General features: G+C 47.9%; 94 protein-coding genes, 3 pseudogenes and 1 riboswitch (1 of these 98 cut by a window edge). Of the genes and pseudogenes, 65 read left to right on the top strand and 32 right to left on the bottom strand.

The features are described from left to right. The 3 genes in view from QF049_RS20905 to QF049_RS20895 are tightly spaced (at most 1 nt apart) and all read left to right on the top strand, a layout consistent with a single transcriptional unit that may run on beyond the window. A protein-coding gene (locus QF049_RS20905) for an ABC transporter ATP-binding protein (protein ID WP_124117936.1) crosses the window boundary here: on the top strand, positions 1 to 365 show its final stretch. 550 nt of this gene lie to the left of the window's left edge; the window shows 365 of its 915 coding nt (coding positions 551-915); the start codon falls outside the window, past its left edge; the stop codon is at positions 363 to 365. Next, positions 362 to 1,078 (top strand): ABC transporter permease, encoded by a 717-nt coding sequence (locus QF049_RS20900; RefSeq protein WP_105601498.1) that lies wholly within the window; start codon positions 362 to 364, stop codon positions 1,076 to 1,078. The genes QF049_RS20905 and QF049_RS20900 overlap by 4 nt, the downstream gene beginning before the upstream one ends. Before the next feature lies 1 nt (position 1,079). Beyond that, the gene (locus tag QF049_RS20895) at positions 1,080 to 1,814 is read left to right on the top strand and encodes an ABC transporter permease (RefSeq protein ID WP_307540281.1); all 735 of its coding nucleotides are present in this window, start codon (positions 1,080 to 1,082) and stop codon (positions 1,812 to 1,814) included. A gap of 96 nt (positions 1,815 to 1,910) precedes the next feature. Here the strand turns inward: QF049_RS20895 and QF049_RS20890 are convergent, their stop codons facing one another. Then, positions 1,911 to 2,471 carry an acyltransferase gene (locus QF049_RS20890; protein ID WP_091038205.1) on the bottom strand — a complete coding sequence of 187 codons (561 nt, stop codon included), beginning with the start codon at positions 2,469 to 2,471 and terminating at the stop codon, positions 1,911 to 1,913. Between the two features lie 673 nt (positions 2,472 to 3,144). On the opposite strand from QF049_RS20890, the gene QF049_RS20885 reads away from it, so the two are divergent. After that, positions 3,145 to 5,853 carry a PAS domain S-box protein gene (locus QF049_RS20885; protein WP_307540279.1) on the top strand — a complete coding sequence of 903 codons (2,709 nt, stop codon included), beginning with the start codon at positions 3,145 to 3,147 and terminating at the stop codon, positions 5,851 to 5,853. Positions 5,854 to 5,990: 137 nt separating this feature from the next. On the opposite strand, the gene QF049_RS20880 is transcribed toward QF049_RS20885, so the two are convergent. Next, a complete protein-coding gene (locus QF049_RS20880; protein ID WP_124117929.1) occupies positions 5,991 to 6,944 on the bottom strand; it encodes an L-lactate dehydrogenase in 954 nt (317 codons plus the stop codon). Between the two features lie 545 nt (positions 6,945 to 7,489). Between QF049_RS20880 and QF049_RS20875 the strand changes: the two genes are divergently transcribed. Beyond that, on the top strand, positions 7,490 to 8,176 hold the full coding sequence (locus QF049_RS20875) for a MerR family transcriptional regulator (RefSeq protein ID WP_307540275.1): 687 nt from the start codon (positions 7,490 to 7,492) through the stop codon (positions 8,174 to 8,176). Positions 8,177 to 8,281: 105 nt separating this feature from the next. Continuing rightward, complete coding sequence (locus tag QF049_RS20870; protein WP_307540273.1) at positions 8,282 to 9,133, top strand: serine/threonine protein kinase; 852 nt, start codon at positions 8,282 to 8,284, stop codon at positions 9,131 to 9,133. A 213-nt stretch (positions 9,134 to 9,346) separates the two neighbouring features. Here QF049_RS20870 and QF049_RS20865 read toward each other — a convergent pair whose 3' ends face one another. Continuing rightward, entirely contained in the window at positions 9,347 to 9,556 is a 210-nt protein-coding gene (locus QF049_RS20865; RefSeq protein ID WP_017690946.1) for a hypothetical protein, read from the bottom strand. 207 nt (positions 9,557 to 9,763) lie between these two features. On the opposite strand from QF049_RS20865, the gene map reads away from it, so the two are divergent. Both map and QF049_RS20855 read left to right on the top strand, forming a co-directional pair. Next, the gene (map, locus tag QF049_RS20860; protein WP_091018494.1) at positions 9,764 to 10,510 is read left to right on the top strand and encodes a type I methionyl aminopeptidase; all 747 of its coding nucleotides are present in this window, start codon (positions 9,764 to 9,766) and stop codon (positions 10,508 to 10,510) included. 174 nt (positions 10,511 to 10,684) lie between these two features. Then, complete coding sequence (locus tag QF049_RS20855) at positions 10,685 to 11,698, top strand: NADP-dependent oxidoreductase (protein ID WP_076215938.1); 1,014 nt, start codon at positions 10,685 to 10,687, stop codon at positions 11,696 to 11,698. A gap of 120 nt (positions 11,699 to 11,818) precedes the next feature. Here the strand turns inward: QF049_RS20855 and QF049_RS20850 are convergent, their stop codons facing one another. Then, on the bottom strand, positions 11,819 to 12,304 hold the full coding sequence (locus tag QF049_RS20850) for a CcdC family protein (RefSeq protein ID WP_176873064.1): 486 nt from the start codon (positions 12,302 to 12,304) through the stop codon (positions 11,819 to 11,821). Positions 12,305 to 12,521: 217 nt separating this feature from the next. On the opposite strand from QF049_RS20850, the gene QF049_RS20845 reads away from it, so the two are divergent. From QF049_RS20845 to QF049_RS20835, 3 genes are read left to right on the top strand one after another with little or no spacing between them, the layout of a single operon-like run. Continuing rightward, positions 12,522 to 13,676, top strand: a complete 1,155-nt coding sequence (locus QF049_RS20845) for a HEAT repeat domain-containing protein (protein ID WP_307540267.1) — start codon at positions 12,522 to 12,524, stop codon at positions 13,674 to 13,676. Next, positions 13,657 to 15,093, top strand: a complete 1,437-nt coding sequence (locus QF049_RS20840; RefSeq protein ID WP_307540265.1) for a glycosyltransferase family 2 protein — start codon at positions 13,657 to 13,659, stop codon at positions 15,091 to 15,093. The genes QF049_RS20845 and QF049_RS20840 overlap by 20 nt, the downstream gene beginning before the upstream one ends. A 53-nt stretch (positions 15,094 to 15,146) precedes the next feature. Continuing rightward, positions 15,147 to 16,277, top strand: a complete 1,131-nt coding sequence (locus tag QF049_RS20835) for a hypothetical protein (protein WP_307540263.1) — start codon at positions 15,147 to 15,149, stop codon at positions 16,275 to 16,277. A 491-nt stretch (positions 16,278 to 16,768) separates the two neighbouring features. Here the strand turns inward: QF049_RS20835 and QF049_RS20830 are convergent, their stop codons facing one another. Both QF049_RS20830 and QF049_RS20825 read right to left on the bottom strand, forming a co-directional pair. Further along, positions 16,769 to 17,344, bottom strand: coding sequence for a TetR/AcrR family transcriptional regulator (locus QF049_RS20830; RefSeq protein ID WP_307540260.1), 576 nt, complete (start codon positions 17,342 to 17,344; stop codon positions 16,769 to 16,771). Beyond that, positions 17,341 to 18,072, bottom strand: coding sequence for an MBL fold metallo-hydrolase (locus QF049_RS20825; RefSeq protein ID WP_307540258.1), 732 nt, complete (start codon positions 18,070 to 18,072; stop codon positions 17,341 to 17,343). Before QF049_RS20825 ends, QF049_RS20830 begins: the two co-directional genes overlap by 4 nt. A gap of 431 nt (positions 18,073 to 18,503) precedes the next feature. Here QF049_RS20825 and QF049_RS20820 point away from each other — a divergent pair, with 431 nt between their 5' ends. Together QF049_RS20820 and QF049_RS20815 are read left to right on the top strand one after the other, a co-directional pair. Continuing rightward, positions 18,504 to 18,968 carry an RrF2 family transcriptional regulator gene (locus tag QF049_RS20820; protein ID WP_307540255.1) on the top strand — a complete coding sequence of 155 codons (465 nt, stop codon included), beginning with the start codon at positions 18,504 to 18,506 and terminating at the stop codon, positions 18,966 to 18,968. 262 nt (positions 18,969 to 19,230) lie between these two features. Further along, a complete protein-coding gene (locus tag QF049_RS20815) occupies positions 19,231 to 19,857 on the top strand; it encodes a nitroreductase family protein (protein ID WP_076215923.1) in 627 nt (208 codons plus the stop codon). A 185-nt stretch (positions 19,858 to 20,042) separates the two neighbouring features. On the opposite strand, the gene QF049_RS20810 is transcribed toward QF049_RS20815, so the two are convergent. Both QF049_RS20810 and QF049_RS20805 read right to left on the bottom strand, forming a co-directional pair. Then, positions 20,043 to 20,726: an S-layer homology domain-containing protein gene (locus tag QF049_RS20810; protein ID WP_307540250.1), complete on the bottom strand. Its 684-nt coding sequence runs from the start codon at positions 20,724 to 20,726 to the stop codon at positions 20,043 to 20,045. Between the two features lie 145 nt (positions 20,727 to 20,871). Then, positions 20,872 to 21,732, bottom strand: a complete 861-nt coding sequence (locus QF049_RS20805) for an AraC family transcriptional regulator (protein WP_181155567.1) — start codon at positions 21,730 to 21,732, stop codon at positions 20,872 to 20,874. A gap of 234 nt (positions 21,733 to 21,966) precedes the next feature. Between QF049_RS20805 and QF049_RS20800 the strand changes: the two genes are divergently transcribed. From QF049_RS20800 to QF049_RS20770, 7 genes are all read left to right on the top strand, one after another. Beyond that, the gene (locus tag QF049_RS20800; protein ID WP_307540244.1) at positions 21,967 to 23,022 is read left to right on the top strand and encodes a lactonase family protein; all 1,056 of its coding nucleotides are present in this window, start codon (positions 21,967 to 21,969) and stop codon (positions 23,020 to 23,022) included. Positions 23,023 to 23,389: 367 nt separating this feature from the next. Continuing rightward, positions 23,390 to 24,616, top strand: a complete 1,227-nt coding sequence (locus tag QF049_RS20795) for a transcriptional regulator (RefSeq protein ID WP_307540242.1) — start codon at positions 23,390 to 23,392, stop codon at positions 24,614 to 24,616. A 236-nt stretch (positions 24,617 to 24,852) separates the two neighbouring features. Next, the gene (locus QF049_RS20790) at positions 24,853 to 26,730 is read left to right on the top strand and encodes a rhamnogalacturonan lyase (protein WP_373428278.1); all 1,878 of its coding nucleotides are present in this window, start codon (positions 24,853 to 24,855) and stop codon (positions 26,728 to 26,730) included. A gap of 479 nt (positions 26,731 to 27,209) precedes the next feature. Further along, positions 27,210 to 28,289, top strand: coding sequence for a sulfate ABC transporter substrate-binding protein (locus QF049_RS20785; protein ID WP_307540240.1), 1,080 nt, complete (start codon positions 27,210 to 27,212; stop codon positions 28,287 to 28,289). A gap of 87 nt (positions 28,290 to 28,376) precedes the next feature. Further along, on the top strand, positions 28,377 to 29,213 hold the full coding sequence (gene cysT / locus QF049_RS20780; protein ID WP_145325621.1) for a sulfate ABC transporter permease subunit CysT: 837 nt from the start codon (positions 28,377 to 28,379) through the stop codon (positions 29,211 to 29,213). A gap of 67 nt (positions 29,214 to 29,280) precedes the next feature. Then, the gene (gene cysW / locus QF049_RS20775) at positions 29,281 to 30,156 is read left to right on the top strand and encodes a sulfate ABC transporter permease subunit CysW (RefSeq protein WP_074093283.1); all 876 of its coding nucleotides are present in this window, start codon (positions 29,281 to 29,283) and stop codon (positions 30,154 to 30,156) included. A gap of 156 nt (positions 30,157 to 30,312) precedes the next feature. After that, positions 30,313 to 30,552 carry a YezD family protein gene (locus tag QF049_RS20770; RefSeq protein WP_036607453.1) on the top strand — a complete coding sequence of 80 codons (240 nt, stop codon included), beginning with the start codon at positions 30,313 to 30,315 and terminating at the stop codon, positions 30,550 to 30,552. 99 nt (positions 30,553 to 30,651) lie between these two features. On the opposite strand, the gene QF049_RS20765 is transcribed toward QF049_RS20770, so the two are convergent. Both QF049_RS20765 and QF049_RS20760 read right to left on the bottom strand, forming a co-directional pair. Then, positions 30,652 to 32,190, bottom strand: a complete 1,539-nt coding sequence (locus QF049_RS20765; RefSeq protein ID WP_307540236.1) for an extracellular solute-binding protein — start codon at positions 32,188 to 32,190, stop codon at positions 30,652 to 30,654. 314 nt (positions 32,191 to 32,504) lie between these two features. Continuing rightward, positions 32,505 to 34,826, bottom strand: coding sequence for an AraC family transcriptional regulator (locus QF049_RS20760; RefSeq protein ID WP_307540234.1), 2,322 nt, complete (start codon positions 34,824 to 34,826; stop codon positions 32,505 to 32,507). A gap of 363 nt (positions 34,827 to 35,189) precedes the next feature. On the opposite strand from QF049_RS20760, the gene QF049_RS20755 reads away from it, so the two are divergent. Continuing rightward, a complete protein-coding gene (locus QF049_RS20755; RefSeq protein WP_307540232.1) occupies positions 35,190 to 37,901 on the top strand; it encodes an S-layer homology domain-containing protein in 2,712 nt (903 codons plus the stop codon). A gap of 221 nt (positions 37,902 to 38,122) precedes the next feature. On the opposite strand, the gene QF049_RS20750 is transcribed toward QF049_RS20755, so the two are convergent. Then, positions 38,123 to 39,010 (bottom strand): hypothetical protein, encoded by an 888-nt coding sequence (locus QF049_RS20750; RefSeq protein WP_307540230.1) that lies wholly within the window; start codon positions 39,008 to 39,010, stop codon positions 38,123 to 38,125. Between the two features lie 111 nt (positions 39,011 to 39,121). On the opposite strand from QF049_RS20750, the gene QF049_RS20745 reads away from it, so the two are divergent. The 10 genes from QF049_RS20745 (at position 39,122) to QF049_RS20700 (ending at position 51,267) form a co-directional block, all read left to right on the top strand. Then, the gene (locus QF049_RS20745; protein WP_307540227.1) at positions 39,122 to 39,535 is read left to right on the top strand and encodes a GNAT family N-acetyltransferase; all 414 of its coding nucleotides are present in this window, start codon (positions 39,122 to 39,124) and stop codon (positions 39,533 to 39,535) included. A gap of 157 nt (positions 39,536 to 39,692) precedes the next feature. Then, a complete protein-coding gene (locus QF049_RS20740; RefSeq protein WP_047840324.1) occupies positions 39,693 to 40,070 on the top strand; it encodes a ribbon-helix-helix domain-containing protein in 378 nt (125 codons plus the stop codon). Further along, a complete protein-coding gene (locus QF049_RS20735) occupies positions 40,060 to 41,331 on the top strand; it encodes an MFS transporter (RefSeq protein ID WP_307543356.1) in 1,272 nt (423 codons plus the stop codon). The genes QF049_RS20740 and QF049_RS20735 overlap by 11 nt, the downstream gene beginning before the upstream one ends. Before the next feature lie 186 nt (positions 41,332 to 41,517). Continuing rightward, positions 41,518 to 41,655, top strand: coding sequence for a hypothetical protein (locus QF049_RS20730; RefSeq protein ID WP_307540224.1), 138 nt, complete (start codon positions 41,518 to 41,520; stop codon positions 41,653 to 41,655). A 118-nt stretch (positions 41,656 to 41,773) separates the two neighbouring features. After that, entirely contained in the window at positions 41,774 to 44,518 is a 2,745-nt protein-coding gene (locus QF049_RS20725; protein ID WP_307540222.1) for a lanthionine synthetase LanC family protein, read from the top strand. Beyond that, the gene (locus QF049_RS20720) at positions 44,496 to 45,296 is read left to right on the top strand and encodes a hypothetical protein (RefSeq protein WP_307540220.1); all 801 of its coding nucleotides are present in this window, start codon (positions 44,496 to 44,498) and stop codon (positions 45,294 to 45,296) included. Before QF049_RS20725 ends, QF049_RS20720 begins: the two co-directional genes overlap by 23 nt. After that, positions 45,293 to 46,759: a tetratricopeptide repeat protein gene (locus tag QF049_RS20715; RefSeq protein WP_307540218.1), complete on the top strand. Its 1,467-nt coding sequence runs from the start codon at positions 45,293 to 45,295 to the stop codon at positions 46,757 to 46,759. Before QF049_RS20720 ends, QF049_RS20715 begins: the two co-directional genes overlap by 4 nt. Continuing rightward, positions 46,741 to 48,498, top strand: a complete 1,758-nt coding sequence (locus QF049_RS20710; protein ID WP_307540216.1) for an alpha/beta hydrolase family protein — start codon at positions 46,741 to 46,743, stop codon at positions 48,496 to 48,498. Before QF049_RS20715 ends, QF049_RS20710 begins: the two co-directional genes overlap by 19 nt. A 263-nt stretch (positions 48,499 to 48,761) precedes the next feature. Then, a complete protein-coding gene (locus QF049_RS20705; RefSeq protein ID WP_307540214.1) occupies positions 48,762 to 49,394 on the top strand; it encodes an NAD(P)-dependent oxidoreductase in 633 nt (210 codons plus the stop codon). 193 nt (positions 49,395 to 49,587) lie between these two features. Beyond that, positions 49,588 to 51,267, top strand: a complete 1,680-nt coding sequence (locus tag QF049_RS20700) for an NAD(P)H-hydrate dehydratase (RefSeq protein ID WP_307540212.1) — start codon at positions 49,588 to 49,590, stop codon at positions 51,265 to 51,267. Positions 51,268 to 52,053: 786 nt separating this feature from the next. Here QF049_RS20700 and QF049_RS20695 read toward each other — a convergent pair. From QF049_RS20695 to QF049_RS20680, 4 genes are all read right to left on the bottom strand, one after another. Then, positions 52,054 to 53,706, bottom strand: a complete 1,653-nt coding sequence (locus tag QF049_RS20695) for a methyl-accepting chemotaxis protein (protein ID WP_307540210.1) — start codon at positions 53,704 to 53,706, stop codon at positions 52,054 to 52,056. 26 nt (positions 53,707 to 53,732) lie between these two features. After that, positions 53,733 to 54,740 (bottom strand): BMP family lipoprotein, encoded by a 1,008-nt coding sequence (locus tag QF049_RS20690; protein ID WP_307540208.1) that lies wholly within the window; start codon positions 54,738 to 54,740, stop codon positions 53,733 to 53,735. 388 nt (positions 54,741 to 55,128) lie between these two features. Further along, entirely contained in the window at positions 55,129 to 56,739 is a 1,611-nt protein-coding gene (locus QF049_RS20685) for a gamma-glutamyltransferase family protein (protein ID WP_307540206.1), read from the bottom strand. A 124-nt stretch (positions 56,740 to 56,863) separates the two neighbouring features. Beyond that, the gene (locus QF049_RS20680) at positions 56,864 to 57,763 is read right to left on the bottom strand and encodes a glucose 1-dehydrogenase (RefSeq protein ID WP_036607429.1); all 900 of its coding nucleotides are present in this window, start codon (positions 57,761 to 57,763) and stop codon (positions 56,864 to 56,866) included. A 155-nt stretch (positions 57,764 to 57,918) separates the two neighbouring features. Between QF049_RS20680 and fosB the strand changes: the two genes are divergently transcribed. Both fosB and QF049_RS20670 read left to right on the top strand, forming a co-directional pair. Further along, a complete protein-coding gene (gene fosB / locus QF049_RS20675; protein ID WP_124117873.1) occupies positions 57,919 to 58,338 on the top strand; it encodes a metallothiol transferase FosB in 420 nt (139 codons plus the stop codon). Between the two features lie 141 nt (positions 58,339 to 58,479). Next, entirely contained in the window at positions 58,480 to 60,291 is a 1,812-nt protein-coding gene (locus QF049_RS20670; protein ID WP_307540203.1) for a S9 family peptidase, read from the top strand. A 128-nt stretch (positions 60,292 to 60,419) separates the two neighbouring features. On the opposite strand, the gene QF049_RS20665 is transcribed toward QF049_RS20670, so the two are convergent. From QF049_RS20665 to QF049_RS20650, 4 genes are all read right to left on the bottom strand, one after another. Beyond that, positions 60,420 to 61,454, bottom strand: a complete 1,035-nt coding sequence (locus tag QF049_RS20665; RefSeq protein WP_307540201.1) for a phosphotransferase family protein — start codon at positions 61,452 to 61,454, stop codon at positions 60,420 to 60,422. 21 nt (positions 61,455 to 61,475) lie between these two features. Then, on the bottom strand, positions 61,476 to 62,420 hold the full coding sequence (locus QF049_RS20660; RefSeq protein WP_307540200.1) for an SMI1/KNR4 family protein: 945 nt from the start codon (positions 62,418 to 62,420) through the stop codon (positions 61,476 to 61,478). A gap of 212 nt (positions 62,421 to 62,632) precedes the next feature. Beyond that, on the bottom strand, positions 62,633 to 63,664 hold the full coding sequence (locus QF049_RS20655; protein ID WP_062837278.1) for a ribonucleotide-diphosphate reductase subunit beta: 1,032 nt from the start codon (positions 63,662 to 63,664) through the stop codon (positions 62,633 to 62,635). A 192-nt stretch (positions 63,665 to 63,856) separates the two neighbouring features. Beyond that, entirely contained in the window at positions 63,857 to 66,190 is a 2,334-nt protein-coding gene (locus QF049_RS20650; protein ID WP_124117865.1) for a ribonucleoside-diphosphate reductase subunit alpha, read from the bottom strand. A 774-nt stretch (positions 66,191 to 66,964) separates the two neighbouring features. On the opposite strand from QF049_RS20650, the gene QF049_RS20645 reads away from it, so the two are divergent. Continuing rightward, positions 66,965 to 67,291 carry an MTH1187 family thiamine-binding protein gene (locus tag QF049_RS20645; RefSeq protein WP_307540194.1) on the top strand — a complete coding sequence of 109 codons (327 nt, stop codon included), beginning with the start codon at positions 66,965 to 66,967 and terminating at the stop codon, positions 67,289 to 67,291. Between the two features lie 135 nt (positions 67,292 to 67,426). On the opposite strand, the gene QF049_RS20640 is transcribed toward QF049_RS20645, so the two are convergent. Beyond that, the gene (locus tag QF049_RS20640; RefSeq protein WP_256720230.1) at positions 67,427 to 67,948 is read right to left on the bottom strand and encodes a stalk domain-containing protein; all 522 of its coding nucleotides are present in this window, start codon (positions 67,946 to 67,948) and stop codon (positions 67,427 to 67,429) included. 245 nt (positions 67,949 to 68,193) lie between these two features. On the opposite strand from QF049_RS20640, the pseudogene QF049_RS20635 reads away from it, so the two are divergent. Continuing rightward, positions 68,194 to 68,367, top strand: a pseudogene (locus QF049_RS20635) (thiamine-binding protein); the annotation flags it as partial. 95 nt (positions 68,368 to 68,462) lie between these two features. Here the strand turns inward: QF049_RS20635 and QF049_RS20630 are convergent. After that, positions 68,463 to 69,587 (bottom strand): PsbP-related protein, encoded by a 1,125-nt coding sequence (locus tag QF049_RS20630; RefSeq protein WP_307540191.1) that lies wholly within the window; start codon positions 69,585 to 69,587, stop codon positions 68,463 to 68,465. Between the two features lie 441 nt (positions 69,588 to 70,028). Between QF049_RS20630 and QF049_RS20625 the strand changes: the two genes are divergently transcribed. The 6 genes from QF049_RS20625 to QF049_RS20600 all read left to right on the top strand — a co-directional run bounded on the left by QF049_RS20625 (position 70,029) and on the right by QF049_RS20600 (position 75,206). After that, the gene (locus QF049_RS20625) at positions 70,029 to 70,133 is read left to right on the top strand and encodes a hypothetical protein (RefSeq protein ID WP_017690880.1); all 105 of its coding nucleotides are present in this window, start codon (positions 70,029 to 70,031) and stop codon (positions 70,131 to 70,133) included. Positions 70,134 to 70,176: 43 nt separating this feature from the next. Next, positions 70,177 to 70,284, top strand: coding sequence for a YjcZ family sporulation protein (locus QF049_RS20620; RefSeq protein ID WP_307540189.1), 108 nt, complete (start codon positions 70,177 to 70,179; stop codon positions 70,282 to 70,284). Between the two features lie 263 nt (positions 70,285 to 70,547). Continuing rightward, the gene (locus QF049_RS20615; RefSeq protein WP_307540187.1) at positions 70,548 to 70,859 is read left to right on the top strand and encodes a hypothetical protein; all 312 of its coding nucleotides are present in this window, start codon (positions 70,548 to 70,550) and stop codon (positions 70,857 to 70,859) included. A 1,112-nt stretch (positions 70,860 to 71,971) separates the two neighbouring features. Beyond that, positions 71,972 to 72,568 (top strand): RNA polymerase sigma factor, encoded by a 597-nt coding sequence (locus QF049_RS20610; RefSeq protein ID WP_307540185.1) that lies wholly within the window; start codon positions 71,972 to 71,974, stop codon positions 72,566 to 72,568. Next, positions 72,565 to 73,503, top strand: a complete 939-nt coding sequence (locus QF049_RS20605; RefSeq protein ID WP_307540183.1) for an anti-sigma factor — start codon at positions 72,565 to 72,567, stop codon at positions 73,501 to 73,503. Before QF049_RS20610 ends, QF049_RS20605 begins: the two co-directional genes overlap by 4 nt. A 191-nt stretch (positions 73,504 to 73,694) precedes the next feature. After that, entirely contained in the window at positions 73,695 to 75,206 is a 1,512-nt protein-coding gene (locus tag QF049_RS20600; protein WP_307540181.1) for an HD domain-containing phosphohydrolase, read from the top strand. Positions 75,207 to 75,210: 4 nt separating this feature from the next. On the opposite strand, the gene QF049_RS20595 is transcribed toward QF049_RS20600, so the two are convergent. Then, positions 75,211 to 75,864: a phosphatase PAP2 family protein gene (locus QF049_RS20595; RefSeq protein WP_091018593.1), complete on the bottom strand. Its 654-nt coding sequence runs from the start codon at positions 75,862 to 75,864 to the stop codon at positions 75,211 to 75,213. A gap of 240 nt (positions 75,865 to 76,104) precedes the next feature. Between QF049_RS20595 and QF049_RS20590 the strand changes: the two genes are divergently transcribed. From QF049_RS20590 to QF049_RS20575, 4 genes are all read left to right on the top strand, one after another. Continuing rightward, positions 76,105 to 77,520: a sensor histidine kinase gene (locus QF049_RS20590; protein ID WP_307540177.1), complete on the top strand. Its 1,416-nt coding sequence runs from the start codon at positions 76,105 to 76,107 to the stop codon at positions 77,518 to 77,520. A 208-nt stretch (positions 77,521 to 77,728) separates the two neighbouring features. Then, a complete protein-coding gene (locus QF049_RS20585) occupies positions 77,729 to 78,886 on the top strand; it encodes an MFS transporter (protein ID WP_307540175.1) in 1,158 nt (385 codons plus the stop codon). A gap of 74 nt (positions 78,887 to 78,960) precedes the next feature. Then, on the top strand, positions 78,961 to 79,617 hold the full coding sequence (locus QF049_RS20580) for an oxidoreductase (RefSeq protein WP_373428356.1): 657 nt from the start codon (positions 78,961 to 78,963) through the stop codon (positions 79,615 to 79,617). A gap of 148 nt (positions 79,618 to 79,765) precedes the next feature. Then, positions 79,766 to 80,140: a RidA family protein gene (locus QF049_RS20575; protein ID WP_017690870.1), complete on the top strand. Its 375-nt coding sequence runs from the start codon at positions 79,766 to 79,768 to the stop codon at positions 80,138 to 80,140. 111 nt (positions 80,141 to 80,251) lie between these two features. On the opposite strand, the gene QF049_RS20570 is transcribed toward QF049_RS20575, so the two are convergent. After that, positions 80,252 to 81,010: a tryptophan-rich sensory protein gene (locus tag QF049_RS20570; RefSeq protein WP_307540171.1), complete on the bottom strand. Its 759-nt coding sequence runs from the start codon at positions 81,008 to 81,010 to the stop codon at positions 80,252 to 80,254. Between the two features lie 225 nt (positions 81,011 to 81,235). Here QF049_RS20570 and QF049_RS20565 point away from each other — a divergent pair, with 225 nt between their 5' ends. Further along, positions 81,236 to 82,201 (top strand): arsenic resistance protein, encoded by a 966-nt coding sequence (locus tag QF049_RS20565; protein WP_307540169.1) that lies wholly within the window; start codon positions 81,236 to 81,238, stop codon positions 82,199 to 82,201. Positions 82,202 to 82,505: 304 nt separating this feature from the next. Here the strand turns inward: QF049_RS20565 and QF049_RS20560 are convergent, their stop codons facing one another. Further along, positions 82,506 to 84,134 carry a response regulator transcription factor gene (locus tag QF049_RS20560; RefSeq protein WP_307540167.1) on the bottom strand — a complete coding sequence of 543 codons (1,629 nt, stop codon included), beginning with the start codon at positions 84,132 to 84,134 and terminating at the stop codon, positions 82,506 to 82,508. A 5-nt stretch (positions 84,135 to 84,139) separates the two neighbouring features. Further along, positions 84,140 to 85,969 (bottom strand): cache domain-containing sensor histidine kinase, encoded by a 1,830-nt coding sequence (locus tag QF049_RS20555; RefSeq protein WP_307540164.1) that lies wholly within the window; start codon positions 85,967 to 85,969, stop codon positions 84,140 to 84,142. A gap of 143 nt (positions 85,970 to 86,112) precedes the next feature. On the opposite strand from QF049_RS20555, the pseudogene QF049_RS20550 reads away from it, so the two are divergent. The 11 genes and pseudogenes from QF049_RS20550 (at position 86,113) to QF049_RS20500 (ending at position 101,461) form a co-directional block, all read left to right on the top strand. Next, positions 86,113 to 86,995, top strand: a pseudogene (locus tag QF049_RS20550) (carbohydrate ABC transporter permease). Beyond that, positions 86,995 to 87,831, top strand: a complete 837-nt coding sequence (locus tag QF049_RS20545) for a carbohydrate ABC transporter permease (protein ID WP_047840283.1) — start codon at positions 86,995 to 86,997, stop codon at positions 87,829 to 87,831. The pseudogene QF049_RS20550 and the gene QF049_RS20545 overlap by 1 nt, the downstream one beginning before the upstream one ends. A gap of 761 nt (positions 87,832 to 88,592) precedes the next feature. Beyond that, the gene (locus QF049_RS20540) at positions 88,593 to 89,891 is read left to right on the top strand and encodes an ABC transporter substrate-binding protein (protein ID WP_036607334.1); all 1,299 of its coding nucleotides are present in this window, start codon (positions 88,593 to 88,595) and stop codon (positions 89,889 to 89,891) included. A gap of 432 nt (positions 89,892 to 90,323) precedes the next feature. Then, entirely contained in the window at positions 90,324 to 90,890 is a 567-nt protein-coding gene (locus tag QF049_RS20535) for a TetR/AcrR family transcriptional regulator (protein ID WP_036607516.1), read from the top strand. Positions 90,891 to 90,950: 60 nt separating this feature from the next. Further along, positions 90,951 to 92,942 carry an alpha/beta fold hydrolase gene (locus tag QF049_RS20530; protein WP_307540161.1) on the top strand — a complete coding sequence of 664 codons (1,992 nt, stop codon included), beginning with the start codon at positions 90,951 to 90,953 and terminating at the stop codon, positions 92,940 to 92,942. A gap of 95 nt (positions 92,943 to 93,037) precedes the next feature. After that, positions 93,038 to 93,985 (top strand): aminopeptidase, encoded by a 948-nt coding sequence (locus QF049_RS20525; protein ID WP_307540159.1) that lies wholly within the window; start codon positions 93,038 to 93,040, stop codon positions 93,983 to 93,985. A gap of 624 nt (positions 93,986 to 94,609) precedes the next feature. Next, positions 94,610 to 95,029 (top strand): chemotaxis protein CheW, encoded by a 420-nt coding sequence (locus QF049_RS20520; RefSeq protein WP_164783412.1) that lies wholly within the window; start codon positions 94,610 to 94,612, stop codon positions 95,027 to 95,029. Between the two features lie 366 nt (positions 95,030 to 95,395). Beyond that, positions 95,396 to 98,600, top strand: a pseudogene (locus QF049_RS20515) (DEAD/DEAH box helicase). 46 nt (positions 98,601 to 98,646) lie between these two features. After that, the gene (locus tag QF049_RS20510) at positions 98,647 to 99,459 is read left to right on the top strand and encodes a hypothetical protein (RefSeq protein ID WP_307540156.1); all 813 of its coding nucleotides are present in this window, start codon (positions 98,647 to 98,649) and stop codon (positions 99,457 to 99,459) included. Between the two features lie 399 nt (positions 99,460 to 99,858). Continuing rightward, a complete protein-coding gene (locus QF049_RS20505) occupies positions 99,859 to 100,827 on the top strand; it encodes a M15 family metallopeptidase (RefSeq protein WP_307540154.1) in 969 nt (322 codons plus the stop codon). A gap of 232 nt (positions 100,828 to 101,059) precedes the next feature. Then, positions 101,060 to 101,461, top strand: a complete 402-nt coding sequence (locus tag QF049_RS20500) for a RidA family protein (protein ID WP_307540152.1) — start codon at positions 101,060 to 101,062, stop codon at positions 101,459 to 101,461. A 475-nt stretch (positions 101,462 to 101,936) separates the two neighbouring features. Here QF049_RS20500 and QF049_RS20495 read toward each other — a convergent pair whose 3' ends face one another. Next, on the bottom strand, positions 101,937 to 102,989 hold the full coding sequence (locus QF049_RS20495; RefSeq protein WP_307540150.1) for a copper amine oxidase N-terminal domain-containing protein: 1,053 nt from the start codon (positions 102,987 to 102,989) through the stop codon (positions 101,937 to 101,939). Between the two features lie 261 nt (positions 102,990 to 103,250). On the opposite strand from QF049_RS20495, the gene QF049_RS20490 reads away from it, so the two are divergent. The 3 genes from QF049_RS20490 to QF049_RS20480 are packed head-to-tail and all read left to right on the top strand — an operon-like array spanning position 103,251 to position 104,845. Continuing rightward, complete coding sequence (locus QF049_RS20490) at positions 103,251 to 103,397, top strand: hypothetical protein (RefSeq protein WP_307540148.1); 147 nt, start codon at positions 103,251 to 103,253, stop codon at positions 103,395 to 103,397. A 42-nt stretch (positions 103,398 to 103,439) separates the two neighbouring features. Beyond that, on the top strand, positions 103,440 to 103,727 hold the full coding sequence (locus QF049_RS20485) for a GNAT family N-acetyltransferase (RefSeq protein ID WP_373428277.1): 288 nt from the start codon (positions 103,440 to 103,442) through the stop codon (positions 103,725 to 103,727). A 47-nt stretch (positions 103,728 to 103,774) separates the two neighbouring features. After that, positions 103,775 to 104,845: a Gfo/Idh/MocA family protein gene (locus QF049_RS20480; RefSeq protein WP_307540144.1), complete on the top strand. Its 1,071-nt coding sequence runs from the start codon at positions 103,775 to 103,777 to the stop codon at positions 104,843 to 104,845. Positions 104,846 to 104,933: 88 nt separating this feature from the next. On the opposite strand, the gene QF049_RS20475 is transcribed toward QF049_RS20480, so the two are convergent. Together QF049_RS20475 and QF049_RS20470 are read right to left on the bottom strand one after the other, a co-directional pair. Continuing rightward, positions 104,934 to 105,302, bottom strand: coding sequence for a hypothetical protein (locus tag QF049_RS20475; RefSeq protein ID WP_124117824.1), 369 nt, complete (start codon positions 105,300 to 105,302; stop codon positions 104,934 to 104,936). A 97-nt stretch (positions 105,303 to 105,399) separates the two neighbouring features. Continuing rightward, a complete protein-coding gene (locus tag QF049_RS20470; protein WP_307540142.1) occupies positions 105,400 to 107,973 on the bottom strand; it encodes a UvrD-helicase domain-containing protein in 2,574 nt (857 codons plus the stop codon). Between the two features lie 349 nt (positions 107,974 to 108,322). On the opposite strand from QF049_RS20470, the gene QF049_RS20465 reads away from it, so the two are divergent. Both QF049_RS20465 and QF049_RS20460 read left to right on the top strand, forming a co-directional pair. Further along, positions 108,323 to 109,138, top strand: a complete 816-nt coding sequence (locus QF049_RS20465) for a zinc ribbon domain-containing protein (protein ID WP_307540140.1) — start codon at positions 108,323 to 108,325, stop codon at positions 109,136 to 109,138. Between the two features lie 73 nt (positions 109,139 to 109,211). Next, entirely contained in the window at positions 109,212 to 110,018 is an 807-nt protein-coding gene (locus QF049_RS20460; RefSeq protein ID WP_101315035.1) for a TrmB family transcriptional regulator, read from the top strand. A 269-nt stretch (positions 110,019 to 110,287) separates the two neighbouring features. On the opposite strand, the gene QF049_RS20455 is transcribed toward QF049_RS20460, so the two are convergent. After that, positions 110,288 to 110,941 (bottom strand): NUDIX hydrolase, encoded by a 654-nt coding sequence (locus QF049_RS20455; RefSeq protein WP_307540136.1) that lies wholly within the window; start codon positions 110,939 to 110,941, stop codon positions 110,288 to 110,290. A gap of 79 nt (positions 110,942 to 111,020) precedes the next feature. Between QF049_RS20455 and QF049_RS20450 the strand changes: the two genes are divergently transcribed. Further along, positions 111,021 to 111,323 (top strand): hypothetical protein, encoded by a 303-nt coding sequence (locus QF049_RS20450; RefSeq protein ID WP_017690846.1) that lies wholly within the window; start codon positions 111,021 to 111,023, stop codon positions 111,321 to 111,323. Between the two features lie 241 nt (positions 111,324 to 111,564). Here the strand turns inward: QF049_RS20450 and mscL are convergent, their stop codons facing one another. Continuing rightward, entirely contained in the window at positions 111,565 to 112,059 is a 495-nt protein-coding gene (mscL, locus tag QF049_RS20445) for a large conductance mechanosensitive channel protein MscL (RefSeq protein ID WP_036613199.1), read from the bottom strand. Between the two features lie 271 nt (positions 112,060 to 112,330). Next, a riboswitch (purine riboswitch) is annotated at positions 112,331 to 112,430 on the top strand. Between the two features lie 96 nt (positions 112,431 to 112,526). Then, positions 112,527 to 112,673 (bottom strand): hypothetical protein, encoded by a 147-nt coding sequence (locus QF049_RS20440; RefSeq protein WP_192136455.1) that lies wholly within the window; start codon positions 112,671 to 112,673, stop codon positions 112,527 to 112,529. Between the two features lie 55 nt (positions 112,674 to 112,728). Between QF049_RS20440 and QF049_RS20435 the strand changes: the two genes are divergently transcribed. Beyond that, positions 112,729 to 113,316 (top strand): xanthine phosphoribosyltransferase, encoded by a 588-nt coding sequence (locus QF049_RS20435; RefSeq protein WP_307540132.1) that lies wholly within the window; start codon positions 112,729 to 112,731, stop codon positions 113,314 to 113,316. Between the two features lies 1 nt (position 113,317). Then, a complete protein-coding gene (locus QF049_RS20430; protein WP_307540129.1) occupies positions 113,318 to 114,679 on the top strand; it encodes a nucleobase:cation symporter-2 family protein in 1,362 nt (453 codons plus the stop codon). Between the two features lie 281 nt (positions 114,680 to 114,960). On the opposite strand, the gene QF049_RS20425 is transcribed toward QF049_RS20430, so the two are convergent. Next, positions 114,961 to 115,299, bottom strand: coding sequence for a DUF4870 domain-containing protein (locus QF049_RS20425; RefSeq protein WP_062837331.1), 339 nt, complete (start codon positions 115,297 to 115,299; stop codon positions 114,961 to 114,963). Positions 115,300 to 115,343: the final 44 nt, after the last annotated feature.

Raw genomic sequence — 115,343 nt, 5'->3', positions numbered from 1 at the left:
TTACCGTTCTGGTTTCCAGCCACTTGCTGAGTGAAGTCGAACAGATGGCAAGTCGTGTTGGTATTATCCGTGAAGGCAAGATGGTGCTTCAGGATACCATCGCAAGTCTGCATAGTCAGACGGGTAGCTCTATCCGGTTAACGGTTTCCGAGCCGGAAGAGGCTATGAAGCTGGCGAGAGAACAGGGACAATTTGGTCAGCAACAAGGTTCTGCATTAACGTTCCCTTATATGGATAACAGTTCAGTGGCACTGCTTGTGCGCCGATTAATTGAGCAGGATCATGATGTGTATCGTGTAGAGGAACAGCGTCAGTCGCTGGAAGATCTGTTCATGCGGGTCATTGGTGAGGGGGCTTCCATATGACCGGGCGTGCATTATCGTCAGACTGGCTCAAGATTCGGGGGAAAGGGATCTGGTTTCTTATCTTTCTGGCCCCTCTTGGATTGACAGCGATGCAGGCGCTTAATTTTGGCTTACGGCTGGACTATCTGAAAGAGCAGTATGCAGATAACCTGTGGGGCGGATTGCTCGGCAATGTGGTTGTCTTTGTGCCCTTGTCTCTGATGCTGGGAGCAACTATTCTCAGCTCCATGATCGCTAATGTCGAGCATGAACAGGGATCGTGGAAACAGTTGTTAGCAATGCCGATTCCCAGACCAGCCGTATATTTGGCGAAGTTCTTGCTGGCTTGTCTGTTGCTGGTAATCTCCTGCCTGCTGCTAACCGCAGGCATTATAGGTCTGGGTCTGATCTTCGGATTCCATGCCAGTGAGATCCCTTGGACGCATGCCATTAAGCTGGGGCTGTTGCCTTTAGCTGGTGCGCTTCCCGTGTTGTCGTTGGAGTTATGGCTCACAATGGTCAATAAAAATCAGGCGCTTCCCGTCACTCTGGGAATTGTTCTCGCGATAACAGGCATGTTTGCGCTCAGTATCTCACCGTATTTTCCACTTGCTTGGGCACAGATGGCTTGGAATGGACCTAATCCATATCTGTATGCAGGCATGGGGGCAGGTCTGGGGCTCTTGATCCTGTTGTTGGGTATGGTGCATTTTAGCCGGAAGGATGTGGCCTGATATGAGCTTTGCGACAACGTATTTTCGAATTTTGTCTGCTGAGCGGTTGAAGATGGGCAAATCACCCATATGGCTCCTGATTCTGTTAAGTCCACTTATTGCACTGCTCATCGGACTGTTGTCCACTCCATCGGGGAATTGGCAGGTACTGATGGGCACCATGGTCTTCTTACACGGATTACTCCTTTTGCCGATGCTGACTGGCGTGTTTACGTCCTTTGTCTGCCGTTTTGAACATGCGGGAGGAGGGTGGAAGCAGATGCTGGTTTTGCCGCTCACACGTTCAGGTGTATATGCTGGCAAACTGACGATTGTACTCATGCTTCTGGCGGGTACACAAGTGTTGTTGCTGATATCCATTTTGCTGGCAGGCATGATCCATGGCATTACGATGGAGATACCCTGGGGATTCCTGGTGGGCAAACTGCTGCTTGGGTTGCTGGCCTGTGTACCCTTGGCTGCCCTGCAGATGTTCGTTTCATTGGTGTGGAGTAGCTTTGCCGCACCGCTCGCACTGAATTTTGCTCTGACTGTACCGAATATTCTCATCGTGAACTCGGCGACGTTTGGGCCGTATTATCCCTGGGCACAACCGATGATTCTGATGACACCAGTGGAAGGCGGAGGTTTCGGAGCCTACAATGTTCCGCTTATGACGATGCTGGCGGTCGTCGGAGGCAGTGCTGTTATTTTCATAGGAATCGGCATGCTGTATTTTGCGAAGAAAGAAATCTGAATAATTAAATATATGCCTAGTTATCCTATGACCAAGATCCTCTTTTAAGCAAAACATGCAACGTTCTATTGTATGTGAGCTTGAGGGGATTTTTTTCTAATGTCTGACCCACCCATCATGAATGGTCAACTCCCGAATGATTTTGGCCGGCGCTCCGGCTACAAGTGTATTCTCGGGTACATCTTTGGTCACCGTGCTTCCTGCTGCCACGACTGCATTTCTGCCAATAGTCACTCCCGGCAGAATGAGTGCGCCTGTACCAATCCAGGCATTATCCTGAATCACAATCCGCTTGGCAGTTTGGCTCCCGTCATCCAGCGAGTCAATTCGGTGGTAGGCACTGTCGAATATGCTTGTTCGAGGACCAATCATGACGTTATTGCCGATGGTCACTTCAACGTTAGCGGCAATCCCGACTCCTGCATTAATCATGACGTCATCGCCAATCGTTAATCGCGCGCCTTTGACCACCGTTAACTGGGTTCCCCAAGGTTTGCCTATAATGTTAAGCCGCTTTCCCACCTGCAGGTCACCCAATCTATTCAGATAAACCTTACCCCTGATTCGTGGCAGCAGGCCCATAGAGGGCTGAATTTTACCAAAGATGGCCAAACCTCTTAGTTTGCCATAAGCAATTTTAACTCTGTTGGGCAGCATGATTCATCCGTCCTCTCCGTAGTTGAAAATCGTTTTTTTAACGATTATAGCCTTTTTGATACAATTTGTATCGTTAATTTTACGTCGAGGCATCGTAAGAGCGGATGATCTCTCTTTCCTTGAGAAGCTTTTCTTCAGGCGGAGTTCGGGGTCATCCTCTCAGCTCGCTAACGAATCTGAGGAGTCTTAATCAAGGATTTGAAGTGATCGCAGCAATCTAAGGAACTTGAGACATGTTATATCCAATGAAACAAGCAGCGTTTATCTCAGGAGATTATGGGGATTAGCGTGTCTGATGTTCTTTAAAATTTAAAAAGGGCACATGTACGCCAAATAAGATGTCCTGAGCTCTTTAGAAAATCGTTCAGCCATTCGCCAGAATCAGCTGACTTGGAATTGAACTTCAAGGTTATCAGAGGCTAACATTAATCCTTGTATAATTTGTCTTTCATTGAAGACGCTCCTAAGTAATATCAAAATTCCAAGTATTACCTCACACATCATGTGAATTGAATCATAGATTGTAAGCAAAATGAGACGAGAATCTGGTAAAATAAAAAAAGCTGTTTCTAGGCAGGCTTACATGGTTATTCGAGGGTAGGCCCATTTTTGTAAGGGATAATCAATCCCTGCTGTTAGATGAAGATATTGGCTGAGAAAAGAGGGGTAAGCCTTGGATATTAATAAAATGGAAACCCTGAAGCGCATTATTTCTGAGGGAAGTTCTTACCAATCACTGTTTTTTAACCATCCGGATGCCATTTACGTAATGGACATCCATGGAAACTATATTGATGCTAATCCCTCGGTAGAGCGGATATCGGGGTATACACTGGATGACTTGATTCGTATGAATCAGGGTGAGATCTGTCCTCCGGACAGTGAAAATTCACGCAAACAATACATTAAAGAGGTACTGGCTGGACGTTCAGTCAGTAATTCCATTACTTTTTATCATAAAGATGGTTCCCTGAAACAGGCAGAGATCACGTATGTGCCTATAACGGAGGGAAAAGAAGTTGTAGGAATCTATGGCATTGCCAAAGATGTTACCGATATCCTGGAAGTGCAACGTGAGCTTAAGGAGGCACAGGAGAAATATCAGGTGCTGGCTGACCATGCACAAGATCTGATTACAACTTGTGCTACGGATGGCGAGTTATTATACGTTTCCCCTTCCGTGTACACCTTACTGGGTTATAAGTCGGAGGAAGTCATAGGAAAGTCCTTCAAGGATTATTGTTATCCGGGAGATTATCCGGACCCTATGGATCTTTCCAAGATCGGCAATGGCTGCAAGATGCGTGTGTTGCACAAAAAGGGACATTATATCTGGATGGAGACATTGGCGAAACCTGTGGCTGGAGAGCGTGGCAAGAGTGTCCAGATTGTAAGCATCAGCAGGGATATTACCCAGCATAAGGATGCGGACAGACGTCTTCGGGAAAGCCGTCAGCGATACAGATCGTTGTTCGAACATAACCCGGCAGCTGTGTATTCATTGAATCTGGAAGGTAAATACAGCGCAGTGAACAGCAAACTGATGCAAATGCTGGATATTCCGCGCAATAAGCTTATTGGCCAATCTTTTTTATCCAATCTGGATAAATGCGAAGTACAATACGGCAAACATTATTTTGAAATGGTGAAGCAAGGCGAACCGCAATATTATGAGACCCGAATCGTCAATTCAAGAGGTCGGAAGATTGAAGTATCTGTTACGAATGTGCCCATTATTGTGGATAAGGAAATGGTAGGCGTCTATGGGATCGTGTCCGATATTACCGAGCGCAAGGAATATACGGAGCGGATTCAGGAGCTCAGCAAGCAACATGAGCTGATCCTCAACACGGTTACGGAAGGAATATATGGTTTGGATGCGGATGGAATCACCATGTTTATGAATCCTGCAGCAGCTTCGATGTTCGGTTATGAGGCGAAAGAATTCATTGGCAAAAACTCACATCCCATCATCCATCACACCCGTGCAGACGGAAGTCATTTGCCACAAGAAGAGTGTCCGATCCACATGACTGTGTTGGATGGACAGAGACGTTCAATCAAGGAAGATGTATTCTGGCGTAAAGATGGCAGCAGCTTTCTGGTGCAGTATCAGGTGACGCCGATTATTGAACAGGGACAGATTCAGGGCGCCGTGGTTGTGTTCAATGATGTGACTGGCGAACGTGAAATTGTACGTGCCAAAGAGACAGCTGAGCTGGCAGCTCAGGCCAAGTCAGAATTTCTGTCGATGGTTAGCCATGAGATCCGGACACCGATGAACGGGATCGTGGGGATGACAGAATTGTTGATCGGTACCGATTTATCGGAAGAACAGCGTGAATATGCCGAGATTATTCGAGACAGCGGCGATGCTCTGCTGAACATCCTTAATGATATTTTGGACTTCAGTAAGCTGGAATCCGGGAAAATGGCACTGGCTTATGAACCATTTGCATTACGCAAGATGCTGGAACAGGTTGCCGAACTGTTTAAACCGCGTGCAGATGAGAAACATCTGGAGATCAGATATCGTCTCAATCCAAGCATCCCTGAGTTCATGGTCGGTGACGCCATACGTATCCGGCAGATTCTGGTGAACTTGGTTGGCAATGCGCTCAAGTTCACAGATCAGGGAAGCATTGATGTTGCCGTGGATATTATCAAGGGCAGAAAGCCTGAAGACAGCGTTCTTGATTTTGCGGTGCAAGATACGGGAATTGGCATCCCGGCTGACAAGCTGGATCAGTTGTTTCAGTCCTTCTCTCAACTACATCCGGTGATTAACCGGAAGTATGGTGGTACCGGACTGGGACTGGTCATCTCCAAGCGACTCGTGGAGATCATGGGAGGCAGTATCAGTGTCGAGAGTATAGAAGGGGAAGGCTCAACCTTCCGGTTTGCTGTTCCTGCGGCGAGTGTAGATGCTTCAGCAGAACAGACAGTAAGTCAGTTCCATCATGATCGCACACGTCAGAGTGATAAGGTCGCCATGCGTATTCTGGTGGCGGAGGATCATCCGGTAAACCGGAAGATTTTACGAGAATATCTGGAGAAGCTCGGATACCACGCAGATGTATGTACCAATGGTGTGGAGGCAATTGATGCCATCTCTCAGAATGCTTATGATATTGTTCTGATGGATATTCATATGCCTGTGATGGATGGACTAAAGGCGACAGACCTGTTACACCGCCTAATTCCACAGGATCGCATACCTCCAATCATCGCAGTTACAGGTAATGCCAAACGTGAAGACAAGGAAGCTTGTCTGGAGATTGGTATGCGTGATTTTATTAGCAAACCGGTTATGCTGAGTGAGTTGAAGCGGGTGTTACAGCAATGGGGACCAAGGGACGAACCTCAACTTGCACCGAATTGAACAACTACTCAGCTGTGAAAGTAATAAACGCAAACATGCCAATAATCCTCCACTGATGGAGTGTTATTGGCATGTTTGCGTTGGCAGGCTTTTGAAGTTGAGCCTAAGCATACAAAGTGGAGTTGTGCACGAATGGCTTATACCAGTGTCAGACGATTGATGTTACCAGATAGGATTTCACAGGAATTGTTGAATTTCTCACGTTCCGCCGCATCCAGATTCAATTCGATAATCTCCTGAATACCATTGCCACCGATGATTGCAGGAACACCGACGCAAACGTTGTGTTGCTCGTACTCTCCGTCCAGAATAGCCGATACGGCGATGATCTTGTGTTCGTCATTGAGGATGGAACGAGTGATGTGAGCGAGGGCGTTGCCGATCCCGAATTGGGTAGAGCCTTTGCGAGTGAAGATCTCCCATCCCGCATCTTTCGTTTTGCGTGCGATATCGTCCAGATCCAGATGTTTGAAGCGCTCCTTGTGCTGATCCATGATGTGCATAATCGGTTTGCCACCGATGGTCACATGGGACCAGGCTACGAACTGGGATTCTCCATGCTCCCCGAGAGCATAACCATGCACACTGCGTGGATCGATGGAGAAGACTTCAGACAGCAGCGTTTTGAGCCTTGAAGAGTCAATGGACGTCCCTGTGCCGATGACATGCTCACGCGGCAGGCCAGATAATTTCCATACCATATAAGTTACTATGTCAACCGGATTAGCAGCGACGACAAAAATTCCGTTAAATCCACTGTTCATGATCGGGACCACGATGTCTTTGGCAATCGATTCCGCTTCCTCCAGAATATCCAGCCGTGTCTGTCCTGGTTTGGGATTCGCCCCGGCAGTTAAGACGATAACATCCATATTGCCACAATCGGCGTACGTGCCTGCATATACCTTGGTGCGATTATGTGTGAAGTCCATACAATGGGAAAAATCCAATGCCTGAGCTACAGCACGGTCATACGTCCGGTCCACCATCATAATTTCCCTGCAAATTGATTGATTAATCATGGAATACGCACAACTCGAACCGACAAGACCCGCCCCGATCACCGCTACTTTGCCTGATTTGCCTAACACTGCCGTTCAGCCCCCATTTAGATTGATATTTATTCGTTACTAATGCGTCCTATGTTAAGTATATTCCTTTATTTTATGCTGAAATGCACTTCTACGTTACATAAGATAACACATGGAAAAGCTGTGCAGCAATGATATCCGTTATCGCGGGAGCGTATTGGAGTAAATGAGTTAACAAAATTGACATGAATAATTCTTAATCATATGATTTGACGGCGTTTGCACTTGTGTCATTCGACATGACAGCATTCATGCTCATTGTCGGATTGGGGGTTATTTGTGCGGATCATATACCTGACAAAACTTCTTATTAATCCGCAGAAACAGAACAAAACCGCCAAAGGGATCTGCCGAGAAGCTGACGAATACATACGGACAAGCAAAAGATAAGCATACTTGATCCATGAGACAGGTTGCCCCGATCCGATGACGGTTCCATAAAGGAACGCTGAAGCCATAATGTTTTTATCCAAGAATCAATTTCATAACTCACTAAAGGTATTATGAAATTGATTCCCAAAAGACTTCATTCCGGGAGGGAATTAATGATGATTGAAGAAGCAGGAGCAACGACGGAAACGGCCAAGAGCCTGGGCATAGGTGCCAGTACTCTTCGTAAATATGCGGCGGCACTGGAAGAACAGGGATACCGGTTCGAACGGTCCGCCAACAAATCGAGACTATTCAAGTCCGACGACATCGAGTGCATTGAACGTCTAATGACTGAACTCAGAGAGCATAATCTACCGCTGGCTGATGCTGTGGTGACTGTATTGGCTCCAGAAGTACCTGTAGCTGCAGTAGAAGTAGATGTACCGGTGATGGGGATTGAAGGTCTGTCAGAGACGGAATGTGCAGCAACATCAATGTCATCCGTATTCCCTGAAGAACCTGAAATAATGGGTAATCTGAGATCCTATGAAGGTCTGGGGCAACTGGTGAGTGAGGTGACTTATGGTGCTGTAGAACAACAGCAGGATGATCGGGTACAGCTGCTGCAACAGCGGGTCGATGAACTGGAGCTGACCCTTCAGCATCTGGCTGATACACATATGGCGCTTCAGGAACAGATGGAAAAACAGCGTCTATGGATGAACGAGAAACTGGAAGAGGAGCGGGATCGTGAACTCGTAACCAATCTGCGCAGTTTCCAGGGAAGAAAACGCAAACCCAAAGGAGTATCCCTGCGTATGTTGTTTGGGTTCCTGCCCAAGAAGCATAAGGAAGCTTGAGCAACAGGCATTTACCCATCGTGATTTTACAGTATCGGCCTGATATAATAAGCTCCATACAACATGAGGACTGGCAACGAACTGCTCAGTATAGATAAAGACTGAGTGGATCAGGAAGCTGGCGTGGGAGGGTCTGTGGAGCTGCGACGAAGTTGGCAAAGATTGCTCGGATTATGGACGGATCGTCCTCGCCGGGAAGGCACGACCATTGCTGAGCGTTATACAATACAGGAATTGCTGGGTATGGGAAGCTATGGGCTGACATACCTGTGTACAGATGATCAGAACGGCAGGGAAGTGGCGTTGAAGGAGTCCAAACCTAGCAAGGGCAGACTCTCTGCGCACCTGTTGGAGCGGGAGGCGGACGTGATGAGACGTCTGCATCATCCGGCAATCCCTGATCTATTGGATGTGTTCACATCCGGGAGACGAAGTTATATCGTTACCGAGTATATTCGTGGACAGACGCTGGAAGATTGCATATTTGAGCAAGGTCTTCGATATACGGAGCGGGAATGTCTGGAATTGGCAGGTCAACTGCTGGCTCCGGTGGCTCATGTACATGAGCAGGGATATATTCATGGAGATGTGCGGATTCCCAATGTTATTTTACGTGAAGGGACGGTGCATCTGATTGATTTTGGCCTGGCGAGACGCTTGGGGGAGCCGTTGTTGCCGGAGCTAAAGCGACGTATGCGTGAAGTCCCTGAGCCTGAAGATGAGCCAGCTACACCGGATCATGATCTGCAGGATATCGGCCACTTTCTTCTCTTTATGCTGTATTCGGCTTATGAGCCAGAGAAGGGCCGCGAACCTGCCAGTTGGCAGGAGGAACTGAAGCTTACGCCGGAATTGCACCAGATGCTGGAGCGACTCCTTGGACTCCGGCCAAGTTATGAGGGTGGGGCGACAGAGTTACAGGCAGAGATTGAGAAGGTGTTGCTGAAATTACAATGAAATAAGCTTTATAGGCGGACCTATATTTGTTATCCGTGACCTCTTCGTATGATATCTATAGGGGTCTTTTTCCTTTTTACTATATAGAAACAATAAAGGGGTGTTCTGCTGGCCGTAAGTACGGCTGGCGAACACCCCTTTACATATTCATTTATTGTAGCGTCTAATAAGCTGGTGTGATCATTGCTCTTTAAAAGCAGTCGTGGAAGCCGCTTAGCTGGAGCTGTATTTTCTGCTTTTGTAATACCCGGAGCCACTACGGCTGTCCCGGTATTTCACATCCGAAGAAGAATAGCGCTTGTAGGAACGCTTGCCTGAGGAACTGCTGTGACGTTTATAGGAGCGCCTGTCCGAGGAGCTGTAACGTTTGCGGTGAGATGAAGATTTGGAATCAATAAGTTTGCCGATAATCTTTTTGAACATGAGCTTTCACCCTTTCGACTTCAACTGTTTTAAGCATATACGTGGTCAGATATGAAGGGGTTTCGATTTTTTCATGGATAATTGTATTCATTGGACAGGAGCTTGGCGTATAATAGGATGTTGCTGATTGCACGGAATTTTTTATTTTGAGTGTTTAGCGTTACAATAGAGGACAGGATAAGATTTTAACGGACAGGAGTAGTTATTATGATTACATTAAAGACCAAAGAACAGATTGAATATATGAAAAAAGCCGGAGAAATTCTCGCCGCATGCCATAGAGAAATTGCAAAGATGATTCGTCCAGGCATTACGACACAGGAGATCGACCAGTTTGCAGAAGCTTTTATGAAGAAAAATGGCGCTACGCCGGAACAAAAGGGATATAACGGATACCAATATGCGACATGTGCGTCGGTTAATGATGTGATCTGTCACGGGTTTCCGGGAAAATATGCACTGAAAGACGGCGATATCGTTACAATCGACATGGTGGTTAATCTAAATGGCTGGCTTGCGGATTCGGCTTGGTCATATGCCGTAGGTGAAGTGACTCCGGAAGCACAACATCTGCTGGATGTAACCAAAAAATCTCTGTACAAAGGCATCGAACTTGCTGTGGTGGGCAACCGGATCGGAGATATCTCCAATGCGATTCAAGTGTATGCAGAAGGTGAAGGCCTATCGGTTGTGCGTGAGTTTATTGGACACGGTATTGGTGAGAAGATGCATGAGGAACCACAAGTCCCTCACTACGGTCCGCCTCATCGGGGTCCGCGTCTCAAGGAGGGCATGGTTATTACGATCGAACCGATGCTGAATATTGGTACGTTCCGAAGTAAGCTGGATTCAGATGGATGGACTGCGCGTACTATGGATGGAAGTCTGTCTGCCCAGTATGAACATACGATTGCGATTACGGCGGATGGTCCAGTGATTTTGACAGCACAATAATAGCCAAAAGCAGCTACAATGTGACGATATTTGCATATTTCAAGGCGGCCCACGTTTGTGAACCGCCTGTTTCGGTTTAAACTATTAAGAAGTGATAACACAGAGCCAGTGGTAAGTGATCTCAGCTGACAAGGGTTAACCTTGCGTCCACTTGGCAACAAGGAGGTAATTTTGGTGTCTTTAAATAAACAGATCGTACTTGCTTCTCGTCCCGAAGGTGCCCCTTCCAGAGAGAATTTCAACTTCATTGATGCACCTCTTCCTGAACCGGAAGCTGGGCAAGTCCTGGTACGTACATTATATTTGTCGGTTGATCCATACATGCGGGGCCGCATGAAAGATACAAAATCCTATGCTGCACCTTACGCGTTAAATGAAGTGATTAAGGGTGGAGCCATTGGACAGGTTGTGGAATCTTCGGAACCGAATCTGCGCAAAGGTGACCTCGTATCCGGTATGTGGGGCTGGCAGCAATATGCCGCAGTGAACACGGCCGATCTTTCGCTAATTGATACCGAAGAAGCACCAATCACGGCTTACCTGGGTGCGCTGGGCCTGACGGGTCTGACGGCTTATTTTGGTATGGAGGACATCGGCAAACCGAAGGACGGCGAAACCGTTGTTGTATCGGGAGCAGCCGGAGCGGTAGGCATGATTGCAGGTCAGATTGGTAAGATTGTGGGAGCACGCGTGGTTGGTATTGCAGGCTCTGATGAAAAATGCGCTTATTTGAAAGAAAAGCTGGGCTTCGACGTGGTGTTGAACTACAAGAAGGAGCAGGATATGTCAGCGGCTATTGAACGGGCTTGCCCAGATGGTGTAGATGTCTACTTTGACAATGTGGGCGGGGACATCTCGGATGCAGTCTTGCGCCACATCAATCGGAATGCACGTATTCCGTTATGCGGTCAGATCTCGTCTTATAATCTGGAGAAGCCGGATATCGGGATGCGACCACAGACGTTGCTGTTAACAAATACAGCATTAATGAAAGGTTTCCTGCTGGGTGACTATACGAAATCCTTCAAGGAAGGCCGCGCCAAGTTGGCGAAATGGATCAAGGAAGGTCATATCCAGTATGAAGAAAACATTGTGGACGGGTTCGAACAGACGCCGGAAGCATTCATGGGTCTCTTCTCGGGAGATAATCTGGGCAAGCAACTGGTTAAGGTTGCAGATCCTGAATAGATCTCGAATGATTTACATGTACAATTAGGTTGGACACGAAAAGACACGTTCTGCGCACCAATGGTGCAGCAGAACGTGTCTTTTTTATCTGTAAATCTGTGCGTGGTCTATGTAGGGTGACTAGTGTTCGGCGACCAGCACTTCTTTGTAGTGTTTGTACATATATACACGCCAGCGTACAATCATGCCAAAAGCCAGCAGGAAGAACAATCCGCCCGTTTGCGGAATACTTACATATCGCTGAATGACTTCATGCAGGATTAGGCGTACGGCCAGCAATCCAAGCAAGATAAAAGCAAAGCTGCGAGAACGTGTGGCGAAAATTTCTTCACCTACTCGTTCAAACCGTGTACTGCGAATGAGGGGATAGGAGAAGAGGAACCAGCCCACCAGGAACGCAATGAATGCCCAGAGTAGAGGAACATGTGTCTCCGGTACAACAAACATGAGAAACCCTGTGCTCATGCCGAGCGGAGGAATAAGGATTTTACGAATGGTCACCGGTCTGTGACTGGCTTTCATGCGGATGAAGATGGCAAGCAGTGCCATGACAAGCATGCCCACGGTTGCTCCGATTTGCAGGTAGTACGGACTGATTTGAGCCACGTAGAACTCCCTCTTTCTGGAATAATATGTTATCCGGTGATCCGGAACCCAGTACGAGTTGCCGGAATTTTCAGTTCCTATTATATCACAAACGCAGAAAGCCGATAGAAAGCTTAGTGTATCATATACCCGATATGTATTCACAGGGTGTATTTGAAAATTTTGTATTATTGTGCCCGTTGTAAGGCCGTTTATTCGATTAAGGGGAAATCATGCAATGATTGGACAACAATGGATGTATATCAAGCTTATCGGCTCACATCATAGAGGGTGGCTTATGGGTAATACAGATTGGTTAGTACATGTGGTCAGCCTTGTGTGTGCAAGTGTACTAGCTTTTTTGCTGGTTATCTACGGTTACATCTTATGGATGAAATATAGCAGTAGGCGCAGGGAAAAGGTTAAGACGGCACTGATGCATGAATTACTTGCAGAAGGTTCATTTCTACAGCGGTACCTGAACGAGGGAGAAATTGGCGTAAACTTATTGAATATGAGTGGAGATCAACAGATCGTTTTGCAGCAATTGTTATTGCAACGGCTCGCTCAAGGTCCCGCAGAGCATGAGATTTTGCGAATTCGTCTGTTATCTTGGCAAGTCTTTGGAAGCTCATACCGATTGGTTTTGAAGACGGGAAAGTGGAGTGAACGGGTTAACACGTTGTTATATATTGAACAGTTTCATATGGTGGAGCTTCTGCCCAGGTTAGAGGATATGCTGCGGGTTACTTCCTGTACGCCGCTTGAACGCTTCATCATATTGCGCATATATGCCAGAACCGGTTATTTCAGAATCGTTAAGGAATTGTTGCGTGAGCAATATGTATGGTCCGATTCGCAGGTTCTGCAGATTCTGCTGTTGCTTACCGATTCATCCTGGACTCGTCTGAAGGATCATTTCAAGGATGTACCTTATCAGGTCCAGTGTAATATCGTCCAAGCCATTCGTATTCGGGATGACCAGACGGAGGGTGCTGTTGTTCTACTGGAGAAGCTCATTCTTGGAGAGGATGCATTGCTGCGTACCCATGCGTATCAGGCATTGGCTCAAGTGGGCAGAGGTCACGAAGATATGCTGAAGGGGCTATTGCTGGTATGGAACGAATCTGGTGAGGAGAGGCAACGCTCTGAAAGACTAACAGTGACCCAGCTTATGGGTACTGTTCATGCGGATGCTTTTATTCCTAGACTGAAGGTAATGATGGGTGATCCTTCTTTTCAGATCCGACAGGAAGCGGCGAACTCTCTTGCCCGGTACGAGCAGGGACTTGAAGAACTCCGCGAAACGGCTGTAAACCATCCGGATAAATATGCAAGGCAGATAGCGGAGGAAACGCTGGAAAGGATGCAGTATGGACGAAAGATGGATTGAGATGTTGCAGAGTTTTGTTTTGGCATGTTACGAAGGGATATTTATCTATCTGGTGTTAGCGATTGTGATGTGTAGTGTTCTGGTAGTTGCTGCCGCTCGCACATTGATTCGCCAGAGGGATCTGGACCCGTTGCAATATCATGAGATGTTGGATGAAGCACTGGCTCCTGCGGTATCCCTGCTTGTCCCGATGCGTAATAGTGAGAATACGATCATACAGCGAATTAATTGTCTGCTGGATATTCAGTATGCACGCTATGAGGTTATTATCATTAATGATGGATCAGAGGATGGAACAATGCCACGGTTAATAGAAACCTATGACCTGATGCCCATTCGGAGTAAAGTTCATTATTCGGGACTCGGCCAGGAGACAGCTCAGATTAAATGTGTCTACCAATCCAGGTTGCATCATCGTCTGATTGTGATCGACAAGGAATATGGAGGACGAATGGACTCCCTGAATGCAGGCCTGAATATCTCGCAATATCCTTATATCGCCTCTGTTGGACCCTGGACAGTTCTGGAACCGGATGCATTGGTGAAGATTATGAAACCCGTTATGGATGCTCTCCCAGGAGAAGAGGTCGTTGCTTGTAGTGGACGATTAGATCTCATGGCCCCCAGAAATACGGATCATACAGATTTAACGGAAAACAGCACAAGACTTACGGACAGTACGTTGTATGTAATGCAGACCATTGAATACGTGCGTGCTTTTTTGATTGGTGGTGTAGGACTTGTTCGTTACAATATTAATGTGCTTTTATTTACGGCCCAAGTATTCGGTGTATTCAAAAAGAACCGGGTGTTGGAAGTTGGGGGTTACAAGCGCGATGACCAGGTCGCTCACATGGAACTGGTGATGCGGTTACAGAAACATATGAAGCAGATCAAGGAACGTGGCCGTATTATATATATTCCCGATCCGATCTGCAGGGTAGAAGTACCCGGTACATGGCGTCAGCTGTGCAGACAGCGTATCGGTTGGCACATGCAGCTTGCAAGCAGTCTATGGACTCAGCGGAGCATGATCTTCAATCCCGCCTATGGCTGGATGGGGATGGTATCCATCCCGTATTTTATTCTGATCGAATTGTTGGGGCCTGTGATGGAACTGGGAGCGATTTTGCTGTTCATTGCAGGCATAGGGCTACAGTTGGTGGATATCAACCTATGCATCATTCTCGCTCTGCTGCTGACGCTCTATGGTTCACTGTTGTCCGCAGGTATGGTAATGTTCGAAGTATGGTGTTCACGCAAAGCGTACACGTCCAGAGCAGTGACGCGTCTGTTATTGTATGCTTGTTCGGAGACGTTCTGGTTCAGACCGCTGAACAATATATTCCGTATGTTTGGCATTTTGCAGGCTATGGGATTGAGGAAGGAAAAGGAGATCAGAAATGGATTGGGGTAATCTATCGGCAATCCTGGTAATACCTTGGAACAGAGCAAGGAGGAAGAGGCTTCATGAAAAAAAGTTACAGGCCAGCCACGATGTGGACGCTGGCTTGTTTTACAGTGGTATCGGTGGTGCTGGTTGTCCCCTGGATTATGTGGCAATCCCAGGCCCCTATTCCACTGAACATCATGATTATTGACAAGAGCAGACCGGACTTGTCCTATCAGGGGCACAAGGGGTTGGTCTGGCTTTTGAATCAACAGAAGATTGTACGGCACACAGGGGAATACTACTCGTATGAAGAGGATTATTACGGTTATGATCTTCAGGACGGGCTTCCACGAATGAAACAACTTCTGCCTGATGAGGTGACAGATACGGATCTGATCTATCTGACGGCAAATCGGAGCAGTCTGTCCGCACACAAGAATGAACGGAAACAAGACGGAATATATGAAGGATTAACGATATATGATGTGCAGAAGATCCGCGAGGCTGCGTATAAAGGGGTAACGCTTGTCGCCGAATACAGTGCGTTGGCGAATACGGCTTCGAAGATGACCAAGGAGCAGCTGTATCCCATCTTGGGAGTGAACAGCAGTGGATGGCAAGGGAAATCGGTATCTAATCTGCAAAGTATAGAAGAAGTCCCCCGGTGGGTTCGGGCGAATTATGAGCAGCGGGAGAAGAAGAAATGGTCATATTCCGGAGCGGGTATGCTGCTGATACATATGGATGGACAAGTCATGGTACTGGAGAAAGGTCCGGATGTGAAGACAGGAAATGTACAAGTTGCATTCACACAGGAGGGCAGGGATTGGAGCGGTATAACCCAGGATATACATTACAATGGCTGGTTCGATATCATTTTGCCGCAACAGCAGGATTCCATATTGGCCTGGTATAAGACGGATTTGACGAAGGCAGGCGAGCAGAAGCTGGTGGGTGCAGGAATTCCCGCGGAATTTGCTGCACTTGTCCGATATGACGACTATAATCGGTCCTATTACATGGCAGGGTCCTTCGGAGAGATGAAGCATTATTCTTTCTGGCGCCGAATCAAAGGATGGGAGGTCGTCAGGTCCAAGCTTACGCCCGATCAGAAAGATATTCCGGACATGTTCTACTGGAAGGTGTACGTGCCCGTGATGAAGCATATTTTGAATGAAGTGCAGGATGGACGGCAGCAATGGCCATAGATAGGCTATCGAGAACCGTTTCGATGGAAAGAGGGAAGCCAAAGTCCATTCCACCTTTCGAGAGGAACGGGAGATGTACATAATAGAGAAGTGCGTCGTTGTGAGTGGCAAAAGCATGGTTGAGAGACAGGGTACCCGCATAATCAATGCAATTTGGAGCATGATTGCTCCGTATTTAGACTCCATAACACAATGTGTGTCTCGACGTGTACCGATATTGAATCATGATCTGAAGCAACGTACGTAGCACATTCTAACGAACTCAGCGCATCATATTTGGCCTAATTTAATACGTTGGTAAATATAACGAATCACAGACACGTTAAATGACGGGATACACTCATTATTCCTGTCCTAACTGCCAATTTTCTGCGAAATAGGACGAGTGGAGTTCGTTAGATTTCAGTTAGTCAGTGAGCAATGATGTGGAAGGGTAACGTAAAAAGGACTGCAGATCCTCTGCAGTCCTTTTTCATGATGCAATGCGTGCCTTACTGGTTCTGGTGAAGATGTCGGAGTCCGTGCAGGAAGGCGGATACGGTCAGACGCAGACTGTCGTCCGGATCAAAGTTCATGCCGAAGCCGCCCTGTGCCTCGATGGAGGCAAATCCATGGCAGAGGCTGCGCAAACCACGAACGGCGTGCAATGCTTCCGCTTCGGTGAGCGGGTAGGGCTGCAAGCTGTGCAGCAGCAACTCCAGCGTGGCTGTGCTGGCGGCGGCGAGCTGTGGCTCCTCGCGATCCGGGGCATGAAATGAGGCTTCGTACAGCCCGGGGTGCTCGCGGACGAAGCCAATGTATGCCGCAGCGATGGCCTGGATGGCATCGTCGCCTGTGCGGTCAGCCGTAGCCGCGGTTAATGCGCGGCTAAGCTGTTGTATGGACATCAGCGCCATTTCCTGGCGAAGCCCGGGAAGTCCGCTGATGTGGTTGTAGAGCGACGGCGAGCGCACATCCAGGCGCTGTGCCAACGCGGCCAGTGTCAGCGCCTGAAAGCCGTCGCTGTCAGCAAGCTGGGCGGCGGCGCTGAGCAGAGCGCCGCGATCCAGCCCTTGCCGGGGGCTCATAGTTGCCCCCCGGCAAGGCAGAACCGCTGCTGAGCATCAACGGTTGCCGCGCGCATGGCGGCCGCGGGCTGGCGCAGCATCCGTCCGTGGCCTACAGCCAGCACGGACGGTTCCAGCTCCGCCAGGCGCTTCGCGCTGGCCAGAGCCGCTTCGCGGTTCCACGTCGCCAGCGCGGGGAACGGGAAGAGCGGGCGCACGCGGCCGGATACGGCAAGGCCGCCTTGCAGCTGGTACGCGTCGCCAGCGATGAGCACGCGGCTGCGCGTATCCATGAAGGACATATGCCCCGGCGTATGTCCTGGTGAGGCAATGGCGACCAGTGAACCAATCTGGTCACCGTCATCCAGCAAGTGGTTTGGCTGGGTGTGCACCGCTTTGGGCTTGGGCACGCCGCCGCGTACCGGGGTTTGAGGCTCACCGGGAAGAAGGGAAGTATCACCCGCCAATAGCCGGGCATCCCGTCTGGAGATGAAGACTTCGGCTTGGGGCAGTGCCTCTTTGAGACCATCCAATGCACCAATATGGTCGCTATGAGCGTGAGTCAGAATGATCTTGGTAATGGGCTTTCCAAGGGACTGGGCAGTTGCCAAAATCCCCTTAAGACTGAACGGTATTCCGGCATCAATCAGGGTTAATCCATCTTCCTCTTCAACCAGGTATACGTTCACAGGGAAGAGTCTTGGAAAAAACGTAACTTGAACGACATCAAATTCTCGGGTAATACGCATCGTGAAACCCTCCTTAAAACTAATGGTATTAGTATAATAACTAATGGTATTAGTTTTAGCAATACCTGTTATTCATTTTATTCAAATAAAAAAAATTTTAAATAATGATGCACTTTACAAAAAAAGCGTTTTCAAATTGAAGATTACCGATTATAATAATCACGTAAGCCCTTTCATATGTCTATCTTATTGGAGCCCTTCGCGTAGCGAAAGGCTCACTTTTTTTGTTCTTTTTGGATTAAATTGAAGAGGGAATGTTAATCCTGGCTTAATTGTGTTGATGAGCTGTAAGTATTGGTATAACAGGAAAAATCACGTTTGATCTCCATGTTGGGTGAAAGTTGACAAACATAACTGTTATTCATATAATGACAGTTATACTTACCTTGGGTTGGAGTTCATCGGTGTTGTAAGCCGGGAAGGAGTAAGTTATGAACAGCGAATTTACCATAGCGGTGCATTGTCTTGTTTTTCTGTCGATGAGAGATGAGTGTATGGCCAATAGTGAAGATTTGTCCCAGAGTGTGGGTACACACCCGGCCAGAGTCCGTAAGGTACTTAGTGTTCTGCGCAAGCATGGTTACCTGACGACCAAGGAAGGTGCTCATGGTGGGTACTTGCTTAACCGTCCAAGTGAAGAGATCAAGCTGGGAGAATTGTACAGACTGGTAGCTGGTGGTTCACTCGGTCCCAACTGGTGCTCAGGGGAGTCCGGTTCATCGTGCGTGGTATCTTCCAATATGCAGGATGTGATGGGGAACATTTATAATGGTGGCGAAGAGGCGCTCAGCGCTTATTTTGATCGTATATCCATTCAGGATGTGAAAGAACGCATAGGTCATGGGGAAACGTTGAACTTATCGCTGAAGGGATTATCTGCAAAGGAGAAGTCCTGACGGGGTCCACAACGAATGTTCCTCCATGAATATGGTCTTGGTTTAGTCAGGCATGGTGGACAAGTTATGGCATTGGCGTGTGCTCCGGTGAAAGATCCATTGATGTTCTCAGGCGATTCCGGGCATAACGTGAACACAGATGGGGAGAGATCGTCTGCGCTGATGTTATTTTCGGAAGGCAAATCCTTGATAGAGTATAATTCAAGATCACCTTGCGAAAGTAAAGAAGTATAAACAATTTAGATTCTGGGGAGTGGAACACATGTCAGGCATTGAAAAAAATGAAACACTTCGCGTTATTAGCGAACGCCATGCTGTCAAAAAGTACGAAAAAGGGTTTGAATTGCCTGAAGCTGATCTCAATGCGATTCTGACAGCAGCTGCGGAAGCACCATCTTCATGGAACCTGCAACACTGGAGATTCCTCGTGATTGAATCCGAAGCAGACAAAGCGAAATTGCTGCCAGTTGCTTATGGTCAAAGTCAGATCGTGGAAAGTTCAGTTACGATTGCTGTTCTTGGAGATTTGGAAGCAAACCGTAACACCGTAATCTACGATCAAGCTGTTGAAGCAGGCGCACTGACTGCTGAGGTTCGTGACGCATTGGTTGGACAGATCAACGGTGCTTACCAAAGCCCGCAAATCGCTCGCGATGAAGCGATCCGCAATGCATCTTTTGCTTCCCAAAATATTATGCTTGCTGCACGCTCCCTGGGTTACGATACATGTCCAATCGGTGGATATAATCCACAAAAACTGATCGAAACATTCAACATTCCTGCACGATTTGTGCCAACGTTGTTGATTACTGTAGGTAAAGCTGCACAACCAGCTCGCCCGTCAGGACGTTTGCCGTTGTCTGAGGTTGTTGTTAAAGGTTCTTTCTAAGTTAGAAAGTTAAATCTGATGATTTTGCATCAGTGATATAAGTATAATTCAAACAGCCGCACTTTCCTGTTGAGGGAAGGTGCGGCTGTTTGGCATATTGAGGTTGTATGGAAAAGTCCACTAACGATGACTCCAATCGAGCGGATTCACCACTCAAGTGAGTTCTTACTTCCACCATGAAAAGATTACTTCTCAGGTGTTTCCGGGATTTGTGGTGCATGGAACGATTCCATGTACTCGATTGCGTTATACATCATCACTGCTGCTTCGGCACGAGTAATCGTTTGTTTGGGTTTGAAGTTTCCGTCGGCATCCAGTTCATTGATCTTGAGAACGAGTGAACGCTGAATGGCACCTTGATACGCTGGCGTAAGTTCCTGTTCGTCGGTAATGTCCACAGGTTTGATATTAATCATCGGCAGACCGCCTTTGGCCTCGATGCCTTGCATCAGGAACAGGGTGAATTGTTCACGAGTAAGCGGTTTGGACGGATCGATATCCTGTGACATCTGAATGCCATTATATTGTGCGCGGATAAATGCATCACTGTACCATACGCCATCTTTTACTTGAGAGAAGTGGTCACTTGGTAGCGGCTGTTTGATAAAACGAATCGTGTCCAGATTCAGATTTAGTCCGTCCGCAATCAGTTGAATGCCCTGAGCGGTATTTAACTCCAGTTCGGGTTTGAACAAGCTGTCGCTCACGCCTTTGATGAATCCATCCTTATGGAGAGATTCGATTTTGTCTGCTCCTGCGATACCTTGAATATCCGTGAATTGGGCCTGCGCAGCGTTGATCGGGCCTGCACTTAGAGACAGCGTGAGCAGAGCTCCTGCAGTTAATGTAGCAAGTATATTTTTTTTCATGATAGGTTCGCCTCACTTTTCCAGGGATGATCCCTTTATATAAAAGTTATTTGCTCCTATAGACGACCCTTCTGTTCAAAAGGTTGCTGCAATTTTCCAACTGAATTTATAATCATTTAGAAAGGGCTAAATGAAGGCACTGCCTCTAACCTTTGGATTTATTTCGGTAATCCGTGGGTGAACGTCCCATCATTTTGCTGAACAGACGGGAGAAGTAGTACGGGTCTTTGAATCCAAGCTCGGAACTGATCTGCTTCACGGTCCAATCGGTAAAATCGAGATAGCGGCAGGAATGCTGAATCTTAAGCCGCAGGAAATAATCGATGGGCGAATGCCCCGTAGCTTGCTTGAATAACTGAGAGTAATGAGGGACAGACAGCCGCGCGTGAGCCGCCAGTTCCTTGAGGGTGATTCCATTCTCCAGGTGCTCCAGCATATATTGAACGGATTGTTCAGCCGCACGTTTGCTGCTCACGATCCCACCATCTGTTCCTGTCGTCTCGGGTCCATAAGCGAGCATACCAAGCATATAACCGATAATCTGGGATGCATATGTCATCGTCTGCATGGAGTAACCCGTCTCAAGTGCGCCGTAACATTCATGAAAAAGCTCAAGCCATTTCTGAGCCTTGGCCGGTGGCATGGTAGTAATATGATGAGTTAACAAGGGTTCTATGTAGGATAAAGCGTGTTCCCCGCGCAGATGAATCCAGAAGATGCTCCATGGTTCAGCTGCGTTGGCACCATACACATGAGGGACATATGCAGGTAATATAACGAGGTTTCCCGGGCTGACATCATATGTCTTGCTGCCATCCATCGTATACCAGCCTGTGCCTTGGACACAGTACATCAGAATGTGTGATTCACAACCATCGGGACGATCACGGTAATGATGCTCCGCTTCGTGAAAGTAACCGATATCGGTAACATATAATCCGGACGTGACCGGATAAGCTGCGGTTTCTTGCAGCAGGGAGTCCGGAAGAACAATGAGTTTTTGCATACGAAATCCGTCAGATTTACGCTGTAGGGGTGGTCTGTTGTTAGGTCTCATACTTTGTATTATGGTGAGAGGCGATAAGGGAGTCAATGACAGATATGAGGGCGCACACCGGGGTTGTTATCGATTTAGAAAGCCACGTTACAGGAAGTGAAGCAGTTGCCCGTGAATTGGGTAAGTACATATCAGTGGGAAAAATCAGAACAGTGAATATACAGGATAAGGGAGAGATTAGATATGGAACCAGTCACAACTCAGGAAACACTTTTCTATACAGGTACGTATGCGTCAGCGGATGAACCAGGAATATACCTATGTGCGTTGAATGCGGATACAGGAAAGATGCGAATCGTCAATCACATGGATGGTGTGGATAATCCGTCTTATCTGGCGCTATGCCCGGATGGAAACTGTCTGTATGTGGCGAGTGAGACGGATGAGGGAGAGGTGTTGGTCTATCGGAGAGATGCGGCAACGAGTGAGCTGCACCTGATGGATCGAAAACAGACCAGAGGGGCTTCAACATGTTATGTGTCTGTCTCCAAGGATGGTCAGTGGGTGTTCTCATCCAACTATAGCAGCGGCAGTGTCAATGTATTCCCGGTTGGCGATCAGGGGACGCTTGGTGAGATGAGTGCATGGGTAGAGCACACGGGAAGTGGAATCAACGAAGAACGCCAGGAAGGGCCGCATGCACACTCCATTCAGCAAGATCCGTCCGGACAGTATGCTGTCGTATGTGACCTCGGTCTGGATCAGATCATTGTGTATCGGTTGGAAGAGGGACGTTTGGTTACCCATCGTGAGATGGATCAGCCACCAGGCGCAGGGCCAAGGCATCTTGTGTTCCATCCCAACTCAAAGTGGGCATATGTAATTAACGAATTGAACAACACGGTTACGGCATTCCTATACGATGAGCGCAGAGGTGAGTTCACTACAGTGCAGCACATTTCCACACTTCCAGAAGGGCATAAAGGAGAGGGTACGGCTGCAGACATCCGTGTATCTCCATGTGGACGTTTCCTGTATGCATCCAATCGGGGAGATGACAGCATCGTACTCTATCATATTGACCAGGAGAGCGGTGAGTTGGAAGCCGTAGAGTGGACGTCCACGATTGGGCAGACACCGCGTAACTTTAATATTTTGCCGGGTGGAATTCTAGTCGTGGCGAATCAGGACAGCAATAACCTCGTAGGTTTCCAGATTAGCGAAGAAGACGGACGTCTGACGCATAACGGGTTCAAGCTGGAACTGCCTCGTCCGGTATGTATTGCTCCTGTGGTATAAAAGTTGTAATACGGTGAAGTAAACGTGGAATATTACATCTAAAAAGTTGTCTAATAAGCTGTGAAATCATGGGGAAACAAATGGTTTTACAGCTTTTATGCGATTAACTTGAAAATCGTGGCTATTATAACATTTTTTATTGACCCTCGTTCGAACGTTCATTATGATCAGAATATAGGGTGATAAAACCTAAAATCTGGATGTTGCACGAAGGGTGGTGCTTTCCTTGGAACCTGCAAATTCAATTCGGGAGCAATTAACCCAGTTTATCGCTAAGAACAGCATGACGCTCTCCCGATTCTCGGAAGTATCGGGCATTAATACAGGCACAATTAGTCGTATTTTACATGGGAATCGTCCCATATCCGTGAGTCAGTTGATTGCAATATCATCAGGAATGGGCGTGGCAGCGGATCATTTTTTTACCGACTATGTGGAAGAATGTTTTGCTTATTCCGTATCCATGCGGCGGATCAGACCGTTTATTCTCCGAAGTGCGGAGTTGAATCGGCTGGACTGCATTGAACAGATTCTTTATCGGCTACTGGACGACCTGGATTATGCGACAGAACTATTTGAGATGGCTGAACAATTATTTGAACAAAATCAGCGGTCTGCGGCGGCATTGTTATATAAGAGTGTGAGCGAGGTTGAGAAATATCAGCATTCTGAACGGCTTGCCATGTGTCAGTATCGAATGTTTCTAATTGGACAAGGAGAGAACCTGGAGGAAAATCTAAGGACGGCTATCTTGTTCGAGCCCTATGTTGACCGGTTGGATGAGAGATACCAATTGGAAGCCTTCAAAGATCTAATTCATGTTTTTGGCTCGGTAAATAAATGGAGCGAAGTTAAAAATTTCGCTGACAAGATGTTACAGTTAGCCAAAATTCAATATGATACAATTAACATTTCGGAACGACAAAATCAGGAGTGGAAACTAACAGTGCGGCCACTTTACTTTTATATACTATATGCATGGTTGATTCAGTCGACGGTATTTGAGGAGCAGGGAGACTATACCAAAGCATTAGAACTTGTGGGGCTTTATGCAAGTGGAAAGAGCTGGGTGCGGGAGGACGATGATGAGTCTCGACGTGTGCTGAAGCAATTCGAAGAATGGGCAACGGCTAATAAGTATCTCTATCAGATGTTATCTGGAGATATAAATGTTGTTAAAGAATATGCAAATTACATCACACAATACCCGGATGAGATATTTTTGGCATTACGTTACATCATCCAGGCAGCGAATAAGTTTAACTGGAATATTGATGATATTTTAGAGCGATTCTCGGATTACATTCCCTTACGTACATACAAGACAGAATTTGGACAATACAACTCTTCAATGATGGATCAAAATTATGCAAAACTTCTAGGGGAATTGGCGATATATTATTTAAATCACAATCGCGATGTTGCAATAAGTCGAATTTTAGAAGGATTGAACTTCTCTATTCAAAAAAATAATGATCTCAATTTCATTAAATATGTGATGGCTTTTCTTGAAAAATGTTTTAGTAGTGAAAATTTTGAAGACAAGGAAAAGCTTAAATTACTGATCAATGAGATGCAGCGAATTAATGCGTGATACAAGTACTACTTTAGTTCTGAATTTATTTAGCATTATGATTACACTGTAATATACTTTACGAAGCCGAAGGAGAAATCCTTTGGCTTTTTTCATATACTACCATTTATTTACTAAATTAGACCTATAGATGGAATTATATGTTTAATTTAAAATAAATGTATTAAAGCGCTTACACAAAAGATGGCGCTACAAGGGCAGCGGGCTTACCACTACAATTGGGGAGGCAATTGTTTATGGGGAATCGATCATCATTGTGGAAGCGCACATTACGTACAGCGGGAGTATCACTACTGAGTTCCGCATTACTGGTCACTTCGCTTGGCTTTGGCAACACGCAAGTAACACATGCAGCGGGAGCAAGGCAGATGGAATATCTGGATCGCGGTGTGGTGGCTGTGAAGACCGGGACAGGTGTGTTTGTCAGTTGGCGGCTTCTGGGAATGGAAGGATCGAATGTATCGTTTAACGTATATCGAGATGGAACCAAGGTGAACGCTACGCCCATAACAAACAGCACCAACCTTCAGGATGCAAGCGGGACAAGCAGTTCCAAATATACGGTTCGCGCTGTAGTCAGTGGAACGGAGCAGGCTGCTTCAGCGGCAGCAAGCGTATGGGGCAATAACTATCTATCTGTACCGCTCAATGTACCCGCAGGTGGGACAACGCCCGATGGAGTAGCCTACACCTACAGTGCCAACGATGCCAGTGCAGGTGACCTGGATGGTGATGGTGAGTATGAATTGATTGTGAAGTGGGACCCTTCCAACTCCAAGGATAACTCCCAGAGCGGTTATACCGGGGAAGTATTTATCGATGCCTACAAATTAAACGGAACACGCCTCTGGCGAATTAGTCTGGGCAAAAATATCCGTGCCGGTGCTCACTACACCCAGTTCATGGTGTATGATCTCGACGGTGATGGCAAAGCCGAAGTTGCGATGAAAACAGCCGATGGCACCAAGGATGGCACTGGCGTGATCATCGGGGATGCAAGCAAGGATTACCGCAATTCCAGTGGTTATGTGTTGTCTGGCCCCGAATTCCTGACGGTCTTCAATGGGCAGACTGGCAAAGCGCTCTCCACGGTGAACTACGAACCGGCGCGCGGCAATGTGTCCGACTGGGGAGATAACTATGGAAACCGGGTGGACCGATTCCTTGCCGCCATTGCTTATCTGGATGGGGAGCGCCCAAGTCTGGTCATGGCGCGTGGGTACTATACGCGAAGTGTGCTTGTGGCCTATAACTGGCGGAATGGACAGCTGACCAAGCAATGGACATTTGATTCCAATACCTCCGGCAATTCAGGTTATGCTGGGCAGGGGAATCATAATCTGAGTGTGGCGGACGTAGACGGAGATGGGAAGGACGAGATCGTTTATGGTGCCATGGCGGTGGATGACAACGGCAAAGGATTGTACACGACAGGACTTCATCATGGTGATGCCATGCATCTGAGTGATCTGGACCCGGACCGCCCTGGACTTGAGGTATTTCAGGTTCATGAGACACCGTCCAATGCCGGAGTGGAATTTCGTGATGCAGGTACAGGCCAGCTAATTTGGGGAGTCAAAACAACGAAGGATATTGGACGTGGCATGGCGGCAGATATCGATCCTAGATATAAAGGCGCCGAAGTATGGGCAGACGGCAGTCTGTACACAGCCAAAGGGCAGAAACTCGGGACAACCCTGCCTTCCTCCACGAATTTTGGAATCTGGTGGGATGGTGATTTGCTCCGTGAACTGCTGGACAGCAACCGAATCGACAAGTGGAATTATGCCAATAGCACAACGGTGAACCTGCTCACCGCATCCGGCGTTTCTTCCAACAACGGCACCAAGTCTACGCCGAATCTGCAGGCCGATCTGTTCGGGGACTGGAGAGAGGAAGTCGTGTGGCGGGCCAATGACAGCTCAGCACTGCGGATCTATACCACAACAGCAGTTACGGACAAACGCATCTATACGCTGATGCATGATCCAGTGTACCGTCTTGGCGTCGCTTGGCAAAATGTAGCCTACAATCAGCCGCCACACACCGGCTTTTATCTGGGAGAAGGCATGAACCCACCACCGGTACCGAATATCCGGTATGCGGGCAGATGAGGAATGGACAAGGTGTGGCTGTCCAATTCCGTACATGTTTATCGTAGCCAGCGAAGCATAGGATTCGCTGAAGGGAACAACGGACGCTGGTTCGTTGTTCCTCTTTTTTTGCCAATAGCCCAGAAATACGGTAAAAATCGGAAAAAACGTTTGACAGGTATATAGACTGCCTTTATTATACGTATATAACTCACTAAACAGGTAGGAATAATAAAAATGAATCTGTTTTCATTGTGAAAGCAGTCATTTGACAGACAGATGCAACAATGCAACCTGAACAGAATAACGTTCTCACCGTATAGACGGAGGAACACCACAGCGCATCCTTTCCAGATGGAGCATGCACGGCCTTAAGCCGGCATGACTTTATGGGGAGAAGTGCGCGGGGGTTCCTCCGTCTTCTTGTTTTTACGGGGCGTTCGATCCTGTTCAGCCGGCCTGAGGTAGTCATGCAGATCTATATCGGGGGAGTGTTATTCATGAAAAAGAGAATTCATAAGGGTATCTTGGTTGGTCTGGCACTTGTGTTAACAGGAGTTCTGGCAGCATGCGGATCAGATAGCGGCGGGTCCAATACGGCAGGAACATCAGGGGGAGCGGAAGGCGGCAAGGAAGGGGCCAAGGCCATCGAGCTGCTGAATGTTTCCTACGATCCAACGCGGGAACTCTATGAGCAATATAACAAAGCGTTTGCGGCGCATTGGTTGAAAGAGAAGGGCCAGGAAGTGACCATCAAGCAATCCCATGGGGGATCGGGCAAACAAAGTCGTTCTGTTATTGACGGACTGGATGCGGACGTGGTGACACTGGCATTGGGATACGATATTGATGCGATTGAAGATAAAGGTCTGATTAATGAAGGCTGGCAGGACAAATACGAGCATAACAGCTCTCCGTATACCTCTACGATTGTGTTCCTTGTACGTAAGGGTAATCCAAAAGGCATTAAGGACTGGGATGATCTGATCAAAGGGGATACCCAAGTCATCACCCCGAATCCCAAAACGTCCGGCGGGGCGCGCTGGAACTATCTGGCGGCATGGGGATATGCCCTTAAGCACAATAACAATGATGAAGAGAAAGCGAAGGCATTTGTTGGTGAATTGTTCAAGCATGCGCCTGTACTGGATTCGGGTGCTCGTGGGTCTACGACAACGTTTGTTGAACGTGGCATTGGTGATGTGTTGCTTGCCTGGGAAAATGAAGCTTTCCTATCGGTAAAGGAGTTGGGTCCGGACAAATTTGATATTGTCGTGCCATCGGTTAGTATCTTGGCCGAACCACCGGTTGCAATTGTGGACAAAAATGCAGACAAAAAAGGAAGCCGCGACGTGGCGGATGCCTATCTGAAATATTTGTACAGTGAAGAAGGACAGACGATTGCCGCTGAAAATTATTACCGCCCAACGCTGGACAGCGTGGAGGAAAAATTCAAGGATCAGTTCCCGGCGCTTGAACTGTTCACGTTGAAAGATGTATTCGGCACATGGCGGGATACTCAGGCCAAACATTTTAATGACGGTGGTATCTTCGACCAGATCTATGTTCCAGGCAGCTAAGGTTGCTCTGTTTAATGAACACCCGATCAATCGCGCTGTGAGCGGCCAACCAGCCCTACCGGCTGAAGGCAGAGAGGATGAACGTGCATGAGCAAGGTGATGGTGGCGCGGAGACGCACATTGCCGGGATTCGGATTAACGATGGGTTACAGTGTGCTCTACCTGAGCCTGGTTGTACTTATTCCACTGGCAGCGCTGTTGTTTAACTCAACAGGGCTGACATGGGCAACCATGATTGAGGTTGCGACCAATCCCAGGGTGTTGGCTTCCTTCCAGGTCAGCTTTCTGACCGCAGGTGCAGCGGCGCTGATTGATCTCGTGCTGGGGTTACTCCTGGCATGGGTGCTTGTTCGGTATGAATTCCCGGGCAAAAGGCTGTTTGATGCGGTCATTGATCTGCCATTTGCCTTGCCGACAGCGGTAGCAGGGGTTGCTCTTACGGCGATCTATGCCGGCAATGGCTGGATTGGGCAGTTTGTAGAGCCTTTGGGTATCAAGCTCGCCTATTCACAGGCCGGGATTACACTGGCGCTGATGTTTATCGGAATTCCGTTCGTGGTTCGTACGGTGCAACCGGTGTTGGAGGAGCTGGAGGCAGAGGTGGAAGAAGCGGCTGCCACACTGGGAGCAGGAAGATGGCGGATATTCCGCACGATTCTGCTGCCGGATCTGATCCCCCCGTTGTTAACGGGATTTGCTCTGGCTTTTGCCCGGGGTATTGGCGAATATGGTTCGGTTGTATTTATCTCAGGTAATATGCCGATGAAAACGGAGATTGCCCCCTTGTTGATCATGGCCAAGCTGGAGCAGTTCGATTATGCAGGCGCTACAGCTGTAGCTTTGCTGCTGCTTCTCGTTTCTTTCATCCTGCTGTTGATCATTAATTCCTTGCAGCGTTGGAGCCGGAAGGCGGGAAGGGCATGACAATGAAGCATGGTGGAATAAGGATATTAAACGAAGTCACTCACCCAAACCAAAGGAGGTGCAGCATATGGCGGGTTCTGTCCCACTAAGCCCTGTTCCACCCGTACGAGCTGGCCGTGGAACAAACCGTGCAACAACGGAAGCTCCATGGGTCAAATGGTTGTTGATTGGACTGGCAAGCCTGGTACTCATATGGCTGCTTATTTTACCACTGGCCATTGTGCTCATGGAGGCGTTGAAGCAGGGCTGGGGTGTGTACATCGCGGCTCTTACCGAGCCGGATGCCATGTCTGCACTGAAACTCACGTTATTGGTTGCGGCGATTACAGTGCCGCTGAATACGATATTTGGTGTGGCCGCTGCATGGGTCATTACCAAGTTCCAGTTCAAGGGCAAGGGACTCATGATCACCCTGATTGATCTTCCCTTTTCCATCTCGCCTGTGGTGGGCGGGTTGATTTTTGTATTGGTCTTTGGTTCGAATGGGTGGTTTGGGCCGTGGCTGTCCGAACATGATATCAAAATCATTTTTGCGCTGCCAGGCATTGTGATTGCAACGCTGTTTATTACCTTCCCGTTTGTAGCGAGGGAGTTGATTCCACTAATGGAGGACCAGGGAACCCGGGAAGAGGAAGCAGCGGTTACGCTAGGTGCTTCCGGGTGGCGAATCTTCTGGAGTGTAACCTTGCCCAACATCAAATGGGGGCTGCTATACGGCATTATTCTGTGTAATGCCCGTGCCATGGGCGAGTTCGGAGCCGTATCTGTGGTGTCCGGGCATATCCGCGGGGAGACCAATACGTTACCACTTCATGTCGAGATTTTGTATAACGAATATCAATTCTCGGCTTCGTTTGCCGTAGCGTCACTGCTCCTGATTCTGGCTCTCGCCACGTTGTTGCTCAAGAGCTGGCTTGGTCACAAAGCTGTTTCAGAAAAGTGACTATGAGAAGAAGAAAATACAGATTGACAGCTACTGGAAGCCCTGCTAATGTATAAACCAAGTATATAGGTTGGATAAGAGTGATTTATAAATCCGTTGGATGACAGCGTACTTAGGAATATGGCGGGCAGTAGCCCGAGAAGAGGAGGTGGCTCTATGGCTAAGCCGTTAAAAGTGGATGAGGTATGGTTGGACCGAATTGCCGGACAGCTGAATGACATGGAGTTTGGTTCTTTGCATATCGTAGTGCACGAAGGTCAGATTGTGCAGATGGAGCGGACCGAACGCAAGCGTTTTGAAAACACGCCCTCAGGCAGCGCCTCCAAATCCGGAAGCACGGCACGAAGCAGTTCAGCCCGTTCACTACGTGGATCAAATGCGAGTGCGAAGGGATAGAGAGTGACGTGGCATGAGGGAATCAAGGATGGGTGCATAGGAACACAAATGTATACTTTTCAGAAACTCATGGGAAATGCATGTTCCAGATCTTCCTACCTATTGTGCACGACCTGTCTCCATATGCTCCTTATACCAATGATTCGCTTCAAGCAGCACCTGTTGCCCACCTGCATCCATGAATTCTTCCACAAAGGTATCGAAATACCCCACAGGCTGATCGCCAGTGATGATGGAGATGTACGCTCTGTCTCTCATGCGAATCAATTCAGATGAATATTGAATCAGGGCAGGGGTTGCAACCTCCAGGCGATTATAGATACCATTCTCCGTCAACCCTGCAGATGCAGCCCACTGTTCACGTTTATCCGAGGGTGTACCTGGAACCGTCATGCCGATACTTGAGCCGATCATATTAATATAATTCTCCATTCTGTTGTATGGGTAAAGTAAATAAAACGAATTTGAATCTTCAGCGCTCCAATTCCAGTGTTTTCCTGGAAGGCCATACTCCATTTTGATCTGCTCCACCGGATCGGGGTTGGCACTTACATAATCGAGTATCTCCAAAATTTTCTCCAGTTTTCCTGGCTCCTTCGCAGCCTCAGCGCCTATAGCAATAAAATTCATCAGCAGATTATTCCCTTTTGAACCGCTATGTCCATCAGGACCAATAACAGGAGAACCAAATACAACCTCTGCAGTTGCATTCTTCTGTAGCAACTCATTAACATTGAACGAGGCTCCCACTGGAGTTTCTTGGCCATTTTCATTAAGGACACTGTAGTCTCCCTCTTGATTCCAATGATAGTAGTTGCCCATCGAGGTCATCCCAATTTTTCCATTAATAAAAGCATGGGACAGATGTTTATATCCACCTTTATTCTCACCGGTTATAAACTCGGGATCGATAACCCCGTCCCGATACCACTTTTGCATATAAACCAATGCTTTTTTCATCTCCGGCTCCAAAGCACCGATCACAAGTTGGTTGTTTTTTTCATTAAAATACAGTTGCTCGGTGAAAACGGACTGTCCAAAAGCACCAAACACGACATTTAAGCCCTCTCTGGATAGGCCATACGTATCTTGTTTACCATTTCCGTCCGGATCATCTTTGGCAAAAGCATACATGACCGTTTCAAATTCATCTAATGTCTTGGGCACCTCCAGACCGAGCTGCTTAAGCCAGTCCTCTCGGTATACAACAGGGGTTCGATAGATGTTGGTCTGATTAATGGCCGGAATTCCATATAAGGAGTCGTTTATTTTTCCATACTCTAGGTAACGTGAATCATAATCGCGAATTCGCTGCACGATATTTGGCGCATATTGTTCAAAGACTTCCGGGGAGATTTCCGCTAAGACCCCTTGCATTTGATACTTAAGCAGATCATGCGGTTGTCTGATCCGGAACAGATCAGGTATTTTCCCTTGAGCAAGCTCCAGATCCAGCAGTTCCTCGTACCGCCTGTTCTCAAGGTTCCACACCTCCAGATCGACATCAAACCGATCTTCAATATAGGTAATCATCTCAGCGTTCTCAGGAACAGGGATATTTTGATGCATGGTCCAGGAAATCGTATATTGAGGAGCTGTATCCTTCTCAGAGCTTGCTGAATGTTCCTGCTGTTGCATTTGTGATCCTTCTCTGTTTAGAACGGTACAACCGCTCATCAATCCAATAAGAATAGATGTAGCAAACAATAGATATAGTTTTTTTGAAAGGTTGAGGTTCATAGCAGCTCCTTTCCTGATTTTAAATTCTATATAAGTTCAATTAAAGAGTATTTACACGGACACTCCAATGACAGAACAACCTTCCGATCGCTGTTATTCCCAGATTTCTTTTGATCCCTTTCTAAAGGGGGAAATCCGGGAATAAAGGCGCACGCTTCGCTTCTTCAGGTTCTTTCTGTCCTCTCCGTTATTGTGTAAATGTTAAACTGAACCTATATAGATCCCTGTTCCATTAGACTGCGCATGAAGTTTTTTGGTGTACAGCCGTGAATTTCTTTGAACTTCTTAATGAAATAGGCAGGGGTACGGTAACCGACCGTACTTGCGACCTGCTCAACCGTAATTTCACGCTGTGTCATGAGTTCCCGTGCGCGTTCCATTCGCTGATTCGTAACATATTCGGAATAAACAATCCCGGTTTCTTCCTTGAAAAGTTTACTGAGATATTTAGGGCTGATGAATACTTGCTCTGAAACATGATCCAGCGTGAGATCGCCCGATAAGTGCTCGTGAATATAGGCTTTGACAGCCGAGATGGTATCCACACTTCGTACCTCACTTCGCTTCTCCATATGCATCACAAATTCGGTCACGAGATGAATCATCCATTCTGAATAGCGGTTGATATTGTAGAACAATGAAAATTGCTTGTACAGATTCAATGAACTCGCCTCGGCGGGTTGCAGGCGCACCTGATGAATACACTCAGCGTAAATAGATACCGTTTTTAATAATATGATCCGACTGTATTCGGCGGAATAGGGGCCTTCCTTTATTGTCGCGACCAATTCCTGAATGGCCTCAACTGTGCCTTGCACATCCCGAGCCTGCAATTTCTTTTCAAAGTTTACCAGGTATGACTCCGGAATTTCCAAACTGCTGGCTTCCCTGTTCAGAAGATCAAGATTCTGAATGGCAGACTGCTCGGGAAAGAAGTAGCTGTATCGAATCAGGGTATTCGCCTGATGATAGCTTGTGTGAATCTTCGTAAAGTGTTCTACCCATCCGCCTAACGATAGTACAAATTCCAGACCAAATCTGCTGCTCGCCTCAGCGTGAATAAAGTCTACAATGTGATCAGAGAGAGGTTCTTCGGGTTGGTTGGTACAGATGATTACTGCTATTTTGTGATCCTGCAATTCCTCTGCCAGCAGTTGAGTTCCATCCATTTCTGCAATCTCCAGCTGCTGGATCATCGTATACAACGTATGCTGCAACTGTCGTGGCTGCAGATCCTTCCACTTCTCATTAACGGGGTCAATGACGATGCAGCGGAAGCGAGAGTAGGCCATTGAAATGTGAACAGACTGGAGCTGTTCCGTAAGTTCCTCGGGTGTAAATCGATTATTTAACATATTAAGCATGATACTATGCTTAATCATCTTGTGATTGGCTTGGAGTGTTTCTTCAAGACTATCAACTTTATTGGACAGACTGTTAAACGTTGTATCGATGAACCGGTATTCGTCCTGCTTTAAGCTGGCTGGGCTATCCATCCGGCTCTTGATGTTATTCATGATTCGTTTAAGAGGACTATAGTTGGCCCTGGTAAAGATGGACGACATCGCTATCCCAACCGCGACAGCCAACAAGCCGAGAAGAACCGAAATTTCTTTTAAGCTATCCAATTTATAATAGAAGCTTTCATTCGGTGTGGTTGTGTAGATTCTCCATGCATTTCCTTTAAATTGATCTTGGGTAACGACATGAGAGTCATAGTTAAATACAGGCGTGAAGCTCTCATCTGAAGAATGAAAGGTGAGCAGCGACTGCGTCAGATTCTCCTCCGTGGAGCTGCCTATCAACGTTTTGTCCGCGGCGGATATGACGGTTCCGTCCTGATCGATGATTAATGTATTCGCATAGTCAGCAGGGAGCATATTTTTAATGATCTGACTGATCGCTGATTCTTTGATATCAATCGCAATCATGGCTTTGCTCTCTTGTCCAGACGATTGAAACGGGTAACTATGGACATAGGAAATTAGAGGACTCATGTTGCCCTGTTCTCGTGATTCGATATAAGCATCCTGAGGCACCATGCGAGTCTTCATCCATAAAGAGCTTTCTGGAGTCTCTTTCATCGCAGCAATCCAATCCGTCGTATGATCCATACTCGAAGGCGTGTCCTCATAGAGCAATAGCCCATATACAGATGAGACGATGAAGTGGTTCTTCGTATCGTACACATGAATAGCTTCAATGAGATCGGAATAATTTTGCACCATATTTTTGAGGGACTGTTCGATGTCCAGGATTTTGCTATGGTTTCCTTTTAAGCTATCTAAGTCGATACTTGCGGCGTTACCGAGTGCCAGGGACAGATAGACCTGATTCACCTTCTGGATCACAGAGCTCTCAATATAATTGACAGTGCTTTTCAGCGACAGCTGATTATTGATTCGAATTTCTTTGCTGTATTGATGGGAGAAGAAGAGGTATAGAATGGAGCCGAAAAGAAGCGCAATGACAAGAACGACAGCAAGGTAGGAAAGAACCATCTTGGATCTCACAGACTGAAATGGCTTATGCATTCTTTTTCCCCCTTCGTTTCTCGTGTCTAAACAACTTCATCATTATATAGCAGGCCGAGGACTAGAAATCATGTTGATCGAAATTTAACAAACTTCTTCTCCACATTTTACACTAATTTAATAAAGCGTTTACATAAAAGGATATTATAATTAACGAAAGTAGTATCTCCTCTGTTTTTTGAGGGCAGAAATCATCGGAACGTACGATTTTGATATAAAACGGAATTTGTTCTATAGATGCGAAACGCTCCCTAATGCTACAGTAACGGCAGATCAGACATCTGTATAGAGACTTTCTTACTTATTTGCAGATGCAGAAGCAAAAAAATAATTTACCATAATGGGAGCGTGTATTTGCAAGCCATGAGAAAACCACTTAAAAAGTCACTGGCATTACTTCTAATGTTGTCTATGGTAGGTCCGACATTTGCAGAGAAGAGTTTTGCAGCCGATCAGAAGATTCAGTTTTCTGATATTAAGGGACACTGGGCGGAAGCAAATATTCAAGCATGGGGTGATGAAGGATTAATTCGAGGTTACCTGGATCGTTCATTCAAACCGAACACGTATATTACCAGAGCAGAATTTATGAATTTGGTAAACGGTGCTTTTGGGTATTCCGGACAAGCTAAAATTACCTTTAACGATGTGTCTGAGAGTGCATGGTATTACGAAGCAATTTCTATTGCAAATGCAAATGGATATATAGATGGATACACCGATGGCACAATGAAGCCGCAAGATCCGATCACCCGTCAAGAAGCAGCTAAAGTGATTGCCGGTATTCTAAATTTGGAATTGAATGAAACAGCAGCAAATGTCTTTAGCGATTCATCGTCTATTGCAGCGTGGAGCAAGGGAGCTGTAGGTGGAGCGGCAGCAGCGAAAATTATCGCTGGTTATGCAGATGGAAGCTTCAAACCGCTTAATTCCATTACTCGTGCCGAAGCAGTATCAGCACTCGTTAAGGCTGTAGAGACAGATTCGACTACAGCTGCCAAACCAGCTAAGCCAAAAGGAACGGCATCCGTACTGAATGTTAATCCCCCAGCAGATGAAGCCCGTTTGTCTGCCGTGAAGCACGGAGCCAATGCTGGAGACGACACCTTGAAAAATATTGCGGAGACCAATCCGTTTATTGATATTTTGGACGGTTTTGATCAAGTATGGTCCATGAACCAAGCGGACTGGAGAGATGGAACGGCGGCAACCAAAATTGGAGCTGACGGAAAGAATGCAAAGTATGGAGATGGACCGTCCCCATATTATGACGGCTTTAAGAATGATCCAACCGTAGCCGTCGCTGATCAGAAAACATATGCAAATGAAGAGATCCGAAACAAAGCGACTTGGGAAGCCAATATCAGATATGTAGAAAAGGTCACGCAAAACCGCACGGGTGAAGAGGCTTTGGCAGCCTACTATGATGACCAAAGAGATAAGATCTATAGCGTGATGGAGGGCTTTGGTCCGTTGGCTAACACGTATGTAGATATCATCAAGCCGAAGACAAACGTTGAACGAACGGTGGACGAGATGAATGTGGTATTGACCGAAGAAACAGTGGAAGATGAAAGCCAAGGTATTGGAGATTGGGATGAACAAACGGAGCTTTCAGACTTGGTCAATTTGGTTGATCTGGTTCGATTCAAAATTCCTGCATCATCTAATCCCTCTAAATATTTCTACTCTTCCCCTAGACCGTGGAGAATGAATTCCAATGGAGAAGTGAAAGAAGTGGTTGACAGCAAAGGACTGCCTGTATGGGAAACCTTGGGCGAAGGTGAGAAAAAAGAAGTACCTCTGGCTTCAGGCGGCACCAAATCAACCGGAGAAAAACATTACCAGCAATACGAAACCAACGTTAAGCTTATTCCTGCCTTAACTTATGTCAAACGAATCGCTGAGGATGGAAGAGGAAAAGATGGCGGATTTCCGAGCGGACATACAAGCGCAGCCTACTTATCCGTATTTCCTTTGGCATACGCTACGCCAGAACGATTCGCTGAATTGTTAACGAGAGCAGCTCAGCTGGGTGAGAATCGCATCGTAGCAGGGATGCACTCACCACTTGATGTTATAGGAGGAAGAATACAATCCACAGCCATGGCTGCATATGCACTTAATCAGGCTGATAACAGAGAAGTGTTAGAGAAAGGCTATGAGAATGCAGGAGAAGTATTTGGAGCTGCAGCCAAGGATAAAAATATGAGTCTGTATGAATATGCACACACCGTAACAGAGGATTACACGTTTAAGAGTGCTTACGATGAACACAAATGGGAAGATCATGATGCCAATAAAGCCTTCTATAGAGAAAAGATGACTTACGGTCTACCACAAACCGGAACCAAAGGTTTGGCTCCAGTTGTACCGCAAGGAGCAGAAGCCCTGTTAGAAACACGTCAACCGTATTTAACAGATGAGCAACGCAGACAAGTATTGTATACAACATCCATTGACTCTGGATATCCTGTACTGGATGAATCCAAGGGCTGGGGTAGAATTGATCTGGTCACGGCTGCGGATGGATACGGTGCATTCTTGAACAATGTAACCGTGGATATGGACGCTTCCAAAGGGCGCTTCAATGCACAAGACTGGTGGAGAAATAACATTACCGGCAGTGGAATGCTCACGAAAAAGGGAACAGGTTCACTGACACTAACAGGCAACAATAGCTACACAGGCGGAACGTTGCTGCAAGCCGGAACACTGGTAGCTGAATCTGCGACTGCTTTTGGTACGGGTGATCTGTATGTAGAAAATGGAACAGTTGTCGTGGATGTGAATGGAGCACTCAACTTAAATAGAAACTTTACCATGGATAACGGTACGTTGGAATTGGTAGTGACTGACAACAACAGTCAGTTGAATGTCGGCAGAAAGCTCTATATTGATGGAGGAAGCCTGAATCTGGACTTGTCCAACTATAAGATCGAAGGTTCCAAAGATATTACGTTAATCACGGCGAATGGAATTACAGGTGAATTCGACAGTGTAACGGCAGATGGTTATAACGTTACGGTCACATACGAAAAAGGTCGTATCATTGCACATGTTGTAGCCAAATAAGCGAAGTAATTATCCATTATATAAATTGAACTAAAAAATATTACACATGCCACTTCGATGACAGAATAAGCTTCCGATAATTCTTCGCAAGACAAAATTAGTAATATAAAAAAGGGCTGAAACTACAATGTAGTTTCAGCCCCTTTTTTACGTGGGAAGAGACATGCAGAATCTAGATGTTGAAAATTCACTCGAAGATGGTGATGGGCTGAATGCGTTAGTTATTCGTCGGTGTTGGTACCAGATGTACGACGTGTATTCTCTTCCAGCTCCGTAGAGACTTGCTTTGTTGGTTCCAAATCCGTATGTCCTGCGTAGGGGCGATCACTTCGAGAGCGTGTCCCGGTCAGACTGAAGCCTGAAGTGAACAGGATTAATTGTAATCCCAGTGCGTAGGGCGCAGCAACAGGTCCAATCAGATGGAGCAAGGAGCATAGCGCGATCAGCAAGGAGAGCAATTTGGTTACTGTACGTGGCCTATCCCGGCGTGGGCTGGCCCAGAGCAAATAGCCATATATTATGGTGATCATTAGGGAAATTGCGCGAATCCATGGCAAGATGTTGTCCCATGAGTCCACAGGGACGTCCAACATTCGCTGACGAAATACCAGATCTGTAACCAGAAACCCTGTGGCCGCCAGTGCGGCTGGTTCGGCTACGGGCCGAAGGATGGTCCAGACCGCTGTGCCCCAATGATCTGCATGAGTATCCCGGCTGAGTTCATCCGATAATACGGTGCATTCCCGTTCCAGTGCTCTGTGCATCAGTCCGATTCTGGCAGGATCATGATCCTTAATACAGTCACGGATCTGGTCCTGTAGCTGAGGGGATAGGTAAGATGCAGCTTTGCAGGCTAACATTGCTGTGATCAGATCATTATGTTCGTGTTCCGATCGTTCATAATTCCGATTTTCCTGGATGGTAAGTTGTCCCAAGAGGGCTGTACTTATGTATAATGTATCTCGTATCCTTTGCATTCGCCTTTCGTGGCTGCGGCGAACTTCAGTGGCAGACCATATGTATATCCCCAGAAGCAAAGCCATGACTCCAAACAGCACAGCCACAGCGCCTGGGCGCGATGTTAGATCTTCAAACCAACGTTGAAACACACTTGTTCCTCCTTTGCACCAACTTCACGTATCATGAAACACGCTTCACGTAAGCTTTCTCTCACTATTACACAGGAAGTAGATGAATTCAAGCAGAAAGGGGCACAATTCATGAATCATGTGAGTATTGAACACACACCTCCCGCAGCAGTGGAGTATCTTGCCTTGCGGCAGATTGCCGGCCTTAGCCCGATGAGTAGGGAAGGGGCGGAGATTGGATTACCGAATAGCCTGTTTGCCGTATGTCTGCGTGAAGAGGATATGCTGATAGGCATGGGGCGAGTGATTGGAGATGGAGGTTGTTTCTTTCAGGTCGTCGATATTGCTGTACACCCGGATGTTCAGGGAATGGGGTATGGAAAACTGATCATGAGCGAGATTATGAATTATCTGCGTAAAGCAGTACCTGCCCGTGGTTTGGTCAGTCTGCTGGCGGATGTTCCGGCTGATCAACTTTATGCTCAATTTGGATTTGAATACACCAGCCCAAAATCGGAGGGTATGTGGTGGAGGCAGGGAGACTAGTGAACTAGTTAAATAACATATTCGGCGAACCTTTGGATAAATCCAAAGGTTTTTTGCTTTACAACCATTTATTTACAGGTATAATGTAAATTAAAACCAGTTACGATTTACAAATTACGATATACGGGTGCACTCGTGAAGAATGGAGGAATTGAATATGTACAATGACCAGAAAGCTCAGTTTAACCAGATGGTGGAACGATCTGTGGAGCAGGCGAACAAAAACCTTTCAGGAGCCAAGGGAGTTGTTTCCGTTCGATTAAGTCAGGAAGAGATTGATATCATAGATCAGCTAGTATTTCTTGAATTAGCCAAAAACCGTTCTGATGCGACTGCAATGTTGATTAGGGAAGGCATAAGAACCCATCAGACCTTATTGAACGAGATACGCGAGTATACGGCTGAACTGGAACGGGTAAAAGCCAAGATACAACAGACCATTCGAGATTCAGGTTTGGTTACGCGTCTGCATCGTATTAGTGATGATGAATCTGTTACGTACGAGGGAGAGGTGCGTGAAAAAGATGAAAAATGAAATTCGCGGCGACAGCTATCGGGCGGTTTTGCGCCTTCCTTCTTTTGTTGTGCTTCTTGTTGGTAGATTGGTCTCTGGCACAGGGCAGATTTTATTTTCTATGGCAACGATGTGGTATATCCTCCAATTAACGGAGTCGGCACTTGCTGCCGCACTGATTCCGATGTTGCCGTACTTGATCTATGCATTTTTGGGCATTCCCTTGGCTACGATCAGTGATCGCCTGCCGAAAAAGCAGCTTTTGATCTGGACAGATATATTGCGTGCAGGCATAGCTTGCATATTGGCACTTTTGTTCATGACAGGAGCCATGCTTCCGTGGCATATTTACGCAGCCAATCTGCTCATTGCCATCCTTGGTTTTTTGTTCAATCCCGCAACCCAGACAGTCATCCCCGCAATTTTGCCAGAACCTACAAAACAATTAGCTCCAGCCAATGCATTACTGAACTCTTCCTCCAAAACGATTGAATTGCTTGGATACGCCTTGGGGGGAATATTGATCGCGCTCATCTCCGTTCAGTCCATCCTGTTCATCTATGCCGTTACATTTCTGTTATCCGCCATATCCATTTTCTTTATCCGCATCCCTGTAACCAAAGTCGTGAAACAAAAAGGAGTCTCCGGTTTTGTTAAAGATAGCATGCAGGGAATTACATTTCTGTTTTCCCGTAAAATTTTGGCGTGCTGCATTATCTTTGGAGCCATTATCAATTTTGCGGGTGCACCACTGCACATTTTCACGCCGATTTTTGCCAATATGGTGCTGCAAGCCGGACCACAAGGCTACGGTCTGCTTCAGTCAGCCTTTGCCGCTGGCAGTATTGCAGGTTCTCTGCTTAGTGGTAAATATGCCAAACGACTCTCACTCGCTCACTGGTTTCTGATCAGTTATCTCATCTCAGGTACAAGTTTGCTGCTCATGCCGATGTTTCCTAACCTGTATATCGCGATTGCATGTTCATTTTTGTTGATGATGGGACTTGCTCTTGTGAATGTACCATTGGTTACTTCCATTCTTTTATCCACCCCGGAAGAAAAAAGAGGACGTGTCATGAACAGCATGGGTGTCTTGATGAGTGGCATTAGTAATCCGCTTGGGTTGTTGCTGGGAGGGTGGTTCATTGAAACGTACAACCCTTCATGGGTGTACATGGGGATTGGTACATTTGTTATTTGTATGGGAATGGCAAGCCTGTTTGTCCGACCTTTCCGTGAAGAACGGAGCAAGCGTACCCAACAACAAACGGCCTCGGTGTAGTCTGGATTTTTATGTCATATTGATCCTCTTTTTTATCCGAGGTAACACGTAATTTGACATGATCAGAAAATATAAATGGATGTTATGAATAATTTATGTAAAATAATTCAATTAAAAAGAAGGAATATCAAAATTTATGTAGAATTTGGTTTATAAGAGGGGGAGACAAATGGGAGGTAATTTATCATGGAAAACAAGGAAATTTTATCTGTACAGGATTTGATGGCACTAGAGGTTGAAGAGGATAACAACATGTTTGAGGAAACAAGCTTGTGTACAGTGTGCAGCTGGACTAGCTCACAAACAATCGTTGTCGAGAACTAGGAACTTCTTTACACGCTCTATTCACTGAATCATTTGAAAGATAAGTCTTTGATTTTCTCGCATTACTAAAATAATTGTCCCTCCCCCTCTTACTTTATCTAAAAAGGAGTGATTCTCATTGAAATTCGCAAGCGTAATCCCCAAGAAGGACGCCTTTGAGAACGCTTTGGAACATATAATCCGGGAACTTCCCCAATCCATCCAATGGTCGAATGACGGCCATTGGATTTGTTTTAGACCGGAAGAATTAAGGCTTCCCGCACAGGGCTGGAAAATTCATCTGTCTGTTATCCCTGTGGAAGGGGCTGAATTGCTGCGCCGCATTGCACCTGTTCTAACAGAAAATGAGGTGCAATGGAAAGTGGTGAGTAGCGGACTGAAACTGATTGAAACATCTAACGGTTCGATACCTCTCCCTCAGACTGGGAAGTGTGTCACCATCTACGCACGAGATGAAGAGCAGTTCTTGAAGCTACTGGAGCTAATGCATTCATGTACAAGTGATCTGAAAGGACCGGCTATTCCGACTGATCGGGCATACCTCGATAGCCAGTGTGTATTTTATCGTTATGGCGCATTCACTGATCGTTTCTACTATGACCGTTACTCGGGTGCAAAAGTGTATGCCATCCAGAATCCGGAAGGTAAGCTGGAAGAGGATCGAAGAACACCCGGCAGGTATAAACCGGAGTGGGTGAATGAACCTGAGGAGTTACTGCGGATTCAAGCCACTGGGAAGGATCAGGCTGCTTCTCGTCACTCCGATTCCAATAACAATGAGTTTGGTATACGAAATATTCGTGTGAGACGTGTACTCAAGAAATCCGGCAAGGGAGGAGTATTTCTCATCTCTGGCACATCGTACGAACAGGCTGTCATGAAAGAAGCGGTCCACCGCATGCGTGTAGACGGTAATGGGCGCTCTGCTCATGACTATCTGGATAATGAATATCGCGTGCTTGATCTGATGAAAGATACGGGGGTTACCCCACGACCGCTTGATCTGTTTAGCACTGAAAATAATCGCTATCTGATCCTGGAGTATTTTGAAAGCATCAGCTTGCGTGAATATATCCATCGCAGACATGTAGCCGCAGATTACAACCGGACGGATATGCATCGGATGGGTATACATATTCTCGATATGGTGCAGCAATGTCACGATACAGGGATTGTGATCAATGATTTGACGCCCAACAATATTGTTGTGCTGACAGACGGAAGTGTACGCCTGATTGATCTTGAACTGGCTTATGTTAGAAGTGATGAGAACCAGGCTGATCCATTGACCGGTCATACTCCGGGCTATGTGCCACGAGGGCGTGAGCACAGCAGGCGATCCAGTCATGCAGATGATCTGTATGCACTGGGAGCCGTCTTTTATTACATGGCTTCATCCATCGACCCCTATCTGAAATATCGGCAATCCCATCTGGAAGCTGCACAAGCTTATCTGGATCATCAAAGTAATACACAACTTCGTGGCTTGGGAAGTCTGGGTATTGAGATCATGTCTGGCGGATATGTGAAGTTATCAGAAATTCGTGAAACGTTGGTTGCATTACTGGAGCAGCAAGAGGTCCATTCAGGAGGAAGCAGGGATGTAATAGAGAAGGATGAATGCAATATGGAGCCAGAAGAAGTGCTCCGTCAGGCTGAGCGTATGGTAAACACACTGTATACTTCTCTTGATTTTAATAGCCCCTTGCAACTGTTCCCGGAAAACAGCATGAGCAAGATGTTTCATCCGGCGAATTTCAACTTTGGCTGGACAGGGATGATTTTTGGTTTTAATCAGCTTGGTCAGATTACAGAGAACAGACAATACCATCAATATGCGTATGAAGTGTTGGAATGGATTTTGACGAATCACCCTTACGTTCCAGATAAGACACCTGTAGCATTATACTTTGGATATGGCTCTGTCCCCTGGGCAATGGCAGAGACAGCTGAAAGAATAAATGATCCATCGTTGCTTCGACGTGCAGAGGATCTGGCATTGGAAATCACCCGACATGAGCCAGTACAGACCAATATTAGTCACGGAGCTGCAGGGTTGGGATTGATGCTGCTTGAAATATACCGCATTGGAGGCCGCTCGGAACTTCTGGCAAGAGCAGATGAGTTGGGTGTCTATATTTTGGAACAGGAAGAGCAGACGGATGAAACATTGAGCTTGTGGAAAGTGAAAGATAAATCGGACCAGAAAGGTCATTATTCCCTTGGATTCTCTCATGGCATCGCAGGTATCGGGTATTTTCTGCTTGCTTTGGCAGAGCGTACAGGGAAGGAAGCTTACTATTCTGCTGTGAAGCGAATTGTAAATACACTCGATCGTACGAGTCATGGAGGACCGAATGGCGTAAGACTGTGGCCTGCATCCCCCGAAAAACCGGATACACTCTGGGTACACTGGTGTAATGGATCGGCGGGTATTGGTCGATTTTTGATGGCAGCAGCTGATATTTTGCAAGATCCCCTTTGTACCAGACTTGGACTTCAAGCAGCGGATGCAGTGGCACAGGCAACGGTATTTGCTTCTTTTGGGCAGTGTCACGGAATTGCAGGCAATGGAGATTTTCTGCTCTTGGCCAACCGCAGGTTTCCAGGCAGATATGAAACCAAACTAGCGGAGTATACGCGGAGCTTGCATGTATTGCGAAGCGATCAACAGGAAGACATATGGATGTGGCCTCTGGAGGACATGGAGTCCTTCTCCCCGGATTATATGACCGGTTATATGGGGATCTATACGTTCCTGCTACGCCGTTTTTATCCGTCTGTTGCATCCGAACCGCTGGTTTATTCAGGTTTCGATTATAACAGGGAGGGGAAAGCGTATGATGCTAACATCCATATCTGATATCCTGCCACAATGCCAGCACGAATCGGGGAAGACGGGTGCTCGCTATTATGCAGTTGAACCTGGAAACGACGAAACCCTATCTTCGTTCATGATGATTGATCAGGGTGAGGGGCAGTATACATTGGATTTATGGAGTGAAGCACATTCCAATCTATATTGGGAAGATCGAATGTCATCCATTTTGGATAAAATCACATGGTCCTCTCTATATGCAACTGCTCCTGCCTCATTTCCGTGGGAGAAGCTTGGATACCGGGCGGATATTCTTGCCCATCGGTATCGATTTTTCGGCAAGTTGAAGGACGTTCCCGTGCCGGCTATGCCTAATGAAGACGCGGTTTGGATGTCTGCGGAGGGGCAGGCGGATTCCCTTGCACACATGCTCCAGGCCAGTGATCCTACCTGTCCAAGTTGGGAAGCTGCTCGTCAAGCTATCGGAGATATTTATCAGGGTGTATATGGCAAGCTGCTGAAAGGTTCCGGGCTTGTGGAACTGGGAGGAAGGAAGATCGGGGGCTGCCTGTTAAGCGATGAGTTTGGGAGTGTACTCCTTGCTCATATATTCACAATACCAGAAGCGAAACGTCAAGGTTGGGCCCGATGGCTTGCTGCATATGGTCTCCATCGGTGCAGTTCAGATCCGGATCAGTGGATTAAAGCTTCACTTGATGCAAACAACCGGGGCAGTTATCAATTGATGACGGCGCTGAATTTACAACAGGTGCCTGAACTTATACACGTATGCCGAATCACGAAAGAGAGTGAACTTTCATGATGCCTGTCTCACTGGAAAGTACGGATTATCATGATCTGAGAGGTAAATGGTTTCGTGTGAGTCATGAACCTGGATTGTTTGTCGTTGAAGGGACATCAGATGCAGTGAAGCATGAAATTCACAAACTGAGAACGCATTGGCAGGATAAGGTTATACAAATTGCGGTTGGTGATCCGTATGCTACTCTCCCGCTGATTTATCAACTAAATCCATTTCAGCCAATAGATGATCTTGTGGCATGTAAAAATGCGTTATTGAGATTCCAAAGATCAGGGTGGACGCCTGGTAATAGGAAATGGGTTCTGGTTGAAGTATCTTCCTACCTTCACCCTGCAGATCTGGGAGCCATCCACTATATCCTGTATCGACAGAAATTAAGGGGAGTAAGTGTAGTGCTTTTTTTTCATCGATATCCAACCATGGCGAGTAATCCTGAGTACATCCCCAAACTTCCGGTATCTATTGTCAGGGATACGCCCGATCAGACCCGACGTTTGTTGGAAGAACAGCTACAAATGGTAAGCAAGGATAATGGAAAGGAAAAAGAGGTAGCGTTGGCGCTCTACAATAGGCTGGCCTGGGTTTTGTTGTCCAAATCGGCTGATCCGGCCCGCTACAGGTCCTGTTTTCATTTTTTCGACAATAATTCGTTATTTCAACGTTTGTCGGCGACACAGCAGGCAGTACTCTGGTTTGAGTTGGGTCAGCTGTTAACCAAAAACGGGAAGCAGTATACCGAAGCACGACACTGTTATTCGAAAGCTCGGGAAATCATTGCCCATGAAGAACTAACTGAAACGTATCGTACTGGGAAATGGGCTGCGCTTGATAATGGTGAAGCATTAATTGAGATGCAGGAGGGCAATGTAGAACGTGCAATTACGTTGGAGCAACAGGCGGGCCAGCGTATACGCCAGCTTCCTGATGGACCCGATCAGCGAGTTTTTCAGATTCAGACGTTACTAAACATTGCGGGCTTGCAGCTCCGAGCCGGTCGCTATGCAGAGGCAGGTAAGACGTTGCTGGCTGCGGAGAAGTTATGTGTTGATGCGTACGCAGATTGGCTGGGGCATGTACTGCAATTAAAAATGGTATTACATCAACAGCTTGGTGAGCAGGAGCAGGAATATGAACTGTTGATTCAATTGTTACGTATGAAGACAAACACTATCCATTCCAAACTGCTTGGCCGTGCGGTGGAAATCGCTGGTGCGCTGATTACTCAAGGGTTAGAGGAACGGGCATCCCGGGTGTACCGTCTATTGATGATGGGGCTGCCGATTGCCAGTCTGCCACAGATCAGGTTGATTCGGGAAACATTAGGCAGACTGGGGACCGTTACGCCCCTAGATGCATACACGCAGGACCAGTATATTGATAAACTGGAATCGCAATTGGAGGGATGGGAGCAGTTAAAGTGCTGGAATGAAAGGAGGAAATCCGGTTGGGCTATCCATTCCTGACACGAATGAGTGTGAACAAGGAACGAACGAGTATGCTCTTGGGCTATGATGACAATACATGCGAATGGTGCAGTCTTGATGATACAGGCCGCATGGGTAGCCGGAAGATCCTCTCTGAACATGGGACGGAGTCAGAGCAGCACACGCAGCATATTCAGTTCATGGGCAGGAACCGTGTTCTTGTGATTACACAGGAAAAGGCGGGGAAATGGCTTCATATATACGAGAATGAGAAGCAATTAATTCTGGTCCAGAGCCTATTAGTGAAGTTTCCATTTCCAGTGATGCAGGCCGCTTGGCAAGGGGAGCAATTAACTCTGCTATTTTCCATTAGACATCGTTCAGGAGCTGTCCGTATAGGTCTTTATGATCCAGAAAAGGATGAAGCGAGATGGGTTACTCCTGATCTGGATAATCCGCAATTTGTATTCTGGTCTGCGTCAACACGAGAGGTTGGTGTAAACGTTGGTGGATTTGGAAGAGTGTATTCATATTCCGAAGATATCCATCCATCATCCGAAATACCCTATACGGAGTATGCCTACCCTGTGATGGATAAGCAGGGGGATTTGATAGCCGTTTCTATTCCTGTGGAAGATGGCTTCCAGCCGGGATGGATTAGGCAGGGAGAGGATCGGGTGCATGAATGTTCAAGGGATAGACAACCCTTCTCTGAACTGATTAGAATGCAAATCGATCCACATCAACAGCTAGTCCTCTGCGAAGGGATAACCTGCGGCAGGTGGCAATATGTTCAATATACATTGGACAGAGAGAAGATGTTTGAGCTGTATGATTATCCGGGAATCTTGACACAGGCTGTCCTGAGCAAGGACAGACAGGGCTTGATCGGAAAATATGAATCTATCATACGTCCTCCGGTGCCGGGGATATACCGGTTTTCGGAGCAAACGCGTACGATTACCCGTTTCCCGGTTGAGCGAGATGAGAGAATTGGTAACCATCCTGAAGAGGAACCCGATGTAATCTATGGATGGGTTCGTTATGGGCATGACATGATTCCGTACATGGACATGCACCCAAAGGGCGCAGAACAGGTGGTCATCTATCTTCATGGTGGGCCTCATAATTGCCTGTTTGACAGCTTTAGTCCGGTCATCAGCGGATTATATCAAGCAGGAGTGCGGGTCATCGGGCTGAACTATCCCGGCAGTTCAGGGTTCGGCACGGATTACAGGATGCGCATTCAGAACGATTGGGGCGGCGTGGATGCAGATGTCATCCAATTCATGCGGGAGCAGATGTTATCTTCCTATTCACACGTATCTCTCTATGGAGTGAGCTATGGGGCTTATCTGGCTTTGCTGGTAGCAGGTAAAAGTCCGGCGTTATGGAGTACTGTGGTTGCCTGTGCACCGTTTACGGATCTGGAAGGACTGTATGCGGGCGGAGGAGCAAAGCTGAGATCATTCTTGGAAACTGAAATCGGTGAGCTTTTGCATGATCAATCTGCCCTGCGGGATCGAAGCCCAACAGCTTATGTATCCGGACTCAGTGAGGTGGATATTCAACTCATTCACGGTCAGGCTGATCAACTGTGTCCCGTAGAACAAACGGAGAGGTTATATCTGGACATCATGGAAAACAAGCAACTGTCTGGAGCTGTAGGCAGGATTGAGCTTCATATTGTACAGGATATGGCGCATGAGGCTTATTCGGAGCGAATCTGGGCGCAGAAGGCTGTTGATTTTCTAACCTGCAGTAGAGTATCCACGTAAGATAAATACGTGATGTTGAAGCCGCAAATGCGGCTTTTTTGGCGATATTTAAGGTAAGGATATGGAAAGGAAAAGCGGCAGGGGAAGAGTTGTTCGTGGTCTGGTGCATAGTTGGAGAGGTTAAGCGAATGAACATTAACGTTTACAAGATGTCACATCCGGTTTAAGATGGCGTGAGCCGTTTAAGGTATATAACAATAGGATTAAGTATTAAAATAACGGTAAGTTGATAAGATGAAATCTACAGAAAAGAGGGAATTCATATGAAAGTAGCCATTTTTGGAGCAACCGGAGCGATTGGCAAGATGATACTGTGGGAGCTGATGGATCGTGGGCATGAAGTGACAGCGGTGGTACGTGACCCTTCGAAGATTGAGATGGTTCATGAGCGTTTGCGTGTAGAACAGGGAGATCTGCTTAACCCGGATCAGGTGGCTGATTTTGCAGCGGGTCAAGAAGTGGTTGTGAGTGCATATGGACCGAAGTTCGGTGGAGAAGAAGAGATGCTGGAAGTGACACGTTCGTTGATCGAGGGTGTGCGTCGGGCAAAAGCAGGACGTCTGGTTGTAGTTGGTGGAGCGGGAAGCTTGCTAACCGATTCCGGTGATATGCTGATGGATACGCCGGGATTCCCGGAAGAAGTCAAACCACTGGCGAAAGCACATGCAGATGCATATGAACTGATTGAAGCATCGGGCATTCACTGGACCTACTTGAGCCCTGCTGCGACAATCACAACAGGACGTCGGACAGGCCAGTTCCGAGTTGGGATGAACCGTGTAATTACGGATGATATCGGGGAAAGCTCGATTTCCGTTGGTGATTTTGCAGCGGCTTTGGTGGACGAATTGGACGATCCGCAGTTTATCCAAGCACGTTTTACGGTAGGTTATTAAGCGTAGACAGGCTTTGGAAGGCTGAACTTCAAGGTCTCTTACACGGGATCAATAGAGCTTCCAATGATGCATGGAGCGCATCGTGGTAACTATTATGAGGTAAAGGGAAAGATAGCGATACAAATACAGGATACAGCGTTTAGGTGCAAAGTTGTTGCTTTAGGTACGCGCATGTCACGGGGAGGGATGAACATTGTTTATCGTAACCGCTGATCAGATGAGAGCTGTGGACGAGCATACCATTCATCAGCTCGGTATTCCGGCAGCAAGTCTAATGGAGAATGCAGGCCGCGCCGTAGCCGAGGAAGTCATCAAGATGTGCCGGGAAGGGCAGGAAGCAGGCCGGCTTGTGGATTCAGGGCAGCTTGGTTATCACAGTAAGGCAGGTGCGAGGCGGGCACACACCGGGCCCGGCGATCGGCAGGGTTATGGTGGCGACATCATAGCCGATCCGGCGCTGGTGATGGAGCGCCCGGGAGATCAGCAGTGGTACATGCTGATCGGCAAGGGCAATAATGGCGGCGATGGGCTGGTGGCCGCGCGCCATTTGGTTGAAGCAGGGCTTGGCGTGACATTGGTCTACGCCGATGCCCCTGATGCACTGCGGGGCGAAGCCGCAGTGCAACGGGATGCCGCCGCGAAGCTTGGCATCCCTGCTCTTGTCCACGGGCGCGAAGCCGTGGACTTCAGCCGGTGCACAGGCATCGTAGATGCGCTGCTGGGCACCGGCTCGCGGGGGGCGCCGCGGGGAGCTTACGCGGCGCTGATTGAGGCGGCGAACGACAGCGGCAAGCCGGTCGTGTCCGCCGATGTGCCAAGCGGGCTGGACGCCGACACCGGAGAGGTGTACGAGCCCTGCATTCAAGCCCGGGTGACCGTATGTCTCGCGCTGCTTAAGCGCGGGCTGGTGCAGTACCCGGGCGCTTCTGCCGCGGGGCGCATTGTGGTGCGGGCCATCGGCATTCCCGCGCGGTTTGCGCCAGAGCATGGCCCCTCGGTCCGTCTGCTGACGGACGAGGTGCTGCGCAGTGCGCTGCGCGTGGATACAGGCCGCCTCCGGGCACCGGACGGCCACAAGGGCACCTACGGCCACGTATTGCTGGCCGCAGGAAGTCTGCCGATGAGCGGCGCTGGCCTGCTCTCGGCCAAGGCCGCGCTGCGCGCAGGCTGCGGGCTCGCCACATGGGCGCTGCCCGCGGCACTGCTGCCGCATGTCATCGGCACCGTGCCCGAGCTCATGCTCGCTGCCGCCGCCGATGGCGACAGCGGCGAATGGAACGCTGCTTCCGCCGACGCCGTGTTGCGTCTCGCGGAAAGCCGCGACGTGCTCGCGACCGGCCCGGGCCTCGGCCGCTTCAAGGGCGACACAGACTGGCTGCGCCGTCTGTGGCAACAATCGGATCGTCCGCTCGTCATTGACGCGGACGCCCTCAACATGCTGGCAGACGCTGGCCCACATGGGCCTCGCGACTGGGGCCAGCGAAGTGCGGCCACAATTCTGACTCCGCACCCTGGCGAGATGGGCCGACTGCTGGGCATGTCGACCCAGGAAGTGCAGCGTGACCGCATTGGATACGCTGCCCAGTACGCCCGCGAGCAGGGCGTGACCCTTGTGCTCAAGGGAGCACGAACGGTCATCGCAACGCCATCCGGCGAGGCGTACATCAACACCACCGGGCACGCCGGCATGGCGACTGGCGGTGCCGGAGACGTATTGACCGGCATCATCGCCGGTCTGCTTGCCCAAGGGCTCAGCGCGGAGCAAGCTGCCGCGTTCGGCGTATATCTCCACGGACAGGCCGCCGAACGAGCAGCATTGCTGCGCGGTGACCCGTCGTCCCTACTGGCCGGAGACATCATCGACGCACTGTGAGGATGGGACAGGTATGGGACAAGCTCGCGGTTTTGGGTTACTGCCTATGACGATACATTTTCAAACTGCAAGTGATCAAACGAACCAGCGCACCAAAAAGTAGATGAGTGCACGTTAATCATTGTCGATTAATCAATGATCAGTACTCAATGCTCAATGCCCTAACGAACCTGATACACCCTATGCCACGGATTACATCGAGGAGCAAAAGTTAACGAATCTCACCCACGTTATTTCTGTGTATTTCAGAGAAAATACCTGAAAAACCGGACTAAATTAGGAAATAGAGTGCCTAAGATTCGTTAAATTTTATAATCTGCAATTAATGGCCCAATAAGGTCCACACGGTTCGTTAAACGTTTGGATCTGAATCGCTGATGCCTTGTTATCTATATAAGTTGAACTAAAGAATATTTACACTGGACACTCCGGTGACAGAACAACCTTCCGATCGCTGTTATCCCCAGTTTTTTATTCCTTTTATAAAGTGGGAAATCCGGGATAGCGTATGCTTCCGAAGCGGCTTTTTTTCAGATAGCTTTTAGTTCCGCTTCTTCAGGTTCTTACTGTCCTCTGTGTTTCGTGTAAATGTTTAGTTAGATGAAACAACGATTAGTTACTGAAAAGGGGAGTCCTGTCATGATTCATGACGGAGGCTCCCCTTTATTTATTTGTTTGTTCACGCTACCTGATCCTGGCTCGCCTATAACCTGCCCATAATCTGCATCTAACCTGCATCTAAACTATATCCGAACTACGTCCGGTCCGAATTCTCCGGCATCCTGCTTACAGCCGGAATCGCATCAGTTCCTGATGCATCTCTGCACTGATATCACGTAATGACTTCACCTTGATACTTGCATCAGCGAAGGAACGTTGTTGTTCCGACGTGGAGGCGGTGATTTCTTCACTGCTGGCTGCCGACTGCTCGGTGATGGCACTGATATTTTCAATGGCCTGTTGCACCTGTGTACTGAGTTCATTGGAGTGTTGCATGTCCTCAGCAAGCTGGTGGATACCCGTACTAATGCGCTCCACACTTTCACGAATGGCAGAGAAGGATTCACGAGTCTGGCCAGTGGCTTGTTCCTGTTCGCCGAATAGCTGCATGCTCTGTGCTACAGAGTTCTTCACCTTGTCCATGGAGGTTGTGATCTCGCCCACAGCCGCATAGATATGTTTGACCGATTGCGCAGATTGTTCGGCGAGTTTGTTCACCTCGCCCGCAACAACAGCGAAGCCGCGTCCGGCTTCTCCAGCGCGAGCAGCCTCTATGGAGGCATTTAACGAGAGCATGGTCGTTTGCTTGGCAATCTCCGATACATACGCAGTCATCGTAGTGATTCGAACCGCGCTTTCTTCCAGTTCCCGCACCGTTTGTTCTACCTCTGACATCGCCATACGATTCACTTCGGCCAGCCGGAGTTGCTCCGCTACAGCCTTATTACCTTCCTCAACGGTAGTTAATACTTCACGACCATCGATCACCGATTGGGAGGTAGCCTCCAGATTACTATTGAAGGTAGACTGCATTTTGTCCACAACCATCACCGTTTCACTCAGATCCTCGGCAATCTTTTGACTACCAATCGAGAGTTCCTCCGTGGTGCGGGATACTTGCTGCACGATCGCTTGGGCTGTATCGTTGCCACGGTCAATATCTTGCGCCATCAGATCGACACGATGACCAGCTGCACCGATCGATTGAATAATGCCGCGAATATTATGGGTCATGATACCGAAGGAGCGACTCAGATCATCGAGTTCATCTTTGCTCCGAGCTTCCGGCAATTGTCCTGTCAGGTCACCGTCTGCAATTTGTCCCGCGGCGTTTTTGAGCGTACGAATACGCCGGGCGATCTGCCGTGAAGTATACATATTGAACAACATTACGGCGACGAGCAATATGATGGCTCCACCGAGAGCGACTTGCCACGTTTGCTGAATGTCATGTTCCAAATCGACGGTATATTGATCATAACGATCCCGAGTCATCTCATCTAACGAATAGATATCATTCTGTATACCCCGAACCCGAGTGCTGTAACGTTTCGCTTCCGCACTGTTCATCGCGCTCATCGCTTCGGTGGCTCCCTGGTTTAGAGCTTGTAATTTGGTCTCGATGGACTGTATAAGTTGTAGCTGCTGATCCGTTTCCAGCAATCCGTCCGTAAGTTCTTGAATCATCGTTTGGCCTTCATCCAGCAAGCGGAGCACAGCGTCCTGATTCCCAGCTGTCATGGAGAACGAATAGACATCCAGCGCCTGCTGGGTCTGAATCTGATTGGCATTCAGTTCACTAACCTTGAGCATGGCTGGTACCAGATTTTGATTTTTGGCATTCATACCGAGTAATTGCATGATGATATAAGCAACCAGCGCAAGGCATAGGAGCAGCGAGATTAGAGCATTAAGTATCAGTTTTCCCTGTAGTTTCATGTGCGTACCTCCTTGTATCCGATGGGTTATTGATCAAGCGTAATTTTGATTTGACCGGAAGAGATCTTTGCCTTCAGATCTTCGAAGGTTTGCTGTTGTTCATCACTGAGCGTGATATTATGTAGTGCGGTCAGACCCACGGCGTTCTCCGCCAGCCCCTCCACGATTTCCTTTTGAGGGAAGGTATGATTGTTTTGAACAAACGTGTTAACGGCATTGTAGATAGAGACATCCACATTTTTCAGCATGGACGTAAGAATGGCTTTCTCCGCCAAAAAGAATTGATCGGTATCTACACCGATGGCATATTTCCCTAATTTCTGAATCTCCGTCAGTGCGCCAACGCCTGTGAGACCGGCAGCAACGTAGATCACGTCAGCGCCCTTTTCCTGAATCATCTGTGCAGCCAGTTGTTCACCCAGATCGGCATTACCGAAGTCCCCTGCGTAGACGGCATCAACGGTTGCATCCGGCTTGACAGCCAGAACACCTTGCTTAAAACCTTGCTCGAAATTACGAAGGACCGGTATCTCTATTCCACCAAGGAAGCCAACATGATCTTCCGTTGAAGCCATAGCGGCAATAACACCTGCCAGATAACTTCCTTCTTCCGCCCGGAATGAAATGGAGGCGATGTTAGGCAGTTCGGACTGACTGTCAATCATGAGGAACTGCTGGTCAGGATATTTGGCTGCAACTTTCTCCATATCCGCTTGGACAGCATCACTCAGGCCGATAACCAGATCGAATTTGGCTTCCGCAAACTCTTCAAATGCAGCTTCGGCATTGTCGCCCGGTTCACGATAGTCAAAGACAATGCTTTTCTCATTTCTGGCCTGAACCAGTCCATCAAAAGCAGCATCATTAAAAGAGCGGTCTCCCAGACCTACTTCCGTAAGCACGATCCCAACCTTTGTTATTGTGTCTGTTGCCGTTGTTGTATTATTGGCCGAACATGCCCCCAGGATCAGTACCGTCAGGATCATCATTAGGGTGAGACCTTGACCTGCGCGTCTGTTCTTGTTTGTTTTCATATGTGGTACCCTCATTTCTGTAGTCGCATTTTTCTGTTTTGCGTGATTCCTTAGCTCCAGGGAATGACGTGTACATGATGACACGTATGGTGAGGATTTCCCTTTATCTATATCGGTCAGAAAGACACTGTGATTTATGGTATGTAGTGAAAAATTACGAAAAAATAAATACTTTTCATGAATTATACATTATTTTTACATTTCTCTGGTTGAAAGGGAGCATAAATAACTACAGTATGTTGTTTACTGACGTTAAAAGTTTAAAAAGACAAAAAGACACAACAGAGATCACATGAATCATCTCTATTGTGTCTTTGAAATGAACTAGCGGATATGAGAAGCGGATCGTGATATCCGTACTTGTCCTTATAAAGGAAATTACATGAGCTTACCAAGCCGCAATCGAGCCATCCGCTCGGGTTTCCGTACCCCCGCATAATACGCCATTGTCCGGGTTGCGCCAGATGATCTGACCGCGTCCAAACTGGGATGGATCGAGTGCCACTTGAATATCATGTCCTTTGCGGGCGAGTGCCTGTGCAATGTGCTGCGGGAAACCCGGTTCCACGAGAATTGTTTTGCCCTTTGTCCACTGCCAGCGTGGAGAATCCAAGGCGGCCTGTGGGTTCAGGTGATAATCGATCGTATTCATGACCACCTGCACATGACCTTGCGGTTGCATGAAACCACCCATGACACCGAATGGCCCCACCGCTTCGCTGCCACGGGTGAGGAAGCCCGGAATGATCGTATGATACGTTCGTTTGCCCGGCTCCAGGGCGTTGGCATGACTAGGGTCCAGTGAGAAGTTATGTCCGCGGTTTTGCAGAGCAATGCCTGTCCCCGGAACAACCAATCCAGAGCCGAAGCCCATATAGTTACTCTGGATAAACGAAACCATGTTGCCTTCACCATCAGCCGTAGCCAGATACACCGTTCCACTTGCTCGTGGATCGCCTGCTTCAGGTGCACGTGCGGTATCACCAATGAGTTTGCGCCGTTCTTCCGCGTATGCCTCGGACAGCAGTTCCTCCACTGTCACACCCATTTTGCGTTCTTCAGTAATATATTTCTCCCCATCGGCAAACGCCAGCTTCATGGCTTCGAGCTGCTGATGATACGCCTGAACAGATTCTTTCTCTTCAAATTCATATCCTTTCAGCAGATTAAGCGCCGCCAGAGCAATCAATCCTTGTCCATTCGGTGGAATTTCCCACACATCGTATCCACGATAGGAGACGGAGATGGGATCGACCCACTCGGGCTGGAAAGCCTTCAGATCTTCGAGAGTCAAATAGCCACCGTGCTCTGTCATAAAGGAATGAATGCGCTCTGCCAGTTCTCCTTCGTAAAAGTCTCGCGCTTCGCTCTCGCCAATCTGGCGCAAAGTCGCCGCATGATCCGGCGAGCGCCACATCTCTCCAGCTGCGGGAACACGCCCGCCTGGAGCAAATGTCTCAAACCACGCACGCCCTGCTTCCGCATCACCCTGGCGTGCATAGATCTCGGCTGCCCTTGCCCAGTGGCGGGCCAGCCCAGGCGCAAGCGGGTAACCTTCCTCCGCATAGCGGATGGCCGGTTCCAGCGCTTCCGCCAGCGTGAGCCGCCCAAAACGGCGGCTCAGCTCAGCCCAACCCGCCGGTGCGCCAGGCACCATCACCGGAACAACCCCAAGCTTCGGCATCTCCGTATAGCCTGCCGCTTGAAGCGCCTCAATGGATATGCCCTGAGGCGCAGGGCCGCTGGCATTCAGGCCATGCAGTTTGCCCTCGGTCCAGACGAGGGCAAAAGCATCGCCACCAATGCCATTGGACGTAGGCTCCAGCACGGTGAGTGCTGCCGCGGTTGCAATGGCGGCGTCAATGGCATTGCCACCTTTTTTCAATACATCCAGACCGGCTTGTGCAGCCAATGGTTGAGACGTGGCGACCATGCCTTGTTTCGCATACACAGGTACGCGGTAAGAGGGGTACGGTTGGTAGAGTGGATCGAAGTTCATCGGGTTGTTCAGCTCCTTGTCACAAGATGTCAGGCTCCGGTATCACCGGATCATACTCCTAACCCTCTTCGCAACCGGACAACCGATATCCTGCCACACCCGCCAAATCCAACCTGACACCAGCCTATGTCGTTACCATATCGCCGCCATTTACATGAATGCATTCACCTGTGACGTAGGATGAATCGCGGGAAGCGAGATAGACATAAGCTGCCGCCAGTTCGTAAGGCTGACCAGCCCGACCCATAGGCGTATCCGTTCCAAATACCTGCACATCCTCAGCGGAGAAACTGGCAGGGATGAGCGGTGTCCAGATGGGTCCCGGGGCGACGGAATTCACACGGATTCCCTGTGCAGCGAGCGATTGGGCGAGTACACGAGTCAGCGATACGACGGCTCCTTTGGTAGAAGAGTAGTCGATCAGTTGGGTATTACCTTTATATGCCGTAATGGAAGCCGTATTGATGATGGAGGCACCTCTGCACAGATGGGGGAGAGCGGCCTGGATCAGAAAGAAATAGGCGAACACATTTGTCTGAAAGGTGTGATACAGCTGTTCTTCCGTAATATCAACGATGCTTGGCTGCACATACTGTACGCCATGATTGTTGACCAGAATATCGATCTTCCCGTAGGTTTCCATGGTTGTGCGAATGACGGCTTCACAGTTTTTCTTTAAGCGGAGATCAATCTCGATTAAGAGACAGCGCTGTCCCAGTTCTTCGATCCGTTCACGAGTCCTTTCGGCATCTGTCCGTTCATATAGATAAGCAATGACGATATCCGCACCTTCCTTGGCAAAAGCGATGGCGGCCGCCCGGCCAATTCCACTGTCACCACCCGTAATAATGGCAACCTTACCTTGGAGTTTGCAGCTGCCGATATAGGCAGGATCTTCACTAATTGGTTCAGGCACCATCAGGGTTTCCAGACCGGGTTGCTGGTCCTGGTGCTGGGGTGGAAATGCCAGCTTTTGCTCCTTGCACACCGTTTTCTCACCATAAAAAGGATAGACAGGATTCATTCGCTTTACATCCTCCTCGAACGTTCATTGATACGGATAACCTATGCATTCGCCCAGAAGAATGTGCGAGAGGAGGAGGCGCAGCGGTTGTTTTTTGCGCAAAATATACCATAATAAGGATAGATCCTTAAATCGATGGAGGTGTCAGGAGCCACATGAATATTCAAGGAATTAATCATTTGTGCTTTTCCGTTTCCAATCTGGAGCGGTCCATTACCTTTTATGAGCAGGCTCTCGGTGCCCGAATTCAAGTGAAAGGACGCAAACTGGCTTATTTCGAGTTGGCCGGTCTGTGGATCGCCCTGAATCAGGAGGATGTTATTCGCAATTATACGGAACGAACCTATACTCATATTGCTTTTACTGTCAAAGAAGAAGAGTTCGACGAATCTGTGCAGCAACTTCGAGCAGCCGGAGCGGACATTCTTCCCGGAAGACCAAGAGATCCGCGGGATGCAGCTTCTGTATATTTCACCGATCCGGATGGACATCTGTTCGAACTGCATACAGGTACGATGAAGCAAAGGTTGGATTATTACCGTGAAGACAAAGCTCATATGACCTTTTATCCATGAGTCTGATGTGCAAATGGAGAAAATTCGAAAGTATTACTCACATATCTATTGTCTAAACAATGGCATTACCTATAATATGGACAAATGGTACCTTAATTTACCAATGTTAAATTGATTGGTTCAATTCCAAGGAGGTTTGTCATGATTCAGTTCCCCAAACCGGATGTTGAGCAATATTTCCAGACGTACCGTATTTCGCATTTTGCCGTATCGGCAGATGAGAAACGTTTGTTCATGGACAGCAATCTGAACGGTCAGCCGAATATTTGGGCAATGGATTTGCCTGGTGGATACCCGTATCCTTTAACGTACTTGAATCAGAGCAGTCAATTTATTAAAGCAGACCCGCAAGGACGTCATCTTCTTACCGCGTTTGATCGGGATGGAGATGAGAACTATCATCTGTATGCACTTCCACCTGAGGGTGGTGTCCCACTGCCTGTGGTTCCGGCGGAACCAAATGATCGCTGTTATTACTCTGAGTTGTCCGAGGATGGACAACGTCTCTATTATGTTACCAGCGCGGGTAATCCAAATTATCTGAATTCACGCCGCATCGATTTGGAGACAGGGGAAGATGAACTGTTATACAGTGGAGAAGAGGTTACGAGCAGCCTGTTTGCAGTAAGTCCTGACGAGAAGAGTTATGTTATTTTAAAAATGTACTCCAATACGTATCAGACGGCGCATCTGTATCGTAACAATGAAGAAATGGTGATTCTGCCAGCTTCAGAACGTCATAGTCAGGTTTCCGATCTGATTTTTGCAGATGACAATCGTCTACTGTTCATTACCAATGATGACTCCGCATACGCCTATGTGGCTGAGTACCGTATCGATACCCGCAAATTCCGTTTATTGTGCAGAATCGAAGGGGAAGATGTGGAGTTCATCCGCTGGCATCAGGCTTCCGAGACCTTATATTTCTGGACACTTACAGGGCCGGAGAATCGTATGTACGTATTGGGCAAAAATGCCGATGAGCCTCGGCGCATAGAGATGCCACTGGATACGATTGAGCAGGTGAACGTTACGAAGGCTGGCAATGTGTATATCCTCGGACGTGGAGCGATCCAGCCGCATAATATTTATCGCAAAATGGCAGGTGCTGATTCCTGGGAACCGCTGACGGCCAATAGGGTAACCGGATTGCACCCAAGTGATCTCGTGTACCCTGACGTTATTCGGTATAACTCCTACGACGGACTGGAGATTGAAGCGCTCTTGTTCAAAGCAAAACCAGAGCAGGCCAATGGCTATACGGTATTTTGGCCTCATGGTGGGCCGCAAGCATCCGAAGCGAAGTTTTTTCGACCGATGTTCCAGATGATGCTCGCTCAGGGCTATCATGTCTTTGCACCGAATTTCCGGGGCAGTACCGGATATGGTGCGGAATTCGTCAAGATGGTTGAGCGTGATTGGGGTGAGGGCCCAAGGCTGGACTGTGTTGCCGGTATTAACTGGTTGTTTGATCAGGGAATCACCTCGCCAGAGCGATTGTTTGTGGTAGGGGGTAGTTATGGGGGATATATGACCCTGTTATTGGCAGGTCGCCATCCGGAGCTGTTCCGGGCTGCGGTCGATATTTTTGGGCCTAGTAACCTGTTCACATTCCTGGAATCCGTACCGGAAGACTGGAAGCCGATGATGGATAACTGGCTGGGTGATCCGGTCCGTGACCGCGAACGTTTAACGAAGGATTCACCGATTACGTATCTCGATCAGATGGTTAATCCAATGCTGGTCATCCAGGGTGCTAATGATCCAAGGGTCGTGAAGGCCGAATCCGATCAGATCGTGGCTGCGCTCCAGTCCAAGGGACTTGATGTGGAATACATCGTTCTGGATGATGAGGGCCATGGCTTCTCCAGAAAGACAAACGAGATTCTCGTGTACCGCCGGATGCTGGAGTTTTTGCAGAAACATCAGGAATCTCCCGTCGCACAAACTTAAGTTGAGAGATTCCATCGTTGAACGAAATATAGTGAGATGAGGAAAACCGCCAAAGATCAAGGATGATCTCTGGCGGTTTTATATGTGCGCCCGGATGTTGGGCGACATATATGGAACGATACATTCTACTAATCTAACAATGCGACAATCGAATTGATGGACTGCTCCGCCCACTGTGCAAAAGGCAGGTCGGCTGCCCACGTCACTTGTCCTGTCGCGTTGGCTTCCCCCCACCACAAGATACGTTGATAGAGCAGGTGCATGCGGAGCCGTGTGCGGAAGTGTTGGCATTTCTCTTCATCTGCTGCACAGACCAGATCCCGGTAGCAGCGAAGGAACTGTGCGGCCAGTTCTGGTTGACCCTCACGAACATACCTGGTGGATATTTTGGTTAGGTCGGCCGTACCGTCTCCGAAATAGGCGGTTGTAAAATCGAACAGACCACTAATCTGCCACCCTGAAGAACGGTCGTCCAGATTTTGAATCAGAATATTCTCGACCTTGAAGTCTCCCATAACAAAACACGGAACAGCTTTGGAACGAAATGCCGGTTCAGCATTCTTGAATTGCTCGTCCACCCACTGAACATCTTCATCCGTAATCACCGAGTACTGTTCAGCATCATGTAACCAGTGACGAATGGTTCCGTACAACCAGTCCAGATAATCGCCTGCAAAGGAAACAATTTGCTGCGCTACAGGGTCATATTCCCCAGCATCAGGCACCTTCCAGCGGTGCAGTTCAGCCAAAGTATGGGCAAACATACAGGCAATCTCTTCCTGATCTTGTTGTGACAACGAAGCCTGGAATGCTGGATCATACAGGTGATTCCCGGGCAGGCGCGGCATTATGGCATAACTCCAGCCTAGCAGATGGGTATCTTCCTGTAATAAATATGGATCAGGGACAGGAATGGACGTATGTTTTGCCAGTTGTTCTACAAAGAACTTTTCTTCCTGTAACTGTCCTGCATATAAAGGATTGCCTTTCAGAATATACTCTCCACGGGAAGAGCGAATGAGCAGTGTCTGACCCATAACACCTTTGTCTGTTCGTCGATAATCTTCAAGGGTTCCCAGGTCAAGCTCATTCAGTGCATCCTGCAATGGAACTGCGGCCACTTCGCCAAGTTGATTGGAACCAAAATATATACGGGTTGTCATATGGCCGGACCCTCCTGGGTTTTAGTCCTCATTCTCTTCGTCAGACAGGTCATACGTATCCTCATCGACCAATCCACGGATGAAAGCTTCAAAATTTGGCGCAAGATATGTAATCTCATAATCATTTTCCTGATCTACATGAACTACACAGGGTTCACCTTCAGGGCCGCAGAAGCGATAATCCAGCATAACGACATCATGACCAGCGGATGGACAATCACAGATCACAATCCCCAGGTCGGGGTATCCCCAATCCTCGATCATGAACCGACTTCCCAGCTCACCAGCGAGTGCGTATATTTTATCGTGTCCAATTCCCATAATGCTTGAAATGGCAATGTGATCCTCAGCCCAGGAAGTCGCTTCTTTGGTTGGAAATACAGTGAGCGCAGGGATACCGCCGTTCTGCGTATTCATCAGATGAATATAGGAAGCGGGCAACTTGTAACCCAGTTCTTGCTCAATCGACACAATTTCTGCTTCGTCAAAGGGAGCCGATACATGGTTGTCCCGTGCATAATCACTCTGCTTCCAGAATGTCGCAGGATCATAAGTCCCTGAAGCAGCTCTTAGATGGTTCTGTGCCCCGCTCTGCTCGAGTGCGACAAGCTCCTCTTCATGACGCCGCCGATCTCGACGCATCTTGTCCGCTTCGGGACGAATCTGACGAAGGAATTCCAAGGTAGATTCATCGTGAGGCATGAGTTCGTCCGCTCTCTCAAAAGCCAAAAGTGCTTGTTCATAGTTGGCGATATAACAGTAGGCGTACCCCAAGCGGTATTGCCAGAGCGGATCGTTTACCCCTTGCTCCTTGACAGACAACAAATGTTGGATGGCTTCGCGGTAACGTGTGTCATTGTTATAGGCTCTGGCGAGTTGACCAATCAGATCATAATCCCGCTCTGAGACGGGGATTCGTTCAATACGTTCAATAATGAGACTGAATTGGTCCTGCTCATGCCACAAGTTGATTTGTTCCAGCAGTTCTTTTTTCCATGATTAGGCCTCACTTCCGTAGAAGGGTATGAATCTCTTTCAAAACTATCTTACAAGGTTAAGAGACAAAAAAACACTCCCGCATGCAGATAGCCATGAAGGCATTCTATCAAAGGGAGTGCTTTAATTTGTGTTTATTTATACCGGATATACTCAAATAGTAGATACTCGATCAGAAGATTTTACAAATCGTCAAATCCGTTATCGTCGCCAACTTTACCGTAGTTACGGGATTTAGCTTCGAAGAAGTCTGTTTTGGTTGCATTTAATGCTTCATCAGAGAATGGTTTGATCCAAGGCATGCAGTTTACGTCCACACCTTCATACGCTTTTTCCATACCCATCAGACGCAGACGTTTGTTGGCGATGTACTTGATATAATCTTCCAACTCGTTCAGGTCAATACCACGCACGTTACTGAGTGTGTAATGTGCCCAGTTGGTTTCAAGCTCAACAGCACGATGGATTGTTTTGTATACGTAGTCCATGTTCTCAGGTGTGTTCAGTTCAGGGAAGTCTACCAGCAACTGTTTGTACACTTCAGCGAAGAAGTAACAGTGTTGGTTTTCATCGCGTTGGATATACGAGATCATCTGGCTGGTTGCCATCATTTTCTGGTCACGGGCCAGGTTGTAGAAGAAGGCAAACGTACTATAGAAGAAGATACCTTCGAGTACCAGATCGGCTACCATAGCCTGGAAGAACGTCTGTGGAGACGGCTCGTCCCGGAAGTTCTGATAGATATCAGCAATGAAACGGTTGCGGTCGAGCAGTACCGGATCATGTTTCCAGTATTCGAAAATTTCCTTTTGCTCCCGATCGGATACGATGGAAGAGAGGACGTAGGAATACGATTGGTTATGAACAACTTCCTGTTGTCCGATAATGGCCGAGATCGCTTCGAGGGAAGAATCGGTAAAGTAACGTTTTACGTCACCCACAAACATCGTCTGCATGGAATCAAGTACCGCGAGCAGGGAGATGTTGATTTTAAATGTACGTTGCTCTTCCTCGTCCAGTTGAGCAAACTGGGAAGCATCTTTGGACATTGGAATCTCGTCTGCGATCCAGTGGTTGAGCAGCAGTACTTTGTACAATTTGTACATATGAGGCATGCGAATGTCATTCCAGTTCAGGATACCGGAGCATTCACCTTCAATAATACGGGTTGATTGGTTAGGGGCTTCGGTGTTGAAAATTTTCTGTACTTGCATAGTCCGTTCACTCCTTGAAATTTCATAATGTTCTGCCGACAGAACTTTGGGAAATCATCTATATCAACATCTTGCGATGCTGTGATCGTGTTTTAGGCAAAAAAGAACCAGGGCAACGCCATTTTGCAATCAAAACAGGATGCCCTGGTGGTCATCGTGAATCTAGTTAATCTTCTCTATCACGGATAAAACTTAGCTTGCGCAAGAATCGCATTCTTCAATGGTTAATGCCCGGCTACGAACGTAATACGTCGATTTCATGCCGGCTCTCCAAGCGTGCAAGTGCAGTTCCAGGAATTCCGTTGCTTTGATATCCGGACGAACATACAGGTTGAAGCTCTGTCCTTGATCGACGTGGCGCTGACGGGCAGCAGCCATATTGATGGAAGCATGTTGATCGACCATGAATGCCGTTTTGTAATACCAGATCGTTTTTTCGGACAGATCAGGTGCCGGATTGGCAATCTTGTATGTTGTTTTCTCTTCATAAGACAACAGCTCATAGAGCGGGTCAATGCTGGCCGTAGAGCCGGCAATGATGGACGTGGAACCGTTTGGTGCAATGGCGAACATCCAGGCATTACGTACACCGTTTTGTCGTACTTCAGCTTGCAGTTCTTTCCACTGTTCGGTTGTTACAAACTCGCCTACGCGCTCACCTGACGTGTACTCGCGTTGGTCGAAGTAGTGACCACTTTCCCAATCGGAACCTTTGAATTTCGGATAATGTCCTTTTTCTTTGGACAGCTCCATGCTGGCTTTCACAAGCAGGTAGTTAATTTTTTCGTACAGATTATCGTTATACGTTACCGCTTCATCAGACTCCCAGCGAATGCCTTCGAGGGCAAGCAGATGGTGAAGTCCAAATGTTCCCAGACCGACTGCACGATATTGGCTGTTGGTGTATTGGGCTTGCAGCACTTCGATGTTGTTAATGTCGATAACATTGTCCAACATACGTACCTGAATCGGTACCAGACGCTCCAGTACATTGTGAGGCACGGCACGTGCCAAGTGAATGGAGTTCAGGTTGCAGACAACAAAGTCGCCAGGCACTTTGGAAATCACGATACGAGTTTGTCCATCCTTGGTTACGAGTTCTTCCTTTTCTACTACAGTGGCAGATTGGTTCTGCATGATCTCGGTACAAAGGTTGGAAGAGTAGACCATACCATGTGCACGGTTCGGGTTCGCACGGTTAACGGTATCCCGGTAGAACATGTAAGGTGTGCCTGTTTCGAGCTGGGACTTCATCACACGTTTCATAATATCAATCGCCTGAACGGTGATACGGGACAATAGCGGGTGGTTGACCGCTTCTTCGTATTTCTCACGGAACGCACCTGCACCAAAGGACTCATCATAGAAATCTTCCAGTCCGAGTGGACGACCGTTCTCGTCTTTCCAACCCATCACTTTCTTAGTTTCGTGCGGGCAGAACAAGCTCCATTCGCCACGGCTGGATACCCGCTCCATGAACAAGTCAGGCAGACAGATTCCGTGGAATACGTCATGAGCACGCATCCGCTCGTCACCGTTGTTCAGCTTCAGATCGAGGAACGCCAGAATGTCTTTGTGGAAGACATCCAGATATACGGCAATGGCACCTTTACGTGTACCAAGCTGGTCTACGCTGACCGCTGTATTGTTCAGTTGGCGAATCCAAGGGATTACACCGGAACTTGTGTTTTTGTGTCCACGGATATCCGATCCGCGTGCTCTTACTTTACCGAGGTAAACGCCGATGCCACCGCCCATTTTGCTCAGACGTGCTACATCGGTATTGGAATCGAAGATACCTTCAAGTGAATCGTCTACGGTATCAATGAAGCAGCTTGAGAGCTGTCCAGCTACTTTTTTACCGGCATTGGACATCGTAGGTGTAGCTGCTGTCATATACATGTTGCTCATCGCCCAGTAAGCTTCCTTAACGAGATCCATACGTTTCTCAGCAGGCTCCTGATGCATCAGGTACATCGCGATAACCATGTAACGCTCTTGAGGCAACTCCATTACTTTTCCGTCAAAATCGTGAGCGAGGTAACGTTCTGCCAGTGTGAGCAAGCCGATGTAATCGAAGAGCAGATCGTTGCGGTAGTCAATGCATTCAGCAAGTTCGTCGATCTGTTCTTTGGTGTAACATTCCAGCAATTCTTCACGGTAGATGCCTTTTTTCACGAGATCTACAAGAAGCGGGTGGAATGCGCCATAAGGCTCGTCCGGATAAGACTTGTATCTGCGGTTGGTAGCCGCTTTTTTGTACAGGGAAGTGAGCAGGGAGCGTGCCGCTGCAAATTTCCAGTTAGGCTCCTCTTTGGTTACCAGTTCCAGTGCGCTCATCATAAAAGCGTTACTGATTTCGTCTCCGGTAACTTCATCACGGCGGAGCTTGCTGTTTACCCCGCGTACCAGACGTTCCTTGTCGAGCATGTCCAGTCCTTCCAGAATACGGTCGGCATATACCGAGATGCGCATATCATCAAAGGCAAGCTGGCGGTTGTTCGGCTTGGTCACAACTTGTGGCATGAATATTCCTCGCTTTCGCATGTTTAAGAGATAAATTGGAGAAATTCTTTATATAAAGAATTGAGTGTCTTCTTACGGTGAGAAAAAGAAATAGGTTACGTTTTGCGGACTGAAACGGCGGTGACAAGTTCATGTCTTAAATCGCTCAACTTGAGGTGCACAAAGCAGCACAATGCAGAACATGCTCATATAAAAAGCATTCTCCCGCCTCGCGGCTGAAAATGCCCATGGATGCTCTGGCTTCCTTACTGTCTTAGAGGTTCAGGATATCGACAGAAAAGAGTGCTTATGTAAGCTTTTGTCTATATGCAGATGTGCCTGTAGTTTGAGGATACCGGATGCAGTCCAAACAGCCCCGTTAACCTCCGTGTCAACTCTGTTTCGAGAAAGCGATTTACACCTACAGGGACGTGCCTTTGGAGGTGATTTCATCCTGTTTTTCGCGAGATTGCAGAAGGTGACTATTAGAAGCGGAGAAATCCAGTGTTACTACATTTTGTAGCTGTCAACATACTGTAACCCAACATATTGTGTTTGTAAAGTGGGCAGAACCAGTAAAACGTAATTCCGAGTATACCATTTAACCCGGGAATCCGCAAAGGAAAAGGACTGGAAGATTTGAAGATTTATCAAAAAAAATTTTTGAACAATTTGAATGACGTCTTCACGTCAGTTTGAATTGTAATGTATTCAACTGGTAGAATAAAAATAGTCAAAAATCGACTAAAATCAGCGGCAGCGGTTGTTCACGGGGCCCAGAGGAGGCGGAGCAAAATGGCAATAGCAGAAGTGACTGTAATTCCAATCGGAACGGGTACAACGAGTCTAAGCAGTTATGTGGCGGACATGCAAAAGGTATTGGAACATCAACGGGGCATTACATTTCAGTTAACTTCCATGAGCACCATTATTGAGGGACCGCTTAACGAGATCTTTACAGCAATTGCGGCTCTGCATGAAGCGCCGTTTTTGTCAGGAGCTCAGCGTGTTTCCACATCCGTCAAAATTGACGACCGTCGTGATAAACCGGATGCCTCAAGTATACAGAAGTTACAATCGGTTCAGGATAAACTTTCGTCACTTCAGGCAAGGCCCAATTAACTATTAATCATGTTCTAAAAGAGAAGCAAATTCTTCATACTATTAGAAATGGAACTATCGATATTTTTACGACAAAGAAAAACAAAATAATCCTCGTTGAAATTCTCTCACCGAGGATTGTTTTGTTTTATTAGACTATTGGATCAAACCAGCTTTTTTTAGATCTCCACGATTCAGAACTAGGGAACCCTGTAATTTTTTGTAGCGGATTGTTTTACCTGAGGGATCCGCCACAACTTTTTCCTCGTTTTCCTTAAGACCATTGGCGTTGACACTAAGGATGGTTTTTAGATTTTTTGAGACGTTGTAAACATCCGCCGAATCTCCTTTTAGAGCAACTTTATATCCATTAGATGCGGATAGATCAATCAGGCTAATCCAATCTGCTTGAGATTGACTCTTCGCAGAAAACTCAATGGAACGGGACGCACTGGTGTAGTTAACTTCATAGCCAAGAATCTTGGCAACTTCACGAAGTTGTAAATACGTATTGCCCTTATAAAGCAATTGATCTGACGTGACAGTTTTGGACTGACCGTTAACAATAACTTTGAAGTTTGCCAAAGTTGCTTGAACTTTTTGTGAGGTAGCCGCCACAGCCATTGAAGAAGAACCAACCAACATCCCTATAGATAAAGCAACGATAACCTTTTTCATTTTCACCTTGATCATCAACTCCTATGTAAATGTATTATACCTGAGAATAATACCCTAATTAGGAAGCGTTGACACGGGCAGAAATTATTATTTTTTTGCTTCTTACGACTCAAAATTTTGCTGAACCACAGATAATTTGAACAATTAATATGGAATTATAATAAAGATGTAAATTAATACAATCTTTAATCATGAATTTGATCATGAATAGGGGATTAGGCAATAATAGCGAAGACACGCTTAACGAGATCTTTACAGCAATTGCGGCTCTGCATGAAGCGCCGTTTTTGTCAGGAGCTCAGCGTGTTTCCACATCCGTCAAAATTGACGACCGTCGTGATAAACCGGATGCCTCAAGTATACAGAAGTTACAATCGGTTCAGGATAAGCTGTCGTCACTTCAGGCAAGACCTAATTAATTCCTAATTTAAATACTCTATATCCCTAAATCGAATGTCAAAAAGACCAGTCTTTTAAAGAGCTGGCCTTTTTGTATACTCATTTAACATTTTAATTAATCTGCAACTACCAATGAGGCTCCAATCAAAGTGGCGTTGGTGTAACCACCGCCAACATTTTCAAAAGAGAAGTTGGTAATTGGAGCACCGATAACAGTGGCAAAATCACCATCAAGCAAATCTCCGGTCGTTGCAGGATATAACGCTATAATATCGTTTCCGTTCTCATCCATGACATGAACGATAGAGAAAGTTGCTCCGAGAGAGCTATCTTCTTCAACGGAAATGATTTCCCCGTTAACTTGTACGAAAGTATTGTAATAGTTGGCTACATTTTTATTCAGATGACGGGTCGTTACATTGGAGTCAACGAGCCCCTGTACCTTTTTGCTTAGTTCTGTCGTAATGGCCGGGAATACATCGTTATGTTTACCAAAGAAATCATAAGATGCCTGCTCCATAAAGGCTGTGTCTTCTGTAATGTAGGGAGTTAACTCATTAAAGAAATCCGCAGCTGATGCTGTGGCAGATGTATTTCCAGTCGTTGCAGTTGTTGCTGTTTGCTCCAGAGGAGCAGTAATGCTCAGGGAATCAAGGATATCTTTGATCTCATCCTGATTATAAGTATCCTTGGCGTAGGTTAACGTCATGGTATAGAGTTCTGTATTGGTCGGAATCAGATATTGGACAAGGACAACATCTGTACCCGAGGTGTGTTTATAGGCTCCTTCCAAGACACCCGCGCTATATTCTTTATAAGGCTTGTTCGTGTAGCTGGTTTTTTTATAATCGGAAATGCCGATGCTTGAACCGTTTTGTGTGTAATAATCAACTATGTTATTAGCGTATTCTTCAGGATTGATTGAGCCGGTTGAGCTGGCCTCAATCGTCAGATTAATATTATCTGCAAATGTGGCTGATGAAGATTGGTCTGAAAAAGCAGCTTTAATGGATGGAACATTCATTTGACTTGTATCTACGCTTTTCCAGGATTCAGGATATGCAAAAGAAAATCCTTCTCCACTATATGTAGTGTATTTCGTAGCTTTTGCTTCTGTTGAGACAGTTTCAGTTGCCTTGGTTGGTTCCGAAGTTTTGCTATCGGCTATTGTGTTTGTTTCTGAATTACCACAAGCACTAAGCAATGTGGCTAATGCCAAAATCGTAATAAGTTTCTTCATTATGTCTAATTTCTCCTAATGTGCTTCCCATCGGTTGGGATTTTTTCTAAGGTCATCATTTCGTGTGTAATCTAGTTTAGGTGGTGGGCATAGAAACTCCTTTCTACTTTGTTAGTAAAATAATAACATAAATAAAGATTTCAGTATTCATAATTACTAAAAAGGTAATTTATCTGTATTTAACAAGTTAGAAGCTAATAATATACCGTATTGGTATCCGTTTTGAACGATAGTACATACATTTGATGGATATAACCGTGAGATTTAAGTATGACTTAAATGTATTTGAACATAACTTTCAGACTTAAGAACTAACCCTTTATGTAGGTGCAATTAACGAATCGTCGGTGGAAAAAAACAGCCCATTTTCGACCTGAGCCCGGTCCCATGTGTGATTGGTGCATATAGTGAACTGTACCTCAAATCAAAGGAGGGGTTTACATGAGTGGAGTAGTAGGTGGATACGGCGGCGCATGGACATCGACTGGCGCGATCTTGGTTCTCTTTATCTTGTTGGTCATCATCTCTAAAGCATTCTTGATCTAATAAACCGCTTGGACCCTAATATATTCGTAAAGGAGGGTTCTACATGAGCAACGTAGTTGAAGGCGGAGGATACGGCGGCTGGACATCGACTGGAGCAATCCTGGTTCTGTTCATTCTTCTCGTAATCATCACTAAATCTTTCTGGGTATAATATGACGAGCTCTGCCGGGCAACCGGTGGGGTTTTTTTTCTAGAGGACAAGCATGGTGGAGAGCCAGGAAGATAAGATAGCGTGTGGTTGAACGGAAGAATTGGTGGAATTCAAGTAATGGAATGACGGCGCATGCTTGGAAAATGGGGAAGGTAACTAATGGCTAAACGCCCATTTTGTCAAAATGAGGGCGATAGCCCGGTCCAGAGGTAGGCTGAATACATAGCTTAGGGGTGTAGGCAAATGTTAAGGAGGAATGAACAATGAGCGAAGTAAAACCGAATTCACCGAACGGACAGGGACACGTATACGGACATATGGGAGGTTATGAGCATATGCAAGGATACCAATACACAGGTCATGAAATGCATGGGTATGGATATGGTTGTGGAACAATGCCAATGGGATATGGCTATGGATACGGACACCATGCCAATCAGGCTCCAATGATGCACGGTTATCAACAGGGTTATGGAGTATCCTATGGTCATGGCGGCGGAAGCTGGGGTTCCATGGGTACGATCCTCGTACTGTTCATCTTGCTGGTCATCATCTCCAAAACGATGTTTATCTAAGTAATTGTGAGTGCAAGGAGACTTTGCTGATCGTGGATCGTTATGATAGGTGCTCTAAATAAACTCCGAGTTTGAGTTCCATGTTGGGGCAAAACGTACCTATGATTCAGAAAGGGACGGCGTAGGATTTCATCCTGCGGTGTCCTTTTTTTATTAGAAGTGAAGGAGCGTTGGGATTACTTTCTTTAACGAATTCCACAGACGCTATTCCATGCATTTTTGCCATTTCACAAGTTTAACGAATCGTAGACACCTTATTTCCTCAATCTGGGCATGTTTGGAGCCTATATTCATGAAGTGACATGGATTAACGTGGCTGAGATTCGTTAGATTTTACATAGCACCAGAAATCCTCAATATAAGTTGTGCAGGATTCGTTAGCATCTGGTGAGCGTAAACATTTGCTTTAGGAACCGAGGTTAGTTGCACAATTGGAGAAGTAAGGAAGTAAGTATCCAGGAGTGCAGTCAGTGGGAGAACGGAAAAGTTTTAAAAGCAGAACCGAATATATCTGGCTAGTCTGATAAGTGAAAGGAAGACTTTTCTCAATGAAGGAACGGTGTCCGATAGTCTGTGGATGATGCTGAAATGTGTATGTAGACATGGATAAACACCCGGAACCCAATTCCGGGTGTTTTGTGTATGTTTTCAATCTTCTCAAGAATAAGTGATATCCAAAACAACAAAAGCCCTACCTCTCTTTTGTCCTTGCGGCTCCGATGACCGCGCCAGTGTGAATGGGAACATCTTGTGAAACTCTGTACTACCGGGTTATTGTGATTCAGGTTCTTCAATCTTCATAGGTTAGTTGTGCTTAAAAATTCGCTGCGGTCGCAGCATGAAGAAAATATTCCGGGGTTTAAAGAAGACAGAAATCATATGAGGTTGTTTAATACAACTTTTATAGTATACCACAGGTTGTAATTTTCTGCAATAAAAAGGAAAGCGCGACCAGAGCAACATGTATTCGGACTGTTTTTATGTTAAAAAGTGAAAGGTTAGTTTGAAAAGATACAGAAAATTTTTCAGACTATTTCTTCACAGGGGTAATCCTCTTCAAAAGATTCTGCGTAGGTTATAATAAGAGGGAAGAAACAGAAAGGGGCCCTCGCATGACTGAATCGATGGAGGACAGCAGGTTAATGCGGCAGATCGCGGAACGTGATGCCTCCGCACTGGAGCTTTTATATGATCGTTATGAGCGAGCGGTGTATTCTTTTGCATACCGGATCGTTGGTGATCCCATGACGGCAGAAGAGACCGTTCAGGAACTTTTTATGCGGGTCTGGAATAATGCTGAACGTTACGATGCCTCACAGGGGAAGCTGACCACATGGATGTTTGCGATTACGCGTAACATTGCAGTGGACATGCTGAGGCGGAAATCAAAAGGGGCAGCGACTACTTCAGTTGAACACGAGACACTGGCGGCCTATGCCGATGAAGATACAAACACGGAAGAAGAAGTGCAGCGTAAATGGGAAGGTACCCGGATTAAAGAGGCGTTGTCCCAATTGAACGGTGATCAGCAACAAGTTATAGAATCGATTTATTATGCGGGATTAACCCAGCAGGAAGTATCCAGCCGATTCGGGATTCCGCTGGGTACAGTAAAGAGCCGTGTCAGGCTTGCCATGCGACAGCTCCAAAAGTTGCTGGCCGATGCTGAATTGCATCCGGACGCGGGAAAGGAGGGCATACATCCATGATAGAACGACATGAGGAGTGGTCTGATCTGGCACCGATGTATGTGCTGGGCGGACTGGAAGCAGAGGAAGTGGCGGCGTTTGAAGCGCATATGGCAACTTGCGAACCTTGCCGCCAGGAGGTAAGGGAATTGCAGGAAGTGACTGGCTTCCTGCCACTTGCGGCGGAACCTGTAGCACCGCCGCCAGGCATGCGAGCACGTGTGCTGGGCAACGTGCTCGGACATGTGCAGGAGAGCGCCGAGGCGAAGCCAGCGGCTGCTCCTGCAGAGCCTGAAGCACCCGTGGTGCTTCAGGAGGATCTTGCGCCGCAGCACAAACGTGCGGCCCGGGTGGAAGAGGCTGCCCAGGCACAGCCATGGCAGCCACAAGCGCGCGCGCGTGCGCGCAGCAGCAGCGCCTGGCGCATAGCCAGTGCCGGCCTTGCGGCCGCGGCACTGTTGCTGGGCGTGTACACGGCGCAGCTGCAGAGCAAGATCGACTCGCTGACGCAGCAAGCGGCGGGCTCGTCGGCTGCGCAAGAGCAGCTGGTGCAGGCACAGGCGCAGAATGCGCAGCTGCAGGAGCAGCTGGCATCAGCTCTGAAGCCTGCACAGGGCATGCAGACTGGCGAGGCAGTGAAGCTGAATCCTGCAACGCAGGACATTGTAGCTCAAGGTCTCGCAACCATCGTTATTGACAGCAAAGGCACTCACCTGGTTGTGCAGGCTGAGAACCTGCCGAACCTGGAAGGCAACGAGGCCTTTCAGGTCTGGTTGATCAAAGGAGATACCCCTCAGAATGCGGGTACTTTCCTTAGTCGTGACGGAACGGGAGCGGTATATTACACATTGGATTCGGCCAACGACTATGATACGGTTGCCATCACGCTTGAACCGGATGCAATGGGAGATGAGCCGCGCGGTACGATGATTCTGGCTGCCAAGATTAAAGGATAAATATAGGACATATCACCAAAGGCTGCTCCGTCGTGGAGCAGCCTTTTTGTGTTTTCCAGATCTGGTGCCAACCCATTGGATTTTATTAATTTTTTTAGTCGGAGCAACCGATAAACAAATAGAAGGCAATACCCTTAATCTCCCTGTGTCTCAAGGGAGAACTGGTTGCACATAGAGAGTGAGGGGTTCAGTTGGAAGCATACCGTTCATTTATCTTTCGCCTGATACGCAATTATCTGATCGGTTCACTGGCAGCTGTTTTTGTTGTCGGTACAGTAGTTATGGTATCTACTCTGCAAATACCCAATATTCAATTTGTTCGACTCATCTTCATTGTACTGATTTCACTCTTGTTCATGCTGGTTGCTGAATTAATTACGCTGTGGGTGCAGCTTGGCCCCATAAGACAATTTTTCACTTCCGAGCATCATGAGAGAGACGAATTAAACCACATGTATGAGAAAATTCATCGTTTCCCGGGACAGACCATATATCGGATCATGGGTCCGCACATGTTTGGCTTCTCACTTCCGGCAGCCGGATTAACAATGTGGATGATATCCACAGGGTGGCTTGAATTCCCTTACTTGTATATTGTCGTGGCCGCCGCGTGTGCCTTTCTGATTGCCATCATGCATGCGCTGATTGAGTATTACCTAACGGTGCGGGCGATTAGACCCCTGTTACTTGAGATTCGACATCGAGGCAAAGTCCAATACGGGATGGAACCTTCACTGGGAGGGCGCATCCTGGTATCGATCCAGCGTAAATTTCAGCTAAGTACGGCACTGATTGGCTTATTTCCTCTTTTTCTATTTTTCCTGGCTACATATATCAGACTTCAGTATATGGACAGTGAATTTGCGAAAGAGTACATACTGTGGGGAATTCTCATCGTTGTTCTGGGCGCGGGGTTTGCCCTGGTGGGAAGCTGGCTGTTGATTCGTGATGTTCGTGATCCAGTTGCTGAACTGACACATGAGATGAACCGAATTCAGGGGGGAGATCTTGGCAGACGAGCTCCGGATCTATATGCGGATGAGTTTTCGGCACTGATCTCCGGCTTTAATATGATGATTAATCGGCTTGAGATGAGACAGGAACGTAATCGGCAGCTACTGCAAAGTTATTTTTCTACGCTGGCGGCTGCATTGGACGCCCGAGATAAATACACGGCAGGGCATTCCAAGCGTGTAGCCGAGTATTCGCTGATGATCGGCAAGTTGAGCGGAATGAATGAAGAACAGGCGGATTTATTGTACAAATCAGCTCTGCTCCATGATATTGGGAAAATTGGCATACCTGATGAGGTGTTGTTGAAGGATGGGAAGCTAAGCGATGAAGAATTCGCGATCATTCGTACACATCCCGTGCAGGGAGAAAGTATTTTGTTACAAATAGAACCCATTGATGCCATGGCGGACTTCCTGCCAGGAGTAAGATCTCACCATGAAAGATATGATGGCAAAGGATACCCGGATGGGATGGCTGGTGATGATATTCCCCTTTTTGGCCGCATCATTGCGGTAGCGGATGCCTTTGATGCCATGACGTCTGATCGACCATATCGGAATGGGATGAGTCACGAGAAAGCGCTAACGATTTTGGAAGAAGGAAAAGGGACCCAATGGGACCCCTATTTTGCAGGTTTGTTTATTGATGAATGGAGACGACAACAGCATCTTCAGAAACCATCGAAGTGAGGGATCAGTTGATCCCCTCTGTCCACTTCGATTCTTTTCTGCGTCTCCGGTGTAGAGCGAGGCCTGTTATGATGGTGAGAACGCATTCGCCGAGTATGACTGCACCCAAGGCGTCATAGATCACATGTTGTTTGATCATTAGCGTGGATACGATAATGGTTGCTGCCCCGGCGGCCACCAGAATCTTGATGGGTTTGCGGATGCTTGGAACCGAGAGAACGGCACGCATAACCAGATAAGAGTGAAGAGAATGAATACTTGGAAAACAATTATAAGGACGATCCTGGCTATAGAGCCATCCGAGAACAGATGCTCCCAGGCCTGTACCCGTCAGTTCCGGGCGCGGTACCATGGTCTGAAAGTTGAAGTAGATCAGATAACATATCCAGACACAGATATTCATGGATAACAAGACACGGTAATACGTCAGGCGATCCTTGGCACACAGGTAAGCGAGCACACCGAATACAAACGGGTACCAGCCCAAATATGGAATGGACATGCCAGGCACGTAGGGAATGATCCGGTCGAGCGGCGAATCAAGCACTGCGAACCCGCGTTCCGGACTGTTAAGAATATCATAGAACAGCCCCATGACGGCCAAAGACAGCATCAAACTCAATGACAGCCAATAGGATTTGCTTTTTAACAATTGCACAACATCTTTCTCCTTTCATTCATGCTCCCTAGGAGCATGAGCCCAGCAAATAACTAATTCAAATTTAAACAACAATATATTCTACTACGACCAGCGCACAAATTGAATCCTGATTTGTGTATTTTTGTGTATTTTTTTGACGAAGAAGGAATGCCGAAGTTTCAATGGGCATGATATGATAGAGACACATACGGACGAAGGCACTTTAGCCAGTAAAGTCGGTACAACAGGAGTGAGTGAATGCAATTTTCAAAAATGTTCGTATTGAATATGGGGATGCTTATTACCATTGCATATCTTGCTAGTGTGTTCTATAAATATGTCGTAATACGTACCTCTTCCCGAGTGAAGCAGATCAGTTCAGTGCTTGTCCTTATATTTGCAGGTTGGATTAGTACGGTTTTTGGGTTTCAACTCACCGATGAAGTGGTCTTTGATCTTCGATATGTTCCTTTAATTGTTGCCGTTCTAACGTATAGACAACCCTATAGCGTAATCATCGTGGGTATTGGAATTGGGCTGACGAGGCTGACTTTTGGCATCACGGATGCTACATTGGCGGCAGTACTTAACATGTCTATTTTGGGCGTCATATGTGCAGGTTTGAATATATGGATGAGACGCAGCAACTACAGGCTGATTATTAAAGGAATCCTTGTTACAGTTATCGTCAATGTGGTCAATAGTGTAAACATTGCTATCGTTGGTGTGATCCCGGCTACATACTTCTTTTCACATATTATGCCTTATACACTTCCTACAGGCATTTTGCTGAGCCTTATTTTTGCATTTATTTTACGTGATTTTCAGAATGAACAGAATCGAATTTTGCTGATCCAGAGTACAAACCGGCTATTGTCTGTGCAAAAGGAAGAGTTACAGAAAGCCCAGATTGTACTGGAGGATCGTGCGAAACAATTGATGATTGCCTCACAGTACAAATCGGAATTTCTCGCCAATATGTCCCATGAACTGCGTACACCACTGAACAGTGTCATTAACTTTGCCCAGATGATCAGCGAGAATGCCGACACGATGGATCAGGAGGATATTGTACGTTTTGCCAATATGATCGACCACTCCGGGCAGGAACTGCTCACGCTCATTAACGATATTCTGGATCTTTCCAAAGTAGAAGCGGGGCGGCTGGATATTGTACTGGAGGATATCAGTGTCGCACAACTTACAGAAGATGCCATGAGCCACTTTCAGCTCGTTGCCGAGAAAAAAGGAATTCAGTTGGTTCTGGACAAAAAACAGGGACTGCCCGAGACGCTCTGGTCTGATCCCCAGCGGGTTCAACAGATTTTGCGGAATCTGATGTCCAATGCCATCAAGTTCACTCACCAGGGGAAGGTCACGCTGAACGTAAGCACCAAGCAGATTAAGAATGCAGGTATTCAGAATCGATGGCTTATTTTCTCTGTTCAGGACACAGGCATTGGCATTTCTGAGGACAAGCATCATTCCATATTTGAAGCATTTCAGCAGGCTGACGGGTCGATTAGTCGAAAATTTGGCGGTACCGGACTTGGCCTGTCGATCAGTCGGGATTTAGCGAGATTACTGGGGGGATCGATTGAACTTGAGAGCACTGAAGGTAAAGGAAGCACCTTCCATCTCTATCTCCCGTTGGACCGTGAAAAAATGAGTTGACAACCTTCGCGCCGTGAGTAGAATTTGGGATGACAACTAGCATCGACCGGCTTTTGAGACCCGGTCTAAGGAGTGTATCCCCATACAGAAGACGGTCAACGTTAACCCTCCCCCGTTAGCAAGCAAACCACGGCGCAAGGGTTCGACACAACGCACGAATTTATCGATTGCAACATGGGAGGGTGTACCGGCAATTATTTTACAGACCTTGCTGGGAGGCCCGTTTTTAACCGGATTTCTGCTGTACCTTGGGGCCGGGTCGAGACATATCGGCTTTGTGCTCGCGATTACCACGTTCGTGAACATTGCCCAGATCGGAGCAGCTTACTGGATGCAGCGTATTCGCAGCCGTAAACGTATGCTGCTGCTGTTCGTGGGCACACATCGTATCTTGTGGAGTGCAACGGGACTGATTCCGTTTATATTCCCCAAAGAGTGGTGGGTAAGTGTATATATTGGCGTGTATACGGTTGCTTTTATATCAAATACCATCGGCGGTATGATCTGGACTTCACTAATTGGCGATATCGTACCTGCCAAGGTGAGAGGGCGTTATTTTGGAATTCGAAATACGATTCTGAATGCTCTTGGAAGCGTATGCTTATTCGCAGGCGGTATTGTTTTGGACCGTTACCCCGGAGAAATGGGCTTTCTAATCCTGTTTATTCCGGTGTGGATCTGTGCTATTGCCAATACAGTCATCTATTTTTTCTATCCGGACGTTCCCTTTGAACGTTCTACCGAAAAGGCTTTCTGGCGCATGTTCATCAAGCCGTTCCAGGATCGTTCTTTCTTGAAAGCAACGCTGTTCCTGGCTTCATGGTTATTGATCCAGACCTTGATTGTTCCGCTCTATTCCTATGTTATGTTGGATCTATTGAACATTAATTATCAGACTGTATCCCTGATCACGGTAGTCCAGACGCTGGTTATGATGGCCGGTTTTTATGTCTGGGGCAATCTGAATGCCAGATTCAGTAACAAAACCCTCCTATTTTGGACATTGCCAGTCATTGCACTCTCCTGTTTGTCGTGGGGGTTAATGTCGTTCATGCCCGTATTGATCGCACTATTTCTATCTCATATCTTCCTTGGGATCGGTGTAGGTGGATTCAACCAGCTGGCATTTAACTTTACCATTGGAGACACACCCAAAAGTGAAAGACCGATGTTTGTCGCGGTGTATTCGGCTCTGACCGGAGTAACTTCGTTTCTTGGGCCGTTGTTGGGTGGCTGGTTGTATGAAAAAATGGAAACCTGGTCCGATGCGCTCGCCTGGATCTCAGCCTATGGATTTCAGGTGGGGGTTGGTGTCGTGATGCTGATTCTTACATTTACCCTTGGACGTCGTGTACTGTTAAAATAGAAAAGATATCGCATAACTTAATAAAACGATGGCGAAGTGGAGGGATGTAATTGAATCGTCTCGAACGGAAAGCCATGGTGATTGGAGCCACGGGGCTTGTAGGCGAATTACTGGTTCATCATCTGCTGGAGCACTCGGCATACAGCTTGGTTCGCGTTCTGGTTAGACGTCCGCTTGAGCTGCAACATCCCAAACTGGAACAACATGTGGTGGACTGGGAACAGCTGGAGAGAAACAACCACTTATTCGACGGAATCGATGACCTGTACTGTTGTTTGGGTACAACGATCAAAAAAGCAGGCAGTCAGGACAATTTCCGTCAGGTAGATTATCATTACCCGGTTCGTGCAGCTACTATTGCGAAGCAACATGGTGTATCACAGATGCTGGTGATCTCCTCCATGGGAGCGAGTGCAGGTTCCCGGGTCTTTTACAGTCGGACCAAAGGGGAAATGGAGGATGCATTGTCCGATATCGGTTTTCCGTCATTGCATATCTTCCGCCCTTCCTTAATTCTGGGAGATCGAAACGAGAAGCGGTTCGGTGAGCAGATGGCTGCCCATGCCATGAAGTTTCTGGATCGCTGGATGAAAGGCAGAGCGGACAAATACCGGGCGGTCCACGCCGCAACCATTGCACAGGCCATGACAAATATTGCGCTGGTGCAAGCCAAGGGAAACCATGTGTATTCGAATGAAGTCATTCATGTCCTTGGTGTGGATAGGGGCTAAGAAACCTTTGAACGAGCTGTTTACTTCATGTGGCTAGTGAGGAGCGTTTCTCGCTTGAGGTAGATCGTGGTATAATAGGCAACAAAAATGAGTTCGAACCCTGACTCCATGCGGCAGCAGGGTAACGAACATGAAGGAGAACTCGTCCATGAAAAAACCAATCTCTACCGATCAGGCGCCAGGCGCCATTGGTCCATACAGCCAAGCCGTTGATGCAGGCGATTTCATCTACACTTCCGGACAGCTTGGCCTGAATCCTCAAACGGGAGAATTCGGTGCAGATGTACAAGAGCAGACACGTCTGTCTTTGAGCAATGTGAAGGCTATTCTTGAAGCAGCAGGTACAAGTATGGATAAAATCGTGAAAACGACGGTGTTCCTGAAAGACATGAACGACTTCGTTCCTGTGAATGAAGTGTATAGCACGTTCTTCGAACAGCCTTATCCTGCACGCAGTGCAGTAGAAGTTGCTCGTTTGCCAAAAGATGCACTGGTGGAGATTGAAGTTATTGCCCTGAAATAGGACAACCTTCATTTGCTCCGGTATACATAAAAAGCCGATTTCAGGTCAAAGACCAGAATCGGCTTTTTGCGTTTTGCGTTATATATAAGCGATATATATGATGGAAACTACTCAATCACGATCCTGATTACGGGCGAAGAATAGCCATACCGCGTAGATAGCCAGTACGATCGCAATGATGATTGCCGTATAATATACGGAAGTGACATCCTTTTGTTTAAGTGCAATGGCGATGTACGCCCATGTGAATACCAGTGGATATACACTGTCCCTATAACGGAAGCTAACGAGTACAGCCAGCACCATACCCACAATCAACATAATGATCGTCCAGGTTGGTTCGCTGATACCAAAACCATCCCAGCCAATTTTATATAACAGCACCGCTGCATTGACAATGGTTGCCACGCTAATCCATCCGAGATAGATGCTGAATGGCAGCTTCACAAGCCAGATCTCAGCAGTAGTTGGCACAGTAATGGTACGTGTTTTTACATACAGCATGATCAGGCACAACAGAAGCAGTACAATAATCAGTAAAGCGAGACCGGTCTGCAAGTTTTGAAAAGCAAAAATCCAGGCTACGTTAAAGGCACAGCTTGCCAGGAACCAATACCCGAGACGGGTAATCGAGTCCCTTTTCCAGGAAGCAGGCAGAAACTGATAGATCACAAAACCTGCCAACAGCAAGTAGATCAAACCCCATATAGCGAAGGCATAGCCAGAAGGTGTGAGTAGCACAGGGTACATATCCGATACTTCCTTGTTGGTTCTGCCCCCGATCGGCAGAGCGTTGGAAAGGTAGTTCACGATAATTACAGCGATAAAACCAATGGCGTTTAACCACTTGTACGGATTGTTACGTGACATTGTGTTTCCTCCTAAGTTTAACGAATGAATGAACCACGGGTCAGTCTACAATGAATATACCCAGTTTTTGCACATTCTAATAACAGCCGCAAAAAATTCACAAGTTGATCTTGCAGATTCTTGTGCTCTGCCGCTACGTTGGAACGGTACTCTGTCCCAATGTACGCGAAACGAAGCAGAAATATGTCCATGCCCATGATGTCCCACTAGAAGAGGAGGAAGAGAATGCTCACAAGAGAAACGATGGAGCAACAGCAAACCTGGTTCTATGTAGTTGCATTGTTTTTAGGAGCAGCGATAGGGCTGAGTAATCCGGTATGGGGAAATGCCTTACACTACACCGTGTCCACGGTTCTTGCCGTTCTGTTATACAGCATGTTTGTACAGATTCCCTTTTTACAGTTAAAAGAGTCTTGGTCGAATCTTCGATTTATAGGGGCGCTACTGGTGGCTAATTTTATCGTAGTACCTGTAGTTGTATGGTTGCTTACACTTGTCTTTCCGCAATCACCAGGCGTTCTGATCGGAGTCTATCTGGTACTGTTAACACCCTGTATTGATTACGTCATTGTGTTCACACAACTCGGCAGGGGCAATGAAAAACTGATGCTCGCCGCAACACCTCTTTTATTTGTTATACAAATGATCCTGTTACCGTTTTATTTATGGCTATTGATGGGTACCGAGGTGGCACAGATCATGCAGGTAGGGCCGTTTGTGGAGGCTTTTCTGTTCCTGATCGTTATTCCACTGTTGCTTGCTGTCGTTACACAGGTTCTCTCAAGAGGTAAAGTGAGCGGGGAGCGGGTCATGAATGCAACGGCATGGCTCCCGGTTCCGATGATGGCACTTACGCTGATCGTGGTTGTCGCTTCCCAGATTGACAAAGTCTACAATGATATGGCAATCATCGTAAACGTGATCCCGATCTATGTTGCTTTCCTAATCATTATGCCTTGGATATCTCGGCTTATTGCTACTTGGTTTGGATTGAATCCAGGCGCCGGGCGGGCGTTGATTTTCAGTTCAGCCACACGGAATTCGCTGGTCGTTCTGCCACTTGCGCTGGCACTCCCGCCAGAATGGGCAACCATAGCTGCGGCTGTTATTGTGACACAGACGATGGTGGAGCTTGCAGGAGAGCTAATCTACATTCGACTTGTACCTGCGGTAATTTTGCGAGATCGGTGAGCGTTCTTACTTATCGGAAGATCATGTTCTACCTGGATACTATACTTGTACCGTTCGTCGTTATCTTTTTTCCATAACAGCTCATACAACGGGAAATAAAATTTATTATCTCTACTTTGGTGTAGCTGTAGCCGCAATCTTTCGGAGCGTATCCTATCTTAGAAAAGAAAGAGCCAACAAGTCGTCTTGATCTATGCTATTCTTTGTGAAATTAAAATTAAAATTAAAATTAAAAAGAGTACTCCCGATAGGCCATGCCGGGGAGTACTCTTATTAATTCAAATAAATTCTGAACAGGTACTCTTTAAGTACCGGCCTCCAATAATGTTTTACGATATTCCGCTGGCGTGATACCCTCCATTTTTTTGAACACTTTGCTGAAATACTTTTCGTCCTGGAATCCAACCATCTCCGAGATTTTGGCGACACGTAGGGAAGGATTTTGCAGTAACAGCTTGGCGTTGTTGATCCGCAGTTTGCCGAGATATTCCGACCAGTTCAGGCCAAATTGCTGTTTGAATTTGCGGGAAATATACTCCCGGCTCAGGTAGAAACGCGCGGCAATCTGCTGTAAGGACAGGTCCTCCTGATAATGGGCGTCCATATAACGTGCAATCTCACTCATGGGATCAGGATTGGCTTGGTGATGAGCGGTGAGTGCCTTTCCTGCGGCAAGCAGTCGTTGTTCCAACAATGAACGAAGCAGGGGGAAGGATAACAGTCCTTCAGCGTCCAAAGGTAACTCGGCAAAGGGAATAGACTGTTCCTCCGTCACTTCTTCCTCTTTGAATGACGAACCTGCTGTATCATCAAGCCAGCGGTTCAGCATCCATTCCAGCTCCTCGATCCATTGCTGGATCTGCTCAGCACTGACAACCTCGAGATCAGTAATCGGGTCAAGCCACTCGGCGACCGCAGCGGATACACTGGAAGCCCGGCAACTCATGGCTGCCATACGCAGGGGTTCTTCATGGGCGGTTAAACGCCTGATTTTATTCCCATTTGATGATTCCATTGAGGCATGGATTCGCTGTTTAATTTGCACAGCATTGCGTCGCCACAACCTTGAACTTGCTTCCAGATAGGCCGCTGAGATTCCGCCAGGGTAGGACTCACAGGTGGAGATGCCAAAATGAAGCCGGCGCTGAATCGTCTGCTCCAATCCATGATTGACCTTGTCCAGAATATGTTCCAATGAAGTGGATGGACCCCAATGCAGCAGAACAATCTCGTCCGGTTGATCCAACTGGCGAAACATTACACCTTCGTCTGGTGTGGATAACATCTCGGCACAGATATTGAGTACCGAGAACACAAGCAGGTCCGGTTGACTGCGGTATTTTGCCAGACAATCTGCATCCAGATGGGACAGGCTGGTGACAGCGACACTACAGACAGAGATTAGACGGGGGAGATTTAACTCATCCTGTAATCGCTGCATGTGTGATTGGCTGCTGCCTCTTCCGACGGCAAGTTCGGTGAGCAGACGATCCTGGTAGTGAGGGCGCATTCGATTAACAACAATGGATTGCCTGGTGGATTGTATCCGAATGGCGTCTTCCTCTTCCCAAGCTGTAACGGCCTTTAATAGAGATGCATTCAGCTCATCTGCTTCCACGGGTTTCAGGAGGTAGTCCATACCACCATGCCTAATTGCATGCCTCACGAGTTCAAAATCATCATATCCGCTGATAACCAGCACTTTGCTGTGTGGGACATGAGCTGATATCCATTCAAGCAATGCCATACCGTCCTTGCCCGGCATACGCATGTCACTGAGTATGATTTGAGGTTGATGTGCCGTGATGGCGGCGATGGCTTCATCCCCGTCTGCTGCTTCAAGTAATGTATCAATGCCAAACTCTTCCCAATGACCAAGCAACCTTATGGCATCGCGGACATGTTTTTCATCATCTACAAGCAGTGCCTTCATGTTGTTCACTCTCCCGCGTATAGTTTAACCGTAATCTTCACACCATTGGGTTCCCGATTGCTGATCTCAAGCCTGGCTGAGTGACCGGGATGTGAGTTCAATTGAAGTCGGCGTATTACATTTCGTAGACCGATGGATTCAGACTCGTCGGATTCTTGTGTGGATAACCCGGTTGTTGTATGACTTTGATGTAGCCATCCGCGGATCTCCAGTAATTTATCTTCAGGTATGGAGGGGCCGTTATTATTCAGTTCTATTTCAATCCAATGATCGTTGATCCGGCGGCTGGATAGGGATATGTGACCTTTGCCAGGCTGAATATCCGCTCCATGTTTGAAATAGTTCTCAATTAAAGGTTGTAACGTCATTCTTGGCATTTCGACAGACAGGGTATCTTCGGCAAAATCCAAATCCACCTCAAGGCGGTCACCAAACCGCTCCTGCTGCAGTTCCAGATATAATCGGGCATGCTCCGCCTCTTCGCGTAAGGTCACGCAGGTCTGATCCCGCATGCTGTAGCGCAGCATTTTGGACAGGCTAGAGAGTAGTATATACGCCCGTTGTCCCTGCTGTTGAAGGGCAAGTGTACCGATCGATTGCAGTGTGTTATATAGAAAATGCGGATGAATCTGCGCTTGCAACGCTTTGAGCTGATTCGTCTTATTGGCGATCTCGAGTCGATATTCCCGCAAAATAAGATTATTTACCGTATCCATCATATCTCGGAAATGACGAGCGAGCACCCCGAATTCATCTCGGCTGGATAGATGGATATCCACATGCAGACGCCCGGCTTGAATTTGGTTCATATACCGCATGAGTTGCTTGAGCGGACCTGTGATTCGGATGGAGATAAACAAGGTTGCAATAATGACTAATACAAGTGCTGCAATGGCAATCATTGCGTTATTCCACGTGAGTGTGGTCGCCCTGGCGTATAACGTCTCATTCGGAATCTGTTTGACGATGGTCCAATCGGCGTATGTGCTGCCGAGTTGTTGGTATACATACATGGATCGATCCTGTTCAAAATGTCCTGCGACATTCTGGGTTGTACCTTCGCCAGATCGCGCGATATTCAGTTCACTAGCCGTTTCCTCTCGTAGTGCATCCGTATGATTGACCTCGGAACGACCTTGGTAAATGATCTGATTCTGACCATCCACAACATAGATCTGTTCCTTAGCCGGATCATACAGCCTGCCACAGATTGCTGCAATGGTATTCATATTCAGATCAATGGCGAGTACACCCAGACGCTCGGTGGACGGAATATCCTTGATCACCCGATGCAGGGTAATGACCGTTCTGGCAGGGTCATCGGGGGAGGCAGCCTTGAATCCGTACGTGTGACTCATATGGGCCGATTCCACCCAGATATCCGGGCTGTCACCGCCTGTTTTTCCATGAAGCGAGCCGGAATAGGCCTGTTTGCGTTCCTCCCGCTTCGGAAAGGGATTTGTAATTAAGGTGGATTGATTGGCGGCAAAAGAGTGCAAATACAGCTGGAATACATCCGGCACAGCCGCGCGTATCGTCTGCAAAGTGGTGTACACCTCGGCAACCGCACGATAATCACCAGGAATTTTTGCCAAGTTACGCAGAAAGTTCGGGTCGTTATACACAGCGAGCGACGCTCTGGCCACGTTATCCACATAGTTGTTGAGATTGGTGGACGCTTGGTAGATCAGGCGTTTGTTCTCTTCAACAGCCTGTTCCCGCAGGGCTGTCTTGGTCTGGATAAACGTCATGCTGATCGATGCGAGCAGTGGAAGTGTGGTAGCAATGAGCATAAAGGCAATCAATTTGGTGCGTATACTGTAGTATTTGGACATCGGAACACCCCTTCTGGTTGCAGGTTAAGAGAGGACAATATTTTACCCCCAACTGTTCACACGGGTCGGTGTTTCCCTCGGCGATAATGGGGTTTAATAGAAAAAGAGACCAATTTCATCCATCTATAGAAGGGGAGAACGATATGAAGCATCGCAAATCTTCACAGCTGTTACAGCAGCTTGTGTTCGTGGGTCCCTCCATCGTGTTTTTTATTCTCATCATCGTGGTCCCTTTCCTGCTTGGCATGGTGTACTCCTTCACGGACTGGAACGGGGTATCGGAGAACATTAATTGGGTAGGGTTTGACAACTTCGTGCATGTTTTTGCGAATGATCCCAAGTTCCAAACGGCGTTTTGGTTTACGGTGCGCTTCACCGTGGTTGGTGTGGTATTGACCAATGTGATCGGTTTTTTCCTAGCGTATTTCCTGACCAAACCGCTTAAGACAAGAAACATTCTGCGTACGATCTTTTTTATTGCCGAACGTGATCGGTGGGTTGTTGCTCGGCTTTATCTGGCAGTTCATATTTGTGAAAGGGTTTTCAGCAGTAGGCGATGTAACCGGCTGGTCCTTCTTCAACCTTCCTTGGTTGGGAGACGAACCAACCGCCTTCTGGGGAATCGTGATTGTGTTTGTATGGCAGACCGCAGGATATCTGATGGTCATCTACATCTCATCTCTGACAAATGTATCCCCTGATCTGCTGGAAGCTGCCGAGATTGATGGCGCAAGTCGCTGGCAGGTACTGCGGAGCATCATTCTTCCGCTCATTATGCCGGGTGTGACAATCTGTCTGTTCCTGGCGATCTCCTGGTCGTTCAAAATGTTCGATCTCAATCTGTCGCTAACCAAAGGTGGACCGTTCGGATCAACAGAGTCGGTTGCACTTAATATTTACAATGAAGCCTTTGTGAATAACAGATATGGCATCGGAACCGCCAAAGCACTCGTGTTCTTCGTAATCGTTGCCATTATCACCATGATTCAGGTACGTCTGACGAAAAGCAAGGAGGTAGAAGCCTAATGGAGACGACGAAAAATTACCGCTTCAGTACCATTGTAACCGAGATTGTCATGGTACTCCTTGGACTTTTATTCCTGGTTCCGTTTTACTTCCTGTTTGTGAATTCGGTCAAAACATTCGGTGACCTGCTCACCAATTCGGCTGCATGGCCGGAAGTATTTCAGTGGGGCAACTATGCGAACGCCTGGGAGAAAATTAACTTCCCATCCGCGCTGATGAACTCGCTTATCGTTACCGTGGTCAGCAATCTGTTGCTTGTACTGATCAGTTCCATGGCCGCGTACCGAATGGTTCGCAGCGATACCCGGTTCAACCGTATTTTGTTCGGCATGTTCATTGCCGCTATGGTGATTCCGTTCCAGTCTATCATGATTCCACTCGTTACTGTAACCAGTAATCTGGGATTGATCGACAGCCTTGGCGGCCTCATTATCTGTTATCTCGGTTTCGGGGCACCGATGTCTGTCTTCCTGTTCCACGGATTCGTAAAATCCGTCCCGTTGGAGATTGAGGAAGCGGCTCGTGTGGATGGAAGCTCTGCCTACGGGGTGTTCTTCCGGATCGTATTTCCACTCATGAAACCGATGTATGTAACCGTCATCATTCTGAACACACTCTGGATTTGGAATGATTATCTGCTTCCATCCCTGATCCTGCAAAGCTCCAACCTGCGTACGATCCCAATTGCGACCTTTGCACTCTTCGGACAATATACGAAGCAATGGGATTTGGCCTTACCGGCACTTGTGCTCGGTATCATGCCGATCATAATCTTCTTCCTGCTGATGCAGAAGTATATCATTCAGGGGATTACGGCTGGATCAGTTAAAGGGTAAGTGTTGCGAGGGCAGGGTCGCTGGCGGGATCAAGGTGCGCTTTCGGTCGCTGTTGCTCCTCGGTGGCCTGAATGGATTAGGGCAAGGAAGCCACCGAGTATCAAAGGCGAACGCTCCGCTCCTGCAACGCATTCTTGATCCCTTTGCTCCCACTTCGCACGGAGGTGTGCAAAGGGGAGTCATGCCCGCATAGCTTGGGCATGATCCCTAGGGAAGAGATCAATAAAGAAAAGATTTAAAGCTAAATCCGGTAAGGCAGAAAAGGGGCGCTGGCGGGCTCAAGTTGCGCTTTCGGTCGCTGTTGCCCCTCGGTGGCCTGAATGTATTAGGGCAAGGAAGCCACCGAGTTTCAAAGGCGAACGCTCCGCTCCTACATCGCATCCTGATCCCTTTGCTCCCACCTCGCATGGAGGTGTGCAAAGGGAGTCATGCCCGCATAGCTTGGCCATGACTCCTGAAGAGAGAGAGGCCCAGATAGAATGGGCTCCTTCCTTGATAAAGGCTTGATAAGTTCAACTAAACATTTACAACGATAACGAAGAGGGCAGAAATAATTTGAAGAAGCGAAGCGTTCGCCTAAAAGCTTTCTGGAAGAAAGCTACTTCGGAAGCATACGCTATCCCAGGATTTTTCCCATTAATAATGGATCAAATAAATCTGGGGATAACAGCGATCGGAAGGTTATTCTGTCATCGGAGTGCCAGTGTAAATATGCTTAAGTGGAACTGTTATACTGAAACTACTATAGGGAGAGTGTATGTATGAAAAGAATGACAAAGTTGACGTTGCTTATGCTGATTGCTTTTTCGGTAATGCTCGCGGGTTGTGGCAATGGAGATAAAAGTGGCAGTCCGGTCAACACGGATGCTCAAGGTGGTGGTGAGGCTGCTGCTGGAGATAAAACCATTAAAATCTTCCAATTCAAAGTCGAAATTGCGGAAGCGCTCAATCGTCTCAAAGCGGAATATGAATCCTCCCATCCAGGCGTCAAACTGGACATTCAAACCGTAGGTGGCGGCAGTGACTACGGTGCTGCATTAAAAGCCAAGTTTGCCGCTGGCGAACAACCGGACATTTTCAACGTAGGTGGTTATCGCGAATTGGATACATGGCTTGAATATCTGGAAGATCTGTCTGGAGAATCATGGGCCAAGGATGCGCTCGAAGTAGCCAAAGAGCCAATGACCAAAGACGGCAAACTCTACGGACAGCCGCTCGCATTGGAGGGTTATGGTTTCATTTATAACAAAGACCTCTTCCAAAAAGCAGGTATTACCGAAATTCCAACGACACTGGAACAATTGGATCAAGCTGCACAGAAACTTCAGGCCGCAGGCATTACCCCATTCTCTAACGGGTATCAGGAGTGGTGGGTGCTGGGCAATCATAACGTAAACGTGGCATTTGCAAATCAGGCAGATCCGGTGAAATTCATCCAAGGACTCAACGAAAGTACGGAGAAAATTCCTGGCAACCAAGTGTTCGCCGACTGGATCAACTTGCTCGACTTAACGTTGAAATACAGCAACAAAAACCCTCTGACAACCGACTACAATACGCAAGTTACGTTGTTTGCGAGTGGAGAAGCAGCGATGATGCAACAAGGAAACTGGACTCAAGTACAGATCGATGGAATTGATCCGGATCTGAATCTGGGTATCCTGCCAATGCCAATTAATAATGAACCCAATGACAAATTGTTTGTCGGTGTGCCGAACTATTGGGTTGTGAACAAGAACTCTCAAGTGAAACCGGAAGCAAAAGAGTTTTTGGAGTGGCTCGTAACTTCGGATATCGGGAAACAATACATGACAAAAGAATTCAAATTCATCCCGGCGTTCAGTTCCATCACGGCATCCGAAGAGGATCTAGGTGACCTCGCCACAGAGATTATGAAGTATAGCCAGGAAAACAAAACACTCAGCTGGAACTTCAACCGTTTCCCTGAAGGGGTTCCACAAGAGTATGGCAGCACGATTCAGGCTTACGTTGCAGGCAAATCGGATAAAGCCGGATTGCTCGATGCATTGCAACAGAACTGGGATAGTCTGAAAAAATAATCCGGATCATGGACGGTATCCACAGGTTACCAAAAACTGTTCAGAAATTTTCGGATAGAAAAGTTAGTCTATACGAATATATAAGATAATTGAAACAGGCCAACCAGAAATTTTATTCTGGTTGGTCTGTTTTGGTTTTTCCGAGGAGCCAATAGCGCACTGAAAAGTTCAAAGTTAGTAATATCCCTGAAATGTGGATAACCCCAAAGCAGTTTAACGATCCCATGACGTATTTAACACAGAGTTTATACTATATGTGGATATCCTGTGTGTATAACACTCTAAATGTGGACAAGTAAGGAGTAGATGGAGTGGGAGGTCCTCATTTGTTAACAGAAATACTTGTTTTCGACTAACTAGTACTGTATAGTTCTAAATATGACAAATCAAAAAATGAACACGGGACCCGCCAAATCCAAGAGTTCCAATCCGGTGAACCGGACCAAGGCAGTTGAAGTGGCGGCACAATTATTTCTGCGTCAGGGGTACAGCTACGTCAGCATGGATGAAGTCGTGCGAGTGAGTGGGGTATCCAAGTCGAATATTTATTATCATTTTAAAAACAAGGAGGAACTGCTCCAGGCCGTGGTACAATACTGGATTGCCCAGTATGAGTCGGAGCTGTATCTGCTGCTCAGTCAGCGTGAGCGAGGAGTGGAGGAGCGTATCTACTCATTCATGGCATTGCTGTCGGCAGGCATTGAGGGCCGAAATTACGAAGGGAGCTGCCCTTTTGTTACGTTATATATGCAGACACCGGACAGTGCACCCCAAGTGAAGGAAAGCATATCCAGATTCTTTCGTGAGCTTAGGCCTATGGTGGAGAAGTTGTTTCAGCAAGGTTTGGATCGCGGTGAATTTCGCAAAGAAATCGAACCGGGACCGGCTGCTTTGTTGTTTATTGCAGCACTGGAAGGTTCACTAATCCTAGCGGGAACTGCCCGTGATGTTGGGATTATAGAACAATCGGCACGGACGTTTTGTCAGATGCTTCGTTAATCGAAGCTCTTTTTTTGAATATGACTAGTACTATGTAGTACTAAAAGGAGCCGTAACAGAATGATTGTACATACTAGCCGTGTAAACAATGAGGAAAACACAGCAGCACATTCAACAAATATGAATCAGGCAATGAGCAAGTCTGATATTGCAGACACGACCATTTTTATGACAGGAAGTACAGGTTTTATCGGCAAAGAAACGGTCAAACAACTCACGCAGGGAGACGTACAATTGCTCTTGTTGGTTCGTTCGGAACAGCGAGCCAGAACTGTGCTGAAAGCTTATGGAGTGAAGGATTTCGACCGAATTACCTTTATTAAAGGTGATTTGTCCATGTCGGGTCTTGGACTTGCCGCAGCGGACCGGGAGCGTGCTCTTGAAGCAAATGTGATCATTCATGCGGGTGGAACGATGGACGTCACTTTGGAACGAAAAGTAGCTGAGCAGATATTCATGAACGGGGCCAGAGAAGTGGCACAGCTAGCACAGGAAATCCACCGTACTCATGGATTGAGACACTTTATCCACGTTGTTGGTTATATGAGTCCTTATGGAGAGCGGAATGAACAGGGGAATTATCTACAGGTTGAGCATGTGGATAACAATGAAAGTGCATATGAAGAGATGAAGTTTCATGCCGATTTGCATATTCGCGAGCATGCAGAACAGCATCACTATCCCTTATCCGTTGTAAATCCGAGTACAGTGGTTGGGCCACGTCCCACCGGTGAAACCGAGCAAACGGGTGGGATTGGACTGCTCATTCAGGCGATTCAGAAAGGACTTATGCCAGTAGTGCCGGGAGGTTCATCCTATTGGTTACCGCTTGTGGAGAATGACATTGTTGCAGAGACGCTTGTTTTTCTATCCAGGGAAGCTGCTCCAGTCGGAGGAACTTATCCGCTATTGGCGCGGAGGGAAGACAGTCCCAATATGAAGGAACTGCTGCAACTCTTGGCGCAGCAATTGGACGTACCCAAACCCAAAGGGGCTGTGCCACTATCATGGATTCAATGGATCATGAAATCAGGGGGCACACGCATCAGTGGTGTTCCAGCAGAGTCGGTTGCTTTTATTACCAACAGGTCATTCCCGGTTGAAGAGACGGAGGCACTGTTCACACGTATGGGGCAAAACTGGCCGGACATCCGGGAACAGCTTCCGCTGGTTACAGCCGATCTGGACTATCGTCTGCGGTATACGCCGTTACCTGAGGGTTTTCCGACAGATTATACTCGGTCACGGAGCGGAAATATGGCTATGCTTGGTTGGGAGGGTGAGGGAGAGCCTTGGATTATTGTACATGGTTTGCTTCAATCTGCGGATGAGATGTTACCTCTGGGACAACAGCTTAGGGAACGGACCGGGAACCCGGTATGGTTAATCGATCTCGCTGGATTTGGACGGTCTCCTGTACATCAGGGAGATGAAGCGTTTGAAGGTCAGGTGGATGCACTGCTTACGGCTCTTGGTGAGTTTGAGGGTCCGGTGAAGCTGGTTGGTCATTCAATAGGGGCTGCTATTGCAGCTGCGGCACAGATGCGTAGCGGGCGGACAGACATTCGGTTAGGTTTGCTTCAGCCAGTTGCCAACAATTCGAATCCGAATGTGCTAAGAGGGATTTCCCGTTTGCCAAGAGGGGTGATGCGCTCCCTGCTGCGTGGCAGATCGGAGAAAAGTTGGATTCAAATGTTCAGTTCATTTAGCGGCGTAGGCGACAGCAGTGTTATGGCCGATACCATGGGCAAGAGAATACGCTCCAGTCTCCAGTCCCCTCGCATCGCAGGAGCGCATGCAGACTTGTTGCGCTGGATCCACTCGGGTCAGAGGAAAGGCGCCAGATCAACGTTGTGGGCGAAAATGGAAAGTCAGCATTATGCCAAGAATGTATTAGTTGTATGGGCCAATCAAGATCGGGAATATTACTTTCCCCAGGATATGAACTCACAGGTCAAACGGATAGATGTACCCTATGGACATTACTTTCCGACGTTTCAGTATAAGGAAACAGCTGCAATCCTCACTGAATGGGCCGATACCTTGAGGTGAGTTGAGGTTTGGATATGCAGGAATCCCGTACCAATTGTCGAAAGGGTCAAGTCGAGTTACGAAGAGGATTAACCAAAGATAGGAGAGATGAATGTATGAGTCAGCAACGTGTGGAAATCAGTAAAAATGTGCTAACCGAATGTCTCGGACTGCGCAGCGGAGAGAATCTGGTAGTTGTCGCAGACGATATGAAACGGGATTTGGCTGAATCCATCTATGAGGCAGGCAAAGCACTTGGTGCAGAGTCGGTCCTGTTAATCATGAAGGAACGCAGCAGATCTGGAGAGGAGCCGCCTGCGCCGATTGCAGAGGCCATGATTCGAGCAGATGTAGCCGTGTGTGTAACGCGATATTCATTAACACATACCCAGGCACGCAAAAAAGCCGCTGCCTCTGGTACCCGAGTGGCAACAATGCCCGGCATGACAGAGGATATGTTTGTGAACGGAGCCATTACAGCTGAATATTCGCAAGTAAAGGCGTTGACCGAGAAGGTAACGGCTCTATTAACCGCAGGTCGCCATGTGCGAATAGAGAAGCAGGGCCATAGTCTTTCCTTTTCCATTGAAGATCGTAACGGTGTACCAAGCACAGGTATGTATTTGAACCCTGGTGAATCGGGTAACTTGCCGTCAGGAGAAGCCTATATTGCTCCCGTCGAGGGCAAGGGCGAGGGCAGTATTATTGTAGATGGTTCCGTTGCTGGAATTGGGGCACTCCGTGAACCCATGCTATTGACCGTTAGTGAAGGACGGTTGGTGTCAGCTGAAGGACCAGATGGGGCTCAATTACTGGAAACGCTTGGTGAGGGCGATGGTCGTTTTCTCGGCGAATTCGGGATCGGTACCAATAACAAGGCACGAATCACGGGTGTGGTGCTGGAAGATGAGAAGGTATACGGCACAATTCATGTGGCCTTTGGCAGCAATAACACATTTGGTGGAACGATTGCCGCGGGTGTTCATATTGATGCAGTTGTACAAAAGCCGGACGTGTACATCGATGACAAGCTGATTATGCGTCAGGGTGAATTGGTCGAATAGCTACAGCGAAGGAACTTGGGCATGTCCACAACGTGTCCACAGTAATGGATAACTGAAGCGGAAATTCAGATTTTACGTCAGATTTACAAACAAATACACAACATGTCCACATTAAATTAATGAATATCCACATGAAACGCCAAAGATATCCACAGCATGTGCGCAATATGTGCACAACTTATCCACAAATCAGGTATAACTCGTGTTTTCATCCGATAAAACAGTCGTTTTGGAGTAATAAAACAAGTTATCCACAGGAATATCGCTTTTTTGTTCCAAGTATTTGAAAACATAGAAACAGATCCATAATATATGGGGATAAAAAAGACCGAAAATCGGCATAAAGCTGATCTTTGGTCTTTTTTTGAATATAATTTTTCAATCCAATGTCAGGTTACTTACGCTCAATACTAAAACGACTGACTTCCACCACCCTCCACAATAGGGCAAATGAGCAGAGCGGAGACAGCAACCGTAATGCAACGTCTGTTGAAGTTGGCAAAATTGTTCTGAAGCCTAAACATTTGATCAAAAATAACCGATACACCAAAGTAACATCTAATGAGACGAAAGTAGTCTGATTATACGGAATGAGAGGGTATGGGGATAACTATGGACGAGGGAATGCAATATATTAATTTTTCGGTAGGAGACCAGATCTTTGCACTACGAATTGATGAAGTTCATGAGATCATCAGAATGGTGCAGGTGACAACGGTCCCGTTTGGAAGCCCGGAGATCAGAGGTTTTGCTTCGCTGTACGGTAAGGTCGTTTCGGTTGTGAGTCTTCGTGTATTGTTAGGCATGCCGGACCAGGAGGATACTTCTTCTACACGTATTATTGTGGTGCCTTACAAAGGTGGATTTGTACCGCTGATCGTAGATATGGTCGATTCTGTCGTAAGTTACGATCGTTTCGAGGAACCTGCTGAGGAACACCGCCGTTTCATGCTTGGCGTTTTTGACAAAATCGGGTTCTGTGAAGATCATCGTGCAGGCATTTTGAACCTGGATGTATTACTGGGCAGCTTGATCAGATCATAGTAGTATAACGATCCGTAATTCTTTCAATATTCAGTATTATCCTTCGGTTTACCCAAATGTTCCTCATCCGCTTTTCGGGAGAAGGGACATTTTTTTGTGCCGCTAGGGCGTGTCTGAAAACTCCGAAGGAAGCAGGTTTTGCCGAATTTTCGTTCCAAGCAAGAAAGTTTTCCGCAGGCGTGCCGGGGCACGTCAAGGGAAAGTGACGCAGCAGGGGGCGAAAAGGGGGTAAAAGATGCACTTCAGCGAGTTTGAGACAAGCCCTAACCCTCGAAATAACCACTTTTTATGGGCAAAGGTTTTTAAATCCGGTCATTTTCGTATATGATGGAGAGTAACAATGCGAAGGGATGACGGGAGACTTTAATGATGCAATCGCTGTATGGAGTATGGCTTGGTGACGTATTTTTTTGTTTTTTCCGGTGAAACATCGGAACCGCGTGTGGATGCATGGAGCCACGTGGTAAGAAGGTTGAATTTTGGCGACGGGGGTCGTCTGTTTCAGCCTGCCGCTCTGCGTCTTGCGGAGCTGCGCTGGCCGAATCCGCTGAGGAACACGGCTGAAGCCAAGAACACGAAGCGGCGTCAGCTGCTGGGGCGCACATTGGAAGGATTGGCAGTCTCGCCTAAGGATGCCTTCAGGTTGCTGCTTCAATGGGATGACCGTTTGTTAAATGCAGCCGGAATTCAGGTTGGAGAAGAGATGCGTTACTGGATCAAAGCAGCGCAGTTCACACAGGAGCTGCTGTTGCGGGGAGCGATTGCTCCATCGGCTGAATTCGCAGCAAAGACCGGAGCACGGCGACGGACCGGGCAAGAGACATTAACAGGCGTATGGCGGCCACGCTTGCAGCAGGAGGAGGACATCGAACGCTTCCGCGATCTTGCTGAAGCGATGCCTCCGATTGGATTGGCTGCTCCTGGAGCTTATGCTTCATTGGAACCGGAAACGCGTGAAGAAGCAGGGGCTGCGGTATTATTTTCATTCATGAGTGGCATGATTCATGCTGTAGTGACAAGTGAACTGGAGGGTATGGACAGTGAACTGTCCCGTTACCGCACCCCATATCGACGCGGATCTTCGCCAGTAGCCGAACTCTGGTGGAACAGTCTGATCTCGATGTTCCGTCCTGTGACTGTGCAAGGGCCGACGGACGATATGACAGCGTTTATTCATACGCTGCAAGAAGTGGGTGGAACGTCAATGCCAATCGTGGGAGCAGAAGAGATGGCACCTGCTGAAGGCCAATTGAAGCTGGTGCTCCGCTTGGAGCCTCCACTGGGCGAACATGAAACGATCTGGGGAATCAGCTTTTGGGTGGACAGTGAGCAGGAACCAAGCCTGAGGTTGCCTGCACGGACTATCTGGGCACATCCAGAGCGAGATCTGGACCGGGGGAAGGTGTTGTATACCTCGGCGGCAGAGCAATTATTGATGGCACTCGGGCAAGCAGCAGAAATGGCACCTGAACTGGAGACGGCGCTGCTTACCGCTCGTCCGGAGGAAATTAAGCTGGAGCAGCAGGGTTTCTTTGAATTTCTCACGCATGCGGTTCCACGTTTGCAGAAGGCTGGCATAACCGTGCTCATGCCTTCAAAGTGGAGTCGTGCCGGAAAACGCCGTGCAGGACTCCGTTTGCAGATGTTGAATCGGGGAACAGAACGGTTGCCTGGAGCCACATCGGCACTGGGCATGGAACAATTGGTTGCATTCAAAGCAGAGCCCATGCTGGATGGCAAGCCCGTAACGGCAGAGGAACTGGCAGCTTTGGCTGAATCTACAGTTCCCTACGTCATGTTCCGCGGTGAGTGGATTGAAGTGGATACAAAAGAGATTCGCCAAGTCCTGCGTTATATGAAAAAAGAAGAAGAACAATATATGCCTCTCTCCGAATGGCTGCATCTGGCTGCGGATGAAGGGGAGGATTCCGCGTGGAAGGGCCTTTCCGTCTTTGGCGCCGAATCCGATGGGATGCTTGCTTTCCTGCTCGATGGACAGGTGCTTCGCAGCATTGAACCTCGTCAGGTTCCGGCAGAATTGCATGGTGAACTAAGACCTTACCAGGAACGAGGTTTCCAATGGTTATCCGCGATGCGTGATCTGGGCTTTGGCGTATGTCTAGCGGATGATATGGGACTTGGGAAGACCATTCAGGTCATTACCTGTCTGCTGGATCGCAAACACGAAGAACGCCAGGCGGCTGAAGAGGAAGCACGTGAGTATGAAATGCTGGATGGATCCGATGATTCTTTCCCGGCGGATCAGCATACGAATGGGCAGCCTGATCATTTGCCTGCACTTATTGTGTGTCCTACCTCGTTGCTTGGAAACTGGCAGCGTGAACTGAAGCGGTTTGCCCCGGATCTGTCGCTATATATTCATCATGGCGGACAACGGTTGCACGGGAATGAGTTTCAGGCTGAAGCACAGACGCACGACATTGTACTGACAACCTATCATTTGGCAGGCAGAGATGGCCCGGATCTGGCTTCATTGCACTGGTCCACCATTGTGCTGGATGAGGCACAATATATTAAGAACTACCGTACCAAACAAGCGCAAAGTGTGATGCGACTGTCTACACTTCATCGTATTGCGATGACGGGAACACCTGTAGAGAACCGATTGAGCGAACTTTGGTCGATTTTCCAATTTCTCAATCCGGGATATCTGGGCACAGCTTCATCGTTCCGCCAGAGGTATACGGGACTTGGGCCATCCGAAGAAAATGCAGCATCCTTGCGTGAGCTTCATCGACTGGTATCTCCATTCATGCTGCGAAGGCTGAAAAGTGATCCGGATATTCGCAAGGATCTGCCAGAGAAGCTTGAACTGAAATCCTATTGTTCTCTGACGCCAGAGCAGACGGTGTTGTACCAACGTGTGGTGGATGATCTGATGGGTGGTCTGGACGGCAGAAATGGCATTGCCCGTAAGGGGATTGTTCTGTCCTCCCTGACCAAGCTCAAGCAGATCTGTGATCATCCGGTGCTGGCGGACAGCAATCGGAAAGACCATGGCAAGGCGGAGGCATCCGGTAAGATGGAACGATTGCTTGAACTGCTGGACGCCATCCGTGATAACGGGGAATCTGCCCTGATTTTCACCCAGTATGTTGCTATGGGAGATCTGCTGGTGTCGAGGTTGAAACAGCGATATGAGGAAGAACCTTTTTTCCTGCATGGTGGTGTGTCGAAGGCGCAAAGGGATGAGATGGTGGAGACTTTCCAAAAAGGAGAGGGGCCGTCCATGTTTGTTCTATCTCTTCGTGCCGGAGGTGTGGGTCTGAATCTGACACGGGCGAGTCATGTCGTTCACTATGATCGGTGGTGGAATCCCGCGGTTGAGAATCAGGCGACGGACCGTGTATTCCGAATCGGACAGAATCGCAACGTGCAGGTGCATAAGTTGATCTGTCAGGGAACACTGGAGGAACGGATTGATGAGCTGATCGAAAGCAAGAAGGCACTCTCCGAGCAGGTCGTTGGTTCGGGTGAGAACTGGCTGACTGAGATGTCGGATGATGAGCTGCGTGGTCTGATCTCTCTTCAGGGTGAGACTTGGCTGTGACCTTGAACATTCAGAGGAATATAGATGTTGAGAAAGGGGGATTATTGTGAGCGAAAAATGGAAGATCGAGCTGCATATGTCCCCCGGTGGATGGACAGCAGAAGTAAATACAGCAGCGGAAGCGGACCAGGAAGTTTCCGTTTCCGCTTCCGCTGCTGAGAGCACGACCGGATCAGCCGCAGGCATGTTCACGGTCACGGGAACGCCGGCGCGACTGAGCGAAGCCCAGCGCGAGGCTGTGCTGGCTCAGCTGCGCGAGCGCCCGCTGACGCTGTACGCCTTGCTGCGCGGCGGCCCGGCGTCCGAGGAGCTCGCGGGGCTGCTGCCGGCTGCGCAAGCGCACGAGGGCTCGCCAGGCGCAGCCACGGCCAGCGCGTCCGTGGCGTGCACCTGCGGCCGCCCGGGCTGCGCGCATGCCGCGGCTGCTGAGCGCGCCGTAGCCGCGCGCCTCGCGGCCGAGCCGCTGCTGCAGCTGGCGCACGCCGGCCTGCCGCGCGAAGCGCTGCTCGCCGGCGTGCTGGGGGCATGGGCGGAGGAACTCGCCCATGATCCCAGCGGCCCCGGCCGCGCAGCGGAAACGGCTGGCCGCCCGCAAGTGCGGGGCGGCGAAGGCGGCGCGGCCGTCGGCGAGTGGATCGCCGAGGCCGCCGCGGACGGCGCCATGCACCAGCCGGGGCCGGGCTTTGGGGCCGTTGAGGTGCGCCTCGCGCAGCCGGGCAAGCCGCCGGCCTTGCCGGAGCTGACGGCGCTGCTGCCGGGCGTGCCGGCCACCGCAGGGCTGGATTTGATCCGCGAGCGTGTAGCCGCGCGGATGTGGCAGGCTGTCCAGAAGAAGACGGACAGCCCGGCAACCAAATGATGCACCCATCAGAGCGGGGGAGATCTCAGATCACCCTGCTTGTTTTTTTTGCAGCATGTTGCATTATTCGATTTAATTCATTTCCCAGTACAAGATGAATTTTGTCTTTATCCAACAATGCCATTAGTAAAGTGCATCTCGGTATAATCACTTGTTTGCGTATTGGATATATGAAGGCATATTCCCATTTCACTTTTATTGTGTACAGCACGGGGATGTTGCTCTAAAAGTCCAAAAAACGATCATACAGGCTGTACAGCCCGTATATGTTCATTCGGATCTCTTCTAAAGGACGTCTTTACCGGTGGAGCTTCGCTCCCAATTAAGGTATACTGTCGCAGGGAACACTGCACGCAGACAACTATATAACATTTATATTATTGCGATAGGAGTTTTTACATGAAATCAACTACAGGAAGACAGCGCCGCATCGTGGTTATGCTGTCCTCATTGATGATATGCGGGGCACTGCTTACCGCTTGCCAGAATGGCACAGAGGAGAGCCAGGATCCGAATGGAGCAGGTAACACACAACAAGAGTCAGACGGCACAACGGTTCATTTTACGGAGGATAAAGGAACGGATGGCGACAATGCTGGCGGGGATGACACATCATCTTCTGGCAACAGCGGTGAAGGCACGAATAGCGAGTCTGGGAATGCTTCAGCGGGCGAAGGGCAGGGCTCTTCGGACAATGGGAATGGTGCGACAGCGGAAGATCCATTGCTGGAGAAACGCAGTATCAGCGCACTGCAAACGACGATTGATGCACAATCCGTGGTGACCAATGCCGAGTCTATGACCGTCATTGTGAACAAGCAACGGAGTCTGCCTGACGGGTATGAGCCGAACGATCTGGTAGAGCCGAATGTACCGTTCTCCTTCGACGAACCACACGAGAAGCGGCATATGCGCAAGGAAGCAGCGGAGGCACTGGAGAAGTTGTTTGCAGGTGCAAAAGCGGATGGCATTGAGCTTCGTGCGGTGTCCGGTTATCGTTCATATCAGCGACAGGTATCCATCTATAACAATAATGTCAAAACCAAAGGTCAAGAATACACGGATCGCGTGAGCTCTGTTCCAGGCCGAAGCGAACATCAGACCGGTCTTGCCATTGATGTATCCAGCCCGAGTGTGGGCAATGTGTTGGAAGAGGTATTTGGCACATCGAAGGAAGGCCAGTGGTTGGCTGAACACGCTGCAGAATACGGATATGTCATCCGTTATCTGCAAGGTGAAGAAGATACCACAGGGTACGTCTATGAGCCTTGGCATATCCGGTACATCGGTACAGATTTGGCACCGGATGTGGCGAAGAGTGGGTTAACTCTGGAAGAATACTTCGATGAGGCTAATATCAAGTTGTAATTTGATGTTTCATCCTTAAAGAAAAAGAAAAGTACTAATTCTCATAAATCCCCGAATGAACCGTCCTTGATCTAACCAATGGGCAATCATTCAGGGGATTTTTTTCTGTGCAATAATGTTAATGGAGTTAAGATAGAATTAAACTTCATTCCATTGTCTGAGATGATGGGGGACTGATATAATTCATGTTTAATTTGAAGAGACAAATACAACCAAAGCGAGGGACGAGAGAATGAGCAGACAGCAGGTTTTTACCGGCTCCCCATGGGAACCGTTGGTGGGATATTGCCGTGCTATCCGGGTAGGGAACCGAATTGAAGTGGCGGGTACAACCGCGATGCAAGATGGTGTAGTTGTTGGGGCAGGTGATCCGTATGCACAGACAAGGTTCGTTTTGCAGACGATCGAGAATGCACTGAAAGAACTGGGGGCTGACATGTCGCATGTGGTGAGAACCCGGATGTTTGTGACCGATATCTCCAGATGGGAGGAAGTTGGCAAGGCACACGGTGAATTTTTTGGACAGATCCAGCCTGTAGCCACCATGGTTGAAGTTAGCGCACTCATTGATCCCTTGTTGATGGTTGAGATTGAAGTGGAAGCGATCGTTGAAGATGAAACCCGAGCCGGTTGATTCTGACGGTGAGATTCCTTAGATTTCGGCCGGTGCCTCAAATCCTTGAATAAGACGCCCCAGATTCGTTAGCGTTAACTCCGCTTGCTCTTACATTCGGTAAGCAATGTATTTCGTATGCAGTGCACATCGCACGTGTCTGCTCCGGACAAGTTTCAGGTACGCTTCGCTTTGGAGCAAGTTTGAAGACACGATCTAAAAAACTAAAAACTAAAAACCAACAAACCCAAAAAAATAACCTTACCCGTGCTTGTCAGAAGACAAGCGGATAAGGTTATTTTGAATTGACTTCGCCGCCTGGCCGCACGGCTGAGCTCTTGATGCGCCAAACTCATGACCCCGCGCGCCAGGAGCTACATGAGGATGGCTGGTCATTATGATGCTCCACACACTCATGACCCCGCGCTAAGCGATGCAAATGGTCGTCTGCAACAACATATAACATGTGTTTCAGCCAGTCGCATTTCTAATCGATTTATTTCGCTTCCGGTTGTGCTGCTGGTGTTTCAACAACCACTTTCCATGCCGTTCCGATTGGAGGCAAACTGCGAGTTAGCATAGGGCTGTAAAAACCGATCACTTTAGTTCCTTTAGTCAGTTCTTCGGCCTTTACCGTTTCGCCTTCGTGATTCACGAGCAGCGTATCTTTAGCGATATTCAGCACGACATGGTCAGGAGCGGTTTCAGTTAATCGTGTACCTGTGATCTCAATCTGTGAGATGCTGCCTTCAGCTGTTGTTACATTTTCAATTGTACCCGCTGTCCCCAGAACGTCTTTCAATTGTGATTCCGCAGCGTCATCCAGCACAGTGACTGTATAGGTAGGCGTTTGTGGTGGCAGACTGCGGGTAGTGATCAGGGAATGCTCAGCTTCCACGTTCATGCCGATGGCCAGATCAGTCAGTGCAATCTCTTTTCCCTCAACGGAGATGAATTTTGTCTCATCGCTCAGATTGAGCACAATGCCATCCAACCCTGCACCGCCAATCTGGATGGACTTGTATTTATCCTGGTTCGAAATTCTGGTAATCACACCACGCTCAGTAATCGTCTTCACGTCCTCTTCACTAGAGATCGTCACCTGATTTCCTGTTGTGTTCACTTGTCCATGCAGTACCTTTTCGGCAAAAGAAGCCGGTACATACAACGTGCCGCCTGTGATTTCGGGTGCTGTACCCAGCGTGAGCAGCATTTTATTTACGGAATATTGATCTTTGCCTGTGATTACCTGTGTCCAGAGAACACCTCGCGTCAGCTCTGCGGTTTTATTTTCTTTATGCCATTTCAGTTCAATACCCAGTGCTTCGGTAAGATCACGCAGTGGAATCATGGCTACTTTGCCATCCTTGTTCCAATAACCATCGGAGATGGATGCACCATTCACGGATACGTTTACTGCATCAGCTGCGTTACTATCTGCTGAAACGGATGTTTGATGGACTGGTTGTGTGTTGTCCAGTGTTGCTGCATAAGCGGCTCCACCACCCAATGCCATGGATAGGGCCATCAGCGCACTTACTTTTTTCATGTTGTTATTCATCAATATTCATCCCTTCTAATCTTTGTAATGTCGCGGTAAAATCTTCCTTAGGGCCACGCTTCAAGTTAATAGACGGGACATATCGTCTCAGTGTTGCAGTTGGCACGCAATGAATCTAAGCGGTATGTTAGTTAAGATTTGAAATATCGCTTGTATTGCAGGTTATCCGCAGCAGGATCAGGTTAATTTCAGGTAGGTGGCCAAACCGTTGTCCTATTTCACATTCAAGTACGAGGAGGAACCGATTAGATGAGTGATATGTTAGTAGCGCTCTATCGTTTACCGGAGCAAGAGAGTGGACTGAGAGAACTGGAGGAATCTTCCATTGTGATTCGAAGAGCCATTGCCCCAGAGAAACAGCTTGTACTGGATTGGGTGAGGTCACATTTTAGCTAGGCTTGGGTGGATGAATGTGAGGTCGCTTTTGCACGTCAGCCCGTGTCCTGTTATATTGCCGTTGAGCATGGAAAAATGATCGGATTTGCCTGTTACGAAGCGACATGCAGGAACTTCTTTGGACCGACAGGCGTGAGCCAAGATGCACGGGGCAAAGGTGTAGGCACAGCCCTGTTATTGGCCTGTATGCATGCGATGAAGGCGGATGGGTACGGATATGCGATTATCGGATCAGCGGGACCTGTGGATTTCTATGCCCGGACGCTGGGTGCCGTGAAGATCGAAAATTCAACGCCGGGTATTTACGAAGGCATGCTGCGGGCAGACTAGACGATAATGAAGTTGTGGAAGTTGTGGAAAAGGAAGGGAGGACGATGATGAGCACGAAACAAATGTTACACATTGGAATGATCGGTACAGGATCAATCTCGGATCTTCATATGAGGTGTTATGCCAAAAACGAGGATGCCGTCATCTATGCCATCTGCGATCTGAACGAAGAACGGGCTAAGGCTGCTGCGCAGAAGTACGATGCCCAATCCGTATACACCGATTATCGGGAGATGCTGGAGGACCCGCATGTGGATGCTGTCAGTATCTGTACCTGGAATAATACACACGCCGAATTTGCCATTGCTGCACTGGAGGCAGGCAAGCATGTGTTGCTGGAGAAACCGGTGGCAACCAATGTGGAAGATGCACTGCGGATTGAAGAAGCGGTGAAGAAGAGCGGACGTACCTTTATCGTTGGATTTGTGCGTCGATATGACAACAATATGCAGATGATGCGCAGATTCATTGATGCCGGGGAGTTTGGTGAACTGTATTATGCCAAAGCTTCCATTCTGCGCCGACACGGTAATCCAGGCGGCTGGTTCGCTGACAAAAGCCGGTCCGGCGGAGGTCCCCTGATTGATCTGGGCGTACATATCATTGACCAGTGTTGGTATTTGATGGGCAAGCCCAAGCCTGTTTCCGTCAGCGGTAATACGTATCGGAAACTGGGCAATCGTGCCCATATCGAACATCTTTCTTTTTACAAAGCAGCCGACTACAGCGCAGCTGTGAATGACGTGGAAGATATGGCGAATGCACTCATTCGGTTTGAAAACGGGGCTTCGCTGGCGGTGGATGTGAGCTTTACCCTTCATGCACGCGGAGATGAGTCTTCTGTGAAATTATACGGCGAGCGTGGTGGGTTCGAACTAGAGCCGGAGACACTGATCGTCACGGAGAAAAATAATACCATCCTGAATATTGAACCCCAGACGGACAATACGGGTCTCCATATTCATAGTGCATTCCAGAACCAGATTGACCACTTTGTGGATTGTTGTCTGAACGGTACAGAGCCGATCAGCCCAATTGCAGATGGGGTGGCTTCCACACGCATGCTGTGCGGAATCTACGAATCCGCTGACAAAGGACAGGAGATTCGTCTGGATTGAGTTGATTTTACATGACAGTTGTCCTTCATATAACAAAAGCATGCGTCTTCCGCGTGATTTGCGGTTACGCATGCTTTTTGGCATCAGGTCATTTGTTCAGTGGTGAATTCTCGTATCCAGGGTCATCATAATCCGTATCCTGCAGCCTTGGAAGCACGTTCATGCTCTCAATTGCCTGCCGGGTATCCGGCGTGCCATGGTCATACAGAAAGGTATACAGCAAGGTCATACCATCCGAAAATTGCTCTGTTGCCTCATCGTGGTCTGCTGATTTGTAGGGTACCGGCGCCCGTTGCAATGTATAGGCATCGTCATCCTCCAGCACCTTCATCAGATCTTTTAATCGGCCCAACTGTTCGTCATCCACCAACACCTCAAAGGGTGTAGATTCGTTCTTGGTTTGCTCAATAAGATTATGTGTTACCGATACATACAGATGTTGTTTGCCGTCCTGCATAATCCAACCCCCATTCTGAAATGGAAAAAAGACGCTTCTACTGTTAATAAACAGCAAAAAGCGCCCTGAAACGAGCTATAACGGTATCCCGTTTCGTTTATTTCCCAAATCTCCCCGTTACGGGCACCTGGCGGGTACCGGCCTCCATCGATCCTGAACACAGGGGACAGGCGGGAGGGCCTGCCTTCTTGGTTGCTTTTGAAGGCACAGCCGGCTTCTGTCTTAGCCACGCTTTACAGGTGGATGAACTGCACTTCCAGACCGCAACGGTCTCCGTACGCTCAGCATTACCTGAACCTGAAGTGTGCGAATGTGAACTTGAGGAATTCGCAGCTGTCGGACTCACACCCGTGGTGCTGAATGCCTTATGGTTGCGAATCTCCCCACTACCACGCCGTTCACCGAGGCGATCCTCATCACGTTCGTTGTGGACCTCAAAGTCTCGACGGTCACTGTGGCTGATGGCACGACGCTGTGCCACATCCCGACCTTCGGAACGGGCACCCGAGCCCGAGCGGGCATACTGTCCATTACCTTTACCATATGAAGTCTGACCGCTCGTCCGGCTCTCCTCACGAGGTTTACGTTTGTCCGGAACTTCCATGCCGAAGGCTTCAAGCAGGAAACGGGACACATCCGCTGGTTTTCCGTGATGGCTCGCCGGTGAAGTGACATACAAGTACTGCTTGGCCCGTGTGATGGCAACGTAGGCGAGCCTGCGTTCTTCCTCCAGCGCCATGTCCAGTTCGGCGTCTGTCTGCTGCATAGCAAGCGCGGCTTTCTGATCCTCAGGGATATCCTGGCGAAGTGCTGTACTGTGAGGTACAATGCCTTCACTGGCTCCAATCCAGTACACACAAGGGAACTCCAGTCCTTTGGCCCGGTGGATCGTCATCAGCTGTACTGCGTCACTGTCCTGTGCGCGGCGCAGAGATTCCATCTCACGGTGTCTGCGGGAGAGTTCATCCGCGAATTGGATGAACTCTTCTACCGTTTCGAATTTTTTGACAGCAGCTTCGAATTCATCCAGGGTTTCCAGCATCGTTTCCTTATAATGGGTGAAGATGCTGGGATCACCACTTTCCATATACTTGTCGTAGAACTGCCTGCGCATCTCCTGAATGGCGATGATGGGTTTTAGTTTGTGCAGTGATTTGATCAGCTTGATGCGTTCTTTGACCTGTTCCTGCTGGAACGGTTTCAGCTTGTCCCATTTCACCAGATGAATGAGCGGATATTTCTTCGCCTGTTGTTGTTCACAGCGCTGAATCCACTCCAGCCCTGCATCCCGTGATACATAGAGCGGTCCCAGCGCACTTGGGAGAGCATCCATGGCACGTGGATCAAGAGACAGACGCAAATGATCCATCAGGGGTCTGATGAGAGACTGGTCATAGAACACCGGAGAAGCACCGTGCTGTACAAAAGGCACATCTTTCAACACAAGCTGCTCAAATACAGCCCGGCTGCTGCTTGCTGTCCGGTGAAGAATCGCAATATCACGATAGGTGTGCTGCCCTTCTTCAACCTGTTGACACAGCTGGTTTACAACCCACGCCGCTTCTTCCTCTGCATTGGAAGGTGTAGCGAAGCGAGGCGCATCTCCACGGTTTCCGGCAGCACGCAGCCGTTTGTCACGTCTGCGTTTATTGCGGGCGACCAGTTCACTTCCGAGTCCCAGAATACGTGCATCACTACGATAATTAATATCCAGCGTCACAATGCGTGCACCGGGGTATACTTTATCGAATTCCAAAATCGATTCCTGGCGTGCGCCATTAAAGGTATAGATCGTCTGGTCATCGTCTCCCACAACCATCAGATTGCGGTGGGCGGAAGCCAGTTTTTGCACAATTTCATACTGCAGATGATTGGTATCCTGGAACTCATCCACCATAATGTACTGAAAACGCTTCTGAAGCGGCCCCAGGACAGCAGGGTCACGAAGCAGAGCGGCAGCGCGCAGTAAAATATCGTCAAAGTCCATTTTGCCCCGCTCCTGCTTCCAGGCTTCGTAACCAAGTAGAACACGCTTGGCATCGCGTTCTTCCTGCGATTTTTCAGGCAGATCAGTTGTTTCCGATCCTTGCATCTTCCATGCGGACAGCATGGCCAGCAGACTTTCAGGCTGGAAGGCTTCACTCATGCCATTTTGGCGAAGAAGCATCTTCAGCACCGTATGCTGAGCCCGCGACTCACCAAAGATCTCTTCCTGCACACCGTAATGACGCAGTAATGTCAGCGCAAAAGAGTGAAAGGTGCGAGCCTGTACGGCTCTCGCGGCTGCCGGGCGTATACCTGGCAATGCGGCGATCCGGTCTTTCATCTCGGTGGCGGCTTTGTTCGTGAACGTCACCAGCAGGATACTGCCTGCATGTACGCCACTGACCTCTATGAGGTAGCCGGCTCTTGCGGCCAGTACAGTTGTTTTGCCACAACCGGCTCCGGCGAGCGTCAGGATCGGTCCTCTGCCGTGACGGACTGCCGAGATTTGTGGTGCGTTTAACTTGATACCTGCCTCTTCCAGAGAGCGAAAATAAAAGGCATCCTGTTGCTCATTACCCACGAGTTGCCGACTGGTCTCCAGCGGAGCAGACGGGGACTGGGGCAGGGACGCCGCCGGGGTAACCCCGAGCGGACGGGGGTAGAACGTTGAGTTCGGACTTAACATGTTTCATCCACCTCTGTATGCATTCAGGGATAGGACTATCCCGGCTAAAAGTAAACCATTTGCCCTTTTCACAATCACATTGTAAATTGGTATGATAGAGTTAGTCGCCTAATCAGGCGGTTAAGTATGGCCAAAGCTTCATTATACCCGAACATATGGTCTTGACGAAAGCCCCCGATTTCATCCAGTATCGGTATAAAACGGGCACCTGCACGAAATTACGCAACTTTTTGGCATGATATCGTATAAGTTATATGCCTGAGCATTTTGCATGAAGGATGTAATATGCTAATTTACTACTAAATAGAAATGATAATATTGGTTTTGACGGGACAGAGGAGGAATGGTCATGAAACTGCTTCAGCGCATCAAAGACGGAGCGAACAAAGCAACAGAGCGTGCCCAACACGCCGTTGAGATTGGGAAATTGAACAACCAGATTGTGGGCTTGCAACAGGAACAGGAAGTCCATTTTACAGATATGGGTCGCATCTTCTATGAGGGTTATCGGGCACAGGATATGACGCGTGCGGAAAAAGAAATGGTGGATCTGTCGCAGCTCTGCGACGAATTGCAGGACGAGATTGATGGTCTGCGCAACAAGATTGCACAACTTAAGAACGAACGGTTGTGCGAATGTGGACACGTCGCTTCCCTGGATGCCAACTTCTGCCCTAAATGCGGACGCAAGTTGGGTGAACTCAAGACAGCAGCGCCTAAAGTAGGAGCAGCAGGAGTCGCAGGAGCCACCACAGCCGCGAGACAGGAGGTAGCTGTAACTCAGACCCAAACTCCGGAGCCGGACTTCTACGATGCGCCACCAGAATTGGAACTGGAGGAAGATGAGCCGTATCACACAGTCATTCCGTCCATAGCCGATCTGGAGACAGAATCGGAATATAACAGTACGGAATTTACCCAGGAAGAAAAGGAAGCGTTCGATGCAGAGTGGGAACGCCGCAGAGATGAAGAGATGCAACGGGAACGCGAGCGTCAGCAGGAACTGGACGAACGCATCCGCTACTGGAAAGAAAATAACCCGATTGTGAACACGGTGGACGTACAGACCGAAGTGTCACGCGAAATGGTGAATTGTCAGATTTGTGCAGCCGAGCTGCCCAAAGGTTCGAAGTGGTGCCCGCGCTGTGGTGCTGAACAGATCTGATCTGATGCAGTAGAAGCACTGCCGCATCAGTGTGAGGCAGTGCGGGTTGCTGACAGCATGGGGGGACGGGAATATGGACCAACTGCTGCATCATTTGCGTCATCTCGGGTTTACCGAGATGGAATCTAAAATTATGGTGGAACTCGCCCGTCAGGGATCAGCCTCAGGATATGAGGTTGCGAAGCGGCTGGGCGTGTCCCGTTCCAATGTATATGCGACCCTGCAACGGCTGGAACAGCGTGGGTTCTTGCGGTGTAGTCCGGGGGAGCCGGCGAAGTATAGTGTGCTGAAGCCGGAGGAGATGACACGTATGATCTCCGATCAAATGCGTACCTCACTGGATTATGTTCAGAGCAGCATGCCCAAGAGTGAACCGGAAAAGCCTGTCTTCTATAACGTCGAAGGGGACAAAAATGTGTTTGAGAATCTGAGCCGTGAATTGGCCGAGGCGCAGCATGAGATTGTTGTAGACGTCTGGCGTGAAGAGGCAGAGCTGCTGCGTAATGACTTACAGCAGGCTGAAGCTCGGGGTGTGCGGCTGTTATGGTCGTGTGATGGTGGTGAAGGCATGCTGGATCAGCCTGTCCCTTGGCCAGGTTTGCCTATGTATGGTACAGGTAATGGTCGGAAATTTTCCCTGGTGGTCGATCGCCGCTGGTGCATGCTGGGCATGCGCGGGGAATCATGCGCCACACAGGCAGTGGTGACGGAGCATCCGGTAATGACCGGACTGCTGCTGAATCATTTTGCTCAAGAGCTGGTGTTGTACGAACTGGAACAGGATATGGGTGAGGAACTGGAGTCCCGCTACGGGCATCGGTACGAAGAACTCTCTGCGCGTTATTGGTCTTCTCCTTCAGGAGAGGGTGACCAGAGCTAGACAGATCGGCGACTAATTCACCTCTGATGGAGTGAACATGCCAGCACAAACGTACCTATCTTGATGAAACGAATACGTGTGTACATAAAGCAGGCGCTGCCCGAAGGCAGACGCCTGTTTGTGCTGGTTTGAGATATGACAGTGATGTTCGTCACAGCATCTGTTCCCAGTCAAGTCGATAGTAAAGGTATGAAGTTATGCTATTTTTGAGAAAATGAAGCTATGAACATTCGATTGAACTGGATCGGGTTGAACAGGATCCTACATGATCACTCTTTGGGCACGTGATATAGAGCTTCGAGCACATCCGTATAATAAGCTGTACCATGGGGTACAAATTCCGTTGCCCGAATCTCGCGAACGATACGTTCCGGTTCATCAGCTACATGATCACTAGACGGGTGAGTCTGAACTCCGGTAGCTTGAATGACGTCGATCTCATTACGAAACAAAGCGAGTAGATCATCCAGCGGCACTTCATACAGGCTATCCACCTCGCTGGGCTGCAGAACGTAGGCTTCGAGCGGCTGGTTCAGACATAATCCATAGACCGCGCTGAATTCCCGATCTATAAATGGGATACCACGGACCTCTCCTTGGAGCTGCTGTGTAGCCGTGAGTAGATAGGTTAGTGCCTCGAATGGAGTATTCACACCCAGTTCTTCCTCCAGCTCACGACTGGCGTCTTGCAGTTGTTCACCTGCGGTAAGATGGCCTGCTGCTGTAATGTCGTAACATCCGGGAAAGGTATCCTTAATATCACGCCGCCGCTGAAAAAGAACCCGTCGCTGCTCGCCTTTGTCACGCACAATCCAGCAGTGGAATGAACGGTGCCAATATCCTTTGGCATGGACCTCGCTGCGTAGTGAAGTGCCGATCCAATTTTGCTGATCGTCATAAATGTCGAAACGTTCTGGGGTCATGATACGTATCTCCTTATATAGCAGATTTTAAAGTTCAAAATTTCACAAAGTATGTTTTAAACGAAAGGGGAACGATCGTATGGAATGCATTGTACACTTTCAGGTGATTTATCCGCAACCTCAGGAACGTAAAAGTCTTAGAGGACTTATATTTGTAGGGCAAGGTCAGGAACCGGCTAACAGTCAGTTAAGCAGCATGTTTAAGGATATGGGATTTAATGTACGTTTGGAAGATGAGGCCCAGTTGTTGTTCAAGCCAGTGGATGCTTCGGCAAACTTTGAATATATTCGCGTGACAGAGCTTGATACTGGGGAAGAAGTTTACAAGGAAGATAAAGATCTGAAGTCGATCCTGGAGCATTTGCTGCCACGCCGTTTCTAGTTCATGAGCATGGCTGCAAATGACATTCATGGGGGAGCACGTGTAACACATGTATGTTAGGCACAAAAAAAGGCCCCACCTTTACGGTGGAACCTTCAAACCATTAAGCTACGCAACCTTTGTTAATGAAGCCCATATGGCTAGCTTTTCATACATATACCCTAGCAAGTAAGAGGTTGTCCCCCGCATCAGGATTTATATCCGTAATTCAACTCGGTGCGTCTTTATACGTTCATTGTGATTATGCTAGAGCGCCGGTTCCTTCTGCTTCCAGTTCTGAAGTACAGTGCGAGCAGCGGGTAGCTGCGGCTGGAATTTCAGATAGGCAATACTTGCAAGCCTTGGTCGTTTTTTGCGGCTCGGGCTTTTTATGTTCCTTGCTTTTGAGGTAGTTGATACCCTTCACAAGCATGAAGATACAGAACGCAACGATAAGAAAATCAATCATGACGTTGATGAACTGACCATAAGCGATTACGGTAGCCCCAGCTTCGTTGGCTTGAGCGAGTGTGGTGATGTCCTGTCCGTTTGCAGTTTTGATATCCCGGTCCAGGTTGATGATTTTCTGACTGAAGTCGATTCCACCCATCAGTTTTCCAACCGGGGGCATGATGATATCATTCACAAGGGATGTGACGATTTTACCAAAAGCAGCCCCAATAATGACACCGACCGCCAGATCGATGACGTTGCCGCGGACGGCAAATTCCTTGAATTCGTTAAGTACGCCTTTCATGTTTGCATATCTCCTTTGATCATTCAATTCAAAATATAGGCCGCGTTTCCATCCATTCTCCGTTCAGATCCGCGCTTCCGTTCTCATATTGTACATAAAAAAATGATTCCTATCACCCCCTGTTTGCAAATTAAGACAAGTTTCCGCAACTTCCATGAAAATACTTCTTTATTTCACGCCGCCGATTCGGTATACTTCTAACATTGTCAGTTATGTTTAACCATGTACATTCAGGTTCGCGATCATACATTGTAACGAATCATGGAGCCAAAAAATTAAATATGCCGTTACTCGTATATGTGCAGGAATAGGCCTGCATGTCTCTACCCGATCACCGGAATGATCGGACTACGGGAAAGATGTTGCAATGTTTTGTATGGTTGGCATGAGATCATTCTCAGACAGTTTCACTGAAGAGCAGGTTCAAGTGGCTTTTATCTGTTTCCGATTACACTGTTTGAAGTTTCTCATATCAGGATTGAATTCCTGTCATTCGGTCCATCCAGTACACTTGCAGCATCCATACGGCTTGTCCATATACGTACAAGTCCGTCTTTCCCGTCTCCGGTTATTCCGCAGCGTGTGAAAAGGCGGGCTTTTTGCTTTTTTACCATCCGATTGGAAGAGCGTGTGAGCTTCTGCGGAGGGCATTCAGGAGGAAGAATTACAATGCAATTGTTAAAAGACAAGGTAAGACAGGAAGGTATCGTCCTGTCCGAGCAAGTACTTAAAGTGGATTCATTCCTGAACCACCAGATGGACCCGGTTCTGATGAAGGAAGTGGGCAAGGAATTCATTCGCCGCTTTGAAGGAGAGAATATCACACGTGTGCTGACGATTGAGTCGTCAGGGATCGCACCAGGCATCATGACCGCGTTGGAGCTGAACGTACCGCTTATTTTTGCACGGAAGCAGAAGTCGCTCACACTGACCGAAGACATTCTGGTGGAGAAGGTCTACTCCTTCACGAAGCAGGAGACGAATGAAATTACCGTTGCCAAGAAATTCATGAAGCCTGGTGATCGCGTGCTGATCATTGATGATTTTCTGGCGAATGGTGAAGCAGCATTTGGTCTGGCTCGTATTGTGGAGCAGGTTGGAGCAGAAGTGGTAGGTATCGGTATCGTTATTGAAAAAGCATTCCAGCCGGGAGGTCGCTTGCTGAAAGAAGCAGGATACCGTGTGGAATCGCTGGTTCGCATCGGGGCACTGTCGGATGGACAGGTTACATTTGCGGACGAGGAGGGCATGAATTAATATGGCACGCGAACGTATTTTTCAGCGTCATCGTCATCCAATCAAAACGTTCTCACTCGGACTACAGCACGTGCTTGCGATGTATGCAGGAGCCGTCGTTGTCCCATTGATCGTTAGTAACGCATTAGGTTTTACACAGGAACAGCTAACCTATCTTATTGCCATTGACCTGCTTGCATGTGGTGTGGCTACATTGCTTCAGGTATGGGGAAATAAATATTTCGGCGTAGGGCTGCCTGTCATGCTCGGTTGTGCATTCCAGGCCGTGTCTCCGATGATTCTCATCGGAATGAACAGTGGAGTATCTGCTATTTACGGGGCAATTATCGCTTCAGGGCTGTTTGTATTGATTTTCTCTGGTCTCTTCGGGAAGCTGATTAGGCTTTTCCCTCCTGTCGTGACAGGTTCCGTTGTGACCATTATTGGTCTGACTCTGATCCCGGTTGCTTTCCACGATCTGGGCGGCGGTCAGGGGTCAGAAGATTTCGGCAGCGGAGTGAACTTGTTACTCGGTTTTGGCGTGCTGCTCTTTATCATTTTAATGACTCGATTCACAACAGGTTTTATCCGTTCCATCTCGGTACTGATTGGTCTGCTCGTAGGTACGGTGGCAGCAGGGTTCATGGGTGAGGTTAATTTTGCACCTATTCGCGATGCAAGTTGGTTCCATGTTGTTCAGCCGTTTTACTTCGGCAGACCGACGTTTGAGATTGTACCTATTCTGACGATGATTCTGGTGGCGATTGTCAGCGTGGCCGAGTCCACAGGTGTATTTATGGCTCTGGGCAAAATCCTGGACAAGGACCTGTCGTCCAAGGATCTGGCGCGCGGTTATCGCGCAGAGGGTCTAGCCATTGTGTTAGGTGGTATTTTCAACTCATTCCCGTATACAACGTATTCGCAAAATGTAGGACTGGTACAGATGACACGTGTGAAGACACGTGATGTCATTGTGGTGGCTGGTGGAATCCTGGTGGTCATCGGATTTGTGCCAAAGATTGCTGCGCTTGCACAGCTCGTTCCAGGGGCAGTTCTTGGCGGAGCCATGGTGGCCTTGTTCGGCATGGTAGTATCATCCGGTATCCGAATTATCGGTAGTCAGGTCGATCTGAACCGACATGAGAATCTGTTTGTCATCGCTTGTTCTGTAGGTATGGGGCTTGGGGTTACCGTTGTGCCTGAGTTGTTCGCAGGTGCACCGGACTGGGCTCAGATTATGCTCGGTAATGGTATCATTGCAGGCAGCTTCACGGCGATCTTCATGAATCTGCTGTTCAACGGTCTGGGTACCAAGGAAACAGCCGCCAAGATGGCTGAGAAACAGGCAGATGCCATCCTCGGAGAAACAGGCAAGTCGGCTTAATAGCCGAACTAGACCTATAATCCAGCATGATTATTATGTTAACGGTTTGGAATTTAACTTTAACAACATAAAAATTTAAGCAGGTTAATACATCGTGATATACAGCATGAATGGTTTATGGCATACATCATTTATACTGTGAATGTTCAACCACATGAACAAGTCACTTTTACATGCGAAACAACGAATATCTGTTCAAGCCAGATATATAATCAAAAGACGATCCACACCCCATTCTTAAGGGGATGGATCGTCTTTTTTTGTATCATGTCTTCCTAAAGTTACAGATGACGCATCTGTTTCTCTGCAAAATCGCCAACCCAAGGCAGCTTTAGCCATTTCCCCTGTAGGCTGGTGACCACCATGATGAGCCAGACCACCACACCGAGCAGGGATAACAGCGATGCCACCAGTGGCCCAAACAACGGAAGAAAAGCCGATAATACATGCCCAACCATAATGATGCCAAAGACGGTTACGGATTGCAGTGCATGAAATAACACAAACCGACTCCGTTTCTCCACCGCGAGAAAGACAATGCCACCTACAAAGGTAAATAGATAACACAGCATACCGGCAATATTTTCATCCAGACCGCTAGACGATTTCATGGGGGACATCCGGTCCAGCCTCCTTTAACCTTTTTTATTAGGCTATGAAGGAG

The organism is Paenibacillus sp. W4I10 (assembly GCF_030816325.1).
Lineage (GTDB): Bacteria > Bacillota > Bacilli > Paenibacillales > Paenibacillaceae > Paenibacillus > Paenibacillus amylolyticus_B.
Note: the sequence above shows the minus strand (reverse complement) of the source record. Positions and strands in the feature narration are given on the sequence as shown.

Bases quoted from the DNA above. Each gene is read 5' to 3' on its own strand.
- QF049_RS20810 (WP_307540250.1), bottom strand. From the start codon at position 20,726: ATGAAAAAAAATATACTTGCTACATTAACTGCAGGAGCTCTGCTCACG.
- QF049_RS20785 (WP_307540240.1), top strand. From the start codon at position 27,210: ATGAAAAAGAGAATTCATAAGGGTATCTTGGTTGGTCTGGCACTTGTG.
- fosB (WP_124117873.1), top strand. From the start codon at position 57,919: ATGAATATTCAAGGAATTAATCATTTGTGCTTTTCCGTTTCCAATCTG.
- QF049_RS20695 (WP_307540210.1), bottom strand. From the start codon at position 53,706: ATGAAACTACAGGGAAAACTGATACTTAATGCTCTAATCTCGCTGCTC.
- QF049_RS20890 (WP_091038205.1), bottom strand. From the start codon at position 2,471: ATGCTGCCCAACAGAGTTAAAATTGCTTATGGCAAACTAAGAGGTTTG.
- QF049_RS20605 (WP_307540183.1), top strand. From the start codon at position 72,565: ATGATAGAACGACATGAGGAGTGGTCTGATCTGGCACCGATGTATGTG.
- QF049_RS20820 (WP_307540255.1), top strand. From the start codon at position 18,504: ATGAACAGCGAATTTACCATAGCGGTGCATTGTCTTGTTTTTCTGTCG.
- QF049_RS20495 (WP_307540150.1), bottom strand. From the start codon at position 102,989: ATGAAAAAAGTAAGTGCGCTGATGGCCCTATCCATGGCATTGGGTGGT.
- QF049_RS20450 (WP_017690846.1), top strand. From the start codon at position 111,021: ATGGAATGCATTGTACACTTTCAGGTGATTTATCCGCAACCTCAGGAA.
- QF049_RS20525 (WP_307540159.1), top strand. From the start codon at position 93,038: ATGAGTCAGCAACGTGTGGAAATCAGTAAAAATGTGCTAACCGAATGT.
- QF049_RS20580 (WP_373428356.1), top strand. From the start codon at position 78,961: ATGGTGATTGGAGCCACGGGGCTTGTAGGCGAATTACTGGTTCATCAT.
- QF049_RS20610 (WP_307540185.1), top strand. From the start codon at position 71,972: ATGACTGAATCGATGGAGGACAGCAGGTTAATGCGGCAGATCGCGGAA.
- QF049_RS20440 (WP_192136455.1), bottom strand. From the start codon at position 112,673: ATGGTAAAAAAGCAAAAAGCCCGCCTTTTCACACGCTGCGGAATAACC.
- QF049_RS20565 (WP_307540169.1), top strand. From the start codon at position 81,236: ATGCTCACAAGAGAAACGATGGAGCAACAGCAAACCTGGTTCTATGTA.
- QF049_RS20705 (WP_307540214.1), top strand. From the start codon at position 48,762: ATGAAAGTAGCCATTTTTGGAGCAACCGGAGCGATTGGCAAGATGATA.
- QF049_RS20770 (WP_036607453.1), top strand. From the start codon at position 30,313: ATGGCTAAGCCGTTAAAAGTGGATGAGGTATGGTTGGACCGAATTGCC.
- QF049_RS20430 (WP_307540129.1), top strand. From the start codon at position 113,318: ATGGCACGCGAACGTATTTTTCAGCGTCATCGTCATCCAATCAAAACG.
- QF049_RS20625 (WP_017690880.1), top strand. From the start codon at position 70,029: ATGAGTGGAGTAGTAGGTGGATACGGCGGCGCATGGACATCGACTGGC.
- QF049_RS20570 (WP_307540171.1), bottom strand. From the start codon at position 81,010: ATGTCACGTAACAATCCGTACAAGTGGTTAAACGCCATTGGTTTTATC.
- QF049_RS20690 (WP_307540208.1), bottom strand. From the start codon at position 54,740: ATGAAAACAAACAAGAACAGACGCGCAGGTCAAGGTCTCACCCTAATG.
- QF049_RS20895 (WP_307540281.1), top strand. From the start codon at position 1,080: ATGAGCTTTGCGACAACGTATTTTCGAATTTTGTCTGCTGAGCGGTTG.
- QF049_RS20545 (WP_047840283.1), top strand. From the start codon at position 86,995: ATGGAGACGACGAAAAATTACCGCTTCAGTACCATTGTAACCGAGATT.
- QF049_RS20475 (WP_124117824.1), bottom strand. From the start codon at position 105,302: ATGCAGGACGGCAAACAACATCTGTATGTATCGGTAACACATAATCTT.
- mscL (WP_036613199.1), bottom strand. From the start codon at position 112,059: ATGAAAGGCGTACTTAACGAATTCAAGGAATTTGCCGTCCGCGGCAAC.
- QF049_RS20555 (WP_307540164.1), bottom strand. From the start codon at position 85,969: ATGTCCAAATACTACAGTATACGCACCAAATTGATTGCCTTTATGCTC.
- QF049_RS20790 (WP_373428278.1), top strand. From the start codon at position 24,853: ATGGGGAATCGATCATCATTGTGGAAGCGCACATTACGTACAGCGGGA.
- QF049_RS20900 (WP_105601498.1), top strand. From the start codon at position 362: ATGACCGGGCGTGCATTATCGTCAGACTGGCTCAAGATTCGGGGGAAA.
- QF049_RS20480 (WP_307540144.1), top strand. From the start codon at position 103,775: ATGAGCACGAAACAAATGTTACACATTGGAATGATCGGTACAGGATCA.
- QF049_RS20670 (WP_307540203.1), top strand. From the start codon at position 58,480: ATGATTCAGTTCCCCAAACCGGATGTTGAGCAATATTTCCAGACGTAC.
- QF049_RS20460 (WP_101315035.1), top strand. From the start codon at position 109,212: ATGGACCAACTGCTGCATCATTTGCGTCATCTCGGGTTTACCGAGATG.
- QF049_RS20720 (WP_307540220.1), top strand. From the start codon at position 44,496: ATGATGCTAACATCCATATCTGATATCCTGCCACAATGCCAGCACGAA.
- QF049_RS20645 (WP_307540194.1), top strand. From the start codon at position 66,965: ATGGCAATAGCAGAAGTGACTGTAATTCCAATCGGAACGGGTACAACG.
- QF049_RS20840 (WP_307540265.1), top strand. From the start codon at position 13,657: ATGGACGAAAGATGGATTGAGATGTTGCAGAGTTTTGTTTTGGCATGT.
- QF049_RS20500 (WP_307540152.1), top strand. From the start codon at position 101,060: ATGAGCAGACAGCAGGTTTTTACCGGCTCCCCATGGGAACCGTTGGTG.
- QF049_RS20640 (WP_256720230.1), bottom strand. From the start codon at position 67,948: ATGAAAAAGGTTATCGTTGCTTTATCTATAGGGATGTTGGTTGGTTCT.
- QF049_RS20830 (WP_307540260.1), bottom strand. From the start codon at position 17,344: ATGAGCCCCCGGCAAGGGCTGGATCGCGGCGCTCTGCTCAGCGCCGCC.
- QF049_RS20835 (WP_307540263.1), top strand. From the start codon at position 15,147: ATGAAAAAAAGTTACAGGCCAGCCACGATGTGGACGCTGGCTTGTTTT.
- QF049_RS20825 (WP_307540258.1), bottom strand. From the start codon at position 18,072: ATGCGTATTACCCGAGAATTTGATGTCGTTCAAGTTACGTTTTTTCCA.
- QF049_RS20530 (WP_307540161.1), top strand. From the start codon at position 90,951: ATGATTGTACATACTAGCCGTGTAAACAATGAGGAAAACACAGCAGCA.
- QF049_RS20875 (WP_307540275.1), top strand. From the start codon at position 7,490: ATGATGATTGAAGAAGCAGGAGCAACGACGGAAACGGCCAAGAGCCTG.
- QF049_RS20425 (WP_062837331.1), bottom strand. From the start codon at position 115,299: ATGTCCCCCATGAAATCGTCTAGCGGTCTGGATGAAAATATTGCCGGT.
- QF049_RS20615 (WP_307540187.1), top strand. From the start codon at position 70,548: ATGAGCGAAGTAAAACCGAATTCACCGAACGGACAGGGACACGTATAC.
- QF049_RS20805 (WP_181155567.1), bottom strand. From the start codon at position 21,732: ATGCAAAAACTCATTGTTCTTCCGGACTCCCTGCTGCAAGAAACCGCA.
- QF049_RS20715 (WP_307540218.1), top strand. From the start codon at position 45,293: ATGATGCCTGTCTCACTGGAAAGTACGGATTATCATGATCTGAGAGGT.
- QF049_RS20845 (WP_307540267.1), top strand. From the start codon at position 12,522: ATGATTGGACAACAATGGATGTATATCAAGCTTATCGGCTCACATCAT.
- QF049_RS20735 (WP_307543356.1), top strand. From the start codon at position 40,060: ATGAAAAATGAAATTCGCGGCGACAGCTATCGGGCGGTTTTGCGCCTT.
- QF049_RS20465 (WP_307540140.1), top strand. From the start codon at position 108,323: ATGAAACTGCTTCAGCGCATCAAAGACGGAGCGAACAAAGCAACAGAG.
- QF049_RS20815 (WP_076215923.1), top strand. From the start codon at position 19,231: ATGTCAGGCATTGAAAAAAATGAAACACTTCGCGTTATTAGCGAACGC.
- QF049_RS20680 (WP_036607429.1), bottom strand. From the start codon at position 57,763: ATGAATCCTGTCTATCCTTTTTATGGTGAGAAAACGGTGTGCAAGGAG.
- QF049_RS20755 (WP_307540232.1), top strand. From the start codon at position 35,190: ATGAGAAAACCACTTAAAAAGTCACTGGCATTACTTCTAATGTTGTCT.
- map (WP_091018494.1), top strand. From the start codon at position 9,764: ATGATTACATTAAAGACCAAAGAACAGATTGAATATATGAAAAAAGCC.
- QF049_RS20800 (WP_307540244.1), top strand. From the start codon at position 21,967: ATGGAACCAGTCACAACTCAGGAAACACTTTTCTATACAGGTACGTAT.
- QF049_RS20560 (WP_307540167.1), bottom strand. From the start codon at position 84,134: ATGAAGGCACTGCTTGTAGATGATGAAAAACATGTCCGCGATGCCATA.
- QF049_RS20650 (WP_124117865.1), bottom strand. From the start codon at position 66,190: ATGCCACAAGTTGTGACCAAGCCGAACAACCGCCAGCTTGCCTTTGAT.
- QF049_RS20655 (WP_062837278.1), bottom strand. From the start codon at position 63,664: ATGCAAGTACAGAAAATTTTCAACACCGAAGCCCCTAACCAATCAACC.
- QF049_RS20765 (WP_307540236.1), bottom strand. From the start codon at position 32,190: ATGCAACAGCAGGAACATTCAGCAAGCTCTGAGAAGGATACAGCTCCT.
- QF049_RS20620 (WP_307540189.1), top strand. From the start codon at position 70,177: ATGAGCAACGTAGTTGAAGGCGGAGGATACGGCGGCTGGACATCGACT.
- QF049_RS20865 (WP_017690946.1), bottom strand. From the start codon at position 9,556: ATGTTCAAAAAGATTATCGGCAAACTTATTGATTCCAAATCTTCATCT.
- cysT (WP_145325621.1), top strand. From the start codon at position 28,377: ATGAGCAAGGTGATGGTGGCGCGGAGACGCACATTGCCGGGATTCGGA.
- QF049_RS20760 (WP_307540234.1), bottom strand. From the start codon at position 34,826: ATGCATAAGCCATTTCAGTCTGTGAGATCCAAGATGGTTCTTTCCTAC.
- QF049_RS20745 (WP_307540227.1), top strand. From the start codon at position 39,122: ATGAATCATGTGAGTATTGAACACACACCTCCCGCAGCAGTGGAGTAT.
- QF049_RS20630 (WP_307540191.1), bottom strand. From the start codon at position 69,587: ATGAAGAAACTTATTACGATTTTGGCATTAGCCACATTGCTTAGTGCT.
- QF049_RS20575 (WP_017690870.1), top strand. From the start codon at position 79,766: ATGAAAAAACCAATCTCTACCGATCAGGCGCCAGGCGCCATTGGTCCA.
- QF049_RS20665 (WP_307540201.1), bottom strand. From the start codon at position 61,454: ATGACAACCCGTATATATTTTGGTTCCAATCAACTTGGCGAAGTGGCC.
- cysW (WP_074093283.1), top strand. From the start codon at position 29,281: ATGGCGGGTTCTGTCCCACTAAGCCCTGTTCCACCCGTACGAGCTGGC.
- QF049_RS20505 (WP_307540154.1), top strand. From the start codon at position 99,859: ATGAAATCAACTACAGGAAGACAGCGCCGCATCGTGGTTATGCTGTCC.
- QF049_RS20590 (WP_307540177.1), top strand. From the start codon at position 76,105: ATGCAATTTTCAAAAATGTTCGTATTGAATATGGGGATGCTTATTACC.
- QF049_RS20455 (WP_307540136.1), bottom strand. From the start codon at position 110,941: ATGACCCCAGAACGTTTCGACATTTATGACGATCAGCAAAATTGGATC.
- QF049_RS20435 (WP_307540132.1), top strand. From the start codon at position 112,729: ATGCAATTGTTAAAAGACAAGGTAAGACAGGAAGGTATCGTCCTGTCC.
- QF049_RS20490 (WP_307540148.1), top strand. From the start codon at position 103,251: ATGAGTGATATGTTAGTAGCGCTCTATCGTTTACCGGAGCAAGAGAGT.
- QF049_RS20685 (WP_307540206.1), bottom strand. From the start codon at position 56,739: ATGAACTTCGATCCACTCTACCAACCGTACCCCTCTTACCGCGTACCT.
- QF049_RS20730 (WP_307540224.1), top strand. From the start codon at position 41,518: ATGGAAAACAAGGAAATTTTATCTGTACAGGATTTGATGGCACTAGAG.
- QF049_RS20540 (WP_036607334.1), top strand. From the start codon at position 88,593: ATGAAAAGAATGACAAAGTTGACGTTGCTTATGCTGATTGCTTTTTCG.
- QF049_RS20470 (WP_307540142.1), bottom strand. From the start codon at position 107,973: ATGTTAAGTCCGAACTCAACGTTCTACCCCCGTCCGCTCGGGGTTACC.
- QF049_RS20740 (WP_047840324.1), top strand. From the start codon at position 39,693: ATGTACAATGACCAGAAAGCTCAGTTTAACCAGATGGTGGAACGATCT.
- QF049_RS20520 (WP_164783412.1), top strand. From the start codon at position 94,610: ATGCAATATATTAATTTTTCGGTAGGAGACCAGATCTTTGCACTACGA.